Source organism: Streptomyces javensis, from assembly GCF_039525925.1.
In the GTDB taxonomy this organism is placed as follows: domain Bacteria; phylum Actinomycetota; class Actinomycetes; order Streptomycetales; family Streptomycetaceae; genus Streptomyces; species Streptomyces asiaticus.
Window position 1 is genome coordinate 1 of the sequence record NZ_BAAAIF010000033.1, and the last position, 107,102, is coordinate 107,102.

Genomic DNA, 107,102 nt, shown 5'->3' on the forward strand with positions numbered 1-107,102 from the left:
CGCGCGTGGCCGGTCCAGCCGCCCGCCCGTGTCTGCGCCCGCCCGTGTCTGCGCCCGGCCAGGCTGACTGCCCCGCGCGTGCGCGCGCCGCTTGCCCCGCGCTGACTGCCCCGCGCGCGTGCGCGCCGCGCTTGCTCCGCGCTGACCGGCCCGCGCGTGAGCGCGCGTCACCGTCGTGGCTCCGGCCGCACCCGGGCTATCCGCCGGAAGGGCGATTCTCAGCGGGGCTGGTTGACATGGCTCGCTCAGCTCTCTACGGTCCGTTGGTTGTTAGGAAACCTACTTAACCAATGCTCTGCCTGCCCTCAGGGAGACATCCGTGGTCCTCCGTCCGGCACCATTCCGGCGGCGGGCGCGAGCCCGCGTCCGACGCGCTCTGACCGCCACGCTCGCCGTCGGCGGCCTGCTCCTCACCGTCTCCCTCACCACGGGCGCCGCGCCCCCGCGCGGCGGACCGGCGACGGGCGGCCCGACCCCGGTGACCCGGGTGGGTGCGGCGCCCGGCACCGCGACCCCGCTCGCGGGCTTCGCCACGCAGTCCTCGGCCAAGGTGTCCGATACCCCCGCGGCCATCTCCACCCCCGGTTACCCGGCGTCCGGCTGGCACCCGGTGGGGCCGAGGTCGACGGTGCTCGCCGGGCTGCTCGCGGCCGACGCGTACCCGGATCCGTTCTACTCGACCAACCTCAAGAAGATCCCCGCGGCCGACTTCACCGTCCCCTGGTGGTACCGCGGCGACTTCACCGTGGCCGACACCTCCCGCCGCACCTATCTGGACGTCAGCGGTGTGATGTCCGCCGCCGATGTGTACGTCAACGGCGCCCAGGTGGCGACCAAGGACCGGATCGCCGGTGCGTACACCCGGCATGAGCTGGACGTCACCGACCTGGTCAGGGCGGGGACCAATACGGTGGCGTTCCGCGTCCAGCCCAACGATCCGCGCAAGAACCTCACGATGGGCTGGATCGACTGGCTCCAGCCCCCGCCCGACGAGAACATGGGCATCGTCCGCGATGTGCTGGTCCGCCGCGGCGGCCCGGTGGCCCTGCGCGACGCGCATGTGACGACCCGGCTGGACACCCAATCCCTCGCCTCCGCCGAACTCACCGTCAAGGCGCGGGTCCGCAACGACTCCGCCTCGTCGGTCACCGCAACGGTCTCCGGCACGGCCGGCCCCGCCGCCATCAGCCGCACGGTGTCGCTCGCCCCGCACGAGACCAAGGCCGTCACCTTCACCCCCGTCGACTTCCCCCAGCTGCGCCTGGACCGGCCCAAGGTGTGGTGGCCCGCCGGGATGGGCGACCAGCCGCTGTACGACCTCGACCTCACCGCCACCGTCTCGGGCACCCCCTCCGACACCGCCCACCACAGCTTCGGCATCCGCGACGTCAAGGCGCCGCTCAACGCCGACGGTGCCCGCCAGTACCGCATCAACGGACGCCCGCTGCTGATCAAGGCGGGCGGCTGGTCGCCCGATGTGTTTCTGCGCTGGGACGCCCGCTCGGTGGAGGACCGGCTGAAGTACACCCTCGACCTGGGGCTGAACACCGTCCGCCTCGAAGGCCATATCGAGCCGGACGAGTTCTTCGACCTCGCCGACCGCTACGGCATCCTGACCCTCCCCGGCTGGGAGTGCTGCGACAAGTGGGAGGGCCAGGTCAACGGCGATGAGACCGGGGAGAAGTGGACCCCCGCCGACTACCCGGTCGCCAAGGACTCGATGGCCGCCGAGGCCGCGCGCCTGCGCGACCACCCCAGCGTCATCTCCTTCCTCATCGGCAGCGACTTCGCCCCCGACGCCACCATCGAGAAGAACTACCTGGACGCCCTCGAGGCCGCCGACTGGCCGACCCCGGTGATCCCCGCCGCCTCCGCCAAGTCCTCCCCGAGCCTGGGAAAGTCCGGCATGAAGATGACCGGGCCCTACGACTGGGTGCCGCCGGACTACTGGTACGCCAAGCGGGAGGGCGGCGCCACCGGCTTCAACTCCGAGACCAGTGCCGGACCCGACATCCCCACCCTGGACACGCTCCGCCGCATGATGTCCCCGAGTGAACTGGAGACCCTGTGGCGGGATCCGTCGGCCAAGCAGTACCACCGGTCCCCGTCCGGCACCTTCGGCGATCTCAAGCTGTTCGACAACGCGCTGATCGGCCGCTACGGAAAGCCGACCGGGCTGACGGACTACGTACGCAAGGCCGCGCTGGCGCGGTACGAGGCGGTGCGCGCCCAGTTCGAGGCGTACGCGCGCAACTTCTCCGACACCTCCCGGCCCGCCACCGGTGTCGTCCACTGGATGCTCAACAGCGGCTGGACCTCGCTGCACTGGCAGCTCTTCGACCGCTACCTGGACCAGGGCGGGGCCTACTACGGCGCCAAGAAGGCGAATGAGCCGCTGCACATCCAGTACTCCTACGACTCCCGCTCGGTGGTCGTGGTCAACGGCGAGCACACCGCCGCCACCGGTCTCACCGCCCGGGTCAGCCTCTACACCCCCGACGGCACCCGGAAGTTCGACAAGAGCGCCACCGGCCTCCGGGTGCCGGGTGACGGCGGCAAGGCCACCGCGCTCACCGTCCCGGCCGATGTGAGCGGGGTGTCCGGCGCCTATCTGGTCAAGCTCCAGCTCACCGATGGGGCGGGCAAGGAGGTCAGCCGCAATGTGTACTGGCTCTCCACCGAGAAGGACGTGCTCGACTGGGACAACACCGACTGGTACTACACCCCCACCACCTCGTACGCGGATCTGACCGGGCTCGACGACATGGCCGAAGCGCCGGTGTCCGCCACCGCCACCACGACCGGCGGGCCGGATTCCACCGCCACCACGACCGTCACCCTGCGCAACACCGGGAGCGGACGCACACCGGCGCTGCTCGTGGACGCCCATCTGGTGAACGGCTCGGGCAAGCCGGTCCTGCCCGTTCGCTGGTCGGACAACGAGGTGAGCCTGTGGCCGGGCGAGTCGGTGACGCTCACCGCCACGTATCGCACGGCGGACCTGGGCGGTTCGGCCCCCTCGGTGCGGATCTCGGGCTGGAACACCGCCACCCGCACCGTCCCCGCGGCCGCCAGGACCCGCTGACCGTCCATGTCCTGAAATCGTGTCGAAAGGAATTTTTCCGGCGAGTCCGATGCATGGAGCAAGTTCACACTTTTGTATGCTTTCTCCAGCGCGTCGTTCCCCCGTGTCGGACAGTCACTGTCCGTACGCTCACGAAAGGGGCTCCATATGCACACCATGGAGGTTCGCCCGCCGGTACCCAGCCGTTCCAGCAGCAGATGGCGTCGATACGGCAGACTCGCCGCCGCCAACTTCGTCCGGGGTGCCTCGTACGCGAGCGGCACCGCGGCCATCGGTCTGATGGCGTGGTGGGTGCAGACCCGCTGACACACCCCACGCCACCCCGTCCCGAGCCGGAGCCCCTGACCCTGATCGCCCGCGGTCCACCGCGACGGCCACGCACGGCCGTCGCGGCGGCCGGACTACGCCTGAGGATGCGGCTGCGAGCGGCCGGACTACGCCTGAGGATGCGGCTGCGAGCGGAAGCGGGGGAAGTGCATCCCCCGGTGCTCGGCGCGCGGGGCGCCGGGTCCGCCGAGACTGCCGCGCAACTGGATGCCGTGCATGATCTCGATGATGCCCAGCGCGAGCAGCCAGATGCCGGCCACCACGGTGAGCGCCGTGATCGAGCCGAAGGGCGCCACGATCAGGATGATCCCGCCCAGGATGGTGAGCGCGCCGAGGAACATCTGCCAGCCCCGGGCGGGCATGTCCTCACCGGAGATCGCCATGGCGGTCATCATCACGCCCCGGATCAGCCAGGCGAAGCCGATCCACAGCGCGAGCAGCAGAATCGACTGGGCCGGTCCCCGGAAGCAGAGCAGTCCCAGCAGCACACTCAGCGCGCCGGTGACGAAGCTCAGCACCCGCAGCTGCCTCGGGACATGCGAGCCGAAGGCCCCGGCCAGCTGGAAGATCCCGCTGATCAGCAGATACGCGCCGAACAGGACGCCGATCACCACCAGGGAGGGACCCGGCCACGCCAGCACCATGATACCGAGCGCGATCGCCACCAGACCCGCGGTCACCAGGACCTGCCAGGTGGTGTTGGACAGCATGTTCTGCATCGTGGCGTAGGGGTTGCCTTCATCGGAGGGCCGTTCTCCCGGCCGGCCGTAGGGTTCCTCTCTCGGCTGCCCGGCACCATGCGGACTGTCGGAGGAGTAAGTCATGGTCGTCCACCTCCTCGGGGGGACACGATGGCCGTAGCCCACAGATCCATCCTCCCTCCGCGCCGGTTCCAGCGCCTCGCGGGCGGTGGACCCGCATGGCAAGGTGGTGGTGAGGCCGTGTCCTGGTGCGTGTCATAGGGAGGCCCGACATGGACGACCGGGAGTTCTTCCAGACGGTGGCGGACCGCACCCAGCTGTCACGGCAGGAGGCGGCGGATGTCACCCGCGCCACGCTCGAGACCCTGGCGGCCCGGCTGAGCGCGGGCGAGGCCCGCGATCTCGCCCTGGAGCTGCCCGAACACCTCCGGGAGTCCCTTCGGCGCGGGCCGGAGGAGATGGAGGTCTTCGACCCCGAGGAGTCGATCCGCAGGGTGCACGAGCGCACCGGGCTGTCCGAGCCCGAGGCCGACCGGGGTGTCCGAGCGGTCCTCGCCACGCTCCGGGAGGCCGTCTCGGCCGAGGAGTACGACCACGCCATGTCGCAGCTGGGCAGCGAGTTCGCGAGGATGGCGGAGTCCGCGCGCTGACCCGCCCGCCGGCGAACGGGCTCATCCGGCCCGCCAGCCGCTCCACCGGCCGACGGTGATCTCCACGACCGGTCCGCGCGGCGGCCGGTCCCCGTACTGGACCGGATAGGTGTCCACGAGCAGCCGGACGTATTCCGCGGACAACGGCGACTCCTCCGCCGGTGGCAGGACGCGGGCCGTGCCGTCGGCGCGCGCCCACCACAGGTGGTCCCAGTTCTCGTCGTAGTCGTCCACCAGGAGGCATACGTCGGGATGCGCGCGGATGTTGTCCAGGCGCTTCAGCCGTGTCGTCCGCTTCGGCTTGTGGTCGACGGCCGTCACCACGGTGTCGCCGGTCAGCGCGAAGACCACCGGCACCAGATGCGGGCGGCCCTCGGCGCCGACGGTCGCCAGCCGGGCCAGCCTGGACCGGGCGAAGCGCTCACGCGCCTGCGCGCTCGTCAGCTGCGGCATCGTGGCTCCCGGCGGCTCACCGGAACCGGTCGGCGATCCGGGCCATCGCGTCCAGCCGTGCGATCGTCTCCGCCTCCGGCATCGTCGGCAGATAGAACAGCACCCGCTCCACACCGATGCGCTGATACCCCTCGACCGCGTCGGGGTCCTCGGACATCGCGTACACCGTCACCGGTACGTCGCGGCCCGCCACCTCGCGCAGCCGCTCCATCTGCGGGCGCAGCTCCTCGGGGGATCCGCTGTTGGCCAGCCAGGCGTCGCCGAGCTCGGCGATCCGCCGGAACGCGGCCTCGCCGCCACCGCCCACATAGATCGGCGGATGTGGCTGCTGGACCGGCTTGGGCCACTGGAAGACGGGGTCGAAGTTCACGAACTCCCCGTGGAACTCGGCCTTCTCCTTCGTCCACAGTTCACGGATGGCCCGCAGTCGCTCGTCCATCAGCCGGCCCCGGGTGGACGGATCGGTCCCGTGGTTCTCCATCTCCTCACGGTTCCAGCCCGCGCCGACCCCGAAGACGGCCCGTCCGTCCGAGATCAGGTCGAGCGAGGCCACTTCGTTGGCGGTGGTGATCGGGTCCCGCTGTACCACCAGGGCGATACCGGTCCCCAGCAGCAGATGCCGGGTGACCGCGGCGATCGAGGCGAGCGTCACGAACGGGTCGAGGGTGCGGTAGTAGATCTCCGGCAGGTCTCCGCCACCCGGATAGGGGGTGCGGCGCTCCACCGGGATATGGCTGTGCTCCGCGATGAAGAGCGAGTCGAATCTGCGTTCCTCGAGGGCCCGTCCCAGGGGGACGGGCCGGATGCCCTGGTCGGTGACGAACGTGGATACGCCGATTTTCACTGCGGCTCCCTGGGACGGTGCGTGGATGAGCTACGGGAACCACATGGGTACCCGGCCGTGCGGAAACCGCAACGGTGCGCACGAGTGACGCGGCCGGGTGGCGGGCGGACCGGGCGGCGGCGGACCGAGTGGTGCGAGCCCTACGACCGGGGCTCACCCGGACCGAGCAGCACACCGCGCCCCGCGTAGAACCGCCCGAGGTCGCCCCAGGGGACCTCGGCGAACCGCTGGGAGCCGTCCGGGAAGCCCGATGGATTGTGCACGAGGAGATGGTCCGGGGTGGCGCCGACGGCCAGCACCAGATGGCCGCCCCGGTGCGGCGGCCGGGGATCCAGGGTGCGGAGGGAGGGGTGGACGGACAGCATCGCGAGCCGCCCGGCCGCGAGATGTCCGGGCAGCTCCTCGGCCGGAAGCTGGGGCCTGGACTCGGCGAACAGTTCCCAGCGCCGCCGAGCGTAGGCGGCGAACGGGGCGTAGATGAGCCCGTCCACCCGGTCCGGGTGGCGCACGTACGCCCCCGCCTCGACACACTCCTCGGCGAGTGTCACCGCGGGTGGCGCGGTGCCGCGCCAGTGGTCCAGCGCCATGCGCAGACACGCCATCCCGCACAGCCGCCACGACCAGAACGCGTACTCCTCCGGGCTCGCGGCCCCGGACTTCTGCCACAGCGGGTCGTCGGCCGCCGACAGGGCGCCCGTGACGATGTCGGGCACCAGGCCGGGCGACTCCCACTGGGCGTAGTAGGGCACGGGGTGGATGAGGGAAACCGGGGTCTCGGTCATGGGTGCCAGTCTTCCCGAACTCCGCGCGCCGCGCCCCGGTCTCCGCGTGCCGGGCCCCGGTCTCCGCGCGCCGCGCCCCGGTCTCCGCTCAGCCGCCCGTGGCGAAGCCCGGGAAGAGGGTCATGCCGCCGTCGACGTACAGGGTGGTGCCCACCACGTAGTCGCACAGGTCGGAGGCCAGGACGACGGCGGCGTTGGCGATGTCCAGGGGGTCGCCGATCCGGCCGTACGGGATGAGCTCCAGGAGGGAGTCGCGCGCCTCGGGGGACTGCCAGGCGCTGCGGTTGATCGGGGTCTTGATGGCGCCCGGCGCGATCGCGTTCACCCGGATCTTGTGGGGTGCGAACTCCTGGGCCAGGGTCTGGGTCAGCATCGCCACACCGCCCTTGGACGACGCGTAGTTCACATGGCCGGCCCAGGGAATCGTCTGGTGCACCGAACTCATGCAGATGACCTTCCCGGCCGCCCGTGACACCTCCGGGACCACGCCGCGCCGGAGGAACTCCTTGATGGCCTCCCTGGCGCACAGGAACTGGCCGGTGAGATTGACGGAGATGACCTTCTCCCACTGCTCGAGCGTCATCTCGGTCGTGGCGGCGTCCCGCTGGAGTCCCGCGTTGGCGACGAGGATGTCGATGGTGCCCAGGCGGTCGACCATGGTGGACACCATGTCGACGACCTGGTCCTCCTGGGACACATCCGCCTGCTGGGCATAGGAGTGCACACCGTGGCTCTGGATCTCGGCGACGACCGCCTCGGCGGCCGGCCGGTCGCTGACGTAGTTGACCACCACATCGGCGCCGGACCGGCCCAGCGCGATCGCGGTGGCCTTTCCGATCCCCGAGTTCGCCCCGGTCACCAGCGCCTTCTGCCCCTTGAGGAGTTCCGGGGCATGCACCGGGGGAGGACGATCGGGATTGCTGTTCACTGGCTCGGTCTCCTTCGTCGGTCCGTCACCCACCGCCCCGACCCTGGCAGCCCGCCGGGGGACCCGTAGCCCCCCACGGCGCCACGGTCACCCGCTAAGGCGATGCACATCGTTCCAGCGGCGCAACGTGGCGCCCGGCTCAGTTGGCCTCCGCGAGCGCCTGCGCGCGCAGGGTGGAGCAGGTGCGGTTGATGAGCCGTGAGACGTGCATCTGGGAGATGCCCAGGTGCTCGGCGATCCGGCTCTGTGTCATATCGCAGAAGAAACGCATGTAAAGGATCTGCCGCTCCCGGTCCGGGAGCCGGCTGAGACCGGGACGCACGGCCTCGCGGTCCACCACCCGATCGTACGCGGGCTCCTGGGCGCCGAGCGTGTCGGCCAGCGAGTAGCCGTCGTCGGCGCCGGTCAGCTGGGCGTCCAGGGAGAGCGGGGTGAAGCTGCCCATGGCCTCCATACCGGCGCGCACCTCCTTCTCGCTCAGCCCGGTGCGCTCGGCGATCTCCTGGGCCCGCGGCGGCCGGTCGTCCACCCCGCGGGACAGCTCGCGGTGCGCGGCCCGCACCCGGTTGCGCAGGTCCTGGACCCGGCGGGGGACATGCAGCACCCACAGGTGGTCCCGGAAGTGGCGCTTGATCTCGCCGACGATGGTGGGCACGGCGAACCCGGCGAAGGCGGTGCCGTGTTCCGGGTCGTACCGCTTGACGGCCTTCACCAGGCCGAGCGCCGCCACCTGCTGGAGGTCCTCCAGGGATTCGCCGCGGTTGCGGTACTGCCGGGCCAGCCGTTCGGCCATCGGCATCCACGCCTCCACGACGCGGCGGCACAGCGCCTCCTTCTCCGGGCCGTCGGGGAGCCGGGCCATTTCCGCGAACTCGGCGCTGGTGTCCGGGGCGTCGTCATGCGGGTGCTTCGTGGGGCCGGTCTGGGGCCGTGTCATGTCCTGCGTCGCGGTCGTCATGGAACACACCTCCTGCGATGGGCTGACGGGTCACCTGGGACCGGGAGTGCGTCGCGGGAGGTTCACGGGGACGTGCTGACCGGCGCGCCGCCGCGGTCTGGAGCGTCAGACCGCTCCCGCGGTGCGTGCCTACGGTCCGAAGCACGAATATCCGCCTGCCCTGGGCCTCCAGGGGCAAACAAACTTCTTCCGGACCAGGTCGACCGCGTGGCACACCGGCGCGCACGCCGGGCCGAGTGTCCGCCGTGCGGGCCGGGCTCAGCCCAGCAGCGCGGCCACCGTCATCAGCACCGGCGGCGCGAGCAGCGTGGACAGCAGGATCGACTCACGGGCCAGGACGGTGGCGGTCTGATAGCGGGAGGCGTAGGTGAACAGGTTCTGAGCCGCCGGTAGCGCGGAGGTGACGACGGCGGCGAACAGCGCCGGGCCGCTCAGTCGGAACACACCCGCCGCGATGGCCCACGCCACCACCGGCTGGGCGAAGGACTTCAGCGCCACCGACAGCAGCACCGGCCCGCGCTCCTCGCCGCGCCCCGGGAGCTGACTGCCCGGCAGCGAGATCCCGAAGGCCAGCAGCACGGCGGGCACGGCCATCCCGCCCAGCAGCGAGAGCGGTTCCACGACGGGCCCGGGGATCCGCCAGCCCGTGGCGGACACCAGGACACCGGAGAGCGAGCCGATCACGATGGGGTTCCGGAACGGGCTGGTCAGCCTGCGGATCAGCGAGGGGCGCGTATCGGGGCGGGAGAGGTCGATGACCGTCAGGGCGATCGGGGTCATGACGAGTTGCTGGAAGAGCAGCACCGGGGCGATCAGGGTCGCGTCCCCCAGCACGTACATCGCGATGGGGATGCCGAGGTTGCCCGCGTTCACATAGCTCGCGCACAGCGCGCCGATCGTCGTCCGGCCGACGCTCCACCGCCGTACGGCGCCGACGGCCACGAACGTGCCCGCGACCACGAAGGTGGACAGGGCCGTCACCAGCAGCGGTGTGGAGACGACGACGGAGAGGTCGGCCTTGGAGAGCGTGGTGAACAGCAGCGCGGGGGAGGCCACGTCGAAGGAGAGCTTGGTGAGCACCTCGCGGCCGTGGACGCCCAAGGAGCGGCGGCGTCCGATGACATAGCCGGTGACGATGATGGTCGCGATGACACCGAAGCCGGTGATCACACCCCCCACTGCGCCTCCGCCCCAGCGTGGCCGCTGCCGCCCGCGCGGGGTGCCGCGGGGTCTCGTCCGGTCGTCGTGGTGGTCGAGGGCCAGGGCGCGGCGGTCATCAAGGGCGTCTTCCGGGTGCGTAGGGTCAGCATGCACCCTACAAGTAATTCGGCCGCCGCGCTGTGATGTCGCTGCCGGGTGGGGGTCTCCGGGCTCAGGTGATGGTCAGGGTGCGACCCCGCTTGGCCAGGGAGCTGTTGCCCGCGAACACCCGGATCTCGCCCTTCTGGACCAGGAACCGGCCGTGCGGATCCTGGGTCCAGAAGCCCAGCTCCTCGGCGCTCAGCCGGAACCGGACCGTGGTGGCCCTCCCGGGGCCGAGGCTGACCCGGCGGAAGCCACTGAGCCTGCGCACCGGTTGCACGATGCTCGCCACCGGATCGCGGATGTAGAGCTGCACCACCTCATCGCCCTTGAGCCGCCCGGTGTTGCGCACCGCCACCGCGACCTCGACGGTGTCGCCCTTGCGCAGCGCCTCGGCCCGGATACGGCTGACGCTGAGCCGGGGTTCGCCGATGTCGAAGGTGGTGTAGCTGAGGCCGTGGCCGAAGGGGAACCGCGGTCCGTTGGCCACGTCGAGGTACTTGGAGGTGTAGTGGTTGGCCCGGTCGTAGGGGCGCCCGGTGTTCTCGTGGTTGTAGTAGATGGGAATCTGGCCGACCGTGCGCGGAAAGGTCACGGGCAGCTTGCCACCGGGGTTCACGGTGCCGAAGAGCACATCCGCGATGGCGTTGCCGCCCTCGATCCCCGGATGCCACGCCTGGAGCACGGCGGGTGTGCGCTCCAGCCAGCCCTCCATCGTCAGTGGACGTCCGCTGAGCAGCACCACCACGAACGGCGCGCGGGTGTCCGCGATCGCGGAGATCAGCCGCTCCTGATGGCCGGGCAGACCGAGGTCGCCGCGCACGGACGCCTCCCCGCTGAGCGTCGCCGCCTCCCCGACCACCACCACGGTCACATCGGTCGCCCGCGCCGCCGAGGCGGCCCGTGCGATGCCCCGGGTGTTCCGGCCGGACGCGTCCACGCCCTCGACATGGCTGATCCGGGCCTTCGGCGCCGCGTCCTTGACCGCGTCCACCACGGTGACCGGGCGGAACTCCTCGGCCCAGGGCCCGGCCCAGGAGCCGCGCAGATCGGTGGAGTCGGCGAAGGGCCCGACGACGGCGATGGAGCCCGATCTGTCCAGCGGGAGCGTGGACCTCTCGTTCTTGAGCAGCACCATGGTGCGCCCGGCCGCTTCACGGGCCGCCGCCCGGGACGCCTTCGTGGGCCCGGCGATCGCCGTGTCCTCGTCCACGTAGGGGTGCTCGAAGAGCCCGAGCCGGAACTTCAGCCGCAGGATGCGGGCCACCGCGTCGTCCAGCCGCTCGGTGGTGATCTCACCCCTGCGCAGCAGCCGCTTGCCGTACTCGTTGATGGTGGTGCTGGCCATCTCCATGTCGATCCCGGCGTTGAAGGCGAGCCGGGCGGCGTCGGAGCGGTCGGCGGCATAGCCGTGGACGATCATTTCCTGAACGCCGTTGTAGTCGCTGACCACGAAGCCGCCGAAGTCCCATTCCTCCTTGAGGATCTCGGTCAGCGCATGCCGGTAGCCGTGGGCGGGGACCCCGCTGACGGTGTTGAAGCTCGCCATGACGGTGGCCACCCCGGCGTCCAGGGCCGCGCGGAACGGGGGGAGGTAGAAGTTGCGCAGCCGGGCCTCGGAGACATCCACCGTGTTGTAGTCGCGGCCGCCCTCCACGCCCCCGTAGGCGATCATGTGCTTGGCGCAGGCCGCGAGGCGCCGCCGGGAGCGCAAGTCGTCGCCCTGGTAGGCGCGGGTCTTGGCGGCCGCGAGCCGCGCCGCCAGATACGGGTCCTCGCCGTCGCCCTCGGCGATCCGCCCCCAGCGCGGTTCATGGCATACGTCCATCATCGGTGAGAACGCCCAGTGCACCCCGTTGGAGCGGGCCTCCCGCGCCGACACCTCCGCGTCCCACTCGGCCACCGCGGGATCGAAGGCGGCGGCCTGGGCGAGGGGGATGGGAAAGGTGGTCCACATGCCATGGATGACATCGAGCCCGAAGACCAGCGGAATGCCCAGCCGGGACTCCTCGACGGCCATCCGCTGGAGCGTGTTGGTGGTACGGGCCCCGTAGATGTTGAGCACGGAGCCGAGCCTGCCCCTGCGGGCCGCCTTCTCCGCGGCGGCGGTCTGCCCGCCACCGGGCCCGGTGGCGCCGGTCCAGGCGAGCTGCTGGAGCTGGCCGAGCTTCTCGTCGATGGACATCCGCGCCATCAGCGCCCGGACCCTGGTCTCGTACGGGCCGGGCCCCCGACCCAGCCGGGCCCGGCCGGCGACGGAGGGGGCGGGCGGGGCCTGGGCCTGGGCGGCCGCGGCCTTGCCCGCGATGGCCGTACCCCCGGCCGCGGCGAGCACCGTACGTCTGCGCACATCGTTCATGGTCTTCGTCCTGGTCTTCGGCGATCGGTTCTCCCCGAGCCCGGTTTCCTCAAGACCATGCCGGTCACGACCCCGCGCGGGATGTGGGCCGCCACCTGGGTCTTCTGCCAACGTACGACAGGATCGCCGGCCGGGCCCCCGGTGGGGCCGGGGGCCGCGGGTGCTCATCGTGTCCGGACGGCTGCGCTCCGGCACCCACCTCGTCGAGCGGTACGTCAGGCCCGGCGCTCGTCCATGCCCGCCATCAGGGCCTGGTGGCTCATCCGCACATGCTCCCGCATCACCCGCTCCGCGCCGTCGCCGTCCTTGGCCTGGATCAGACTGAGGACGCGATGGTGCTCATCGTCGGACTCGTCCAGCCGGCCGGGCCGGGACAGCGAGGTGCGCACCAGCCGGGCGTAGGCCAGCTGGTTCATCAGGGTGCGGTAGTGCGCCTCCAGCTTGGTGTTGTCCGCGCCCACCACGATCAGATCGTGGAACTCGTGGACCAGCGCCGCGTACTGCTCGGCGTCGCCGTCCCGGACGGCCGCGTCGGCCGCCTTCATATTGGCCTCGAGCCGTTCCACCTCCGGTACGTTCCCGCGGAAGGCGAGCAGCCGGGCGGCGGCGCCCTCCAGCAGCTCCTTCATCTGGAACAGCTCGGTGAGCTCGCGCCGGGACGGTACGGCGACGAATGTGCCGACCCGTGGCCGCACCTCGACAAGGCCCTCGATCTGGAGCTGTTTGAGGGCCTCGCGAATGGGCGTCCGGCTGACGCCGAAGGTCTCGGACAGCGCCATCTCGGAGAGGCTGGAGCGGGGCGGCAGCTCACCACTGATGATCATCTGCCGCAGCTCTTCGGCGACCCTCGCCTGCATGCTGGTCTGCTGAAGCCGCTTCCCTGTGGGTCGTTGCATGGCACGTGACCCTAGGTGTGGCCATTGCTTCCCGTCAACTGTGGGAAAGCAGGTGTGTTGTGCCATACAACAACCCTTCCTCGGTCCAGGGAGCCGGGAACCTCAGAACCTCAGGCGTCCAGGAGCTCAGGGAGCTCAGGACCTCAGGACCTCAGGATGAAGGGATCCCCGGCGGGCTCCTCGCTGGTGTTGATCCAGACGCTCTTCAGCCGGGTGTACTCCCGGATCACCTCCGTGCCGTGCTCGGTCCCCATCCCGCTGGTCTTGAACCCGGCCCGGGGCGACATCGGTGACATCGAGCGATAGGTGTTGGCCCACACCGTCCCGGCCTCCAGCCGGGCGGCCATCCGGTGCACCCGGTTCACATCCCGGGTCCACACGCCCGCCGCCAGGCCGTACGCGGAGTCGTTGGCGATCGCCAGGGCCTCCTCCTCGGAGCCGAAGGGCATGACGGTTGCGACCGGCCCGAAGATCTCCTCCTGGCAGATCCGCATCCCGTTGTCGGTCCCGGTGAAGACGGTGGGGGAGTAGAAGTACCCGTCGAGACCGGTCTCCGGACGCCTGCCGCCGCAGACCACCTTTCCGCCCTCGGCCTGCCCCAGCTCGACATACGACTCGACCTTCGCCAGCTGCTCGGCGATGGCGAGCGGGCCGAGCTCGGTGGTCTCCGCCAGTGGATCGCCGATGCGGATCGTGGCCGCCCGCGCCGTCACCCGCTCCAGGATCTCGTCGTACACCTCCCGGTGCACCAGCACCCGGCTGCCCGCCACACAGGTCTGGCCCGCGGCGGCGAAGATACCCGCGATCACGCCCATGGCGGCCGAGCCCAGGTCGGCGTCCGGGAAGATGATGTTGGGCGACTTCCCGCCCAGCTCCAGGGTGCAGCCGATCAGCCGGTCGGCGCAGGTACGGGCGATCCGGCGGCCGGTTCCGCTGGAGCCGGTGAAGGTCACCTTGGACACGCCGTCGTGCTCGGTCAGCGGTCCGCCCGCCTCCGGGCCGTACCCGGTGACCACATTGACCACCCCCGGCGGGAACCCCGCCTCCTCGAAGAGCGGGGCGAGCGCCAGCAGCGAGGCGGAGGTGTGCTCCGAGGGCTTGACCACCACGGTGTTCCCCGCGGCCAGCGCCGGGGCGAGCTTGGTGGTGGTGAGCAGCAGCGGGGAGTTCCAGGGGGTGATGGCGCCGACCACGCCCACCGGTTCGCGCAGGGTGTAGTTGAGCAGCTCGCGGCCGGACCCGGGGATCACCTCGCCCTGGATCTTGTCGGCGAGTCCCGCGTAGTAGTGGAAGTACTCGGGCAGCCCGGCCAGTTGGGCCCGCATCTCGCGCAGCAGCTTGCCGTTGTCGAGGCTCTCGGTACGGGCCAGCCGCTCCGCGTGCTCACCGATCAGATCGCCCATGTTCCGCAGCAGCCGGCCGCGCCGGGTCTGGCTCAGATCGCGCCAGCGCGGATCCTCGAAGGCGGTGCGGGCGGCGCCCACCGCACGGTCCACATCGGCGGCGGTGCCGCGCGCCGCCTCGTACCAGGGCTCGGCGGTGGCCGGGTTGACGCTCGCGAAGTAGCCGCCTTCGGCGGGGGCGGTCCACTCGCCGGCGATGTAGTGGTCATGGCGCGGCAGGGGGTTCATGAGCGGTGGGACTCCTGTCCGGTGGGGGTTCCGGGGTGGCTTCCGGTGTGGCTTCCGTGGGTTCCGGTCTGGCTTCCGGCGGTTCCGATGTGGCTTCCGTTCTGGTTTCCGGCGTGGCCCCCGGTCTGGTTTCCGGCGTGGCCTCCGGTCTGGGCGAGGATCACGTCGGCGAGTTCCCGGGGGCATTCCAGCGGCAGCAGATGGCGGGCGCCGGGCACGATCACCGCCCGGGCGCCGGGGATCCGCTCGGCCAGCCGGTGCGACATGGCCGGGGTCGAGCCGGGGTCCCGCTCGCCGGTCACCGCCACGGTGGGCGCGGCGATCCGGGGCAGCCACCGCCACAGCCCGGTGTCAGCGGTCGCGAACACCCGGTAACACGCCAGGTAGGAGGCCCGGTCGTTGGCGAGTAGCGTATCGAGCACCTGCCGCGCCAGCTCGGGGTCCTGGGCCCGCCAGGCGGGCGAGAACCAGCGGTCGACCGCCGCCCACGCGGACGCCCCGAAGTCCTGGGCGGCCAGCTCCTGGCGGCGGGCCACCGCCGCCCGCTCCTCCTCCGACCGGCCCGCGACCGAGCTGACCAGGGTGAGTGACGCGGTGAGCTCCGGCCGGTCAAGACCCAGCCGCTGGGCGACCAGGGCGCCCAGCGAGAAGCCGACCACATGCGTGGGGCCGGTCAGCAGCGCCCCCACATCGGCGGCCAGCTCGGCGAGCGACACCCCGGCCGCCGCGGCCGGGGAGGCGCCGTGGCCGCGCAGATCGACCAGTGTCACCCGGTGCCGGGCCGCGAGCGCCGGGAGGCACCGGTCCCACATACGGCGGTCCAGGCCGACGCCGTGCAGCAGCACCAGCTCCGGGCCGTCGCCGTGCGCTTCGTGGCTCAGCGCCGCCGGCACCGGGGCCCCGGCCCGCACCGACCGGCCGGGGTCCTCCGGTCGCGCTGAAGCACGGGGACGGTCCGCGGGCGCGGCGGCGGCGTCCGCCTCCGGTGTGCGCTCCGACGGCTCCGTTCCTGTCGTGGCCGCGGCGCCGGGACTGCGCCCGGCCCGGGAGGCCGCGACGCGCGCCCGCGTACCCGAATCGAACCCGCCCATATCACTCACCATGCGCTCACCGCTCCGTCGACAGCGGCGCCAGCCGGGCCTGGGGGCGGCCCTGGGCGGCCGCCGCCAGCCCGACGACGATCTCGTCGGCGCGCGGCCCGTCCGCCACCCGCACCTCGACGCTCTGGTGGTGCGAGCGGATGGTGGCGTCGGTGATGTGCTTGAGCGGGATGTCGAAGACCGTACCCGCGGCGGCCCGCTTCTCCACGGCCGGGAGCAGCGTGGTGGCGTTCGCCGCGCGGCGGAAGTGGTCGCCGAACTTGAGGGTGTGGATCAGCGCGGAGCCGTGCTCGACCTCTCCGTCGAGCCCCACGATCGCGGCCTTCCCGTACGCCTCCACCGGCGCCCCCAGGGCCTCGACCACCCGCGGCGCCAGCAGCTCGCCCAGCTTCGGCGCCACCTCGTCGATCCCCGGCAGCAGATCCGCCACGAAGCCCTGACCGGCCCAGGGGTTCTCGATGACGGCGAGCACCACGGCCGTACGGGCGGGCGGGTCCACCGGGCGGCCGCCCTCGCTGTGGATGTCCTCGGTGAAGGTGATGATCTTGCGGATGTTCACGTCACGGTCTCCATGTCGTCGTCCAGATCGGCCAGGCGGATGAGCGGGTCGGTGGCGCGGTCCCCGATCCGGGCGTTCGGGCGGGGGCCGGACGCCCCGGCCGCGATGACGACGATCTCGTCCGGGCGGGGCGCGTCGGGGATACGGATCTGGCAGGTCTGGTAGTGCGAGCGGGTCGCGGCCGCGGTCTTGTGCCACAGCGGCACGGTCAGCGGCTCACCGGCCGGAAGCCGGTCGTCGCTGAAGACGATGATCGAGGTGCCCTCGGTCAGCTCGCGGAGGACATTGCCGAAGAACGGGGTGTGGATCAGCGCGCCGCCGTGCTCGATCTCCCCGTCCAGGCCCACGATGGCGGCCTTGCCGAAGGACTCGATCCGGTCGACCCCGCCCAGCGCCTCGCTGATCCGGTCGGTGAGCAGCCGGGCCAGCCCCGGTGCGATCCGCTCGACCTCGGGCCCCAGGTCGGCGACGAAGCCGCCGCCGGCCCAGGGGTTGCTGATCACCGCGGCCGCGGCCACCCGGCGCACCGGCGCCGCGACCGGGCGGCCGAGCTCCAGCAGCAGCTCATCGGCGACGGTGACGACCTTGCGCAGCCGTGCCTCAGCCATGACCGCCACCGGTGGTGAACTGCGGCATGACCTTCTCGGCGAACAGCTCCAGGCTGCGCATCGCGTTGTGGTGCGGCAGGCCGGGGTGGGTGGTCCACAGCAGCAGATGCTCCAAGCCCACCTCGTCGCGCAGCTCGGCGATCTTCTCCGCGACATACTCGGGGGTGCCGACCAGCAGATTGCGCCCCTGGAGGAAGTCGAAGGACAGCTCATGGGCGTCGGTGAGCTCCTCGCCGGCCTCCATGAGGTTGGACAGCCCCCGCCAGTGCATGATCCACCGGTAGGTGGTCATCAGCGCCTCTTCGAACTCGGCGCGCGCCTGCTCCATGGTGTCGGCGACATACACATCGCGCACCAGACCGATGCCCTCGCCCAGCGCGTACGCGCGCCCGGACGCCTGGCTCGCGGTGTCCCGGTAGAGCTCGAACCGCTCCTTGAGCGCGGAGACCGGCGGCAGCCAGAAGAGCCCCTGGACTCCGTCGGCCGCGGCGGACTTGATCGAGCGGGGGCTGTCGATCACCTGCCATAGCGGAGGGTGCGGTCGCTGCACCGGAAACGGCGTGACCTGCATCTTGGTGATGACACCGGCGTCGGTGTAGTCCGGGGTGGCGGGGGAGAGCGGGTGGTTCCACTTCACCCCGGGGGCGGGGAACTCGTAGAACCGGCCCTGGTGCGAGAAGAACTCGCCGCTCCACGCCTTGCGCAGGACCTCCACGGTCTCGTCGTACAGGGCGCGGTTCTGCTCCTGGTCGCGTGGATCGGCCAGGGCGTTGAGGTTGAGCGCCTCGCGGCCGTAGAGCCCCCGGCCGAGACCGACCTCGACCCGGCCCCCCGAGAGCTGGTCGAGCATCGCGATGTCCTCGGCGAGCCGCAGCGGATGCCAGAAGGTGGCGATCGAGGCCGCCTGGCCGATCCGGATGTGTTCGGTACGGGCGGCGATGTCCGCCCCCATCAGCACCGGGTTCGGGGTGATCTCGATCGCCTCGTGCCCGAAGTGGTGCTCGGTGTACCAGGTGGACCAGAAGCCCGCCCGGTCCGCGGTGACGGCGAACTCCCGGGCCTCGTTCATCACTTCGGCGTACTCGCCGAGACGGCCCGGGGCACCGAGGTTGTGAAATATCGAAAAGCGCATTCAGCGTCCGTCCTGTTCTTCCGGCTCACGCTGTGCCATGGCAGGGAGGCTAGGAGTCCATGTCGGGCCCGTCAAGGGACGACATCAGGGAAACGACGTTGACCTGTGCCTTTAGTGAGCGCCCGGAACTTTCTCGGCTCATCTGTCCCAAGGTGTTGACAGTCGCCGATGGCCTTCCTACGGTCCTCTGCCATACAAGAGCTGACTGAGGGAAGACGTCATGACGCACACTCTTGACCGCACCGCCCGCATCCGCTCCACCTGGCAGGCGGCCTGGGACCGGGGCGAGGTCGACGCGCTCGACCAGCTGCTCGGCCCCGCCTATGTACGCCGCCGTGGGCCCGCCGCGGCCCCCCAGGACCGAGAGCAGTTCAAGGAGTCCATCCGCGCCATCCGCCGGGCGTTCCCCGATCTCCGTACCGAGATCGAGGAGATCGTCGAGGACGGTGAATCGCTGGCGATCCGCTGGCGCAGCACCGGCAGCCACACCGGCGATTTCCTCGGGGTCCCGGCCACCGGCAGGCCGGTCGAGGTCTCCGGCGCCACCTTCACCCGCTTCGACCACGGTGTGGTCAGCGAGGAGTGGGTGACCTGGGACCCGCGCCAGCTGCTGGAGGCGCTCGGGATCATCACCACCGCTCAGCAGGCGGCCGTCGACGCCGATGTGGTCCGTGGTGTGCACCGCAAATTCATCACCGGTGTCACCGTCGTGACCTGCGACGACGACGGCAAGCCCCGGGGGCTCGCGGTGAACGCGTTCGCCAGCATCTCACTGGATCCACCGATGGTGCTGGTCTGCGTGCAGCGCTCCTCCACGACCCATCCCGCGCTGCACCGGGCGAGCCATCTGGGGATCAACATCCTCGCCGCCGGCCAGCTCGATGTGGCCAAGACCTTCGCTTCCAAGGCGGACGACAAGTTCGCCGGGCTGTCCTGGACCCCCGGTGAGTTCGGCGTCCCGCTGATCGACCGGTCCTGCGCCCAGCTCGAGGTGGAGATCGGGGAGCGGCTGGAGGCCGGCAGCCACACCGTCTTCACCGGCCGGGTGGTGTCCGCCCGCCATGAGGAGCTGGCCCCGCTGGTCTACAGCGGCGGTGGCTTCTTCGACATCTCCCAGACCGCGCCGCTGCCGTGGTGAGACACCGCCACCCCGGTCCGCGGCGCCACCGGCCCCCCGCCACCCCCTGACGCCCACTCCTCCCGTCCCAGGAGCACGCCCATGACCCACGATGACACGGCGCCGGTGTACGGCAGCGCGGTCACCAAGGTGGAGCCCTTCGGGGTCGACCACATCCCCGACAACGAGCGGCACGGCAAGCCCAGTTCGCAGTTCTTCGTCTGGTTCGCCGCCGGTCTCAACTTCCCCATCATCCTGCTCGGGTTCAGCGCGGTCGGGCTCGGCCTCAGCTTCGGCGCCGCCGTGGCGGCCATCGTGGTCGGCGCGGGTCTCGGCTCGCTGCTGATGGCCGTGATGTCCCGGATGGGCGTACGGCTGGGGGTGCCCCAGCAGATCCAGGCGCGGGGCCCGCTCGGTTTCTTCGGCAACTTCCTGCCGGTGGCGTACATCAATGTGTTCGCCGGGGTCGGCTGGGCCGCGGTGACCGTGATCCTCGGCGGCAAGGCCATCTCCGAGCTGACCCATCTGCCCTTCTGGGTCTGCGGACTGGCGCTCACCCTGGTCGAGCTGGTGGTGTCCATCTACGGCTACAACATGATCAACTTCCTACAGCGGGTGCTGACCTACGTCCTCACCCCGCTGTTCGTGATGATCACGGTGGTGGCCCTGGTGCGGGGCGCGGGCACCTTCGCCGCCGATCCGAAGGCGGCGGACTACGTCGGCTCGACCGGTGGCTGGATCACCTTCGGCGGCTGGTTCCTCTCCTTCCTGGTCGCCTGGGCGCCGTTCGCCTCCGACTACTCGCGCTATCTGCCCGACTCGCCCAGCGTGGTGAAGCGCACCGCCTGGTTCACCGGGCTCGGCAACTTCGTCACCATCTGCTGGCTCGGCATCCTCGGTGTGCTCCTCGGCTCCAACGCCACCAGCACCGATTCCATCACCGCCCTGCACCAGCTGACCGGGCCGTTCGCCATCCCCGCCCTGATCGCCGTCGGGCTCTCGGCGCTCGCGCAGAACTTCCTCAATGTCTACGGCGGCGCGATCTCCGTCCAGACGCTGAAGGTGCCGGTCACCCGGACCCAGGCCGTCACCCTCATCTGTGCGCTGGCGTACGCGATCAGCCTGTGGGGGCACTCCGGGGTCGAGGACAAGTTCTCGGTGTTCCTCAATCTCACCGCGTACTTCATCGCGCCGTTCGCCACCGTGCTGCTGCTCGACTACCACCTGGGTGGGCGCTCCGACCCCAGCCGGATCGCCGAGCTGTACGACCGCCGACGGGTGCTCTCCTGGGGCTTCGCCGCCTGGGCCGGCGGGGTGCTGGCCTCGGTGCCGTTCTGGCAGTCCGACCTCTACACCGGGGCGTTCGCCTCGGCGCATCCGCACGCGGGCGATCTGAGCATGTGGGTCGCGGCGGGCGCCTCGGCGGTGCTCTATCTGCTGACCTACCGGCTGCGGCCGCTGTGGACGCGGGACACCCCCGCCACGGCCGAGCCCCGGCCGGAGAAGACGGCGGCGGTGGCGGGCTCCTGACGCGGCGTCGGTATGCGGGCGGGCGGTGTCGCGAAGGGCGGTGCCGCCCGCCCCGTCGGCACCCACCGGCCCTTTCCGGCTATCGCCTCCGGCGGGAGGCCGCGGGGCGCTCGGCGGGGGCGGGGTCGATACAGCGCGACTGGGCGTGTTCGTACACCATCGTGCTCTGCACGTCCGCCACCTCGCGGCGCTCGGTGAGGCGGTCGATGACGAACGCGTACAGCCCATTGGTGTCCGGCACCGCCACATGGATGAGGAAGTCATGGGCGCCGGAGGTGACGAACAGCCCGATGGTCTCCGGCAGCTGGGCGGCCCATTCCCGGAACCCCTCGATGACCGGCCGGGACGGCGGGCGGATCCGCACCGAGATCAGCGCCTGCACGGGGCGGCCGACCGCCTCCAGGTCGACGGCGGCGTGATAGCCGCTGATGATGCCGCGCTCCCGCAGCGCCCGGACCCGCTCCAGGGAGGTCGACGGCGAGACCCCCGTGCGCAGGGCCAGCTCGCGATTGGTCTGGCGTGCATCGTTCTGCAACTCCCGCAGAAGAGCGCGGTCGAGTGCATCAAGTTCCACGAAAGCGCTCCCTTGCCTGAGGAAATTCGGTGAGCCGTGCTCCGGCTCGGATGGATGGGTACCGTCCACCACATTAGCCATCGACAAGGAGTAGCGCTCGTGTCCGTTCCCCAGCTGTCCGACGAGGACGTACGCACCGATCAGTCCACCCGGCAGGCGAAGCTCAAGTGGGTGATCGTCGTGGCCGAGGAGCTGCCCGCGGGCCGGGCGGTGAACGCCGCCGCCTGCATGGCCGCCGCCGTCGGCCGGGCGATGCCGGAGCTGCTGGGGCCGGACGGCAGGGACGGCTCCGGCTCCGGCCACCCGGGGCTGCCGTGGGCCGGCTGCTCGATCCTGGCGGCCGGCCCACAGGCGCTGCGCGAGCTGCGGGCCAAGGCCGCCGAGAAGGACGATCTGTTCCTCGTCGACATGCCCGGGCAGGCCCAGACCTCACGGGTCTACGACGAGTACCTCGACAGCCTGGCCGGCACCAAGACCGAGGATCTCGACCACCTCGCGGTGAGCATCGTCGGCCCGCGGAACAGGGTGAGCAGGCTCATCGGGAAGCTCCCCCTGCTGCGCTGACGTCCGCGCCGCCCGTGGTGGCCGGATCGCCCAGCGCGTAGGGGGCGAGGATGTCGGCGATGGTCCGGTTGCGCGGGGTGGCGACCCCCAGCTCGGCGCCGAGTTCGGCCACGGCCCCGCTGAGCCAGCTCAGTTCCAGGCGGTTGCCGCGCAGGAGGTCGTTGTGCATCGAGGACGTCATCGTGGCGGGCAGCGTGTCGCAGAAGGCGAGCCGGTCGTCGGCGAAACCGGGGTCCAGGTGCACCCCCTTGGCCCGTCCCACGGCGACCACCTCGCGCATCACATCACCCAGCAGCTCCCGTGATCCGGGATTCCCACGGACCACCCCGATCGGCTGCCGCACCGCCGAGGTCGTCCCGGAAAGGCCCACCAGGAAGACGAACTTCTCCCAGATGGTGCGCTCGATGTCCCCGCTGATCTCCGCGTCGACACCGGCCGCGAGACAGCGGTCGAGGAAGTGGCGGGCGCGCGGGGACTCCTTGCGGTCGTACTCCCCGAACACCAGCCGCTGAAGCGTGCCGTTGTGCACCACCACCCCCGGCTCCTCGATGAACGCCGAGATGTAGCCGACCCCGCCGAGGACGGACTCCGCGGGCAGATGGCGCCGCAGCTCCGTGTCCTTCTGAACTCCGTTCTGGAACGACACGACCGCGGCGCCGCCCTCGGCGAGGGGCACCAGCTGCCGGGCGACGTCCTCGGTGTCCCACAGCTTCACCGCCACCATGACGAGGTCCGGGGCCTCGAGGTCGGAGACCGCCGGTACGACCGCCTCGGACGGCACCCGCAGATCCCCCAGCGGGCTGCGCACCGTCAGCCCCCTCTCCCGGATCGCCGCGAGATGGCGGCCCCGGGCCACGAAGGTGACCTCGTCCCCCGCCGCGGCGAGCCGCGCGCCGAAGTATCCGCCGACGCCACCCGCGCCGATGATCGCGATCCGCATGATGTCCCTTCGTCCCCAGTCGTTCCCGGCCACTTAGTAACCCTTCAGACGGTTACTATATTCGCATGGATCCCTCGACGGAGCAGGTCCCGCGGCCGCGGGTCACCGCTGGGCTGCGGGCGCTGCGCTTCGACGCCGGCAGCCTCGCCCTGAACCTCGTCGCCTCCCTCGGGCGGCGCGGCAGCACCCCGATCGAGCGCCTCGGCACCCTCGACCGGCTGCGCGAGTGGTGTGACGGCGTCGGGTTGCGGCTCCAGGACGAGGCCGTCACCGAGGAGCTCCGCACCGAGCTGCGGACGCTGCGCGAGGCGGCGTACGACGTGGTGGCGGCGGTCGTCCACGAGCGGGCCCCGGCCGCCGCGTCCATCGCGCTGCTCAACGACCGGGCGCGCCCCGCCCCGCCGCAGCCGCTGCTGAGGGCCACCGGCACCGGGGTCGAGGTGGACGGCGCCGATCGTCCGCTGACCGGGCGGGAGCTCCAGTCGATCGTCGTCCGTGACCTCATGGCGGTGCTCGGGGATCCGGAGCGGCGCGGGGCGCTGCGGGCGTGCGACTCCTCGCTGTGCACCATGATCTACCTCGACCCCACACCGGGCAGAAGGCGCCGGTGGTGCTCCATGCGGCTGTGCGGCAACACCGCCAAGGCCGCGAGACACCGGCAGCGGCGGTCGTCCACCGCACCGGCCGGGTCCTGACGCACTGGCCGGGTCCTGACGCCTCGACCGGTCCTGAAGCCCCGACCGGGTCCTGGCGCCCCGGCGCTCCCAGGGCCGCTGTTTCCGGTGGGCCGCCCGGGGCACCCGAGGTGGCCGGAGGGTTGCCGATGGCCGAAGAGAGCGACACCGACCCCGCACCGAAAGCACGACACCCGGGCCGGGCCTGCGGTTCCGGGGGAGCGGTGGCCGCCGTCGCGCTGACCGTGGCGACCGGGGCGATGGACGCGATCAGCTTTCTGGCCCTGGGCGGCGTCTTCACCAGCGTCATGACCGCCAATCTCTCCCTGCTCGGCATGTCCACCGCGTCCCTGGACGCGACGCTCGCCCGGGACTCCGCGGTCGCCATGGCCGGATACATCGTGGGCGCGCTGGTCAGCGGCCGGATCGTGCGCGGCTCCCGGCCGGCCCTGCGGGCCCGGTGCGCGCTCACGGTGGAACTGCTCGTGCTCGGTGGGCTCTGGGCGGTGTGGGTGTCCGCCGACGGCCACCCCACCGGTGGCCTGCGGCTCGGGCTGCTGGCGATGGCCGCGCTCGCCATGGGAGGCCAGAGCGGTCTGGTGCGGGCCGTCGGGCCGCCCGGCTTCTCCACCACGTATCTCACCGGCACCCTGACCGGGGTGCTGGTCGACGCGGTGCGCAGCGGAACGGTGCGCCGGCTCAGCATCGCGCTGCTGGGTGGCCTGGTGGTGGGGGCGGCGGCGGGCGGGCTGCTGGTGGCCCATGCCGCGCGGGCCGCGCCCGCCCTGCCGACCGGGCTGGTCGGCCTCGTTCTGCTGGCGTCCCTGACCTCCCTGGCCCGGGATGCCCAGGGCCATCTCTGGCCCCACGCCGAGTAGCCCGCCCCAAGCCCGCACGCGCCGGGGCGGGTTGACCCTTGATTCACCCTTCCAGCGGGGCGTCATCCGATGTCAGACTCGGGCCGTGACCGACTTTGACATGCTTGTGATCGGGTCCGGGCCGGGTGGCCAGAAGGCTGCCATCGCCGCCGCGAAACTCGGTCGCCGGGTAGCCGTCGTCGACCGTAAGGAGATGGTGGGCGGGGTCTCCCTGCATACCGGCACCGTTCCGTCCAAGACCCTGCGCGAGGCGGTGCTCTATCTCACCGGATTGACCCAGCGGGATCTCTACGGCCAGAGCTACCGGCTCAAGGAGGAGATCACCGTCGCCGACCTGACGGCCCGCACCCAGCATGTGGTCAGCCGTGAGGTGGATGTCGTCCGCAACCAGCTCTCCCGCAACCGGGTCGCGATGTTCTCCGGCACCGGGCGGTTCGTGGACGACCACACCGTGGCCGTCACGGACGCCACCGGCCAGGAGCAGCTGCTCACCGCCCAGCACATCGTGATCGCCACCGGCACCCGACCGGCCCGCCCCGCGAGCGTGGAGTTCGACGAGCGGACGATCATGGACTCCGACAGCGTCCTCAATATGGAGCGGGTGCCGCGCTCCATGGTCATCGTGGGTGCCGGGGTGATCGGGATCGAGTACGCCTCGATGTTCGCCGCCCTGGGCAGCAAGGTCACCGTGGTCGAGCAGCGCGAGGGGATGCTGGACTTCTGCGATGTCGAGATCGTCGAGGCGCTGAAGTACCGGCTGCGCGACCTGGCCGTCACCTTCCGCTTCGGCGAGACCGTGGCGGCCGTCGAGCGCCATTCGCGGGGTGCCCTGACCATCCTGGAGAGCGGTAAGAAGATCCCCGCCGACGCGGTGATGTACTCCGCGGGGCGCCAGGGGCTCACCGACGCGCTGGACCTCGCCAAGGCGGGGCTCACCGCCGACCGGCGCGGCCGGATCGCGGTGGACGAGCACTACCGCACCGCCGTGCCGCACATCTACGCGGTCGGCGATGTCATCGGCTTCCCGGCCCTGGCCGCGACCTCCATGGAGCAGGGGCGGAGCGCGGCGTACCACGCGTGCGAGGAGCCGGTGAACCCGATCCACCACCTCCAGCCGATCGGGATCTACAGCATCCCCGAGATCAGCTTCATCGGCCGCACCGAGGACCAGCTCACGGACGAGAAGGTGCCCTTCGAGGTCGGGGTCTCGCGCTATCGCGAGCTGGCGCGGGGCCAGATCGTCGGCGACGGCCACGGCATGCTGAAGCTGCTGGTCTCCCCGGAGGACCGGAAGCTGCTCGGCGTGCACTGCTTCGGCACCGGCGCCACCGAGCTGATCCACATCGGCCAGGCCGTGATGGGCTGCGGCGGCACCGTCGACTACCTGGTGGACGCGGTGTTCAACTATCCGACCTTCGCCGAGTCCTACAAGGTCGCCGCGCTCGACGCCACCAACAAGATGCGCGAGGTCGACCACCTGCGGGACTGACCCCGGCCTCCGGCCCTCCTCCGCGCCCCGCTCCTGAATATCCCTTTTGGGATACTGGGAGGCAGACCGGGAGGAGGGCTGAGATGACTCGCGCAGTCGGTATTGACCTGGGTACGACCAACTCGGTCGTATCGGTCCTGGAGGGCGGCGAGCCGACCGTCATCACCAACACCGAGGGCACCCGGACCACCCCTTCGGTGGTGGCCTTCGCCAAGAACGGCGAGGTGCTGGTGGGGGAGGTCGCCAAGCGCCAGGCGGTGACGAACGTGGAGCGCACCGCGCGATCGGTCAAGCGCCACATGGGCGAGGACCGGTGGCGGTTCCCGGCCACCGGCGATGTGGACGGCAAGCGCTACACCGCGCAGGAGATCTCCGCGCGGGTGCTCCAGAAGCTCAAGCGCGACGGCGAGGCGTACCTCGGCGAGGACGTCACCGACGCCGTGATCACCGTCCCCGCGTACTTCAACGACTCCCAGCGCACCGCCACCAAGGAGGCGGGCGAGATCGCCGGGCTGAAGGTGCTGCGGATCATCAACGAGCCGACGGCCGCCGCCCTGGCGTACGGGCTGGACAAGGAGAACGACCAGACCATCCTGGTCTTCGACCTCGGCGGCGGCACCTTCGACGTCTCGCTGCTGGAGATCGGCGAGGGGGTGGTGGAGGTCAAGGCCACCAACGGCGACACCCACCTCGGTGGCGACGACTGGGACCAGCGGATCGTGGACCATCTGGTCTCCCGCTTCGGACACGGCTACGGCGTGGACCTGTCCCAGGACAAGATGGCGGTCCAGCGGCTGCGCGAGGCCTCCGAGAAGGCCAAGATCGAGCTCTCCGCGGCCAGTGAGACCACGATCAACCTGCCCTACATCACCGCCTCCGACCAGGGCCCGCTGCACCTGGACGAGAAGCTCACCCGCTCGCAGTTCCAGCAGCTGACCGAGGACCTCCTGGAGCGCTGCAAGGCCCCCTTCCACCAGGCGATCAAGGACGCCGGGATCAAGACCGCCGACATCGACCATGTGATCCTGGTCGGCGGCTCCACCCGGATGCCCGCCGTGACCGGCCTGGTCAAGGAGCTGACCGGCAAGGAGCCGCACAAGGGCGTCAACCCGGACGAGGTCGTGGCGATCGGCGCCTCCCTCCAGGCGGGTGTCCTCAAGGGCGAGGTCAAGGACGTGCTGCTGCTGGACGTCACCCCGCTGTCCCTCGGTATCGAGACCAAGGGCGGCATCATGACCAAGCTGATCGAGCGGAACACGACCATTCCGACCAAGCGCTCGGAGGTCTTCACCACGGCCGAGGACAACCAGCCGTCGGTGCAGATCCAGGTCTTCCAGGGCGAGCGCGAGATGGCCGCGTACAACAAGAAGCTCGGGATGTTCGAGCTGACCGGACTGCCGCCCGCGCCGCGCGGGGTCCCGCAGATCGAGGTCGCCTTCGACATCGACGCCAACGGCATCATGCATGTCTCCGCCAAGGACCTCGGCACCGGCCGGGAGCAGCGGATGACCGTCACCGGCGGCTCCGCGCTGCCGAAGGACGACATCGACCGCATGATGCGCGAGGCCGAGAGTTACGCGGAGGAGGACCACCGGCGCCGCGAGGCCGCCGAGACCCGCAACCAGGCCGAGTCGCTCGTCTACCAGACCGAGCGGCTGCTGCGGGACCAGGCCGACAAGGTGCCCGGGGACGTCCGGCAGGAGGCCGAGGCGGCGGTCGCGGATCTGAAGCGGACGCTCGAGGGCGAGGACACCAACGCGATCCGCGAGGCCACCGAGCGGACCGCCGCCATCGCGCAGAAGATCGGCACCGCGATCTACGCCCAGGCCCAGCAGTCCGGCCCGTCCGGCGGCGGCGGATCGAGCGGTCCCTCCGGGGAGGGAGAGGGCCAGGCCCACGCCGCCGAGGAGGACGTCGTGGACGCGGAGATCGTCGACGACGAGAAGGCCGGGGACGAGCCCAAGGGCGGCGCCGGCTGACCGTCCCGCCTTCCGGGACGGCTGACCGTCCCGCCTTCCGGGACGGCAGACCGTCATTGCTTCCTGGCCGGCTCGCCCCGCCGCGCCGACACCTCCACGAGTTCCGAGCGCCCCTTCGCGGTGAGATGCAGGATCGGAATGGCCTTGTTGCGTGGATTGCCGTTGTTCTGGAACGAGATGAACCCACTCGCCCCCGGTACCTGCTGACGGCTGTTCATCTGGTGGAACATCCGGGCCACCGATTCCCCGGTCACCTCGCCCAGGGACGCCATCTGGATGCCCTGGGCGGCGGTGAGCACCGCGTCATGCGCCATGATCGCCTGGCCGTCCTGGTGCTGGTCGTCGGGGAACCACTTGGCCAGCAACCCGCCCGGCTGGAAGTGCTGGGCCGACGGACGGGAGACGGCGTCGGGGTCCTCCTTCCACATATCGGGGTGCGCCAGGCCCGTGTAGAGCACCCGCACCTTGCTCTCGGCGGCGTGGGCCAGGTCATCGGCGGTGAGGTTGGTGGTGTCGTCGCCGGTGATCACCATGAACTCCCGGTCCTGGCACGGCCGGTTGGCGATCGCGTCCAGGAACCGGGTGAGGTGCTTGCCGCGGCCCGCGAAGAAGACCGCCTCCGGCTTCTGGTCGCACAGCTGCCCCGGCATGTAGCGCAGTTCGTTCTCCCAGGCGCCGCGCACCGAGGAGTCATAGGTCATCCGGTCCGCCACCAGCTGGTGGCCCTCGATGTCCTGGAAGACCTTGGTGAAGGCGTCGCCCAGCGTCTTGGCGTAGTAGTTCTCCCGCGCGTCGTCCTGGACCACCACCGCCCGGCGGACCTTCTCCTTCTTGAGGTACGCGGAGGCGGCGTACGCCTCGTCCACATTGGTCGGGGAGACCCGGACGAGCCCCTTGATGCCCTCTATGTTGGTGGCCGTCATGGTGCTGGCGACCAGGGCGAGTCCGTTGTCGGACAGCCGCCTCAGCGCGTCGAGGTTCTGGGTGTCGCTGGGGCCGAGCCCGGTGACCGCGACCAGCTTGTCGTCGGAGGTCTTCCGGTCGATCAGCTCATCGACGGTGTGCTCCCAATGGGCCGCGCTGCTGCCCATGTTGGCGACCAGCAGCTTGATTTTGGGGGAGGAGGAGAGATCGCCGCGGTTGTGCCGGTACTGGGCCAGATACGCGCCCTCGAGCTCATGTCGGACCGACTCCTCGGAGTTGCTGTCGTCCTCGGTCAGCGTGAACGAGGTCATATAGGCGACGCTGACGTACTTGTCACCGTGCTTCTCGACCAGTTCGTTCTCCGCCTTGATCTTCTTCTCCACGGGCCCCAGATGGTCGGCGAAGGTGTACGAGCCATCGGTGACGCCCACGCACTCGCGGTCGTCGCCCATCTTGACGACACCGTCACCGCACCGCGCCCGCCGCTCCTCGAACCAGTTCACGGTGAGCGGGATCGCCACGGCGAGCACGGTCAGAACGATCACGCCGATCACCACTCGGCGCACGATGTGCAGTGGCCATTCCAGTCTCGGCACCGGTCTCACCCCTCGCCCGCGCGCGTCAGCGGATGGCGCCAGTGGCGGTACCGCTCCGCCTCGTTGAACAGGGCCACGATGTCGTTCCTCCGCAGTCGTGAGAGCTGGTTGAAACCGTCGGCGATCATGTCGTTCAGCCGCATCCCGGGGTCGGCCAGCGGATCGCTCCACACCCAGCGCACCGTGATCAGCTCCCGGATCACCGAGGCCGTGGTGACCGCCTCCGGGGGCTCGTCGGGGGCGAGGTCGGCGAGCAGCTCCAGCGGTCCGCCGGCCTGGCCCAGCCGGTTGGGGGCGGCCGTGATGGTGTTGAACTCAGCTATCCACTGCGCCGCGGGCACCACCGGGAAGCGCTCCACCAGATACCCGGTCACCTCGTCGATCCGCTCCGCCGCCAGCCGGTGGTACATCTCCTGGACCGGGCGGCCCTCGGACCTGAAGTGCTCGGCCAGCAGCTCCTGCACCGCGTCCCAGTCGTCCGGACGCCCGGCCAGCCGCCACAGCAACAGCCGCCGCAGCCAGGGGTGCAGGGCCGGGGTCACGGTGCCCGGGCTGTGCAGCAGCCAGCGGTCGCGGACCTCGCCGAACAGCGAGTCGCCCGAGCCCAGCAGCCGGGTGGCGATGGACAGGTCGCGGGCCGCGGCGCACTCCTCCAGCGCCATCCGCCGCGCGGGGTCGAAACCGCGCAGCAGATGGTCCAGGGCGGCCTCCGCCAGCGTCCGGGTGTCCTCGCCCTCCCGCGGGGTGCGGTCCGGCAGGGTGCGCAGCCAGCGGTCCTGCTCGGCGCCGTCCTCCACGGGCACGGACGAGTGCCGGAGCAGCTCCAGGACCAGGCTGACCGCCCGGGGGAGCCCCGCGGTCAGCCGGTGGACGAAGGGCGCGAGCCGGGTGAACGGCGCGAGGTCGGGGTGGTGGCGCAGCTCCAGCTCGATCCGGATGCGCACCTCGTCCAGATTGAGGTCGCGCAGCCGCAGCGGATACCACCAGGTGTCATCGCTGTCCCGGCCCGGCCGGTGCTCGCTCCAGTCCGCCAATGAGGCCCGGTCCGGGCCGCGCAGCCGCCATGGCCACTGGTCGCCGGTGGCCGGGCCCCAGCGGGGCAGCCACCGGTTGGAGCTCGCCACGACAGTGAGCGGATCGCAGTCGGCGCCCGCCACCACGGCGTCGTCATGGCGGGCCCGGATCAGCAGGTCGAGGAAGCGACGGCCGTGCTCCGTATGGGAGTTGTCGAGCAGCAGCAGATACGAGCGGGGCATGAACGAGTGGCGCACATTGCTGCGCATGTCCTCCAGCAGGGCCGAGAACAGCACCCGGTCCAGCCGCTCCTGATCGTCCTCGTCCCCGTCGTGGCGCCACAGGTTGAGCTCGACCAGCGCCTCCCACGGATCCCGGCTCTGTAGCAGCGGATGGCCGCCGTACCAGGCCGCGCTGCTGGTGAACTTGCGGCCCGGCAGCCGCCTCCGGCCGCGCCGCAGCGCGTCCCGCAGCAGCGCGAGCGCCGCCGTGGAGGCGCCGTCGGGAGCGCCCACGGCGCCTCCGGCCACCTCGAAGAAGGCGGCGAGATAGTCGCCGTAGCGCGCCTCCGCCTGCTCCTGGAACGCGTCCAGCTCCCGCCGGATGTTGCGCCGCCCCTCCGCCAGGCTCGTCATCCGCAGCTGGTGGTCGGAGGCGAGCAGACCGAGCGTCAGCCGCGGGAAGTGCGAGCGGCGGTAGCGCGGCAGCTTGCGCTCCAACTGGCGCGCGAGCAGCGCCAGGGCGTACCGCGGCAGCAGGGCCTGCTCACCGCCGACATTGACATACGCGAACGGCGTCTCGGGGCCGAACTTCTCCATCAGCGCGCCATGGGCGTCGCTGGCCCCACTGCCGCGCGGCCCCAACAGCATGATCACCGGCCGCTCGTCCGCGGGCTCCAGCCTGAGACACTCCCCGACCAGACTGATGATCCCGCTGCGGCCTCTTAAGCCCACGCCCATTCCGGATTCCGCCACGTGCCCCCGTCCCCCCGTTCAGGCCCCCGTAGGCAACTAGGGGTCCTTTACCCACATTCACCCCTTCGATAGCGGGCCGTTCCCAAACGTACTCCGGGTGCGGGCCGCGCCGACATCCCCTTTCCCCGTGAGGTTCCTCCGGCCGCGAGGGCCGCCCCCCGCTCAGCGGCGGAAGATCTCCAGCCGGGTGGGCGCGGGCCGCCCCGGCGCGGGCAGGTCGAGCCCGCGGCGCCCCGGGGTGATCGACCCCAGCACGCTGGCATGGCGGGCGCCGGTGCAGCTCGGCACCGTACCGGCCAGCCCATGGGCGGTCAGGAAGGCGAGGACGGCGAAGGCGTACGCCTCCTTGGCCGCCGCCGGAAGGCCGAGGTCGTCGGAGGTGCGCAGCGCGATGGGGCCCAGCTCCCGGCGCAACGCCCCCATCAGGGTGGGGTTGCGGGTGCCGCCGCCGGAGGCGATCACCTCGGTGGCGTGCGCCGACCGCACCGCGTCGGCCACCGTCCGGGCCGTCAGCTCGGTGACGGTGGCGACCACGTCATCGTCCGGCACCGGGCCCGTGGCGGCCAGGGCGGCCCGCAGATAGGACGCGTGGAACAGCTCCTTACCGGTGGTCTTGGGCGCGGGCAGCGCATAGTACGGCTCGGCCAGCAGCCGCTCCAGCAGCGGTTCGTGGACGGTGCCGCGCGCCGCCATGGCGCCGTCCGCGTCATGGTCGAGACGGCCGCCCGTCAGATCGGCGGCCGCCGCGTCGATGAGCGCGTTCGCCGGGCCGGTGTCGAAGGCCAGCGGGTCCCCGGCGCGGGAGACCACCGTGATGTTGGCGATCCCGCCCAGGTTCAGGGCGGCGCACACACCGGGCCGCCCGCGCAGCCACAGGGCGTCCACCAGGCTGACCAGAGGAGCCCCCTGGCCGCCGGCGGCCACATCGCGGGCGCGCAGATCGGAGACCACCGGGCAGCCGGTGGCCTCGGCGATCCAGGCGGGCCGGCCGAGCTGGAGCGTGCCGTGCACCCGCCCGCCCTCGGCCCAGTGGTACGCCGTCTGGCCGTGGGAGCCGATCAGGTCCGTACGCCCCTGGCACAGCTCCCGGTCGGCGCGGACCGCGAGCGCGGCGAACGCCTGGCCGATCCGGGTGTCGAGCGCGCACACGTCCCGCATGGTGGTGGCCGCCGGGGGCAGCGCGGCGCTCAGCGCCGACCGCAGCGCCTCCGGATACGCCTCGCTGACCAGCCCCAGCGGGGCCAGCACCACGGTGTCGCCGTCGAGCACCAGATCGGCCGCCGCGGCGTCCACCGCGTCATGGGACGTGCCCGACATCAGACCGATCACCCGCATGATGTCTCCTCCTCCCGCTCGGCCCCCCGCTCCGCCCGCGCCGCGTCGGGCAGCGCGCCGCGGTGGTTCTCCCCGCGCAGGGTGAACAGGGCGACCACGCTGATGGCGCAGGTCACCGTCGTGTAGTAGGCCGGGATGTCGACCTCGCCGGTGCGCTTGATCACCTCGGTGATGATGAGCCCGGCGCATCCGGAGAACACCGCGTTGGACAGCGCGTACGCCAGTCCCAGACCCGTGTAGCGGACCCGGGTCGGGAACATCTCGGCGAGCATGGCCGGACCGGGCCCCGCCATCAGGCCCACCACCACGCCCGCCACGAAGACCGCCACTCCCTGGACCCATGCCGAACTGCCCGGATCCTGGAGGACATTGAGCAGCGGGAAGGCCAGCACCACCACCAGCGCGGCCCCGGTCAGCATCACCGGCCGCCGCCCGATCCGGTCGCTCAGCAGCCCCGCCGGGAGGATGGAGAGCGCGAAGCCCGCGTTGGCCACCACGGTGGCGACCAGCGCCTGCTGGAAGGTGGCGTTCAAGGTGGCCTGGAGATACGAGGGCATGACGACCAGGAAGGTGTAACCGGCCGCCGCCCAGCCCATGATGCGCGCGGCCCCCATGACGATGGCCCCGGCCACCTCACGGGGGTCCGCCACCCGCTCCGGTCCGGCGCCTGACGCGGTGCCGGAGTCCCCGTCCGCCGCCGCGCGGAAGAACGGGGTCTCCGCCAGCCTCAGCCGCAGCCACAGGGCCACCAGCCCGATCGGCAGGGTCAGCAGGAACGGCAGCCGCCACCCCCAGTCGCCCAGCGACTCCTCGCTCATCACGGTGGCCAGCACCGCCGCCATCCCGGCCCCGGCCAGCAGCCCCAGCGCCACGGTGAACGACTGCCACGCCCCGTACAGCCCGCGGCGGCCCGGCGGAGCGAACTCCGTCATGATCGACACCGCGCCACCGAACTCCCCGCCCGCGGAGAGACCCTGGAGGATCCGCAACAGGGTGAGCAGCCAGGGCGCGGCCGCGCCGATCGTGTCGTACGTGGGCAGCGCTCCGATGAGCGTGGTGGCGCCGGTCATCAGCAGGAGCACCAGGATCAGCGTGGGCCGGCGCCCGATCCGGTCGCCGACCCGGCCGAAGACGGCGGCGCCGATGGGGCGGAAGAAGAACGCGATCCCGAAGGAGGCATAGGTCTTGACCAGGCCCTCGATCTCGCTGCCGCCGTCCGGGGTGAAGAAGTTGGCGCCGATGATCGTCGCGAAGAAGCCGTAGACACCGAACTCGTACCACTCGATGAAGTTGCCGATCGAACCGGCCACCAGCGCACGGCGCGGGGCCCGCCCGGCAATACGCTCGCTGGGATCCGCTGGGGACGTCGTCACATCCGGGCCCTTTCAGCCGTCACCGCCAAGGGGATGTGATGTCCGTACCCGTCAGGGAGCGCGGTTACCGGTGCGAGCGCGGCTCCAGCGGCGCTCGAGGTCCGGGCGGGTCCCTCCGGTACGGCCCCGAGGCGCCGTACGGGCCTGAGGTGCCGTACGGCCCCGAGGCGCCGTACGGCCCCGAGGTCCCGCGCCCGTCCTCAGCCGCGCAGCACCGCATTGCACTCCCGCTGGAGCGCGATGTCCTGCCACATCGGGTGCTGGGGCGCCGCGTTGGAGCACACCACCGCCCCCCACGCGCCCACCCGCGCCGACTCCTCGACCGCGCGACGGCAGAACGCGGCCCCCACCGGGCCCTCCTCGAAGGTCCCGTGCAGCGGGGTGTAGCCGATCCAGCCCTCGCCGAAGACCAGCGGGACCCCGCTCGCGGCCGCCCAGTCCGCGGCCGCCTCGATCCAGGTGACCAGCCGCTGGTCCATCGCCAGCCGGTGCACGGCGTAGCGGTCGTACAGCCAGGCGTCCCAGCGGTCGGGGTCGCACCAGTCGTGGACGTAGATCTCCCGGGGGCCGACCGTGGTGGCCTCCAGCCGCCAGCGATCACCGGGCGGAGGGGCCCAGTCGGCCAGATCGGGGGCGCCGGGGCGCAGCAGCTCCCGGCGGACCTGCTCCTGGGGGAAGGGACGGGCCCGGTCGCGGATGGCGAAGGTGGTCAGCAGCTCGTCCAGCACCCCGTAGACATACGGGTGGAAGACCGCCACATCCACCTCGCGCGGGACCCCGCGCAGCGAACCGACCGGGACCTTGGCGTAGTTGACCGTGACCGGCCGATTCGGGTGGCGCTCCTTGAACCGGGCGAGCCCCCGCTCCAGCCGCGGCCGCAGGGCGACGACCTTGTCCGCGCCGTCCAGCCCTTCGGTGAGCCGGCTGCCCTGGACCTCGTTGTGCAGCTCGGTGAAGGCGATCCGGTCGTCCAGACCGTGGATCACCAGGAAGTCGATCAGATCGGCGAGCGCGTCCGCGAGCGCTTCGGCGCGCCGCTCGGGATCGACGGCCATCAGCGCGTCGAACCAGGCCCGGTCCTCGCCGAACGACGGGCTCTGCTGGTACTCCCAGCTGGAGAGGATGACGAAGCAGTCATGGCGCAGGGCCGCCTCGAACAGCTCGCGCAGCCACGCCCGTCCGTCGATCTCGCCCCCGCCGCCCAGGTCGTACCAGCGCATCCGCTGCCCGTACGCGCCGCCCAGCGCCGACGGCCGCAGCTTGGTCGTATCGAGCCGGGAGCCGAAGAGCAGGAACGGCATGGCGCAGATGCGCACCGTGTTGTAGCCGCGGGCCACGGCATCCTCGAAGGCGCGGTCGAGATCGGCGAAGGGCTCATCCGGGCCGGTGCGGGTGTACCAGCTGAAGTCCCACAGCGAGATGGTCAGTTTGTCCGGCAGATGCGGCGACAGCGTCACAGGGGGCTCCCCGCGGTCGGCGGCTCGGCGATGACAGAGATGAGAGATCGGTTCATCGTCCGGGGGTGCCAACGGGCTGTCAAGATGTATTCATAAATAATGGCCAGAGCTGCCCCGCCTCAGGCGATCCAGCCGTAGCCGGGCCGTGGTCTGCGCGAGGCCGGGGGCGCGCCGACGCTCTCCAGGTCGTGCTCGGCGGCCTGCACCAGCTGCTGCCCCAGATCGCTGAGCGCCCGCCCGGCCGCGAGCTCATCGCCGATCACGGGCACGTCCTCGTCGTCCGGGTTGCACCGGGCCAGTCCCCGGCCGGTGAGCGCCGTGGCCCCGGTGTCCAGCTCCACCCGCGCCCTGGTCCGCCCCTCGTCCTCGGAGAGGTAGAGATGGACCTTCCACTCCACTGTGTGCGACATGGTCTGCTCCTCACCTTCTGACGGCCGCTTCCGACGGCCGCATCTGGCGCCAGAAGCGCCCGGACCCCGTGGTGGCGGCCGGAGCCCCGCTCAGCGGCGGTTCCTGCCGGACCACGCGGGTTCCACCACCTTCCACTCTGCCTCCCAACGGGCGTAACGCCTGCGGTCCAGGGCCCGGCGGACCCGGGCCCGCCCCATGAACGCGAGCGCGGCCACCGTCGCCGCGGTGATACAGCCGGTGAACCAGCCCATGGTCCGCGCGGTCGAGGGGGAGGAGGGCGGCTGCGCCAGGGCGCCCTCGCGGTTCACCCAGACCCGTACCTCGTCCCCGGAGTCGCCGTCGCCCGCCACCGTGGCGGTGCCCGTATGGCGCTCACCGTCGTCCGCGACCCAGCGCACCCGCGCCTGCCGCGGCTCCCGCACATCGCTGTGGGCCGGGCCGGGTGTGGCGTCGGCGAGCTTCGCGGTGATCTGGTGCCGGGCCGAGGTCTCGGCGGCCACGACGCCCATCTGGGAGGCGTGTGCCGCGTACCCCGCGCTGATCGCGGCGGCCGGCAGCCCGACCACGAGGATCAGCGCGAACAGCACGGTGCACCAGGTCTGGATCCGGTCCGTCCGGCGGCGCAGCGGGTTGGGCCCCTTGGCCGGGCGCTTGAGCAGGGGCGGACGCGGTCCGAATACGTGTCGCGGTCCGTGGGTGTTCATGGTCTGGCCTCCAGCGGGTGCTGACGTCGGCGCGCGGTCGCGCGGGCGTCGGGGTCAGGTGCGCGGGGCGGGCTGATGGGCGCCGGGCACCATCCGCGCGCTGATCGCCGTGCGGTTGTAGGCGTTGATCACGACGGCGGCCCAGATCACGGCCGCCACCTGCGGTTCGTCGAAGACCTCGCGGACGGCCGCGTAGACCTCGTCCGGCACATGGCCGTCCTGGATCGAGGTCACCGCCTCGGTCAGTGCGAGCGCGGCCCGCTCCCGCTCGGTGAAGAACGGGGTCTCCCGCCAGGCGGCGAGGGTGTGGATCCGCTGCTCGGTCTCGCCCTGGGCGCGGGCGTCCTTGGTGTGCATGTCCAGGCAGAAGGCGCAGCCGTTGAGCTGCGAGGCGCGGATCCTGACCAGCTCCAGCAGCTCTGGCTCGACCCCCGCCGCCCGGGCGGCCCGCACCGCCGCCCGGTGCAGCTCGCCCATCGCGGCGGACACCTCGGGGGCGAGGCCCTTCAGATCCAGCCGGGCGGTGGTGCGGGCCGGGGTGGTCGTCGTCATCGGTGAAACTCCGTTTCGTCGCGGTCGGTCGCGGTCGGTTGTGGTCAGTCGCGATCAGGGGGTCGGGGCGATCATGAGGTCAGGGCAGTCAGGGGATCGGGGCAGTCAGGGGATCGGGGCAGTCAGGCGGTCGGGTACGCCGTCGAGCCAGGTCTGCCAGGAGGCGGCGCGCAGCGCCGGGCCCGCCCGCAGCGGGCGGCCCAGCCACGCGGTCACCGGGCGGATCCCGTGCACCGCGTTGACCAGCCACACCTCACGGCCGTCCAGCTCCTGCACGGTGCGGCGGCGGTGCTCGGTGCGGACGCCCAGCTCGGCCGCCCGGTCCTGGATCAGGGCCGAGGTCACGCCCGCCAGCAGCGGAAGCTCCGGGGGCGGCAGACACAGCACGTCGTCCTCCCACCACACAACGCTCGCCGCCGTCCCCTCGAGCACCAGCCCGGAGGGGGTGGTGAGCAGCAGCTCCTGCGCGCCGCGGGCGGCGGCCCGCTCCCGAAGGTGCGCCAGGAGGGAGAGGTCGGGGCCGGTGCGGCGGGGATGCGACCGCGGATCGAACTCCTCGGTCAGGCATACGGTCACATTGACCGTCCGCGGCGGCGCGGGCCGGACCCGCAGGAACAGCCGGGCCGGTTCCGGACCGGCCAGCTCGACCCGGGGGAACCAGCGCTCGGTGCGGGGCAGGGCGGCGATCGCGTCGCGCCAGAAGCTCTCGATCCGGGCGGGGGAGTCGCCGCTCGCCTCGACACACGCGGCGACGAACCGGCGGCGGTGGTGGTCGAGCCCGCGCACCCGCCCGTCGTCGACCAGCCAGGAGTCGGCGGCCAGCAGCGCGCTGTCCGGCACCGCCCGGGAGGGCATCAGCCCACCGTCCTCGCGCCACATCAGCGTCCACTGCCTCTGGTCCGACGCGTCGGCGTGACCGATGTTCTGTGTGGCGACCATGTCCGCTTCCACGTCTCCGTCCCGATGTGCTCGATGTTCCTGATGTGCTCGTCGTCCGATGTCGTGCTGTCCCGGTGTCCTACGTCCGCGTTGCGTTGTCGCGTTGTTGCGTGTTGCGTTCGTTCCGTGTTCCGTTGTCCGGCCGGGTTCTAGCCGCGTTCGCTGGATTGCCGGTCAATAGCCGCGCGCCGGGCCGCCCCGGGGGCCGTAGGGGGCGCGTTCCAGCCACTCCCCGCAGCGGGGGACCACCGGCGACAGCGCGGCCGCCGCGCGCTGGGCCGCCCGCTTCCACGGCCGGGGCCGCAGGTGGTCCAGTGCCGCACCGGCGGCCTCGCTGTTGTAGAGGGCCGCGCTCCGGCGGGCGGAGGCGTACCCGGCCACCGTCGCGGGTCCCCGCGATGGCTCGGAGCATGCCGCCGACACCGCCTCCGCCGCCGCGACGGCGTCCGCGATCCCGCTGTTCATGCCGCGGGCGCCGAAGGGCGGGAAGAGGTGCGCCGCCTCGCCCGCCAGCAGCACCCGGCCGGACGGATCCGCGAACGACGCGGCGACCTTGCGCAGGAAGTGGTACCGCGACACCCACAGCACCCGGTGGGCGCAGTCCTCGCCCACCAGCCGGGGCAGCCAGCGGCGCAGCGCCTTCTCGGTGGCGAAGGACTCCGGCGGATCGTCGGCGCGGCACTGGAGATCGATCTGGAAGCCCCCGGTGAACGGCACCCGCAGCACGGTGCGACCGCCGGTGCCGGGGTGCTCGTAGTGGAAGACCCGCTCGACCGGCAGGTCGCCGCCGGGCGGATCCGCCACGTCCACGACCACGTGATAGCCGTCGGACCGGGTGCCCTCCAGCGGGATGCCCAGCGCCCCGCGCACCCCCGAACGGGCCCCGTCGGCGGCGATGACACGGCCGGCCGTCCAGCTCCCGCCGTTCTTCGCGGTCACCGTCACCCCGTCGCCGTCCGCGCGCACCTCGCCCACCTCGGTGTCGAAGCGGAACTCCACGCCCGCCTCCGCACACGCCTCGTGGAGGAACCGCTCGGTGTCGACCTGACGCAGGCTGGTGAACGCGGGCAGGGCCGCGGCGCCGTCGTCCGCTGAGACCCCGGGAAAGGTCCGTGCGAACACCTCGCGGCCGCGGTAGAGGGTGCGCCGGGTGCGCCAGGTGGTTCCGTACGCCGCGATCCGCGCGCCCAGCCCCGGGCGGGCCCGCTCCAGCAGCCGCAGCGACCGCCGGTGCACGAACAGCGCGCGGCTCCCGGGCCGCGCCCGGTCCCGTGCCCCGGCCTCCAGCACCAGGACCGGCAGTCCGGCGGCGCGCAGGGTGAGCGCCGCCGTCATCCCGACCGGCCCGGCACCCACCACCAGAACCGGGCCGCTGTCCTCGCCCGCCGCCATGTCAGCCACCGACCGGTGCGGTGGACAGGGTGGGCAGCTCACCCGCGGCGAGCTGCCGGGCGATCTCCAGCCGCTTGATCTTCCAGGTGGCGGTGCGCGGCAGATCCTCGAAGCGGCACTGCACCGGCTCGGCCAGCGCGGGGAGATCCTCGGTCGCCCGCCGCCAGCTGTCGGGGTCCAGCGGCTCGTTCCCCCGGGTGCACACCACCGGTACCGGCTCCCGCCCCGGACCGTGGACGATGATCACTTCCCGGAGGTCGGCGAACCGCGACAGCAGCTCGTCCTCCACCTCCAGGGTGCTGTCCACGGTGGCGACCTGGTCCACCTCGCGGTCCAGCAGATACAGCGCGCCCCACCGGTCGCGATAGCCCATGTCGCCCATCCGCCACCAGCCCCGGTCCACCTGCCGGACGTAACTCTCCGGCGCGCCGAGATAGGTGAGGATCCGGCCGCGGGTGCGGGCCTCGATGGCCCCCGCCGCACCCGGCGGGCACTTGCGGCCCCGCTCGTCCACCACCCGGATCCGGGTGAAGCCGGGGATGCCGGTGCCCACCCGCCGCGCCTGCACCCGGCCCGCGCCCCGCCGGGTGTACCAGCCGAACGCGATGGGCCCGGTCTCGCTCTGCCCGTACAGCTGCATCAGCCGGGGGTCGCGGCGCCGGGACGCGGCGAGCAGCCGCCGCACCGTACGGGGGTGGATGGCGTCGAACGTGGAGCCGTACGCCCGGACGTTGGACAGCGGGCCGTTCGGCGCGTCGGCCAGGTCCTCCCACAGCACATAGGTGTTGGGATGCGTCTCCACGATGCCGGGGCGGTGCGCCGCCAGCAGCGGGCCGGCGTGGGCCGGGTCGGGGTCGACGAGCAGCAGCAGCGGGCTGCCGAAGTGCAGCAGTACGCCCAGCAGGTGGTAGAAGCGGGAGTGGACGAACGACATGTGCAGCGCGGCCGCCTCCCCGCGGGTGGCCCGGCCCAGCGCCTGCTGGGGCACCAGCCGGTTCCACATGGTGTGCGGGCAGTGCACGGCCAGCTTCGGTATCCCGGTGGTCCCCGAGCTGTGGGTGATCAGCGAGGGCTCCCCGGGGTGGAGCCGGATGGCCGGGCGGCGCGGCACCCCGGCGAGCGCGGCCAGCGCGATGGTGTTCCCGGGCGCCTCGCCCACCGTCAGCACGCCCCGGGCCAGGGTGGTGTCCACCGTGCTCAGCGTGGATTCCAGGGTCGCCTGGTCGGTGATCAGCCAGGGGGCGTGCAGCCGGTCCAGCAGCACCGCGGCCACCTGTCCGTCCAGGGACGGCGACAGCAGCGCCGGGACCGCGCCGATCCTGGAGACGGCACAGGTCAGCAGCACGATGTCGACGTTGTCGCCCTTGAGGATCGCCACATGCTCACTCGGGCGCACCCCCGCCGACCACAGCCGGGCGGCCAGGTCGTCGACCAGATCGGCCAGTTCGGTGTACCCGAGGTCGGTACCGGCGTCGGGGGCGACGTCCAGTGGCCGGTCCAGGGTCACCCTGACCCTGCCGTGCCGGGCCGCGGCCTCCTGGAACATCAGCCCCAGATAGAACCCGCGCTCGGGGAGCAGCCGCTGCAACATATCGAGGTCCTCATCGTTGGAAGTCGGTCAGGGGGTCGCGCGCTCCGGCCGACCGGCAAGCCGGTTTGACCGGTCACCAGCGGCCGGTGCGGACGACATGGCGCCGCAGCTTCCCCGTCGGGGTGCGCGGCAGCGCGGCCACCAGGCGCACGGTGCGCGGCGCCTTGTAGGCGGCGAGCCGCCGCCGGGCCAGCGCCATCAGATCGGCCGTCAGCGTCTCCTCGTCCACCGCGTACGGGCCGGCCGGGTCGCCCGTCCGGCCACCCGCGTCGGACGCCGGTACGACATAGGCGCGCAGCCGGGTGGCGCCCCGCTCGTCGGGGACGGCCGCCACCGCCACCTCCCGCACCGACGGGTGCTGCCGCAGCACCTCCTCGACCTCCAGCGGTGACACGGTGATCCCGCCGACCATCTCCAGGTCGTCCACCCGGCCCAGATGGCGATAGGTCCCGTCGCGCCCGCGCCGGGCCCGGTCCCGGGTGGCGAGCCAACCGCCGTCCTCCGGGCGGCCGGTGACCACCGTCGGGCCCCGCACCCACAGCTCGCCCTCGGTCGAGCCGTCGGCGCCGTTCGCCACCACCGCGCCCTCGCGGTCCCGTAGCTCCAGCTCGAAGCGGGGCACCGGACGGCCCAGGGTGCCGGGGGCGTTGTCCCACACCGTGTTGGCGCAGAAGGCGTGGCCCGCCTCGGTGGAGCCGATCTGCTCCAGCACCGGTGCGCCGAGCAGCTCACCGACCCGCTCGCCGAGGGCGGGCGGCAGCCCCTCGCCCGCGCTGACCGCCGCGCGGACGGAGGCGAAGCAGGCCGCGTGGCCGGTGCCGCGCTCGTCCACCAGGGCGGCGTACGAGGACGGCACCGAGTACAGCAGGGTCACCCGGTGCCGGGCCACGAGGTCGTCGATGAGGGCGGGACCGGGGCGGTCCGCGGTGAGCACCGCGGCCGACCCCGAGAAGAGGGGGAAGGCGAAGGCGTTCCCGAAGCCGTAGGCGTAGAACAGCTTGGACACCGAGAACGCCACGTCCGCCGGGCCGATGTCCAGCACCTCCTGCCCGACCAGGTCGTGATAGGCGGCCACGTCGCCATGGCTGTGGACCACCGCCTTGGGGCGGCCGGTGGTCCCGGAGGTGTACTGGAGGTACAGCGGGGTGGCGGCCGTCACCGGCTCCGCCGCCGGGGCCGGGGCCGCCGAGCCCAGTGTGGCGGGCGGGCCGGTCAGGGCCGACAGCTGGTCGGCGCCGAGCCAGGGAACGCCGTCGAAGTGGTCCTGGAGACCGGGCCCTGAGACGGCCAGCGCGGTACGCGAGTCCTCGGCCATGAAGCGGTGGTCGTCGGCGGTGAGCGCCGGGTTGACCAGCACCGCCACGGCGCCCAGCCGGGCGGCGGCCAGAAACGTGGTCACCCACATGATGCCGTCGGGTAACGCCAGCAGCACCCGGTCACCGGCCGCCACCCCCCGGCCCGCCAGCACCGTGGCCGCGCGCTCGGCGCGGTCGTGGACCTCGCCGTGGGTCCAGCCCCGGTGGCCCTCGAGAAAGGCGGCCCGGCCGGACCAGCCGCGGCGGTCCGCGAGCGCCGCGAGGTGCGCCGCCACATTGGCCGAGACCGTGGGCCCGACGGGCATGGGCGGGGCGGACACCGATACGGCGGTCACCGGCCGAGCTCCTTCGCCGCGGGGGCGGGCGGCGCCGCGGCGGCGGCCACCAGCAGATCGCCGATCTCCCCGCCGGACCCGGGCTCTCCGCCGGACCCGATCTCCCCGCCGGACCCGGGCTCTCCGCCGGTCGCGGGCTCCACGGCCTGGTAGGCGCGCATGGTGGCGGCGGTCTTCAGCAGCATCTCCTCGTACTCCTCGGCCGGATCGGAATCGAGGACGATGGCGCCGCCCGCGCCGATGTGCATCCGGCCGCCGGTGAACACGGCCGTGCGGATGACGACGTTGAGGTCGGCCGCGCCGTTGCAGCTGAGGTAGCCGAGCGCGCCGGAGTACACCCCGCGGGCCTCGGTCTCCAGCGAGTCGATGATCTCCAGCGTGCGCAGCTTGGGCGCGCCGGTCATGGAGCCGCCCGGGAAGCAGGCCCGGACGCAGTCGACGGAGGTGGTCTCCGTGCGCAGCCGGCCGCGCACGGTGGAGACCAGCTGGTGGACGGTGGCGTAGGTCTCGGTGTTCATCAGCCGTGGCACATACACACTGCCCGAAGCGCACACCCGCCCCAGGTCGTTGCGGAGCAGATCCACGATCATCAGGTTCTCGGCACGGGCCTTGGGGCTGGAGGCGAGGGCGGCCAGTGCCCGCGCGTCCTTCTCCGGGTTCTGGCCGCGCGGTGCGGTGCCCTTGATCGGTTTGGCCTCGGCGGTGCCGTCGGGGGTGATGCGCAGAAAGCGCTCGGGGGAGGCGCAGGCCACATCGGTGCCGTCGAACCGCAGATAGGCGGCGTACGGCGCCGGGTTGAACCGCCGCAGGGCCCGGTAGAAGGCGTAAGAGTCACTGGGGGCCGGCAGCCAGGCGGAGTTGGTCAGGCAGATCTCATAGCTGACCCCGGCGCGCAGCTCCCGCAGACACGCCTCGATCGAGGCCAGATACCGCTCCCGGTCCCGCACCAGCCAGGGCTCCACGGCGGCCGTGGTGGCGAGGGCGGGTGGCCGCGGGGCGGGTCCGGTGAGCGTCGGCACCCCGCTGAGCACGGTCACGGTGGTGTCCAGCCAGTCCTTCGCCTTCCGGTGGCCCTCCGGAGTGTCCTCGGCGAGGCAGCAGATGTAGGTGACGCCCTCCTGGTGGTCGACGGCGACGAACCGGTCGGCGAAGAGCCAGCAGGCGTCCGGGGTGGTGGCCCGGTGGCGGTTGGCGGAGCCGCAGTCGGCCTTGAGCTCGTAGCCGAAGTAGCCCACATAGCCGCCGGTGAAGTCGAAGGGCAGATCGGGGGCCTTGACCCGGCGGCGGGTCAGTTCCCGCTTGAGGTAGTCGAAGACACTGCCCTCGACCCGGACGGCGGGCCGTCCCGCCCGCTCGACCTCGCACCCGCCGGTGCCGGTGTCATAGCGGACGAACTCGGCGAGCGGGCCCGTGCCGTCCCCGAGGAAGGAGAAGCGGGCCTCACCGGACTCGGCGCGCGAGCTGTCGAGCCAGAACGCGTGCGGCGCCTCCGCGTACAGCCGGGTGAAGGCCGCCTCGGTGTCGGTGGCGTCGGCCAGCCACCGGGCGTGCAGCCGGTAGCCGGGGCCCTCCCGGGGCGGCTCCGCCGGAGCGTCGCTCCGGGGAGCGGGCCGGGCCAGTTCGGTCCGGGGGTCCGCCTCGGGGCTGGGCGGTGAGCCCGGCGCGGTGGCCGTCTGGGCCGCCTTGGCCGCTTTCACCGCCTTGGAGGCCGTACGGGCGCGGCGCGGCTCCTCGGCGGAGCCGGGGGTCACGGTGGACGTCACTGACTCGCCGTTGGCGTGCTCAATGGTCAGATCGCGGAAGTTGCTGAGCATGCGGTGGCCGTATCCGGTCAGCACCGACTCCGGGTGGAACTGGACGCCCCACAGTGGACGGGCCCGGTGCCGCAGCCCCATCAGCACACCGTCCTCGGACCAGGCGATGCCCTGTAGCCCCAGCGGCAGCGGCTCGGCCACGCACAGCGAGTGGTACCGCACGGCCGTGAAGTCCTGCGGAAGGCCGCGGAACAGCCCGCGCCCGCCGTGTTTGATCCGGGACAGGTGCCCGTGCTTGGGCTCGGGCGCGGACACCACCCGCGCCTGCGCGCCGAGCGCGATCCCCTGGTGCCCCAGGCACACCCCCAGCACGGGGATGGACGACCGCTCGATCAGCCGGGCGGTGGCGCCGAAGTCCCGGGGATCCGCCGGATGGCCGGGGCCGGGGGTGAGCACGATGTTGTCGAACGCGGAGAGATCGATGTCCGCGCACTCCGGCGCGTCATGCAGAAGCACCTCCGGTTCCTCGCCGTTGACCTCGGTCAGCAGATGAAAGAGGTTGTACGTGTACGAGTCGTAATGATCGACGAGGAGTGTCCTCAGCGATTCCATCCGGATTTGCCTCCTTGCGATGAGAAAACCGACCGGGTATCACCCGCCCCGGTCCTCGGGCCGCGACACCCCAACTCACCTACCGGCGAGCGCGTGGGCCGTCGACCGCCATCCGCCTGTGACGTCCCCGTATCGACTGGAGCGGCGGGTAGAGCCACTTCTTCAGAAGCCGCTGGAGCCGTGGCATGACCAGCCAGGTCACCATCGCGGTCACACCGAGACACAACGCCAGCGTCCGCAGCAGGAAATTGGCGTCCTTGATGAATGGGATCACCAGCACATTGAAGATGAGAACCGGAGGGAAGACCGCGCTCAGATTCACCAGCCACAGCTTCCATTTGGGCGGTGGCGGCAGCGGCCGCACCGGCCCCTTGAACCAGTTCTCCAGTCCCGAGGTGCGCTGTGTTCCCTTTTCCTCGACGAAGGGCCCGGTACGGGACGCCAATCGTGCGCGCGCCAGCGAGGAATCCCATGCCCGAGCCGGGCCTTCGGCCTCGAACCGGTAGAGGACGTGCCACTCCGAGGAGGTCGAACCGGATCCCATCACCCCGCCTCCGAGATATCCCGGAAGGCTTGCCGCGGCATTGAGCATCTCGATCGCCCAGGCATAGAACTCACTTTCGCGGCCGGGGTCCACCCGGTATGCGGCAGTCACCGTGACCGGTTCACTGTCCACTCCAGCCGCAACTCCTTTCCGTGCCGTTATCTTCACCTGTGTGTCCGGCGAGATGACACGAAGTGTTCCACACCGTGCGATCGGGAACAGTGGAATGCTCAACAACGTACATAAAAACCTGGAAAGGCCGCCGTGACCTGGGCGTTACCTACGGTTCGAGGTTCTGGCGGGGCCGCTACCGGGCCGCCGATAAAGAATCTCCGAGCGGCATTGAACATGATGAAGCGCCGGGCCGTATGAGACGTAATGCGGCCCGGCGCTTCGTGGTTTCGATCAATCGATCAGCCCGATCGGCTGGGTCGGCTCGATGAGCCTCGGTCAGCCGAGTACCTTCTCCAGCGCCGCCAGCGCCCCCTCCAGCTCCGCACGGCTGATGGTCAGCGGCGGTGCCAGGCGGATCGTCGAGCCATGGGTGTCCTTGACCAGGATCCCCTCGGCCATCAGCCGCTCGCTCACCTCGCGGCCGGTGCCGAGCGCGGGGTCCACATCGACGCCCGCCCACAGCCCGCGGCAGCGGTAGCCCACGACGCCCTTGCCGGTCAGCGCGGCCAGTCCGGCCCTCAGCACCTCGCCCAACTCCCGCGCCCGGCGCTGGAACTCACCGGTGCGCAGCAGATCGACCACGGCCGAGCCGACCGCCGCGGCCAGCGGATTGCCGCCGAAGGTGGAGCCGTGCTCACCGGGGCGCAGTACCCCGAGCACCGCACGGTCGGCCACCACCGCCGACACCGGCACGATGCCGCCGCCCAGCGCCTTGCCGAGCAGCAGCACATCCGGCATCACCGACTCGTGCTCGACGGCCAGCGTGGTGCCGGTGCGGCCCAGACCGGACTGGATCTCATCGGCGATGAACAGCGTCCCGGTGCGCCGGGCCAGCTCGCGCACCCCGCGCAGATAGCCGTCATCGGGGATGACCACGCCCGCCTCGCCCTGGATGGGCTCGATGAGGACCGCCGCCGTGGTCTCGTCCACGGCGGCCTCCATGGCCGCGAGGTCGTTGTACGGCACGACGCGGAAGCCCGGCGCGAACGGGCCGAAGCCGTCGCGGGCCACCGGGTCGGTGGAGAAGCCGACGATCGTCGTCGTACGGCCGTGGAAGTTGTCGGCCGCCACCACGATGGTGGCCCGGTCCGGGGCGACGCCCTTCACCTCGTACGCCCACTTGCGGGCGACCTTGATGGCGCTCTCCACCGCCTCCGCGCCGGTGTTCATGGGCAGCACCATGGAGAGCCCGGTGAGCTCCGCCACCCCCTCGGCGAACCCGGCCAGCCGGTCGTTGTGGAAGGCCCGGGAGGTCAGCGTGAGCTGGTCGAGCTGGCGGTGGGCGGCCTCGATCAGCGCCGGGTGGCGGTGGCCGAAGTTGAGGGCGGAGTACCCGGCCAGCATGTCCAGGTAGCGGCGCCCCTCGACGTCCCGGACCCAAGCGCCCTCGGCGCGGGCGACGACCACGGGCAGCGGGTGGTAGTTGTGCGCGAGCGAGGTGTCCTCGGCCCGGATCAGCTCCCGCGAGGAGCGGGCGGCGCGGGTACCGTCCGCCGCGGCAGCGGGGGAACCGGAGGCGGTGGGGGTGGTGGCGGTCATCAGCGGATCTCCTGTGTGCAGCACTTGATGCCCCCGCCGGCCTTGTGCAGTTCCGACAGGTCGACGGGGACGGGGACGTAACCGCGGTCGGTGAGCTGGTCGATGAGCCCGGTGGCCTGGGGCGCGACGAAGACGTGCCGGCCGTCGGAGACCGAGTTGAGCCCGAAGGCCATGGCGTCGTCGCGGGTGGCGATCAGCGCGTCGGGGTAGAGCCGCCCCAGCACCTCACGGCTGCCGGGGGAGAACGCCTCCGGGTAGTACGCGATGTTCCGGTCGTCGAGGACGAACAGCGCGGTGTCCAGGTGGTAGAAGTACGGGTCCACCAGCAGCAGGCTGATGGTCGGCACCCCGAAGAACTCCTGCACCTCCTGATGGGCCGCCCGGGTGGTGCGGAAGCCGGTGCCCGCCAGGACGTAGGGCCCGGCCGGCACCAGGTCGCCCTCGCCCTCGCACACCGATTCCGGCGGATGGACGTCGAATCCGGCCGCCTTGAACCACCGTTCGTAGGCGAGCTGTTCCGGCCGGCGCTGCGGTGCGTGGAATCGCGAGCCGAAGACTCGGCCCTCCAGGACGAGGGCCGAGTTCGCCGCGAACACCATGTCCGGCAGTCCCGCCACCGGCTCGATGAATTCGACCCGATGGCCGTGGTCGCGGTAGGTGCGGATCAGCGTCTCCCATTGCGCCTGGGCGAGGTCGGTGTCGACCTCGGTGTCCTCACGCATCCAGGGATTGATGGCATACCGCACATCGAAATATCTGGGGGCACAGGTCAGGAAGCGCCTGGGGCGCGGCACACGCGTAAGGGGCAACGGAGGATTCCTCTCGCTTCCGCGGGCGACCGGGGGGATGAATCAACGGTAGAAAGCGGAGGAGAGGGGAGACAAGGAAGGAAAACTGCGCGTCGGCGCACCGATGCTGCGTGCGGGGGCCGGTTCGCGGCGGTTCATTGCGCCGTGGTCGCGGGGGGCGCCGCACCGGCCTCCGCACTGCCCGTGAGCAGGTGCGACAGCACCATGTAGCTGATCGTCTGGCGGACGAAGGGCTCGGCCCTGATGCGCTCGAGCACCTCCTCGAAATGCTCCACATCGGTGGCCATGACATGCAGCAGGGCGTCCGCGCCGCCGGTCACCGTCATCGCCGCGATGATCTCCGGATAGTTGCGCACGACCTCGGCGAGACGCCGGGGTGGCGCGGCGCTGTCGCAGTACACCTCGACATACGCCTCGGTCCGCCAGCCGAGGGCGGCCGGGCGCACGGTGGTGGTGAATCCGGTGATCACATCGGTCTCCCGCATCCGGTCGACGCGGCGCTTGACCGCGGAGGCCGAGAGGCCGATCGCGGAGCCGATCTCCGTGAAGCTGGTCCTGGCGTTGGCCACCAGCGCCGCAACGATTTTGCGGTCCAGATCGTCGAACGGTACGGCCTGATGTGTCATCGTTCATCATCCTTTGCGTCTTTCGCCCCGTGCGCGAAGGGGCCTCTTCCCTGCACTCAAAACCGCCCCATACTCAGTGAGTGCCTGAGGCTTCTTTTTCTCTACGCTCTTTCAGAAAGATTCCACAAGAGGGGGCGTGAACCGGGGCGCGAGCCCCCTTTTCTCCGGGGTCGCGCGGTATGGGCTCCGGGGGTACAAGGGCGGTACGCCGGAACGGCCGAATCCACCGCGGTGATACGACACCACCTACCGGCCCCTGTCCTCCCGGGCGTAGCGTCAACTATTCCACCTGTCCTTTCCGGACGATGAGCGGCTCTCCGGCGGAGGGGCTCACCGCCCAACGGGGAAAGGCTTCAAGTACGTCCAACGCCGCGCCGCACGCGCCGAATTCACCATGAAAACCGATTCCGGAACACCGGCGGTCGCACCGTGCATTCGGCGACTCGCCGTACCTGCGGCCCCGTACTCCGGTGTGAGCGAAAGGGACCACCGTCATGACCCTCCTCAGATCCGGCAGGGCGTCGTGAGCCCGCGCCGGCACCCACCCCGGCCGGCCCCCGGGGGCCCCGGAAACCCACGCGACGCCGTCGTCACCGGCCTGGGTTTCTGCCTCCCCGGCGGCGCCGAACCCGTCTTCACCGCGGCCCAGGTGTGGGACATCGCCTCCCGGGGCCGCTCCGTCCTCGACCGGCACGACAGCCACTACGGCTCGGTCCATCTGAGCGCCGAGCAGTTCCAGCAGCGCCTCCCCGACATCCCCGAATTCTTCTCCCGCCACTACACCAACGCCCACCGCTACGGCCTGGTCTCCCTCGTCGAGGCGTGTGCCGACGCCGAACTCGACCTGGCCACCGGCGATCTGTGCGAGGCGGCCGTGCTCGTCGGCCGCGGCAGCGTGGACGCCAATGTGGACAGCTATCTCACCCTGCTCGGCATCGACCCCGACTCGGCCACCACCCTCGACGCCCTGGAGATGTTCGTCGCCGCCGAACAGGCCGTGTCCCCTTCCGACGTGGCCGTCGTCCAGGGCGCGCTGACCCGGACCGTCGGCCCCTGCTTCACCGTCTCCTGCGGCTGCTCCTCCGCCGCCGTACAGATCGGCAACGCCCGCCGCCTCATCGCGACCGGTGAGACCGACCTCGCGGTGGTGACCGGCGTCGACGTCTTCAACGTCGACCTGATCCGGAAGGGCCAGCGGCTGCTGTACGGCGCCCAGCACGCCTACGACGGCATGGACGCCGCCGGAATGCCCGATCTGCTGCCGTCCTTCGACTCCCTGATGCGCCCCTACGACCGGCGCGCGGACTGCGTCAACCACGGTGAGGGATCCGCCACCGTGGTCCTGGAGAGCAGGGAGCACGCCGCGCGCCGCGGCGCCCACCTCTACGGCCAGGTGCTCGCCGCCGCCATGACCCGCGACGGCCTGGCCAACCCGCTCGCCGCCGACGACTCCGGCGCCCAGCTCGCCAGGGCCGTACGACTCTGCCTGGGCGACCGCTGGCGGATCGAGCAGGTGCCGTACATCAACGGCGCCAGCGACGGCGGCGCGGCCGTCACCGCCCTGGAGGCCAACACCATCAGGGAGCTCTACGGCCCCGACCCCACCGTACTGATGTCCTCCCAGGAGGGGTGCTTCGGCCACCACGGCTCACCCGCCGGCTGCCTCGGCCTCGCCCTGACCCTGATGATGATGGAGTTCGGCGAGGTGTGCCCCACCGCCAACTGCGAACAGCCCGCGGACGGACTCCCCTTCGACCCGGTCCCCGGCACCCGCACCCGTCCCCTCGACTTCGACCACGCGCTCAGCTTCAACTACCAGATCGGTGGCGTGAAGCACGCGATGCTGCTGGGCGGCCCGGACGCCACCTGAGTCCGTGACCCCCGCGGCGATCTCCACCCCACGGCCCCTCACGGCCCCCACCCCGGGCCGAGCACCACCCACGGAGACCCCGATGCGTCAGCACACTCCTGCCCCCGGCCGTTCCCCCGGCCGCATCGCCATCGTCGGCATGGGCTGCCGGCTCCCCGGTGACACCGACTCACCCGCCGCCCTGTGGCGGCTGCTGGCCGCCGGACGCGACGCCGTCGGCGAACCGCCCGCCGAGCGCGCCGCGCTCTGGGCGGCCGACCCCGCCACGACCGCCCGGCCCGCGTCCGCACCGCCCGTCCGCGGCGGATACCTGCGCGATGTGTCCGGCTTCGACGCCGACTTCTTCGGCGTCTCCGGGCGCGAGGCCGACGTCCTCGACCCCCAGCACCGGCTGCTGCTGGAAGTGGTCTGGGAGGCCCTGGAACACGCCGGAATGCCACCCGACCGGCTCGGCTCCACCGCCACCGGCGTCTTCGCCGGGCTCAGCTACAACGACTACATGAACCGGCTCGACCGGCACCCCCGCGAGCTGGAGGGCTCCGCCCTGGCCAACGGGCACTGCGTGGCCACCGGCCGGATCTCCTACCTCCTCGGGCTCCACGGGCCTTCGGTGGCGCTGGACACCGCGTGCTCGTCCTCCCTGGTCGCCGTCCACCTGGCCGTCCAGGCGCTGCGCGCGGGGGAGTGCGATCTGGCCCTGGCCGGCGGGGTCACCCTGATGTTCGAGCCGCGGATCACCCGCTCGTTCGACCGGATGGGCATGCTCTCGCACACCGGCCACTGCCACGCCTTCGACGCCGCCGCCGACGGCTTCGTCCGCGGCGAGGGCTGCGGCATCGTCGTCCTCAAACGCCTCTCCGACGCCCTGCGCGACGGGGACCGGATCCTGGCCGTACTGCGCGGCTCGGCCGTCAACCAGGACGGCCACTCCGACGGCCTCGCCGCGCCCTCGGCCGCCGCCCAGCGCGCCCTGTACGAGGAGGCGCTCGGCCGCGCCGGGGTGGACCCCGCCGACGTCGGCATGGTCGAGGCCCACGGCACCGGCACCCCCGTCGGCGACCCGGTCGAGTTCTCCAGCCTCGCCCGGGTCTACGGCACCGGCCGCGACCGCTGCGCCCTGGCCTCGGTCAAGACCAACCTGGGCCATCTGGAGCCCGCCGCCGGTGTCACCGGGCTGATCAAGGCCGTGCTGTGCCTGGGCCGTGGGCAGATCCCGCCCAATCTGCACTTCACCCGGTGGAATCCCGCCATCGTCGCCGAGGGAACGCGCTTCTTCATCCCCCGCGAGCTCACCCTCTGGCCGGTGCGGACCGGCCCCCGGCTGGCCGCCGTGTCCTCCTTCGGCTTCTCCGGGACCAACGCCCATGTGGTGCTGGAACAGCCGCCCGCGCCCGCCCCTCGCACCGCGCCCGCCCCTCGCACCGCACCGTCACGGCCCCGGCCCGCCACCCGCGCCGTTCCGCGGGTGTTCCTCGTCCCAGCCGGCTCCCCGGCCGTACTGCCCGGCGCCGCCCGCCGGTTGGCGGACTGGCTGGAGGGCGACGGCGCGGACACCCCGCTGCGCGACATCGCCCACACCCTGGCGCTGCGCCGCGGCGCCGGCTGCGGACGGCTCGGCGTCACCACCGCCTCGCGCGCCGAACTCGTGGGCGCCTTGCGGGCGTTCGCCGACGGGCAGGCCCACCCCGCCGTGGTGAGCGGCGCCGTGGGCGCCGCGGTCGCCCGCCGACCGATCTGGGTGTTCTCCGGACAGGGCTCCCAGTGGCCCGGTATGGGGCGGCGGCTGCTGGAGACCGAGCCGGTCTTCGCCGAGGCGCTCGCCGAGGCCGACGCCCTCATCGCCGCCGAGTCCGGATTCTCGGTGCTCGAGATCGTCCGCCGCGGTGCGCCGGTGACCGGCTGCGGCCGGGTGCAGCCCGTGCTGTTCGCCCTCCAGACCGCGCTCGCCGCCACCTGGCGCGCCCACGGCGTGGAGCCGGCCGGGGTCATCGGCCACTCCATGGGCGAGGTCGCCGCCGCCGTGGTGGCCGGGGCGCTCTCCCTCGCCGACGGGGCCAAGGTGATCTGCCGCCGCTCCGCGCTGCTCACCCGCGTCGCCGGAAACGGCGCCATGGCCACGGTCGGCCTCGGCGCCGACGAGGTGCAGGCCGAACTCGACAGCGGCGGCGCCGCCGAAGCCGTCACCGTGGCCGTCATGGCCGCCCCCGGCTCCACCGTGGTGGCAGGGGACACCGCACACATCGAACGGCTCGTCGCCGGCTGGCAGGCCCGCTCCGTCCCCGCCGCGCCGATCGCCGTGGACGTCGCCTCGCACTCGCCCCAGGTGGACCCGCTCCTGGCCGATCTGCGCACCGCACTCGCCGACCTCGAACCCCGCCGTCCGGAGGTGCCCTTCTACACCACCGTCCTGGACGATCCGCACAGCCGGCCCGCCTTCGACGCCGACTACTGGTGTGCCAATCTGCGCCACCCGGTCCGGTTCTCCGCGGCCGTCGCCGCCGCCGCGGCCGACCGCCACCTGGTGTACGTCGAGATCTCCCCCCACCCGGTCATCACCCACCCCGTCCTGGCCGGACTCGCCGGTCTGGTGGAGGGCCCCGTCGTCCTGCCCACGCTCCGCCGCGAGGAGGACGAGGCGACCACCTTCCGTACCCAGCTGGCCGCGCTGCACTGCGCGGGCGTGCCCGTCGACTGGTCCGTGCTGTACGCGGACGCCGCACTCGCCGACGTACCGCCCATCACCTTCGACCGCACCCGCCACTGGGCCGACACCCCGCTCCCCGCCCCCGCTGACAACGCCTCGGCCGGTACGCTGCCCGGCGCGCACCTCGAAGTGCCCGGCGAACCCGTCCGCCACTCCTGGCGCGCCCGCACCGGCACCGCGGCGCTGCCCTGGCTGGCCGACCACCGGGTGCACGGCGCCCCGGTCCTGCCCGGCGCGGCCTCCTACGCACTCGCGCTGACCGCCGCCTGCGAGGTGTTCGGCGCCGGGCCCGAGGAGGTCGAGGTCACCGATCTGCGCTTCCGCGAACTGCTGCGGCTCGCCGACCACACCGACCTGTCCACCACGGTGGCCCTCGCCGCCACCGACCGCGCCGAATGCGAGATCTTCGGACGTGACGAGGACGGCGCCTGGGTGCGGCAGGCCACCGCGGTGCTCCGCAGACTGGCCGTACCCCCGCGCTCCCGCGCCGCCTCCGTCCGCACCCTCGCCCTGCGCCATCCCGCGCCCATCGAGGCCGAGGCGCTGTACGCCAATCTGCGGGCCCGGGGCGTGGCACACGGCCCGGCGTTCCAGGGCATCACCGAGGTGTCCGCGTCCCGCCACGGCAACAGCTTCTGGGCCCAGGTGCGGGTCCCCGAGGCCGCCCGCGAGCCCGGTCACGGGCTGCGCGTCCACCCGGTCCTGGTCGACCTGTGCGCCCAGCTCCTCATCGCCGGGCTGCTCGACGAGGGCGACCGGCGGCTGCTGCTGCCCGCGCGGATGCGATGCGTACGCGTCCTCGGCGACCCCGAGACCGCCGTGTACTGCCACGCCCGGCTCGCCGAGACCACCCCTGGAGCCACCGTCGGCCACGTCCGGCTGCTCGACGCGGACGGCCGGCCGGTGCTGGCCGTCGACGGGCTGCGGATCGTCCACCGGGCCGTGGAGCGCGCGGCCGAGGTCGACCAGTGGTTCCTCGAGGTCGGCTGGCGGCGCGCCGCCCGGCCCCCGGCCACCCGGCCACCAGGGCGGTGGCTGGTCGTCGGCGAGGCGGACGGCACCGCCCGCCCGGTGGCCACCGCCCTGCGCGCCGCCTGTGCCACCGCCCGGGTGTGGGAGGTGCCCCTGGCCGACCAGGGGCTCGACGCGTTCCGCGACGCCCTCACCAACCGGCTCACCCGCCCCGGGGAACGGCCGCGCGCCGTGGTGTTCGTCTGCGGCCCGCACCCCGCCGAGGGCGGCGCGGAGGACGGACTGCGCCGCACCCGCCGGCTGCTCGCCGCCGCCCAGGCACTCACCGCCCGCTTCCCCGAACCGCCCCGCCTCTACGCCGCCACCTCGGGCGCCCGCACGGTGGTCCCCGGCGACCTGGCCGACCCGGGCCAGAGCGCGCTCCGCGGACTCCTGCGGGTGCTCGCACTGGAACACCCCGAGCTGCGGGCCACCTTCGTGGACACCGACCCGGCCGCCCCCGACCAGCTCGCGGACACCCTCGCCGCCGAACTCCTCGCCGACGGCCCCGAGGACGAGATCGCACTGCGCGACGGCGCCCGCTACACCGCCGAACTGGACCACGCGCCGCTCACCGACACCGAGCGCACCACCGCCGCCGCCCGCACCGTGCGCTGCGGCACCGACGGCTTCCGGCTGCGCGCCGGCCGCCTCGGCGACCTCGGCAGCCTGGAGCTCACCACCAACCCCCGCCGCCCGCCAGGAGCCGATGAGGTGGAACTGCGGGTGCTCGCCGCGGGGCTGAACTTCCGTGACGTCCTCACTGCCATGGGGCTGCTCCCCGGTGATGAGGACATCCGCTACCGGCTCGGCTTCGAATGCGCGGGCGAGGTGAGCGCGGTGGGACCCGGCGTCGACCACCTACGCGCCGGTGACCGGGTGGTGGCCGCCGATGTGCACGGCGGCGCCTTCGGCTCCTTCACCGTCGTCCCCGCCGACCGCACCGCGCCCCTCCCCGAGGGCCTCGCCCCGCACACCGCCGCCGGGTTGCCGATCGCGTTCCTCACCGCCTGGTACGCGCTGCGCCACATCGGCCGGGTGGCCGCGGGGGAGCGGGTGCTGATCCACTCGGCCACCGGCGGCACCGGGCTGGCCGCCATCGCGGTGGCCCGGCTGCTGGGCGCCGAGGTGCTGGCCACGGCGGGCAGCGAGGAGAAGCGGCGCTTCCTGCGGGGGATGGGGATCGCCCGGGTGATGGACTCCCGGTCGCTGGACTTCCGCGACGAGGTCATGGCGGCCACCGGGGGCGAGGGCGTCGACGTGGTGCTCAACTCCCTCTCCGGGGCCGCCATCCGGGCCGGTCTCGAGTGTCTGCGCCCCTTCGGCCGCTTCGTCGAACTCGGCGTCCGCGACATCCTCTCCGACGCCCCGCTCGGACTCTCCCCGCTGCGCCACAACATCACCTTCTCCACCGTGGACCTCAGGGAGCTCCAGCTGGACCGCCCGCGGGAGTACGCGGCGATGCTGCGCGAGGTGCTCACCGCCGTCGGCGAGGGCCGTCTCAAGCCACTGCGCTGCACCACCTATCCGCTGACCGAGGTCACCGACGCGTTCCGGCAGATGGCCGGCGCCCGCCACATCGGCAAGCTGGTGCTCACCATCCCGCAGGAGGGCCAGGTCGACGCGGTGCTGCCCGACGGACCGCTCACGGTACGGGACGGCGGGACGTACATCGTCACCGGCGGTCTGCGCGGTCTCGGGCTCGCCACCGCCTGCTGGCTGGCCCGCCAGGGCGCGGGCCACCTGGTGCTCAACGGACGGACCGCACCGGTCGGCGCCGCCGCGCGGACGCTCGCCGAGCTCTCCGCCGCCGGTACCAGGATCACCGTCGTCACCGGCGACATCGCCCGCCCGGACACGGCCGAGCGGCTGATGGCCGCCGCCACCGCCGACGAGGGGGCGCCGCACGGCGTCGTCCACTCCGCGATGGTCCTCGACGACGCGGCCGTGGCCAACATCCGCGAGGACCAGCTGCGCCGCGTATGGGCGCCGAAGGCCACCGGCGCGTGGCGGCTGCACCAGGCCACCGAGGGGCACCGGCTGGACTGGTTCGCGGTGTACTCCTCGATGGCCTCCCTGCTCGGCAACGCGGGACAGGGCGCCTACGCGGCCGCCAACGCCTGGCTGGACGGCTTCGCCGCCTGGCGCTCGGCGCGCGGCCTGCCCACCCTCGCGGTCAACTGGGGCCCATGGGGCGAGACCGGCGTGGCCACCGGCTTCGCCGACCGCGGCTACCAGACGATCCCCACGGACGAGGGGCTGCGCGCGCTCGGCGCCCTGCTGGCCCATCGGCGGGTGCAGACCGGGGTGATCCCCGGCGAACCCGCCACCTGGATCCCCGCCACCGGCCGCCGGTCCTCCCTGTTCGCCCCGCTGCTCCCCGGCGACGACACCCCGGCGGCCACCCGGGAGACCACCGACGACATCCGCGCCCGGCTGGCCGCCCTTCCCGCCGGTCCGGCCCGCCGCACCGCGCTGGAGTCCTATCTGACCGACCACATCCGAGCCGTGCTGCGGCTCAGCAGCGCCACCCTCGATCCGCAGACCCCGCTCAAGTCACTGGGCTTCGACTCGCTGCTCGCCATGGAGCTGCGGGTGCGGCTGGAGACGGGGCTGAGCATCAAGCTCGCGGGCAACTTCGTCTGGCAGCATCCGACCGTGGCGGCCCTGGCCGCCGGGCTCGCCCAGCAGCTGGAGCCCGGCCCGGCCGACCGGCCGGAGGAGCGGCTGGGCGCCCCGGGCTGACGGAGGCGCGGGATGGGCTAGGGACGGGCGCCCGGGCGCTCCGGGGAATCCGGGGCCGGGCGGGCCCAGGCGCTCACGCCCAGCTTGCCGGTGGTGCCCAGGTCGACATGGTCGGGCACGGTCTGCGCGTCCGTCCCGCCGCCGTTCGGCGCGATCCTCAGATAGCGCCCGTCGGCGGCGGGGCGCGTCACCTCCGTCACCAGATTCCGCCACGCCAGCCGCGCCACCGCCCGCTCACCCGGCTTCAGCCGCACCGGCCCGGTGGCCGTCTCGAAGCCGTCGAGGGTGGCGATGGCCGAGGCCCCGTGGCTGACCGTGACCTCCAGCGGCTCCAGGTCCTCGTCCAGCACCTGGACGGACGGATGGCCACTCACCGTATAGGCGCGTGTGCCGCAGTTCACCAGCTCGATCTGCTGCACCCGCAGCCCCATCGCCGCGTCGGCCTCCGCGGCCCGCAGCAACACCCCCGAGTCGGGGCAGGCCGCGGGAGCGGTGGGGGCGGTGGCGTCCGGCGAGACGGTGGGGCCCGCCGGGCGTGAGGTGGCCTCGTCGGGCACCGCGGCCACTCCTGACGAGGACTGCGTGCCGCACGCGGTGAGCAGACCGGCCGCCGCGAGCGCGCCGAGCAGCCGTCTTCGGCGGTGCCGGGCGGTGCCCCGGAAGAGGGGCGCCCGGGGTGTGGTGATCGATTCCGTGTCCATGCGGCTCATCCTGCCCCAATGCCGGGCGGGATGAGCCGCGTTGGACCGAACGCCCCGGTTACGGCGTCACGAGGTCCGCCGTGGCCACCGGCCTTCCGCTGACGAACGACTGGTTCGCCGCGAGCCCGGTGACCAGCGCGAGCGCCCCGTCCTCCTCGGTGGCCCGCCGGCGGGAGGCGTCCGAGGCGTCCACGGCCGCCGCCGCCCCGGTGGCGTCCGCCGGATCCACCGGACCGTAGAGCACATCGAGCATCCGCGCGTCCCCGCCGCCGTGCCCCGCGTGGTCGAACGCCGGCAGCTCCACCTCCCGCGGTGGCTCCCACAGCGGCCGCAGCACCAGCCGCGGACCGCCCGCGTTGGCCAGGGCCCGGTCGCCGTGGATGGTGCCGCGGCCGGAGGCGGTGCCCAGCAGCGGCGGCTGCCACGCGCTCTCCTCGACCTCCAGCTCCAGCCGGCCCCGGGTGCCGTTGAACATCACCCGGTAGCCCTCCCAGGGGGAGTAGGCGGTCAGGTGGTACGTCATGGTGGCGCCGGTGTCATAGCGGACCAGCAGCGCCATGTCGTCCTCGATGGTGATGTCGTCGCCGAACACGTTGCGGTCGCGGTGGTAGCCGTCCGCGCCCTCGGCGTCCAGGTACAGCGAGCGCATCGCGTCGTTCTCGGCGAGCTCCAGCGCGAACGGGTCGTCCTTGGCGGCGGCGGCGCCGTGGGCCCGCTCGTACTCGCGCCGGTAGCCGCTGCGCTCGCCCGCCGCACGGCCGTAGAAGCCGAGCCCGCCGTAGCCGAACACCTCCTCCGGCCGGGCCCCCAGCCACCAGTTGACCAGGTCGAAGTGGTGGCTGGACTTGTGCACCATCAGCCCGCCGCTGTGCTCCTTCTCGCGGTGCCAGCGGCGGAAGTAGTCGGCGCCGTGCCGGGTGTCCAGCAGCCACTCGAAGTGCACCGACAGCACCTCGCCGATGGCGCCGCCGGACAGCTGCCGGTGGACCTCCTCGTGCACCGGGTTGAAGCGGTAGTTGAAGGCGACCGCCAGATGGTTGCCGGTCTCCCGGACCGTCTCCAGGATGCGGCGGCACTTGGCCGCGTCGGTGGTCATCGGCTTCTCGGTGACCACCCGGCAGCCGGCTCGCAGCGCGGGCACGATATAGGCGTCGTGCAGCGCGTCCACGCAGGTCACCACCACCTCCTGGATATCGTCCGCGCGCAGCCGCCGCTCGAACTCCTCCGGGCTCCAGGCGGCGGCCTCCGGCTCGCCCGCCTCCTTCAGCAGCCGCTGGTGGTGGGCGATGCGCACGGGGTTCGGATCGCACAGCGCGGCGACCCTCAGCCGTGGGCGGCGGGCCAGCGCCTCGGTGAACATCTGGGCCCGGGAGCCGGTGCCCACCACCACGGCACGGGACGGGGTGCTGCCGACGGTCATGCGTCCTCCAGCGGAAGCAAACGATTCAATCCGAAGTCGATCAACGCCTGCGCAGGATAGGACGATCGGCCGCCCGCCACCACGGGGGGTGCCGCGCGGCGCCGGGGCGGCCGCGCGCGGGGGTGTACCGGCGGACCCTGTGCAAGGATGAAATGTGTGGACATGACCTCCAGGGTCCCGGCGCGGTGCACGTGTCCGGTCGCTGCCGGTGCCCCTCACAGGTCCCGGGAGGGCGACGGGCCATGACCGATATCCAGGAGTCGCTGCGCGAGGTGATGGAGTGCGAGGGCGCGCTCGCGGCCTCGCTCGTCGACTATCTGAGCCGGATCACGCTGGGCGCTGTCCAGACCCCGCAGGGACCGGACCTGGAGAAGGTGGCCTACGGGGACACGGATGTGCTGCGGGCCAAGCTTTCCACTCTGGAGTTGCTCGGCTACAGTCCGGAGCGCCTCGAGGACATCGTCGTCACGCTGGACACCGAGTACCACCTGATCCGTCCGCTCAGCCAGCGCGCCAGCCAGGGCGTCTTCCTCTATCTGGTGGCCGACCGGGCGCGGGCGGATCTGGAATCCGCGAGGGCCACGATGCGCGAGGTGGCCCTCCGGCTCGATGTGTGACGGCGCCCCTCGCCCCGACGGGGCCGGTGGCGCCCGTGGGCGGGGGTCATGGTGGGCGTCGCGTAGCCGGGGCACCACATATCGTGCCGATGTGTATCGCGGTTCGGGACGGGCACGGATCGTGCGGCACGAGGCTTCCCGGCGGGAGGGGGATGAATGGTAGGAAGGAGTGCGTGGTCGGAGTTATCGGTCGATCCAGGCTTGCCCCGCACACCCCCTCCCGGACGCGTCTCCGCTCGCTCCTGAGCCTGCGCAGCTTGAGCGTGCGCAGCATCGCCGGGCAGGTTTTCGCTGTCCAAGTGCTGCTCGTATGCCTGCTCATCGTGGCGGCCACGACGGCGCTCATCCTCCAGGCCCGTATCGACAGCGAGGAGGAGGCGCTCAACCGCGCCACCGCCGTCGCCCAGACCTTCGCCACCTCCCCGGGCACCTCGTCCGCGATGCGCACCCAGAATCCGACCACGCTGCTCCAGCCGCGGGCCGAGGAGACACGCAAGCGGGCACATCTGGACTTCGTGGTCGTGGCGAACACCCACGGCATCCGCTACACCCACCCCAAGCCGGAGTACATCGGCAAGACGCTGGTGGCCGACTGGCGGCCCGTGGTGAAGGGCAAGATCGTCACCGAGTCCGTACAGGGGCCCCTCGGCCGGGAGGTCCAGGCCACCGTCCCGATCCACAGGGGCGACGGCACCGTGGCCGGTGTGGTGTGCGCGGGGATGACCGCCGCCGATGTGAGCGGCCGGGTCGAGCGCCAGCTGCCGCTGGTCTTCGGCTCCGCCGCCGGTGCGCTCGCCCTCGCCACCGGCGGGACCGCGCTGGTCGGCGGGCGGCTGCGGCGGCAGACACGAGGGCTCGGGCCCGCCCAGATGACCCGCATGTACGAGCACCACGACGCCGTTCTGCACTCCGTGAAGGAAGGTGTGCTGATCGTCGACAGCCATGGCCGCCTGGTCCTCGCCAACGACGAGGCCGTCCGGCTGCTCGACCTGCCCCCGGACGCCGAGGGCCGCTCTGTCACCGAGCTCGGCATCGAGCCGCGCACCGCCGAGCTGCTCGCCTCGGGCCGGGTCGCCACCGACGAGGTGCATCTGGCCGGGGAGCGGCTGCTGGCCGTCAACCAGCGCTCCACCCGGTGGGACGGCGGGATGTCCGGAAGCGTCGCCACGCTCCGCGACTCCACCGAACTGCGCGCGCTGTCCGGCAAGGCAGAAGTGGCGGAGCGGCGGCTGAGGCTGCTCTACGAGGCCGGCGCGAAGGTCGGCACCACCCTCGATGTCGTAAGGACCGCCGAGGAGCTGACCCGCTTCGCCGTCCCGTGGTTCGCCGACTTCGCCACCGTCGACCTCGTGGACCCCGTGCTGCGCGGCGACGAGCCCGTGGGCAGCGCCATGCGCCGCACCGCCACCTGTGGCATCCGGTCCGACCATCCGCTGTGGCGGGTCGGCAAGATGATCACCTACAGCGGCACCGTGCCCCAGGCGCTGGGCTTCGGCGCGGGCCGGCCGGTGCTCGAGGCGGATCTGCGGACCTACGAGGGATGGCAGGAGCAGGACCCCGAGCAGGCGACCAAGATCGTCAAATATGGCATCCACTCGATGATCACCATCCCGCTGCGGGCGCGGGACGTCACCCTGGGCATCGCCACCTTCTGGCGCTCGGAGAAGTCCGAGCCGTTCGACGAGGACGACGTGGCGCTCACCGAGGAGCTGGTCGCGCGCGCCGCGGTCGCCATCGACAACGCCCGCCGCTACACCCGCGAACACGCGATGGCGGCCACCCTCCAGCGCAGCCTGCTGCCCCAGGGCCTGCCCGAACAGGACGCCATGGAGGTGGCCCACCGCTATCTGCCCGCCCGGGCCGGGGTCGGCGGCGACTGGTTCGACGTCATCCCGCTGCCCGGCGCCCGGGTCGCGCTCGTCGTCGGCGATGTCGTCGGCCACGGACTGCACGCCGCCGCCACCATGGGCCGGCTGCGCACCGCCGTGCACAACTTCTCCGCGCTCGACCTGCCGCCCGATGAACTCCTGGCCCATCTCGACGAGCTGGTCAGCCGGTTCGACCAGGACCAGGCCGCCGCGGGCACCGACGCCCCGGGGATCAGCGGTGCCAGCTGTCTGTACGCCATCTACGACCCGGTCTCCGGCCGCTGCACGATGGCGGGCGCCGGCCACCCGGGCCCGGCGGTGGTCCTTCCCGACTCCACCGTGACCTTCCCCGACGTCCCGCTCGGCCCGCCGCTGGGCCTGGGCGGCGAGCCCATCGAGACCGTCGATCTCGAACTGCCCGAGGGCAGCCGGCTGGCGCTGTTCACCGACGGGCTGATCCGGGACCGCGGCCGGGACTTCGACGAGGGACTCGGCGTGCTGCGCACCACCCTCGCCGGACTGCCCGAGCGCACTCCGGAGGAGACCTGCCAGGCCGTCTTCGACACCATGGCCTCCTCCCACCCCGGCGACGACATCGCCCTCCTGGTGGCCCGCACCCATCTGCTGGACCCCGGGCACGTCGCCGAATGGGAGCTGCCCTCCGACCCCGCCGCGGTGGCCCGCATCCGCAACGAGGCCGCCGAGCAACTGAGCGCATGGGATCTCGAGGAGGTCGGCTTCACCACCGAACTCATCCTCAGCGAGCTGATGACCAACGCCATCCGCTACGGATGCCGCCCCAGCCGGGTCCGGTTGCTGCGCGCCCGCACCCTCATCTGCGAGGTGGCGGACGGCTCCAGCACCTCGCCGCATCTGCGCCGCGCCGCCACCACCGACGAAGGCGGCCGAGGGCTCTTCCTCGTGGCCCAGTACGCCCAGCGCTGGGGGACCCGCTACACCCCCAACGGCAAGATCATCTGGGCCGAGCAGCCGCTGACCGCCCCGGTGGCACCGCTGGGCGAGCGCACCGGCGACGACCTCCTCGACCAGTGGGCCGACCTCCCCGGCTGACCCCGATTGGCGCCGAAGCCCCGTCAGACGACACCCTCATGGCGTAAAGCGCCGCTCACCACGGGCCGTTGGGCCCGGCGGCGCGATGGGCTATGGAGGAATGCGGCATGCGCAAGAGGCTGCGGGAGCGGCTGCGGTACTGGTTCGACGGGACGATGGACCGTGGCACCCCGGCGCTGATCGGCTGGCTGGGGCTGGCCTCATTGGCGTTGATCACCCTGGTCTCCGGGGCGGCGGTCGCCTTCGCCCACAAGGACACCAAGGAGAACGGCGGCTGGCTGGGCATCGTCTGGATGAGCCTGCTGCGCACCCTCGACCCGGGCACGATGGGCGGGGACAGCGGCCGGCCGCTGTTCCTCGTCCTCATGCTCACGGTGACCATCGGCGGCATCTTCATCGTCAGCGCGCTGATCGGTGTGATGACCACCGGCCTGGAGGCCCGGATACAGCAGCTGCGCAAGGGCACCTCACGGCTGATCGAGCATCACCACACCATTGTGCTGGGCTGGTCGGAGCAGGTCTTCACGGTGATAGCGGAGCTGGTGGAGGCCAACCAGAGCGAGCGCCGCTCCTGTGTGGTGATCCTCGCCGACCGGGACAAGGTCGACATGGAGGACGAGATCCGGCGCCGCATCCCGGACACCGGCAAGACCCGGGTGGTCTGCCGCTCCGGCAATCCGCTCCAGCGCGGCGACCTGGAGCTGGTGAGCCCGGACAGCGCCAAGGCCATCATGGTGCTCTCGCCCATCGGGGACGACAGCGACATCGACGTCATCAAGTCGCTGTTGCTGCTGAACAGCCGCGCCTGGACCGGGACCCGGCCCAATGTGGTGGCCGCCGTGCAGAGTTCGGCGAACCTGGCGGCCGCCCGGCTGGCGGCGGGGGACACCGCGCTGGTGATCGACGCCGATGACATCGCGGTCGGGCTGATCGTGCAGTCCCACCGCCAGTCCGGTCTCTCCACCGTCTTCAACGAACTGCTCAGCTTCGTCGGCAACGAGATCTACCCCTGGGACGAGCCCGCGCTGACCGGCACCACCTACGGGGAGTCGCTGAACGCCTTCGAGCTCGGGATGCCCATCGGCGTGCGCCGCGCGGACGGCGAGGCGCTGGTCAACCCGCCCATGGACACCGTCATCGAGCGCGGGGACCAACTGCTGATGGTCGCGGAGGACGATCTGCTCATCAAGGCCGCGGCCACCCGGCCCCGCGTCCTGCGCCCGGCGATGGCCGTGGCCGAGTTCCAGCCGCCGATGCCGGACCGGACGCTGCTCATCGGCTGGAACTCCCGCGCGGAGAAGATCATCGCGCAGCTCGACCTCCTGGTGAAACCCGGGTCGGTGGTGGACATCGCGGCCGCGCGCCCGCCCCGGGAGGAGGCCAACCGGGAGCTGAAGAACCTCACGGTCGGCTTCAAGTACTGCGAACCCACCCGCCGTCCGTCGCTGGAGGCGCTCGGGCTGGACGGCTACCGCCACATCGTGGTGCTGACGGACGACGGGATTGACCCCGGACGCGCCGACGACCGCACCCTGGTCACCCTGCTCCACCTGCGCGACATCGAGATCCAGCTGGGCGATCCGTACTCCATCGTCACCGAGATGCACGACGACGCCAACCGCGAGGTCGCGCAGGTCACCAAGGCCGACGACTTCATCGTCTCCACCAAGGTGATCAGCCTGCTGCTGACCCAGCTCACCGAGAACCGCCATCTGTACGCGGTCTTCGCCGACCTCTTCGACCCGGAGGGCTCCGAGATCTACCTCAAACCGGCGCCCAGCTATCTGATACCCGGCGCGGAGGCCAACTTCGCCACCGTCATCGAGGCCGCCCGCCAGCGCGGTGAGACGGCCATCGGCTACCGGCTGGCCCGGCACAGCGACGAGCCACCGCTCTACGGAGTCCACCTCAACCCGTCCAAGACCGCGCCACTGACCCTGGAGGAGGGCGATACGGTCGTGGTCCTGGCCGAGGACTGAACGCGGGCGCGGGGCGTCAGCCGAGCCCGCGATGGGCACCCGGGGTGTGGCCGAAGGCCCGGCGGAAGACATCGATGAAGGCGCTGCTGGACGCCCAGCCGCAGCGGTGGGCCACGGCCGTGACCGGGACGCCCTCGGCCAGCAACCGCAGGGCGTGGTGCAGCCGCAGCTGGGTGCGCCACTGCGGAAAGGTCATCCCCAGCTCCGCCCCGCACAGCCGGGTCAGGGTGCGCTCGCCGACCCCGACCGCGGCGCCCAGCTGGCGCAGCGTCCGGTCGTCCGCCGGGTCGCCGTGGAGGAGGGCGCACACCGCCGCCAGGCGCGGATCCCTGGCGGCGGGCACATGCACCGGCTGCTCATCACAGCGGCGGAGCTGATCGAGCAGTACGGCCCGCAGCCGGCGCCGTTCGGCGCCGAGGTCCGCAGGCCGCGCGGTGTACTCGATGATCAGCTCGCGCAGCAGCGGGCCGACGCCCAGGACCGCGGGCTGCTCCAGCCGCAGCGGGTTGTCCGCCACCGGCAGCCCCACCAGATGGAGGTCGGTGGCGCCGTACGCGCGATGCTCATGGACGGTCCCGGCCGGGATCCACAGCGCCCGGTTGGCGGGCGCGATCCAGCTGCCCGCGTCGGTGGTGACCGCCAGCACCCCGCGCCCGGCGTAGACGATCTGGTGCTCGTCATGCCGGTGGGCGTCGATGCCACCACCGGCGGGCAGCGGACGCTGGCCCGTCGTCGCCCGGGGAGTGTGGCGGATTCTCTCCATCGCGACCTCATGGTATCGGCCACCGGAGCGGCTGGCCGGGGCGTGGCTTCCGCCCCGGCCGTCAGCGGACGGCCAGCGCGCCGTCCACGTTCATGATGGTGCCGGTGGTCCACCCGGCCCGGGAGGAGGCGAGGAAGGCCGCCGCGGCGGCCACCTCGTGGGGTTCGCCGGCCCGGCCCAGCGGATGGCCGTCCGGGGTGGGCCCGGCTCCGTACCGCTCCCCGGCGCTCAGCGCGACGAGGCGGTCCCGTTCACACGCCGGGGCGGGTACGGCGCCGGGGGCGATGCCGCCCACCCGGACCCCGGAGGGGCCCAGCTCATTGGCGAGCGCCCGGGTCATCGCGTTGATGGCGCCATGGGTGGCGGAGTAGGCCGCGGACGGGCGGTCGGCGGACCCGGACGCCGTGTGGGCCCAGTAGCTGCTGATGTTGATGATGCTGCCGCGCCCCTCGATGAGCGCGGGCAGCAGCGCCTGGGCGAGGAGGAAGGGCACCCGGACATTGTGGTGCAGCATGGCGTCGAAGGAGTCGGCCGAGGTCTGGGCGAGCGGGCTGAAATGCGCCGTGCCCGCGTTGTTGACCAGGGTGTCCACCCGCCCGGTGAGCGCGAGCACCGCCCGCGCGGCGGCGGTGGCGGCGCCGGGGTCGGCCAGGTCCGCGCGGAGTCCGCGTACGGTGGTGCCGTGTCCGGCCAGGGTGTGGCGGGCCCGCTCCAGCTTGTCCCCGTCATGGGCGAGCAGCACCAAGTCGGCGCCCTCCACCGCGAAGGCGTCCGCGATGGCGTAGCCGAGGCCCTCGCTGGCTCCTGTGATCACCGCGGTGGTGCCGGCGAGGTGGCTCATGCACGGGCTCCCTTCGAGGTGTCGGTCCTGTAGCGGCGGCCTCCCTGAGCGGACAGATCTTGTCCGATTGGATCTTCAGCGTATGTATCCGGACAGATTCTGTCCATTTGATCGTCCGTCGGGTCGCCGTACGACCGGCTCCGATGACACTTCCGTACCGCACACTGGGGTGTCATGGAGTTGCAGATCACCGCCACGTCGCCCGAGCATCCGGCGTCCCTGCTCGATCTGCCGTGGAACATCCCGCTGGCGGAGTGGCCGGAGGAGCATCTGGTCGCGCTGCCCCGGGGCATCTCCCGCCATGTCGTGCGGTTCGCGCAGGCGGGCGGCGAGATCGTGGCGGTCAAGGAGGTCGGCGAGTGGGCGGCGGTGCGGGAGTACGGGCTGCTGCGCGATCTGGACCGGCTCGCGGTCCCCGCGGTGGACGCGCTCGCGGTGGTGACCGGGCGCACCGACGAGCACGGCGAACCGCTGGAACCGGCGCTGATCACCCGCCATCTGGTGGGGTCGCAGCCGTACCGGTCGATGTTCCAGACGACCATGCGGCCCAGCACCATCAGGCGGCTGCTCGACGCGCTCGCCGTGCTGCTGGTGCGGTTGCATCTGGCCGGATTCGCCTGGGGTGACTGCTCGCTGTCCAACACCCTCTTCCGGCGCGACGCGGGCGCGTACGCCGCCTATCTGGTGGACGCCGAGACCGGGCAGATCCAGCCGACGCTCACCAGCGGACAGCGGGAGTACGACGTCGAGGTGGCGCGGGTGAACATCGCGGGCGAGCTGATGGACCTGGAGGCGAGCGGCTCGCTGCACCCCTCGGTCGACCCGGTGCTCTTCGGCCAGGCCATCGTCGAGCGCTACTGCGACCTGTGGCATGAGCTGACCCGGCAGTCGGTCTATCCGCTCGCCCAGCGCCACGCCATCGACCAGCGCGTGCGGCGCCTGAACGACCTCGGGTTCGACGTGGCGGAGATGCAGATCGAGCGCTCACCCGACGGCGACACCGTCACCTTCGTGCCCAAGGTCGTGGACGCGGGCCACCACCAGCGGCAGTTGCTGCGGCTGACCGGGCTCGACGCGGAGGAGAACCAGGCCCGCAGCCTCCTGAACGACCTGGAGACGTGGATGGCCACCCAGGACGACTACGCGCCCGGCGATCCGCTCGGCGCCCGCCCGGAGGTGCTCGCCCACCGGTGGGTCCGCGATGTCTTCCGGCCCACCGTGCGGACCGTCCCCAAGGAGCTGCGCGGTGCCACCGACACCGCGCAGATCTACTACGAACTTCTGGAACACCGCTGGCTGTTGTCCGAGCGGACCGGCCGGGACGTGGGTCTGGACGCCACCGTGGAGGACTACATACGGACCGTCCTGGCGGACCGGCCCCACGGCTGACGCCCGCGCCCCCGGACTGGTGAGCCGGGTCGTCGCCGCCGACTCGCCCGCCGCGGCCCGGCCGAATGGCCCGCCCATCGCGGCCGCCCCGGGCCGGGGCGGGCGATCCCGCGGCGGCTGGCCGCGGCCATGGCTCGAAGCGCAGCAGGGCCCCGGTCAGATGGTTGCGCAGCTCCGTCTCCGGCTCTATGTGGCGGATCTCGCCCCCGTCGTCAATGACGGTTTCGGCCAGCGCATCGATGATGTCGGGGACCTCGCGCAGCGGATCGCCACACAGCGGACAGCTCTCGCCCGAGCGCGCGAGGAGCCCGTCCCGGTCGCAGACGACCCCGGGGGCGGCCGCCTCCTCGTCCGCCGCCAGTGTGCCGACCGCGGCCAGCGACGCCGCCCACAGCGTCTCGTCCAGCCCCACGGCGCTCGGCGGCCGCCCGGCCGCGTGGGCCTCCAGGATGTCGTCCACGAGCTGCCGTTGTTCCTGGTGGGCGTGGTCGGAGACGATCTTCTGCACCCGGTTCCTGATGTCCGCGGGGGTCGCGGTCTCACGGTCGACGGTGAAGTCGCCGATCAGCCGCTCCCGCAGGTCATGGGGGAGGAACTGAAGGAAGTTCGGCACCTCGTAGGAGTGCCCGCCGACCACGAGCACATCGAAGGCCCGCCTCCCGAACAGCTGCTTGAGCTCGCCGACGAGCTTCCGGAAGTGGCGTTTGCTCAGCTCATCGGCCTTGTTGCGGACCCTGTCCTCGGCGAGCCCCGCGGCGTAGTCGGGCTTGCGCAGCGTACGGTCCCGGATTTCCTCCAGCTCCCGGGCCTGGTCGAGGTAGTGCTCCCAGATCTGGCCGGTCCCCCGGTCCACGATGACGGCGCAGGCACGGTCGTACTCGTCCAGCACGGCCAGCATGGGGCGGACGTACGGATCGGAGTCCACCACGATGCGCTCGCGGGTGGGGCGTGGCAGCCACACCTCCTCGTACACGTCCTTGCCGCTACAGGCGAAGACGGCGACGGCGCCGGGCCGGTGCGGCTCGAAGGCCAGCGACTTCTCCAGCTTCACGACGTCCTCGCGGAGCGAGAGCCGCGCGGCATGATCGAGCGAGCTGTCCAGTGAGAGCGGCCGGATGCCGTCCAGCAGACTGGCCACCCGGGTCATGAATGTGCTGCGACCGGGCTGCTCGGGCGGTACGGGGACGTAGAGGGACACACATGGGAGACCGTTCCCGCTCAACCGCAGGACCCGGTCGACCTGCTCTTGTGTGATCATGGCCGCTCCTCGCCGTGACGGTGAGCCTCACTGCGCCTCATTCCAGGTAACGCGGTGGTCGCGGGAGAGGCAAACGCAACGCGGGGATCGACAGCAGAGCCCGGCCAGGAGCGGGGTCGCGCCGCCGCGGCACCTACGAGCGCGGGTTACGCGAACCACCCACGGCGATACCGCCCCGTGCGTCGTCGGGGCGGTCACCCCGTGACCCTGGCCGGGCGGGTGTTCAGGACTTCTTGGTCAGCACGTCCCGGATCGACGCGATCACCTGCGGCGCCTGGTCGTTGAGGTAGAAGTGGCCGCCGGGGTAGACCTGGAGGTCGAAGCCACCGGTGGTGTGCTCGCCCCAGGCGCGGGCCTCCTCCACGCTCGCCTTGGGGTCGTCGTCCCCCACGTGCGCGTGGATGGGCGTCGCCAGCCGCGGGCCGGGGGTGTAGCGATAGGTCTCGGCCGCCTTGTAGTCGCTGCGGATCGCGGGCAGCACCATCCGGAGGATCTCGTCGTCGCCGAGGAGCGAGGTGTCGGTGCCGCTCAGGCTCTTCATCTCGGCGATCAGCCCGTCGTCGTCGCGGAGGTGGACGGACTCGTCACGGTGGCAGGACGGGGCGCGCCGCCCCGAGGCGAACAGCGCCACCGGCGTCACACCCTTCTGCTCCAGGCGCAGGGCGACCTCGAAGCTCAGCGTGGCGCCCATGCTGTGGCCGAAAAGCGCCACCGGCTTGTCCGTATAGGGCAGCAGCTCGGGCACCAGCGCGTCGGCCAGTTCGGCGATGTTGTCTATGCACTTCTCGTTGCGCCGGTCCTGGCGCCCCGGGTACTGCACGGCGAGCACATCGACCGCGGGCGAGAGGGCCTTGGAGACGGGGAAGTAGTAGGAGGCGGACCCGCCGGCGTGGGGCAGGCAGACGAGTCGCGTCGCCGCTGCCGGCGCGGGGTGGAACTGCCTGATCCACAGGCTTGTGCCGGTGGGGTTTGCGGTCACGTGATGTCCTTTCGTCCGCTCGCTCTGCGGCGGCTGTCGGGTGGCTGTCACGCGCGTGCCTCGGGTCGCGCGCAGACCAGTAGACCACCCTGCCGTTCCCATCCGATCTGCGGCCACCCCTATTTCGGCCGGGAGTCCCCTAGTATTTCCCTCGTGTCGGTCATGTGCGGGAGGCGGTGAGTCCGCCCCGTTCGGCCGTCCGCAGCGCCAGGGCCGCCAGCGCCTCGGGAGCCCCGGCCTGACCACGGATTCCGGGGAAGGCGTTGATGTCCACGATCAGCGGCGCGCCGCCCCCCGAGTCGATCAGATCCACGCCGTAGACGTCCAGCGAGAACACCGGGCCGACCCGGAGCACCGGATCCAGCCAGCCCGGTGGCAGCGCGTCCAGGGCCAGCGGCAGATTCGGACCGCGGCCACCGGCCGCCAGCTCCGACCGGCGGAGCGCGGCGAACACCCGGCCCGCGACCACCCACAGCTTGTGGTCCCAGCCGTCGTTCGGGACGAAGTCCTGCACCACCACGGGCTCATCCGCCCAGTCCGCGGTCAGGGCACGCAGACGCGCCGCGTCGTCCACGCGGGCCACCAGGTCGTGGCGGCGGCTGTGCCGGCTCTTGACGACGACGGGACGGCGGGGCGGCTCCGCCGCCAGTCCGGCGAGCGAGGCCACGGTACGGGTGGGGGCGAACGGCAGACCGGCGCGGAGCGCCCGTTCGGCCATCGCCGTCCGGTCCTGGCACCGCGCGGTGGCGGCGGCGGAGTTCACCACCGGGGCGCCACGCCGCTCCAGGGACCGGGCGAGCGCCAGCGCGGGCGGGGTCCGGGCCTTCAGCAGATAGACGTCGGCGAGCTCACCGGGGGAGGCCGGGTCGTCGCCGCCGCGCGGGTCGAGGGCCACGACCTCATGGCGAGGGGAGAGCAAGGCCGCGGCGTCGGCGAGGAGTTGATGGCCGGGGTCGGCGGTGATCAGGCCGATCCTCATCGGCCGCCGCTCACCGTGGCGGTCATCCGGCTCGTGGCCGTGGCCGGCTCCGGAGCGCGCACCGGCGGCTCGGCTCCCGTGAGGGCGCCGACGAGCGCGGGCCCGGACCGGCCACCGCCCCCGCGCGCCAACTCCAGTACCGCGCGCCCCACCCGGGCCGCCGCGTCCGGCACCTCCTTGAAGCTGGGGAAGTCGTTCACATCGACGACCACCGGCCCGTCCGGACCCAGCAGCACATCCACCCCGTACAGGTCGAGGCCGTAGACCGCGCCCACCTCGGCGGCGATGGCCGCCACTTCGGCGGACAGCGGTACCCGCCGACCGCGTGCGCCCCCGTCGGGGCCGAGCGGTGACCCCCGCTCGGTGGCGTACAACTCCCCGCCCACGCAGTACACCTTGAGGTCGATGCCCGAATTCGGCACGTACGGCTGGGCGATGAGCATGCCCTCCGCCGCCAGCTCGGAGCGCAGCGCCCGCAGCCGGTCCGGGGTCGGCACCAGCCGTACGGCCCGCCCCGAGCTGCCGTCCGCGGGCTTGACCACCAGTGGGAACTCGGCCTCCGGTATCTCCTCCAGCGCCTCGGGCCGGGCCGCCGCGTAGGTGGGCGGCATCGGCAGGCCGCGGCTGCGCCCGATGGCGGCCGCCAGGGCCTTGTCCCGTACGCCGCGGATGGAGCGGGCGTCGTTGACGGTGGTCAGCCCCACGGCGGCCGCGGCCTCCAGCAGCGTCAGCCCGGGACCACCGGACACGGTCTTGAGCACCCAGGCGTCATGGCTGCCCGCCCGCACCGCGTCGGTCATCCGCATCAGGGAACGACCCGGCCGGACCACATCCACCTGGTGGCCCCAGGCGGAGAGCTGACGGATCACCTCACGCGGCATGCCGTCATGGCGATAGCGCTCCTCCACCAGAAAGCAGAGTCTCATCGGCCTTCTTCCTCGTCACCGGACAGGTCCCCGGGCCGCTGCCGAGAGTGTCCGGCGCGCCATGGCTCCTCAGGATGTCATCCGCCGTTCTTTTACGATCTCCTGGGCCAACCCATGGCCGTCAGTGGCCTGTTCATCGGCCCACTATGGGACCTGTTTATCGCGCTAAGTTTGCTTTACTCTGCTGAACATGACGCTGACGCGCAGGGAGCGGGAAATACTCGCGCTGCTGCGGCGGGACCCGCTGGCCGGCGCCCAGTCCATCGCCGACGCCCTCGGGACCACGCGGGCCGCGGTCAATGTTCATCTGTCCAACCTGGGCAAGAAGGGCGCCATCCTGGGGCGCGGCTACATCCTGCGCCAGGAGCACGCGGTGGTGGTCATCGGCGGGGCCAATGTGGACATCAAGGTGCGCAGCCTCGCCCCCGTGGCGTACCGCACCAGCAACCCGGGGCGGTCCCACACCAGCCCCGGCGGGGTGGCCCGGAACATCGCCGAGAACCTCGCCCGGCTGGGCACCCCCACCCATCTCATCGCCGCCGTGGGGCAGGACGCGGCGGGGGAGCGGCTGCTGAGCGACACCCAGGCCGCCGGGGTGCGCATCGAGCATGTGCACCGCGGCCCGCATCCCACCGGCACCTATACGGCGGTGCTGGACGCCGACGGCGATCTGGTCGTGGCCATCGCCGACATGGCCGCCACCGACGCGCTGGCCCCCGAGCACCTCCACACCGCGCGGGAACTCATCGGCAACGCCGGTCTGCTGGTGATGGACGGAAACCTCTCCACGCGGGTGCTCTCCTATGTCCTGGACATCGCCTCCGCCACCGGTGTCCAGACGCTGATCGACCCGGTGAGCGTCCCCAAGGCGGCGCTGCTGGCCCCGCTGTTCGCCGCCGGGCGGCCGGTCTTCGCCGTCACGCCGAACGTGGCGGAGCTGGGCGCGCTCGCCGGGCGGGACCTCGCAGGGGCCACGGACGCGGACGACCCGGAGCTGCTCCGGGCCGTGGCCGTCCTCCATGAGCGCGGGGCGCGGCATGTGTGGGTGCGGCTCGGGGCGCGCGGCTCCCTGCTGAGCACCCTCGACGAGGGCCGGGTGCCGCTGGCGGCGCCACCGGCCGAGGTGCGGGACGTCACCGGGGCCGGTGACGCGATGCTCGGCGCGTTCGCCCACGCGCTGCTCGGTGGCGCCGACCCGGTGGACGCCGCCCGCTACGGCCACGCCGCCGCCGCGCTGACCGTGGCCACCCCCGCCACCGTACGACCCGACCTGACCCCGCGTCTGATCGAGGACGCGCTCGACGCCCCGCTGCGGAGGACCACATGACCACGCCCCACCCCCGGCTGACCCTCACCGAGGAGGTCGCGGAGGCCCTGCTCGACGGCCGTCCCGTGGTCGCGCTGGAGTCCACGATCATCAGCCACGGCATGCCGTACCCGCAGAACGTCGAGATGGCCACCGAGGTCGAGGAGATCATCCGCGCCGAGGGCGCGGTCCCCGCCACCATCGCCGTCCTCCACGGCAGGCCGCGCGCCGGTCTGGAGCGTGCCGACCTCGAACTGCTCGCCACCAGCCCCGAGGTGGGCAAGGTCAGCGTGCGCGACCTCGCCCATGTCATCGCGCGCGGCGGCCATGGCGCGACCACCGTGGCGTCCACCATGCGGCTCGCCGCGCTCGCCGGGATCCGGGTCTTCGTCACCGGCGGCATCGGCGGAGTGCACCGGGGAGCGGAGCGGTCCTTCGACATCAGCGCCGATCTCACCGAGCTCGCCACCACCCCGGTGGCCGTCATCAGCGCCGGGGTCAAGAGCATCCTGGACATCGGACTGACCCTGGAGAAGCTGGAGACCCTGGGCGTTCCGGTGCTCACCTACGGCACCGACGACTTCCCCGCCTTCTACTCCCGGGTGAGCGGCTTCCGCTCCCCGCTGCGCGTCGACTCGCCCGAGGAGATCGCCGCCACCATGCGCGCCCAGTGGGAGCTGGGCATGACGGCGGGGCTGAGCATCGCCAACCCCGTCCCCGAGGCCGAGGAGATCCCCGCCGAGCGGATGGACGGCATCATCGAGCGGGCTCTCACCGAGATGGCGGACGCGGAGATCGGCGGCAAGGACGCGACCCCCTATCTGCTGGGCCGGATCGTGGAGTTGACCGAGGGGGAGAGCCTGCGGACCAATATCGCCCTGGTCAAGAACAACGCACGGCTCGGGGCGCGGATCGCGATCCACTACGCGGCCGGGGCGAAGACCGGGGCGTGACGCGCCGATGGAGCGTCGATGGCGCGTCGACATCGAGGGTCCGATAATCGATTGCCGTCGGAGGGGCCAGGTGCTGGGGTGGGCGCATGGACCGTGATGTGGTGCGTGAGCTGTACGACCGGGAGATGAGACGGGGTGCGCGGGCCGACGGCCCCGGCGTCCGGGTCGAGCGGGCGGGCGCGGTGGTACGGCAGACCGGCGGCCGTGACGACTGGAACGGCGTCCTGTGGTCGGACCTGGACGACGCCACCGCCGATGCGGCGATCGCCGAGCAGATACGGCACTTCGGGGGCGCGGACCGCGCGTTCGAGTGGAAGCTGTACGCGCACGACCGCCCCGGCGACCTCGGTGAACGACTCCGGGCCGCCGGATTCGTCCCCGAGCCCGAGGAGACGCTGATGGTCGCCCACGTGGCGGAGCTGGACACCGCCGTCGAACCGCCCCAGGGCGTCCGGCTGCTCCCGGTGACCGACGCGGCCGGTGTGGAACGGGTGGTGGAGGTCCATGAGCGGGCGTTCGGCGACGACGGCGCCGCGCTCCGGCACCGGCTCCTCGCCCAGCTCGCCGAGGACCCGGACACGGTCGTCGCGGTGGTGGCCATGGACGGCGACCGGCCGGTCAGCGCGGCACGGATGGAGCTGCCGCCGGGGGCGCCGTTCGCCGGGCTCTGGGGCGGGGGCACCGTGCCGGAGTGGCGGGGCCGGGGCGTCTACCGTGCCCTGGTCGCGTTCCGGGCGCGGATCGCCGCCGACCGCGGCTGTCGCTATCTCCAGGTGGACGCGTCCGGCATGAGCCGCCCGATCCTGCGCCGGCTCGGCTTCGTGCCGCTGACCACCACCACGCCGTATGTGTACCGGGCCTGACGACAGCCGGGGGCGGACGCGGCCGGGGCCTTGTCGGGGGGATGTTCTACGGTCTGGCCATGACGACCTCCGATGATGTCCGTGCCATCGCCCTGTCGCTGCCGGAGACCACAGAGAAGATCGCCTGGTCGATGCCCACCTTCAGGGTCGCCGGGAAGATGTTCGCCACCTTGCCCGAGGACGAGACCTCGATGGCGGTCAGATGTCCCAAGGTGGAGCGGGAGGAGCTGGTGCTGGCGGAGCCGGAGAAGTTCTGGGTCGCCGCCCATGAGGCGAGTTCGGCCTGGGTGCGGGTGCGGCTCGACGCGCTGGACGACCTCGATGAGCTGCGGGACATCCTGCTGGACTCCTGGCGGCAGGCCGCACCGGCCGCATTGCTCGAATGATCACACCACGCGGCCGTGACTGCTCGAAATGCGATGTTACGGGCGTTCGACTGGATAACCGACACGGGTGAAAGTACGGACTTTTCCCGGTAATCGGAGTGCCGTCTTCCGCTGTGCGGGGTTCCCTGGAGGGGGATCAGCGAGGGAGGCCGCATGGTGCACGGCGGCAGGACGAACCGCCCCGCGGTGTGCGGCGGCCCGTACGCGGCCGCCGTCCTTCTGCTGCTGGCGGCCACGCTGCTGCACGCCGTGCTGGCCCTGGGGGTCGTCCGGGCCTCGCCGTCCACCGGGCCGGAGCGGTGCGCGGCCGGGAAGGCCGGGGCGGCCGGGGCGGCCGGAGCGCCGAACCGGGCCCCGGCACCGACCCCGACCCCGTCCGCTCCCGGTGACGCGGGGGCTCCCGCCCCGGCCCGTGCCCTCGGCGCGTCCGCCCCCGCGGGGGCTCCCGCTCCCGTCACCCCTGTTCCGGTGGCGCCGGAGGCCGAGGACGAGCGCTCCGCCTCCTCGGCGTCGGCCGTGTACTCCGCCCGGGACGGTGCCGGGCATCCGGCCCGGCACGCCGGGCGGGTGGCTCACGGCGCCTCGTTCGGCGCCCATCGCTCCCTCTCGACGTCCCTCGGCCCCCTCGTGCTCGGCGCGGTCCGCGGTCGCCCCGGCGCCCCGGCGCCGGGCGTCGGCGCGTTCGGCGCCGGAGGCGACGTCCCGGCCGGCCGGCTCGCCTCGCGGACCGTCGTTCTGCGCTGCTGACCGGGCCCGGCCGTCCGTCATCCCGTTTCCGCGTGCCCGCGGATCCCGGATGCGGTCCGGCCTGCCCGCCCAGCCGTAGGACGTCCGAGACCGCAGGAGTACCCGCATGCCCATCGATGTCTATGCCGCCATGCGCGCGATGCTGCGCGCGGAAGCCACCCGGCGCCCCGTCACCCCGCGGACCGAAACCGCCGATCCGTCGCCGCCCGCGGTGGATCCGGCCGCTCCCGGGCCGGGCGACCCCACCGTTCGGGGCGCGTCCGCCGAGGAGGCCGTTCCGGCTCCGCCGACCGTTCCGGCTCCCTCCGGCGCGCCGCGCCCCATCCGCCGGGCCCGCACGTTCCGGTATCTGTTGCCCTGCCGTGCCGCGCTGCGCGCCGTACGCCACGCCGTGTCGTCCTGCTTCGCCGGGCGCACGTCACGACAGGGCCGGTGAGACAGGGCCGTTGGCAGGGCCGGTGACACGAGGCCGGTGACGCGAGGCCGGTGACACACGGCCGTCGACCGGCCGCCGAAGGAGTGGAGCCGGAAGCACGGGTCCCGGGAGGTCACACCGGCCCGTCGTTCCGTCCGCCCTCCGGCGAATCCCCGCTCGAGAGCAACCGCTCGCGCTGCGCCACGGCCCAGGCGTAGCCGGGATTCAGCGCCACCGCGCGCTCCAGGTCCGCCAGCGCCGCCGCGCGTCTGCCCAGGGCCTCGTTGGCCATCGCGCGGCTCCCCAGGGCCCAGGCGTAGCCGGGGTCGAGGGCCAGCGCCCGGTCGTACTCCGCGATGGCCTCCTCGTAGTGGCCCGCGAAGCGGTGGACATCGCCACGTTCGCCGAGCGTTCCCGGGATGCCCGGCTCCAGCGCCTCCACCCGGTCCAGGTCCGCCAGCGCGCCCGCGGTGTCCCCCAGGGTGCTGCGGACCCGGGCCCGCCGGAGCAGTGCCCAGGTGTAGTCGCCGTGCAGTTCGATGGCCCGGTCCAGGTCCGCCAGGGCCTCCTGGATCCGGCCGAGCGCCATCTTGGTCTGGCCGCGGCTGCCCAGGGCCACATGGTCCGCCGGATCGGCCTCGATCACCGGGTCGAGCCGGGCCAGCGCCTCCTCGTACCGGCCCGCCCGGCGGCAGGTCTCCCCGCGCTCCCGCTGCACCCAGGTCGAGCCCGGCTCCAGCGCGTCCACCCGGTCCAGCGCGTCCATCGCCGCGGTGAACTCCCCGGTCGCCCGGTGGACCACGGCACGCCCGAAGTGCGCGCGCACATTCCCGGGGTCCAGCTCGATCGCCCGGTGGAAGTCCCCAAGCGCCCCGTCGAACTCCTCGACCGAACGGCGGTGCCAGCCCCGTACGACGAGGGCCGCGACCCGGGCGGCGGCGTCCAGCCCACCCCGGGCCAGCAGCAGCCCCAACGCGTCGATACCGCGCCGCCGTTCGTCCGCCAGCGCCTCCACCAGGTGTCGGCCCCAGGCGCGCACCGCGTCCGAGTCTGCGTCCTCGCCCGCCTCGACCAGGGCGGTGGCCCAGCGCCGGGCCACCGCGGGGCCCGCGTCACAGGCGCCGATCCCGTCCCGCAGCGCTCCGGGCAGCGCCGCCGACGGCCGTGCGCACAGCAGGTGGTACCACTCCTCGAGGCGCGGTCCGCTCCAGGCGTCCAGCCGCCATCCATCGTGCGGATCGAGCCCTCCGGCGGCCGCCTCCCGCCATCCGGCGAAGGTCTCCGCCAGCCGGGTGTGCGCCGCGCCCCACCGCTGCGGTGAGGTGGTGCGTTGCAGCCGCAGCATGGGGGCGCGCACCACATCGTGGTAGCGGGCCGCGCCGTCGCGGTCGCCGATGAACGGCAGCGACCGCAGCCAGCCGAACAGCCCGGCCGCGTCGTCGTCCACCGCCGCCTTGAAGACGTCCTCGTTGAGCCGCCGGGGCAGCGCCCCCGCCAGGGCCGCGGAGCGGCGCACCGGATCGCGCTCCCACTTCAGGAACCGGTCGACGGCGGTGGCGCTGGGGTCGCCCGGATCGCCACCGGTCCCGGGGTTCTCGGCGAGGGTGGACACCAGGACCGGCAGCCGGCCGGAGAGCCGCAGCACCTCCCGCACCACCGACTCATCGGTGATCCCCTTGGCGGTGAGCAGCTGCCGGGCCTCCGCGTCGGTGAACGGCTCCAGCGGCAGCTCCGCGACCACATCGGCCAGATCGCCCCAGCAGCCGGGGTCCAGCCGGGTCTGCCCGGCCAGCACCAGCACGGTGTTGGCGGGGAGGACGCCGAGGTGTTCGCTGGTGAGCAGGGTGCGCAGCCAGGGGTCGAGCAGCGGCCCGAGGCGCTCGTAGGTGTCGAAGAGCAGCACCAGCCACGGCACCGCCGCGGCCGCCTCCGACAACTCCCTGACCAGCAGCGGCGACAGCGTCTCCACCGGGTCCAGCACCAGCTGGACGTCCTTGTGGTCGCGGAAGCGTGAGCTGAGCGCCGCCCGCAGCCGGTCGGTGCTCTCGGCCAGCGGCACCGGATCGACGGCGCCCGCCAGCGCCCCGACGCCCGGCACCAGGCCGAGCCCCGCGAGACCCGCCCGCGCGGCGGCCATACTGCCGGTACTCGGCCCCTGCCGCCCGCCCTCCACCGGTGCCGACTCGGCCTCGTGGCGGCGCTGCCGATAGGTGGCGAGCCTACGGTCGAAGGCCGTTAACTCCCGCCCCTGACGGGCGAATTGCTCACTGATCGCGGCCATCGCCTCCGGTACGGAGCTCGCCGTCTCGTCGATGCGGGCGGTGAGCGCGCCGTACTCCTGGCGGGCGGTCTGCTCCAGCCGGCTCACCAGCCAGGTCTTGCCCACGCCCGCGTGGCCCCGCACATGGAAGACGAAACGATGCCGCGCGTCCTCCGGCGGCAGCCCGAAATTGTCCCGGAACGCGTCCAGTTCCCGGCGCCGGCCCACGAATCCGGCGTTCCTGCGCCGCTGGATCAGCTCCTGCATCGACGGCCGTGCCCGCCCCATCGGCCTCTCCTCCCCTCGGCATCCAGTCTGCCAGCACGATCGGCGGACCGACTTATTGCGTACGATGCGCAGGTGCCCAGCTACCGCATCAGAACCGCGACCCCCGACGACCTCGACGCCGCCCGCGGCGTGATGCTCGACACCGTCTACCGTGACTTCGGAACCGGCTATGTGCCGCGCTGGCACGCCGACATCATCGATCCCGCCGCCGCGTATCTGGACGGCGCGCGCCACACCCTGCTGGTCGCGGTGGACGACGCCGACGGGGCGGTCGTGGCGACCGCCGCGCTCGACTCCCGGGGTCCGGCCCATCCGCCCAACCCGCGGTGGCTGGCCGCCCGTTATCCGTCGGGCGAGACCGCCCAGCTGCGCCGGGTCTATGTGCGCCCCGAGCACCGGCGCCACGGGTTGGCCAGGCGGCTGGTCGGTGCGCTGCTGGAGTTCGCCGGGGCGGACGGCGGCTATCGCGCGGTCTATCTGCACACCGATCCGGCGGTGCCGGGCGCCGAGCCGTTCTGGCGGTCCCTGGCGAAGGTCGTCTGCGACGAGCGGGAGGTGCCCGGGGGCGGTCAGGGCATCGTCCACTTCGAGGTGCCCATGCCCCCCGGGACGCCCTGAGTCTTATGGAAATGATTATCATGTAACTTCAGTGTTCCGCCGTACCCGCGCAGCCCCTGGAGAACCACGCCCATGCACTCTGTCCGCCGCCGGTGGGCCGCCGCGCTGCTGCTCCTCCCGCTGCTCGCCGGGTGTTTCGCGGCCCGTGACGGTTCGCCGTACGACGCCGGGGCCGGGGCGGGCGGCGGGCGCCTCCGTGTCGCGATGGCCTTCCCGCCCGCCGAGCGCTTCTCCCCGTACGGCGCCGACGCCACCCTGCTCAGCAGGCTCGGCGTCACCGAGGGGCTGACCCGGCTGGACGGCAACGGGGGTGCGGTGCCCGCCCTCGCCGAGTCCTGGACCCGGGAGAGCGGCCGGAGTTGGGTGTTCACCCTGCGCGAGGCGCGGTTCCAGGACGGCACCGAGGTCACCCCGGCGGCGGTGGCGGACGCCCTCACCCACGCCACCCGTGCCGATCCGCCGCCCGCCGCGCTCACCGGGGTCGCGCTCACCGCGGAGGCGGTGGGGGAGCGGCGGGTCCGGGTCACCGCCGGGACCGCCGACCCCGCCCTGCCGCTGCGGCTGTCGAGCCCGAGCCTGGCCGTCCTCTCGCCCAAGGCGTACCGGACGAAGGCCGGTACGCGGCGAGGGGAGACGGCGACGGTCGACCCGGTCGGCACCGCCACCGGCCCCTTCACCCTGACCAGGGCGACCGGCACCACCCGTGCCACCCTCCACCGCTTCGACGACTACTGGGGCGGCCTCGCCCACGCCTCCGGCCTCGACGTCCGCTTCATCGCCGACGGCACGGCCCGTACCAACGCGCTGCGCAGCGGGGAGGTGGACATGGCCGAGGCGGTCCCGGTCTCCCAGGCGGCCACCCTCGACAAGGCCACGCTGCGCGAGGTGCCCACCGCCCGCACCACCGCCCTCTTCCTCAACACCCGCTCCGGTCCCTTCGCCGATCCCGCCGTCCGTGCCGCCGCCCGCGAGACCGTCGGCGGCTCCGCCCTCGCCGAGGACGTGTACGAGGGGCATGCCGACACCGGCCGCGGGCTGTTCGGCCCGGCCCTCACCTGGGCCGCGGGTGAGCGTCCCCGGCCGTCCGGCCGCCCCGCCGCCGCGCGGGTCCGGAACGCCTCGATCACCCTCGCCACCTATGACAACCGGCCCGAGCTCCCCGAGGTCGCGCAGGTGCTGCAACAGCGGCTGCGCAAGGCCGGGTTCGGTGTGAAGCTGGAGGTGCGGGAGTACTCCCGGCTCGAAAGCGACGCCCTGGCCGGGAAGTTCGACGCCGTGGTGGCCGCCCGCAACACCATGCTCGACACGGGCGACCCGGTGTCCTATCTCGCGGACGACTTCACGTGTGACGGCGGCTACAACCTGGCGCGGGTGTGCGACGAGGCCGTGGACCGCGCGGTCGCCGAGGCCGCGTCCCGCCCCGACGACGCGGCGCGCCACCGCGCCGCCCTGGCCGCGCAGACCGCCGTGCTGCGCACGGACGGGGTGGTCCCGCTGGTCCACCAGCGGATCCTCCACGGCGTGGGCGCCTCGGTGCGCGGTGTGATCCTCGACCCGTACGAGCGCACGTTCGTCGGCACGGGTACGCGGCGTTGAACGGCGCACGGACGCGGTCCACCGGGCGGAACGCGGTGCCGCTGAGCACTGGCCGCTCCACTGGTCCGAGCACCGCACGGGCCACCGGGCTGGTCGCGCTCTGGCGCGTCGCGCTCGCGGGGGCGTTGCTGTGTGGCATCGGTCTGCTGCCCTGGCTGTCCCGTACCGACCCCGCCCGAACCGTCCTCAAGGCGCGCGCGGCCGACCGCGACCCCAGCCCCGAGCTCCTGGACTCCCTGCGCTCCCAACTCGGCCTCGACGCCGGGCCGTTGCGGCTGCTCGGCGGGTGGCTCGCCGGGCTGCCCCACGGCGACGCGGGCGCGTCCTGGATCTCGGGGACGGCCGTGGCCCCCTCGGTGGCCGTGGCGCTCGGCGTGTCGCTGCTGCTCATGGGCGGGGCGCTGGTGGTCGCGGCGGCCACCGCGGGCGCGGTGTGCGGGCGCACGCTGTGGCTCGGGCCGCGGCGGCGAGCCGCCCGGCGCGGGGCCGGTGCGGGGAGCGGTGGCGCGCTGCTCGCCGCGCTGCCGGAGTTCCTGCTGGCGTCCGTGCTGGCCGCGGTGGTCGCGGTGCGGCTCGGCTGGCTGCCCGCGGTCGGCTGGTACGGGCCGCGGTGGATGGTGCTGCCCTCGCTCGCCCTCGGCCTGCCCGCGGGCGCCCTGCTGGGCCGGGTCCTGGACGACGCGCTGCCCGGAGCGTTCGCGGAACCCTGGGCGCGGGCCGCCGCCGCGCGCGGGCTGCCCGCCCGGCGGATCGCCCGCCAGGCGCTGCGGCGCGCCGTGCCCGGAGTGCTGCCGAACATCGGGCTGTTCGTGGTCGGGCTCACCGGGGGCGCGGTCGCCGTCGAGCAGGTCTTCGACATCCCCGGGCTCGGCCGGCTCTCCTTGCAGGCGGCCATCGCCCAGGACCTGCCGATGCTCCAGGCGTGCGCACTGGCCCTGATCCTGCTCGCGGCCGTCGCCGGAGGTCTCGCCCGGCTCGCGGCCCGGCTGTCGCTCGGGCCCGCGCTGCGCGACGGGGCGCTGCCCTCGCTCGACCGGCCCACGGCCCCGACCGCCCGCGCGATTCCGCTGCTCTACGGCGCGCTCCTGCTCGCCGTCGTGGTGCTCGGCGCCCTCCGGGACCCGCTGCTGGTGGACACCGCCGCCCGGCTCACCGCCCCGTCCCCGGCGCATCCGTTCGGCACCGACGCGCTGGGCCGCGATCTGCTGGCCCGGGTGGGACACGGCGCGCTGTCCACGCTCGCGCTCGCGGTGGCGGTGAGCGCCGCCGCGCTGGTGGCGGGGGTGCTGCTCGGGCTGGTGCCCCGGCTGTCCGGCGGACTCGCCGAGACGGTGAACGCGGTGCCGCCCGTGCTCGCCGGGCTGCTGGTCGCCGGGGCGGCGGGCCGCGGCCCGTACACCCCCGCGCTCGCCGTGGCCGCCGTCGCCTGGGCACCGCTGGCCACCCACACCTCGGCCCTGCTGCGGCAGCAGCTCGCCGCCACCCACCTCGCCGCCACCCGCGCGCTGGGCGCATCCCGCCGCCATCTGCTGCGCCGCCACATCCTGCCCGCGGTCCTGCCCCCGGTCGTCCGCCACGCGCTGCTGCGCCTGCCGTCCGTGGCACTCGCCCTGGCCGCGCTGGGCTTCCTCGGCCTGGGTGCCCAGCCGCCGTCCCCGGAGTGGGGCCGGCTGCTGGCCGAGAACCACCCCTACGCCGAGCGCGCCCCGTGGGCGGTCCTCGCCCCCGCCGCCGCGCTGGCGCTCCTGGGGCTCCTGGCGGTGACGGCGTCCGGCGGGGTGCGGTGGCCCCGGCGGCGCCCGCGCATTGACGACCGCCAGGGGCGCGTCGGAGACTGACGGTCCGCCCCAGTGAACCGAAGTTCATTCCGCGAACACGCCCTTGGGGCGAGGGACCGCAAAGGACATCCGATATGACCCTCCACCGCGATCTGTTGATCGATGGCAAGGACACCCCGGCCGTCTCCGGGCGCACCGCCGAGGACCTCAACCCCTACACCGGGGAGGTATTCGCCACCGTCGCGGCCGCCGGGGCCGAGGATGTGGCACGTGCGGTGGCCGCCGCCGACGCCGCCTTCCCGGCCTGGGCGGAGCTGGCCCCGTTCGAGCGCCGTACGATCTTCCTGACCGCGGCGGACCTGCTGGAGTCGCGCGCCGCCCGGGCCGCCGAGATCATGGCCCAGGAGACCGGAGGCACCGCACCCTGGGCGCACTTCAACGTGGGCCTGGCCGCGAACATCCTCCGCGAGGCCGCCGCCGCGATCACCGCCCCGCGCGGTGAGGTGCTCAGCGCCCAGGAGGCGGGCGCGCTCGGTCTCGCCGTCCGCGAACCGGCCGGTGTCGTCGCCGCCTTCGCCCCCTGGAACGCGCCGGTCATCCTCGGTGTCCGCTCCGTCGCGGCGCCCCTGGCGGCGGGCAATACGGTGGTGCTGAAGCCCAGCGAGGACGCCCCGCTCGCCTGCGGGCTCTTCGTCGCCGATGTGCTGCGCGACGCCGGACTGCCCGACGGGGTGCTCAACGTGGTCACCAACGCCCGTGAGGACGCCGCCGAGGTGGCCGAGGCGCTCATCGCCGATCCGCGCGTACGGATCGTCAACTTCACCGGGTCCACCGGCGTCGGCAGGACCATCGGCTCACTCGCCGCGCGGCACCTCAAGCCGGCCGTGCTGGAACTGGGCGGCAAGAACGCCATCATCGTCCTGGACGACGCCGACGTGGACCACGCGGTGAACGCCGCCACCTTCGGCGTGTTCATGAACTCCGGCCAGATCTGCATGTCGGGCGACCGGATACTCGTCCATGAAAGCCTCGCCGAGGAGTTCACCGCGAAGTTCTCCGCCAAGGTCGCCGCCCTGCCGTGCGGCGACCCCGCCCAACCGACCACCGTGGTCGGCCCGCTGATCACAGCCGGCTCGGCGCGCCGGGTGGCGGCCCTGGTGAAGGACGCGGTGGACAAGGGCGCCACGGTGCTGACCGGCGGTGGCGAACCGGACGGCGCGGTCCACCCGGCGACGGTGCTGACCGATGTCACCCCGGACATGGACATCCACCACGCCGAGGCGTTCGGGCCGGTCTGCGTGGTGGCCACCTTCGCCGACGACGATCGGGCCGTGGCCCTGGCCAACTCCACCGACCACGGCCTGACCTGCGGCATCATCACCGAGAACGGGACCCATGGGCTCAAGGTCGCCCGCCGTGTCCGGACCGGCATCGTGCACATCAACGACCAGTCGGTGGCGGACGAACCGCAGGCCCCGTTCGGTGGCGTCAAGCACTCGGGGTACGGGCGGTTCGGCGGCCGCTGGGGCATCGAGGCGTTCAGCGACACCCGGTGGATCACCCTCGCCACCCAGCACGCCCACTACCCGTTCTAGGGGTGCCGACGGCCTCAGCCGATCCCGGGAATCAGCCGATCCCGGGAATGAGGGGCACGGCCCCGGGGCGGCGCGCCGCCAGCCGCAGCGCCCTGACCGTGGAGCGCACCACCTGCTCCTTGGTACGGGCGGCGGTGCCACCGCGCAGCACCGTCCCGCGCGGGGAGTCGTCCGACCGCACCAACTGGACCAGCCCGTCCCGGCGGCCCAGGCTCACGCACTGCGCCACGAAGCGGAAGCGCAGCGGCTTCGGCTCGCGTCCCCGCGTCTCGGCGATGATCGAGGAGGCGGCGTGCGAACCGGACGGGAGCGCGGTGGCGCAGGCCATGCGCAGGGCACCGGCGGCCGGGGTGGCCATGGCCGCCGCGTCGCCCACCGCGTAGATCTCCGGATGGGACACCGAGCGCAGGGTGGCGTCGACGCGGACGCGCCCGGCCGGGTCGAGGGCGATTCCGGCGGCCTCGGCCAAGGCGGTGTTCGCGGTCATCGCGGTGGCCCAGACCACCGCGTCGGCGTCGATGTCCTCCGGGCGCGCCACCCGGCGGCCCTCCTCGATCCGGACACCGAGCCCGGTGAGCGTCGTACGGACATGGGCGCGGCCCTTCGCGGACAGCCCAGTGCCGACCTCCTCGCCCGTGATCAGCCGGACCTTCCAGGCGCCGTGGGACTCGGCGATCTCGGCCGCGAGCTCGATGCCGGTGAGTCCCCCGCCGACCACCGTCAGCTCACCCGGGCCGTCCAGCAGCCGCTTGTGCAGTTCGGCCGCCGTCTCCGGGGTGTAGGCGCGCTCACCGGGGTCCGCGGTGCGGCTGCCGAGCGCGTACACCAGCCGGTCGTACGGGAGCCGGCGGCCGTCGTCGGTGGTGATCCGCCGGGCGGCCGGATCGATCCCGGTGGCGCGGGCGGCCAGGTGGACGATCCCGGCCCGCCGGGCCAGCGCGTCGAGCGGATGTGTGATGTCGGGCCGTCCGACGGCGCGCTCGTGCAGCCGCACCCGCTCGGTGAAGGCGGGGCTCGGATCGACCAGGGTGACGCGGGTGTGCGGGGCCAGCCGCAGGGCGGCCATCAGCCCCGCATAGCCCGCGCCGAGCACTAGGACCTGCTGCTTCTCCATATGGGCGGCCTCCTTGCCGGTCGGTGTTCACGAGGAGGACGACACGGCGGCCCGAGATGTGACGGTGATGCCGGTCACAGGTTCGGCAGGTCGAGGTGGCGGAGCTTGTCGGGGTTGACGACCGCGTCGATCTCGGTGATCCGGCCCTGGTGCACCGAGAACGCGAAGACCACGGCCTGCCCGCCCACGCTGTCGACCATGACCAGCCCCGGGGCGCCGTTGACGTCGCGGTGGTGCACCAGCATCGTGGCCGGGTCGAAGCCCCGGGCCAGCCGCTGGGCGAAGCGGGCCACCTTCTCGTTCCCCAGTACCGGGAGCCGGGCCGCCGCCACCTTGCCGCCACCGTCCGAACGCCAGACGACCTCCGGGTCCAGGATCTCCAGCAGCCCGTCCATGTCACCGCCCATGACCGCCCGGAGGAACGCGTCCACGGCCCGCCGGTGCTCCCCGCGGTCCACCGAGCGCCGCGGCGCCTCCGCCCGGACCCGCTTGCGGGCCCGGGAGGCCAGCTGCCGTACGGACTCCGGGCTCCGGCCCACCACCTCGGCGATCTCCGGGAACGGCACCGAGAAGACATCGTGCAGGATGAAGGCGGTCCGCTCCGCCGGGGTCAGCCGCTCCAGCACGGTGAGCAGCGCCAGACCCACCGACTCGTCCAGCGTCACCCGGTCCTCCGGACCGCCGGCCGCCACCACTGGCTCGGGCAGCCAGGGGCCGACGTAACGCTCGCGCCGCGCCCGCGCCGACCCCAGCAGGTCGTAGCAGATGCGGCTGATGACGGTGGTCAGATACGCGCGGGGGTCGGCGGCCTCGTCCGCGGGCAGCGCCTGCCAGCGCAGCCAGGTCTCCTGCACCGCGTCATCGGCGTCGGCCACCGAGCCGGTGATGCGATACGCGACGGCCCACAGCCGGTCGCGCTGCTGTTCGAAGGCGGTCAGCTCTGCCATGTCCCGATCCTCTCCTCGACCCGAGAACCCTCGACCCGAGAACCCTCGGCCCGAGAAGGAGGACGGGACAGCGGCCCGAAGTGTGACACCAGCCTCCCGCTGCGCGGCCCGGCCCCGGGCCGACGGGTTGGCGCGGGGGCCACGGCAGGCGTAAGCAGTAGATGTGCACACGCGGCAAGGTCCCTCGGATCCGCGCCGGCCAAGGTGGCGGACCCGTGTCTTGGTCGTGATCCCCCTGCTGGTCATCGGGTTGATCACGGTGGGCGATGTGCTGGCCCCGGCAAGTGTCCGGCTCAGCCCGCTGCTGATCGCCGCCCCCGCCATGACCGCCTCGTTCGCCGGTCCCGTGCTCACCGCGTGCGTCGGGCTGCTGGCCGTCGTCGCGCAGATCGCGGCGAACGCCTCGGAGGGGTTCCTCGGCAGTACCGGCCGGCTGACCGAGGTGATCACCCTCGCCCTGGTCTCGGCGATGATCGTGCTGTTCCGCGCGGTCCTCGACCGGCATATGCGCGAGCTGAACCGGGTGCGGGCGGTGGCCGACGTGGCGCAGCGGGTGCTGCTGCGCCCGCTGCCCGTCAGGGTCGGCCCGCTGCTGATCGCCTCGGTCTACCTCGCGGCCGAACCGGGGGCGGAGATCGGTGGCGATCTGTACGCGGCCGCGCGCACCTCCCACGCCACCCGGCTGATCATCGGCGATGTCCGGGGCAGCGGCCTGACCGCCGTCGCGGACGCCTCCCTGGTGCTCGGCGCCTTCCGCGCGATCGCCCACTGGCCGGTACCGCTGACCGATCTGGCGTCCCACCTGGACACCGCGCTGTCCGCGGAGCGGACCGAACCCCGCGACAAGGCGCCCGGGGCGGGGGAGTCGTTCGTCACCGCCGCCGTGCTGGAGATCCCCGACGACCTGCCGGTGGTCCGCCTCGTCAACTGCGGACATCCGCCGCCGCTCCTGCTGTGCGACTCCGGTGTCAAGGCGCTGGAGGGCCAGGCGCCCGCACTGCCGCTGGGCCTCGGCCACCTGGCGGCCGGCCACTACCACACCGAGGACTTCCCGTTCCAGGAGGGCGATCAGTTGCTGCTCTACACCGACGGGGTCGTCGAGGCGCGGAACAGCGAGGGCAGCTTCTTCCCGCTCGCTGAGCGGCTCCCCGGAGCGGACGGCGGCGGCCCCCAGTACCTCGTCGACCGGCTGCACCGCGATCTGCTCAGCCACACGGGCGGCCACCAGGGCGATGACGCCGCCCTGGTCGTCCTCGAACGCCACCGGGCGGAGCGCTGACGCACCCGATGGCGCCCGCGAGCCGTGGCCCGGCCGAGGTGCCCGCCCGCGGCACCGCCCAGGAGCGGACATCAGCCTCGATCGCTCGTAAACTGGTCATATGGGCAGCGGGAACGAGGGCCCGAATCAGGGCCCCGAGGACTTCGGGCCGGATCCACTCGGCGACTTCCTCGCACGCTTCCTCGGGACCGGGCCGGCCGGGCAGCGGCCCGATTCACGCCATGTCGACTTCGGCCGGCTGATGAGCGAGAACGCACGCCATCTCGTCTCGGCCGCCGCCTCGTACGCCGCCGAACACGGCAGCACCGACCTCGACACCGAGCATCTGCTGCGGGCCGCGCTCTCCGCCGAGCCCACCCGCACCATGGTCTCGCGCGCGGGAGCCGACCCCGACCGGATCGCCGCGGAGATCGACCGGGAGGCGGGGGGCGGACCGCCGCGCAACTCGGTCGCCGTCACCCCGGCGGTCAAACGGGCGTTGCTCGACGCCCATGAGATAGCCCGCTCGCGCGGCTCCTCGTACATCGGCCCCGAACACGTGCTGATCGCGCTCGCCGCCAACCGCGAGTCCACCGCCGGCCAGATCCTGGGCGCCGCCCGCTTCGAACCCCGGGCCCCCGGCCCGCCGACCGGCGGCCTCACCCCGAGCGCCCCCAAGGTCGATCAGAGGCCCGTCATGGACCAGCGGAAGACCCCGAACCTCGACCGGTTCGGGCGCGACCTGACCGAACTGGCCCGCGAGGGGCGGATCGACCCGGTGATCGGCCGCGACGAGGAGATCGAGCAGAGCATCGAGGTGCTCGCCCGGCGCGGCAAGAACAACCCCGTCCTCATCGGCGAGGCCGGAGTCGGCAAGACGGCCGTCGTGGAAGGGCTCGCCCAGCGGATCACCGACGCCGATGTGCCGGACATCCTGCTCGGCCGCCGGGTCGTCCAACTCGACATCGCGAGCGTCGTGGCCGGCACCCGCTTCCGCGGTGACTTCGAGCAGCGCGTGACCAGCATCGTCGACGAGATCCGCACCAACTCCGACGAATTGATCATCTTCATCGACGAGCTGCACACGGTGGTCGGCGCCGGCGGCGGTGGCTCCGAGGGCGGCCAGATGGACGCCAGCAACCTCCTCAAGCCCGCGCTGGCCCGTGGCGAACTGCACGTGATGGGCGCGACCACGCTCCGGGAGTACCGCCAGTACATCGAGAAGGACGCCGCGCTCGCCCGCCGCTTCCAGCCCATCATGGTCCCCGAGCCCACCTCCGCGGACGCCGTCGCCATCCTGCACGGCCTCCGCGACCGCTACGAGGCCCACCACCAGGTCCGCTACACCGACGAGGCGCTGCTCGCCGCCGTCGAGCTCTCCGACCGCTATCTGACCGACCGTTTCCTGCCCGACAAGGCCATCGACCTCATGGACCAGGCGGGGGCCCGGGTACGGCTGCGCTCCAGCGCCCGCGGCACCGATCTGCGCGCCCTGGAGCGGGAGGTCGAGCAGCTCACCCGGGACAAGGACCAGGCCGTGGCGTCCGAGAGCTATGAACGCGCCACCTCCCTGCGGGACCGGATCGCCGAGCTGAACAACCGGATCGCGCAGGCATCCGAAACCCAGTACCACGGCGGGCGCGTCGCCGAGGTCACCGTCGAGGACATCGCCGAGATCGTCTCCCGGCAGACCGGAATCCCCGTCTCCAGCCTCACCCAGGAGGAGCGCGAACGGCTGCTGAGCCTGGAGGAGCACCTCCACCGCCGGGTCGTCGGGCAGGAGGAGGCCGTGTCCGCCGTGGCCGACGCGGTCCTGCGCGCCCGCGCCGGACTCGCCGACCCCAACCGCCCCAGCGGCAGCTTCCTCTTCCTCGGCCCCACCGGCGTCGGCAAGACCGAACTCGCCCGCGCACTGGCCGAGGCGCTCTTCGGCAGCGAGGACCGCATGGTCCGCCTCGACATGAGCGAGTACCAGGAGAAGCACACCGTCAGCCGGCTGGTCGGCGCGCCACCCGGATACGTCGGGCACGAGGAGGCCGGACAGCTCACCGAGGCGGTGCGCCGCCAGCCCTACTCGCTGCTGCTCATGGACGAGGTGGAGAAGGCCCACCCCGATGTCTTCAACATCCTGCTCCAGGTGCTCGAGGACGGCAGGCTGACGGACGCCCAGGGCCGCACCATCGACTTCAAGAACACCGTCATCGTGATGACCAGCAACCTCGGCTCGGAGGCCATCACCGGACGCGGTGGCCCCCTGGGCTTCGGCGGCGGCGGTGGCGAGGAGGCCGACGACGCGGCGCGCCGGGAGCGGGTGCTGCGCCCGCTGCGGGAGCACTTCAGGCCGGAGTTCCTCAACCGCATCGACGAGATCATCATCTTCCGCCGGCTCGCCGACGACCAGCTGCGGCAGATCGCCGATGTGCTGCTGGAGGAGACCCGGCGCCGGCTGCACGCGCAGGACGTCGGCGTGGAGTTCACCCTGGCCGCCGTCGACTGGCTGGCCACCCACGGCCACCAGCCGGAGTACGGTGCCCGGCCGCTGCGCCGCACCATCCAGCGCGAGGTCGACAACCCGCTCTCCCGGATGCTGCTCGGCGGCGAGCTGCCCGCGCACAGCCGGGTGCGGGTCGATGTGCACGACGACCGGCTGGCCTTCCACACACAGGACGCCGCCGAGCCGATGGGTCAGCTCGGTCCGCCGGGTCACACGGAGCGGCCGGGCGGGACGGAGCAGCCGGGCGGGACGGAGCAGCCGGGTGGAACGGAGCGACCGGAGCGGTAGCGCCACCGGGGCGAGCCCGGTCAACGCCCCATGGACAGGCCGTCCTTCTTGCCGCCCCGGCTGAGCACCGCCTCCTGGATGGTGCTCAGGGCACTGGTGTAAGCCGGGTTCCCGGGGCTCTTCTCCAGGGCCCGGGGAAGGTTCACCAAGGTGATCGGGTCGTTGTCCACGGCGTGCGGGATGTACTCCGCCTTCTTCACCTGCCACGCCCTGCCCGGGGCGGAGGGCGGGGTGAAGGTGAAGCGCGCCGCCGAGCCCATCTGGCCGCGCTTGTCGGGCATGACCCCGGCGATCTGGTCGCCCATGCCGTAGACCACCCAGGTGCCGTTGACCTTCTCGTACGCCTGGGGGATATGGGCGTGGGTGCCGATGATCAGGTCGATGTCGCGGCGGCCGCCGTCCTTGGCGGCGGTGAGCTTCTTGGCGAGCGAGAGCTGGAGCTTGTCCGGCGCCTGCTGCCACTCGGTGCCCCAGTGCACGCTGACGACGACCACATCGGCCCCGGCGCGCCGCGCGGCCCGCGCGTCCTTGATGATCCGCGCCGGATTGATGAGGTTGACCAGCCACGGTTTGCCCTTGGGGACCGGGATGCCGTTGGTGCCGTAGGCGTAGGCGAGATGGGCCACCTTGGCGCCACCGGCCTCCATGATCGTGGGGCGGACGCTCTCGGCGGCGGAACGGGCCGATCCGGCGTGCTTGAGCCCGGCCTTGTCCATGGCGTCGAGGGTGCGGACCACCCCTTCGGGACCTGCGTCGAGGGTGTGGTTGGAGGCGGTGGAGCACGAGTCGTAGCCGATGTCCTTCACGGCCGAGGCGAGCTGCGGTGGGGTCTTGAAGGTCGGATAGCCGGTGAACGGCCCGTGGGCGGCCCCGTAGACGGTCTCCATATGGCAGATGGCCAGGTCGGCCCGGGCGACGATGGGTGCGGCCGCCCGGATCATGCGCCGGAAGTCATAGCTCTCACCGCCCGAGTCCGCCTTCGCCTGCCGGATGACCGAGGCGTGCACCAGTAGATCGCCGGTGGCCACGAGGGTGAAGTTCTTCATGGACCCGCTTCTGGCCGCCGCCGAGGTCTTCGACGGTTTCTCCTCGGCCTTCGGGGCGGCCGGTGTCCCGCTGCCGCACGCGGTGGCGGCGCCGAGCAGGGCGACGGCGAGAAGCGCCGTCCGATGGCGTGGGTGATGGGACACGGTGCACTCCGCACTGGTCCGGCCATGCCGGACCCTTTTGTTCTGATTGTCGGATTGTCGTATTTATTGCACGACATCAGAGGGGCTTGCGGAGTGGTGGGGAGCTTCACCGGTTCGGCCGATCGGTTGCACCCGATGGGCCCGGTCAACCCCTGTCCGGAGGTCGTCGATGGGACAATGCCCGCCCGTCGCGCGGCGCCGCCGCCGGGACGGTCCCCGGGTGGCCGTTCATCGCGTAACTCCCGTGTAAACAGGGGCCGTTAGCGGTGCGCGCGGGGTGCGGAGCTGACACCATGAAGGTGTCGCTCGCGGCATCCGCGGTGACCTCGGGGGAGGACGCGCCATGCAGATCGGCCGACCCAGCATCACCGCCCGCGGCGCGGCCGCGTTCCGCGCCGCTCACCAGGAGCTGGAGGGCGGCCGGGTGTTCTACGACCCGCTGGCGCTCCGTATCCTCGCCGCCGACGCGGACGACCCCGTCCTCGATGCGGCCTTCCACCCCGAGCGCGAGGGCGTACGGCTGTCCGTGGCGGCCCGTGCGCGGTTCGCCGAGGACGCCGTCGCGGCCGCGGTGGCACGCGGGGTACGGCAGGCGGTGGCGCTCGGGGCGGGGCTGGACACCTTCGGCTGCCGCAATCCGTACGAGGCGGAGGGCCTCCGGGTGTTCGAGGTGGACCATCCCGCCACCCAGGAGTGGAAGCGCGACCGTCTGTCCGCCGCGGAAATCCCCGTACCGCCGTCACTGACCTTCGCGCCGGTGGACTTCGAGCGGCAGGGCCTGGCCGACGGGCTGACCGCGGCGGGCTTCGACCCGGCCCGCCCGGCGTTCTTCCTCTGGCTCGGGGTGGTGCCGTATCTGACCCACACCGCCGTGCTGGACACGCTCGGCTTTGTCGCGGCCCTGCCGGACGGCTCGGGCGTGGTCTTCGACTACGGTGAGCCGCCGGACGCGCTGCCACCGGAGCAACGCGCCGTGCACGAGGCGCGCGCGGCGTGGGCCGCCGAGGCCGGTGAGCCCTTCCTCAGCTTCTTCACCCCCGAAGAGCTCGCGGACGAATTGCGCCGACTGGGCTTCTCCACGACGGAGGACATCCGCTACCGCGACCTCACGGCCCGGTACGAGAGCGGCCCCCGCGGTGCCGCGGACCACGCGGACCTCGGCGCCCATCTGATCCACGCCTGGACGGGGGCTCAGCGCGTGGACCCGGGACTGGGCCCGGACCGCCGGTGAGCGGCGGCCCGGGCCTCGTCAAGGCGTCTGTCAGCGAAGGGAGGTGCGGAGATCGCCGGCAACGGTCACCGGTACGGAGACCCGGCTGCCCCCCAGGTCCACCGTCACCCTCGCCCTGGTCGCGTCCTCGAAGTAGAGGAAGTCGGCGTCGGTACCGCCGAGGACCAGCCCCAGCCGATGGCCCGGCTTGAGCTCGTAGTCGCCCGGCAGGGTCTTCCAGGTGATCCGGTAGGACCGGCCGGGGGCCAGCGGCTCGGGGGTGGTGAGCGAGTGCCGGTTCTGGGCGTCCATCCAGCCCCGGGCGATCACCTCGGAGGATCTGCGCGCCGTCACATTGGCGGTCTGCTGGTAGCAGGCGTCGTCCTGGACGGTGCTCTCCCCGTGGCAGGACTCCTCGTCCAGCCCCCGCAGACCGTCGTGGATCCGGTTCTGGGGTTCGTTGCGGTTCCAGTCGATCCGTTCGTCCTCGCCGTAGTCCACGAGCAGCGCGGTGAGGTTCGATGTCGGCTTGTCGAGCGTGACCCGCAGATCGGCGGTGGGCGTGCCGGAGAGCCGTACCCCGGTGCGCAGTGGCGGGGTGACGAACGCCAGCCGGCCAGGGCGGTTCGCCGAGGGATCGGCGGTGAGATCCGCCTCGCTCAGCTTGGTGTCGGTGAAGGTCCCGGCGCCGCTCGCGGGACTCAGCGCCAGCGAGCCGTCGGGCCCGGGGTGCAGGGGGACCGAGGAGGTGGCCGCGGGCCAGTCGGCCTGGGTCGTCCAGGTGTCCGGGCCGGTCTGTAGATCGACGCGGGGCTCGTCCATGATTCCGTTCTGGATGCCGTACAGCCAGTGGTCGAACCACCGGTGCACGGTGTCGACCCACCGCGCGCGCCGACCGGGCCAGTCGAACGGATCGGTGTGGCCGTAGCGGCCCAGCCACAGTTTGCGTGGCACTCCGCGCTGGGCCAGCGCGTCCCACCAGTTCGCGAGCTGGTTGATCCGGATGTTGTAGTCGTTGATGTCATGCGCGGCGAGGACGCTCGCGCGCACCTTGCTCACCTCGGGTGCGGGCCGCGCGATGTAATTGCGCTCATCCCAGTGGGCGTTGTAGTTGCCGGTGGCGTCGTCCTCACCGGCCTGCAACCGCTCGCGCACCGCCTGGCACTTCTGGGGCGGGTCGGTGTCCAGCGCGGTGGTCAGATACGAGGCGAAACCGTTCCAGTGCTTGGCGCCGTTGGTGCGGGCGAACTCGTACCAAGAGCTGACTCCGGAGATCGGGACGACGGTCTCCAGCCCCTCCACCCCGGTGCCCGCCACTGCGTTGGCCAGCATGCCCTCGTACGAGTGGCCGATCATGCCCACCTTGCCGGTGGACCAGGAGGCTTTCACCTCGCTGCCGTCGGCCGCGTACGCCGTGGCGCGGCCGCCCAGCCAGTCGATCGTGGCCTTGGCGGCGGCCACGTCGGCGGCGCCACCGACCGTCAGACAGCCGTCGGATCCGCCGGTGCCGGTCACATCGACATCGACCACGGCGTAGCCGCGCGGCACGAAGTAATTGTCGTAGAAGAGAGGGAACTTGGCCGGGTTGCCCTGGGCGTCGTAGCTCTTCCGCTCCGACTCGAAGCCACGGCCCACGGTGTCGTTGTACGGGCTGGCCGACATGATGACCGGCACCTCGAGACCCCGCTGGGTCTCCTGGGGCCGGATGATGTCCACCGCGACCCGGTCCTTGTGGCCATCGCCGTCACTGTCGACGGGCGTTTGGACCATCAGATGCTCACGCACGGCGTCCGCGTAGGAGAACACCGGCTGGGTGCGGCCGTCCACCACCTTGGTGGCGGGGGCGGCGGATGTCCGGGCCGAGGCGGGCCCGGCGGGCAGTGCGGCAACGGCTGTGGACATCGTGAGCGCGGCGATCAGGACCCCGCGCCATCGTGAAGTACGCATACGGACCTCCTGGCCACGGCCCCCGGCCCGGGACCGCCGGGCCGGCGGTGGCCGGTCGGCGATCCCGGGGTTCCGGAGCCATGGAGGCTACTCGGCGATTTTCGTGCGCATGGTCCAGCGAAAGATCGCTGTGGTGATGTCAGCGGAATCGTTGACGAGTTCGAAGTGCTCGTATCCATCGCGGTGCTGGATTTTGAGCTTCTTGCTGGTGAGCGTCGACCGCCCGGTTCGGAATGCCCGGGGCAGATCGTCCGGTCCGCCTTCGAGGACGACCTCGATCGGCCTGCCCTCGGACAGATAACTGACGTGTTCGCTCAATATCTCCACCTCCTTATGCGGTCCTCCTCAAGCGGGAACATGCAGTTCCAGTCGGTCATCCGAGGTGAGGATGGCCTGCTGCATGTCCTGAAGGGCCCGGCACGGCTCGAGCCCGAGTTCTTCGTTGAGCGTCTTGCGCGCCGCTTGATACACATGCAAGGCGTCCGCCCGGCGGCCACAGCGGTAGAGCGCCAGCATCAACTGACGGTGCAGTGCCTCCCGCAAGGGATGCTCGGTGGTCAGCTGATACAGATCGCTCACCAGCTCGCGATGGCGGCCGAGCATGAGCCGGGAATCCGTCAGCATCTCGATGCATTCCAGCCGGGCTTCCTTCAGCCATGTCTGAAAGCCTTCGAGGATCGGCCCATGACATACGTCGTCCAGCAATGGATCGCGCCAGAGATCGAGCGCGCTTTCGAAAGTCGCCGTGGCCTGCTGGTAACGCCGCTCCCGCAGATGGTCCCGGCCCTCGCACACCAGCCGTTCGAAGCAGTGGAAGTCGAGACGGTCGTGGCCCAGCCGCAGGACATATCCCGGCGGGCGGGTGATAACGGGGCTTTCGTTCTGGCCGGGCCGGCGCAGGAACTTACGGATCTGGGAGACATACACATGGAGCCCGGCGATCGCCCGGCGCGGCGGATACTCCCCCCAGATCTCCGTGATGAGCTGGTCGATCGGGACCACTTGATCGGCGCGGACGAGGAGGACGGTCAACAGGACCTCGATCTTCCGCGCCCTGATAGTTAATTTCCTCTCCTCTTCCACTACACGGAGAGGTCCCATGATCTCATATCGCACGATGTGCCCCATCCGAGTCGCCGACGAGTGCGGTCATGGGACAGTCGGCGCCTTTGCCGGAATTGCCCGCGGGGTTGTCTGTATGTTCTTTCGATTTCGAGGGCGGTCTGCTTCCGGAGGCGAACGCGTGTGCGGGTCGGGCTCTGGCGATCCATGCGGATCGTCGACCCCTGCCGTCCGGGTGGCGCGCTGGAATTGTCACGTCCCCGGAGTCCGGTGACCCCGAAGGGGATGGGAAGTGGGCACTTGCCGAGCCGCTTGCGTGTGGAAAGTGGTCCGGCCGCTCCGCACTGGACGGGGACGGGCGGGGCCGCCGGATCCACTGACGCACGCCGTTCGCGACTGCCATTACTCACCCCTCTTTTATCGCGGGCCTGCCGAGGAATCAGAGGATGGACGAGATCGACGCCTTCGGCAGGTGCCCCACATCGTAAGCGAGTCCTATGACTACCCACCTCACCTAGAATCCGGATATACGCGCCCTCGAGGCGGCGTCCTCGACGGTGCGGAGCGGGTATTCGCAATACGGTCCGGAAGATCGGAGTCCGGATATCCCGCACTTGAGGTGTTGCAGTCCGCGAAAGAGAATACGCGGATCACATCGGCCGGGACAAGCGCAACTTGCGAGATCATGGGCCCCTTGGCGCCGCTTTGATGAGGAGCGGAAAATTCCGTCTGCGCCGGACCCATGAAGGATTCTCGAATAATCGTCAGGTTTGCCGTCCGCCGCCCGTCGATTCAGGGCTTGTGGGCCACCACGATGGCGCAGCCGGCACTGGGCACGGCGGGCAGCGCCGACTTGGCGGCGTCCAGCACCTCCTGCACGCTGACCCCGTGGCGCGCCTCGAACTCGCGGCGACAGCGCAGGATGCCGTCGATCATGCGGTTGGCGGTGTCCTTGGTGTTCTCGGTGACATCGGTCAGCTCATCGAGCACCAGCCCGGCGTCACCGACCAGCCCGGGCCAGTCCTCCAGCCGGGTCAGCGAGGTGACCACGGCGGGGTCGTCGTCCGGCTGATAACTGCCGTCGCTCGGCGGGGTGACATCCGTGAGCACCACCCGGCCACCGGGCCGCAGTACACGGGCCATCTCCCGGAGCGCCGTCGGACGGTCCATGTGATTGATCGATTCGAATGCGAGTACGGCGTCGAAAGCCGCGTCGTCGAAAGGCATCGCCATGGCGTCGGCGTATTGGAATGCCACCCGGTCGGACAGCTCGGCCAGCCGGGCGGATTCGGCCGCCTGTTTGACCTGGAGCTCGCTGATCGTGACGCCCAGGACATTGGCACCGGTGGCGGACGCCAGCCGCATCGCCGGTTTCCCGATACCGCAGCCGACATCCAGTACCCGGTCTCCCGGCCCCACCCGCAGCCGTTCGATCAGCAGATCCGTGAAGCGATCGGTGGCCTCTTGCACCGAACGGGTATCGGACGGGCCGTCCCAGTAGCCGAAGTGGAAGTTGTCGTCCCACGCCATCTGTAGAAGCGGGCCCAGCGAGCTGTAGTAGTCCGACACCGTGCCGCCTGGCGGCACGGCCGAGGGAGAGGTCATGGCACTCCTCCTGTGCGCTCGAAAGATCGGGTCGGCCCAGGGCACATCAAGGCTCACCCGCTCAAGCGATCGTCCGGGGTTCCGGTAACGCGTCTCTAAAGTCACCGGCCGTGGCCCATTTGGTCTTGCTTTAGAACCGCGCCCCACGATGGGCCACATGCTCGCACCGATCATCAATCCGGAGCGGGAGTGCCGCACATGACCACGAACACACAGCCGTTCGCCGAGCGCCGTATGGGGTGCGATGGATAGCGCCGAGCCCACCCGCACACCTCAGCACGCGGAGCCCATCGCCGTGGTGGGAATGGCCTGCCGCCTGCCCCACGCACCCAGCCCGTCGGCCTTCTGGCGGCTGCTGCGGCAGGGTGGGAACGCCATCACCACCATGCCGGACGACCGCCGCCCGACCGGCGCCTCCGCCACTGATGGCCGATCGGCCCCCGCCTGGTACGGCGGCTTCCTGGACCGCGTCGACACGTTCGACGCCTCCTTCTTCGGCATCTCGCCCCGCGAGGCCACGGCCATGGACCCGCAGCAGCGGCTGATGCTCGAACTCGCCTGGGAGGCGTTCGAGGACGCGGGAATCCGCCCCGGCACGCTGAAGGACACCCCGACCGGTGTGTTCGTCGGCGCCATCTGGGACGAGTACGCCGCCCTGCTGCGCCGGGGCACCGCGGCCACCCGGCACGCCATGACCGGTGTCCACCGCAGCATCATCGCCAACCGGGTCTCCCACGGCTACGGTCTGCGCGGCCCCAGCCTCACCGTCGACACCGCACAGTCCTCCTCGCTGGTGGCCGTGCACACCGCCTGCGAGAGCCTGCGCCGCCAGGAGTGCACCCTGGCCCTGGCCGGCGGCGTCAACCTCATCCTCACCGAGGACAGCATGGCGGCCGCCGCCGCCCAGTTCGGCGGGCTCTCCCCGGACGGGCGCTGCCACACCTTCGACGCCCGCGCCAACGGATTCGTCCGTGGCGAGGGCGGCGCGGCGGTCCTCCTCAAGCCACTCGCCGCGGCCGAACGCGACGGCGACCCGGTGTACTGCGTCATCCACGCGAGCGCCGTCAACAACGACGGCGCCACCGACGGGCTGACGTCCCCCAGCCCGGCGGCCCAGGAGGACGTGGTGCGCACCGCCCACCTGCGGGCCGGAGTCTCACCCGACGCGGTTCAGTACGTCGAGCTGCACGGCACCGGGACCCCCGTCGGCGACCCCGTCGAGGCGGCGGCCCTCGGCGCCGCGCTCGGCACCGTACGGACCGACGGCACACCGCTGCTCGTCGGCTCCGCCAAGACCAACGTGGGCCACCTCGAGGGCGCCGCGGGCATCGTAGGACTGCTCAAGACCGCTCTCGGCATCACCCACCGGCTGCTCCCGGCCAGCCTCCACTTCGCCACCCCGAACCCGCGGATCCCGCTGGCCGAACTCGGACTGCGGGTCCAGGACCGGCTCGGCGAGTGGCCCCGCCCGGACCGGCCGCTGCTCGCCGGGGTCAGCTCCTTCGGCATGGGCGGCACCAACTGCCACCTCGTCCTCGGCGAAGCGCCCGCGCCCGTATCCGCGCCCGCCCCCGCCGACACCCCCGCGCCCCCGGTCGTGGCCTGGCCGGTCTCCGCGAAGACCCCCGCGGCGCTGCGCGCCCAGGCCGGGCGGCTACGGGACCATCTCGCGGACCACGACGGCCTCTCCCCGGCCGCCATCGGACACTCCCTGGCCACCACCCGGACCGCCTTCGCCCACCGCGCCGTGATCCTCGGCGAGGGCGCCGACGAGCTGCTGAGCGGACTGGACGCGCTGGCCAACGGCGCGGAGACCCCAGGAGTGATGCGGGGCAGGGCCACGGACGGCGGCCTCGCCGTGCTCTTCAGCGGCCAGGGCAGCCAGCGCGCGGCCATGGGCCGTGAACTGTACGCCGCCCATCCGGACTTCGCCGCTGCGCTGGACCAGGTGTGCGACTGTCTGGACGGGCAGTTGGCGGAGCCGCTGCGCGACGTGCTGTCCGCCCAGCCCCCGTCCCCCCGAGCGGCGTTGCTCGATCGCACCTCGTACACCCAGCCCGCGCTGTTCGCCATCGAGGTGGCCCTCTACCGGCTGGCCGAGTCCTGGGGGCTCACCCCCGGCCATCTGATGGGCCACTCGGTCGGCGAGATCGCCGCGGCCCATGTGGCCGGTGTGCTCACCCTGCCCGACGCCTGCGCCCTGGTGGCCGCCCGCGGCCGGCTGATGCAGGCCATCACGGCGAAGGGCGCCATGGCCGCGCTCCAGGCCGACCCGGACGAGGCCGCGGGACTGCTGGCCGGGTGGGAGGACCGGCTGGACCTCGCCGCGGTCAACGGGCCCTCGTCCGTGGTGATTTCGGGCGACCACGAGGCCGTCCACGCGACCGCCGCCGCGTGGCGCGAGCGCGGCCGCAAGGCCCGGCTGCTGAAGGTCAGCCACGCCTTCCACTCTCCGCACATGGACACCATGCTCGACGAGCTGCGTGCCGTGGCCTCCGGACTGACCTTCTCCGCACCGGCCATTCCCCTCGTCTCCAATGTGACGGGACGGCTCGCCATCGCCTCGGAGCTCGCCGCACCGGACTACTGGGCCCGGCACGCCCGCCACGCGGTGCGCTTCATGGACGGTGTGCACACCCTCCTGGACGCCGGTGTCACCACCTTCCTCGAACTCGGACCGGACGCCCCGCTCACCGCCATGACCCGCGAGTGCCTCGCCGCCCGGCCCGGACCGGGCCCCGGGCGGCCCCGCCCGGCCGCCGTGGCGGCACTGCGCCGCGACCGGCCCGAGGTACCCACCTTCGCCGCCGCCATGGCCCAGGCGCATGTCCGCGGCGCCGAGGTGGCCTGGGACCGGGTCTGCGGCGGCCACCCCCGGCGGCGGGTCCCGCTGCCGACGTACGCCTTCCAGCGGGACCGCTACTGGCCCGCCACCACACCCGAATCCACCGCGCGGGACACTCACACCCGCGGGACGGACGACTCCCCGGACCAGGCGGCGCCCGCAGAAGAGACGGCCGAGCCCGGCCACGCGGGGCCGGACCGGGACCCGCTGGAGGTCGTACGGACCCAAGTGGCCCTCGTCCTCGGACACTCCGAGCCGGACGCCGTCGATCCCGGCCTCACCTTCAAGGAGCTGGGCTTCGACTCACTCGCGGCGACCGAGCTCAGCGAGCGGCTCGGCGCCGCCACCGGGCTGCCCCTGACCGCCACGCTCACCTTCGACCACCCCACGCCGCTGGCCGTCGCCGACCATCTGCGCGCCCACACCGCCCCCGCCGCCACCCCGCCCGCGCCGACGACTCCCGCAGCGCACGAAGCCGACGAACCGATCGCGGTGGTGGCCATGGGCTGCCGCTTCCCCGGCGGGGTCGACTCGCCCGAGGCGCTGTGGCGGCTGGTGGCCGAGGGCGTCGACGCGATCGGGGAGTTCCCCCGGGACCGCGGCTGGGACCTGGCCGGACTCTTCGACCCCGACCAGGACCGCCCCGGCACCAGCTACGCCCACGAGGGCGGCTTCCTCTACGACGCACCGGAATTCGACGCGGAGTTCTTCGGGATCAGCCCCCGGGAGGCGCTCGCCACCGACCCACAGCAGCGGCTGCTGCTGGAAACCGCGTGGCAGACCTTCGAACGGGCGGGCATCCGCTCAACCGCCCTCCGGTCCAGCCCCACCGGGGTGTTCGTCGGAGTGATGCCCCAGGACTACGGCCCCCGGCTGCACGAGGCGCCCCAGGGGCTCGACGGCCATCTGCTGACCGGCGCCACCCCGAGCGTGGTGTCCGGCCGGGTGGCGTTCACCTTCGGCCTGGAGGGGCCCGCGGTCTCGGTGGACACGGCGTGCTCGTCGTCGCTCGTGGCCATCCATCTCGCGGTACGGGCGCTGCGGCAGGACGAGTGCGCGCTCGCCCTGGCCGGAGGGGTCACGGTGATGGCCGCACCCGGCATGTTCACCGGCTTCTCCCGCCAGCGCGGCCTGGCCCCCGACGGGCGGTGCAAGCCGTTCGCGGCCGCCGCCGACGGCACCGGATGGGGCGAGGGGGTCGGCCTGCTGCTCCTGGAGCGGCTGTCCGACGCCCGGCGGAACGACCATCGGGTGCTCGCGGTGATCCGGGGCTCGGCCGTCAACCAGGACGGCGCCTCCAACGGCCTGACCGCGCCCAACGGCCCCTCCCAGCAGCGGGTGATCCGCCAGGCCCTCGCCGACGCCCGGCTGTCCCCGTCCGAGGTGGACGCCATCGAGGCCCATGGCACCGGCACCACGCTGGGCGACCCGATCGAGGCGCAGGCGCTGCTGGCCACGTACGGGCGGGAACGGCCGGAAGAGCGGCCCCTGTGGCTGGGCTCGCTGAAGTCCAACATCGGCCACCCCCAGGCAGCGGCCGGTGTGGCGGGCGTCATCAAGATGGTGATGGCCATGCGGCACGGAGTGCTGCCCGCCACCTTGCACATCGACGCGCCCAGCCCCCACGTCAACTGGGACAGCGGCGCGGTGCGGCTGCTGACCGAGCCGGTGGAGTGGCCGCGCGACGAACGCCCCCGCCGCGCGGGCGTGTCCTCCTTCGGCATCAGCGGCACCAACGCGCATCTGATCGTGGAACAGGCCCCCGAACCGGAGCCGGCCCCCAGCGGCACGCGTACGGACGAGGACGACCGCCCGGTGCCCTGGGTGTTGTCCGCCCGCAGCGCCGAGGCCCTGCGGGGACAGGCCCGGGAGCTGGCCGCCCACACGGCCGCGGACAACACGCTGTCACCCCGGGACGTGGGCTGGTCGCTGATCACCACCCGGACGGCGTTCGACCACCGTGCGGTGGTGGTCGGCGCGGACGGTGCCGAACTCCGCACCGCCCTCGAGGCGTTGGCGGCCGACGAGACGCATCCGGGCGTCGCGGGCCCCGGCGTCACCCGCTCCGGCGCGTCAGTTGACGCGGGCCCGGTGCTGGTGTTCCCCGGGCAGGGCTCGCAGTGGATCGGGATGGGCGCCGGACTGCTCGACGCCTCACCGGTGTTCGCCGCCCGGGTGGCGGAGTGCGAACGAGCGCTCGCGCCCCACGTCGACTGGTCGCTCACCGATGTCCTGCGAGGTGCCGAAGGCGCCGCCGAGCTGAGCCGGGTGGATGTGGTGCAGCCGGTGCTCTGGGCGGCGATGGTGTCCGTGGCCGCCGTATGGGCCGAGTACGGTGTGCGCCCCGCCGCCGTGGTGGGCCACAGCCAGGGCGAGATCGCGGCGGCCGTGGTGGCGGGAGCGCTGTCCCTGGAGGACGCTGCGAAGATCGTGGCGCTGCGCAGCCGGGCCCTGCGGCGACTCGCCGGGGGCGGGGCCATGGCCTCGCTGGCACTGGGCCACGAGCGGGCCGAGGAGCTGCTGACCGCGCTGGGCGACCGGGTCGCCGCGGTCGTGGTGGCGGTCGTGAACGGGCCCGAGTCCACCGTCGTCTCCGGGCCGCCGGAGCAGGTGGCCACCGTGGTGGCCGCGTGTCAGGACGCGGGCGAGCGGGCGCGGATGATCGAGGTGGACTACGCCTCGCACAGCCCCCAGGTCGATGAGATCACCGATGAACTCACCGATCTCTTCGGGGGAGTTGAGCCGGTCGAGACCCCCGGAACCTCCGGGGTGGTGTTCTACTCCACCGTGACCGGCGGCCGGACCGGTGTATCCGTCCTGGACACGGACTACTGGGTGCGGAATCTGCGGGAGCGGGTGCGGTTCGCCGATGCCGTCGAGGCACTGCTGGCGGCTGGACATCGGGTGTTCATCGAGGCCAGCACCCATCCCGTCCTCACCATGGCGATGCGGGAGAGCTTTGAGCACGCCGAGATCGGCGCCGCCGCGGTGCCCACCCTGCGGCGCGACCACGGGGACCTGGCCCAGCTGACGAAGTCGGTCGCGCAGGCGTTCATCGCCGGGGCCGAAGTGGACTGGTCGGCCGCCTTCCCGGCCGACCCCACACCCCGTACGGTCGAACTGCCCACGTACGCCTTCCAGCGCCGGCGCTACTGGCTGGACGCCCCCGGCGGGCCCGGCGGGGACCCCGCCGCCCTCGGCCTGGTCGCCGCGGACCACCCGCTGCTGCGCGCCGCGGTGCGGCTCGCCGACGGCAGTGGCCAGGTGCTGACCGGACGGCTCTCCCCGCAGACGCACGGCTGGCTCGCCGCCCATGTGGTGGCGGACGTGGCCCTGGTGCCCGGAGCCGCACTGGTGGAGTGGGCGCTCCGGGCGGCCGACGAGGCCGGCCGCGGTGTGGTGGAGGAGCTCGCGCTGCGGCTGCCGCTGGTGATGCCCGCGACGGGCGGCCGGTGTGTCCAGGTGGTGGTGGGCCCGTCCGCCGACGACGGACGGGCCGACATCGCGATCTACTCCCTCCCCGACGACGGCCTGCGCACGGTTGGCGGCACCGACTGGACGTGCCATGCCGTGGGCGTCCTCGGCCCCGCCGTACCGGAAAGCCCGTCGGGGGAGCTGTCCGGGACCTGGCCCCCACCGGGAGCGCGGCCGGTGGACACCGACGGGTTCTACGAACGGATCGCCACATCCGGATACGCCTACGGCGCCGCGTTCCAGGGGCTGCGCGCGGTGTGGCGGGACGGCGCGGATCTGCTCGCCGATGTGGAGCTGCCCGAGGCCGCGGGAGAGCCCGCCGGCTTCGGAATTCACCCCGCCCTGCTGGACGCGGTGCTGCACCCGACGCTGCTGATGGACGGGGTGGAACGGATGGACGGGACTCGGGGGGAGGAGGGCGACGGCCGGATGTGGCTGCCGTTCACCATCAGCGGTGTGTCCCTGTGGGCGGCCGAGGCCACCGCCGTACGCGTCCGACTCATCCCCCGTCCGCGGGCCCCCGAGCCCGACGGCGAGCCCGGGCGCGAGCGTGAACTGCGGGTCGTCGTCGCGGATGCCGTGGGCGCCCCGGTGCTGACGATCGACGCGCTGGTGCTGCGCCCCGCCGACGCCGACCAGCTGCGCTCCCTGAACACCGGCCGGGGGGCGACCGAAAGTGCCGGTGGCGGAAGCGTACGGCGGCGCGCCGCCGCTGCCGCCCCCGGAGCGTCGTCCGTCGACTGGGCCGCCCGGCTGGCCCGGCTGTCGGCCGTGGAGCGCTATCGCACCCTCCTCGGCCTGGTGCGCGACCACGCCGCCACCGTGCTGGGGCACACCGATGCCGAGGCGGTGCACCCCGACGCCAGCTTCAAGGAGCTGGGCTTCGAGTCCCTGACCGCCGTCGAACTGCGCGATCGCCTCGCGGCCGCTACTGGTCTGCGGCTGCCCGCGGCCCTGATCTTCAGATATCCGACCCCGGAAGGCATCGCCCACCACCTTGTGCGACGGCTGACCTCCGACGGCACCGACGCCACCCCCACCGCGATCGTCCCTCCGAGCACGAGCACGCAGTTGCCACGGCAGCCGACGGATGAGATGAGCGCGGCCCAGAGGCTGGAGTCCGCCTCCGCGGATCAGGTCCTTGAGTTTATTGACAACGAGCTTGGTGTGTCCTGAATGTGCCGGGCGCGACGATCGCTGAAGGCCGGGTGACCCTCATGGCGAACGAAGAGAAGCTGGTCGAGTACCTCAAGCGCGTTTCCGCCGATCTGCACGACACGCGTCTGCGGTTGCGCGAGGTGGAGGAGCGTCACCACGAGCCGGTGGCCGTGGTCGGCATGGCCTGCCGCTTCCCCGGCGGGGTCACCTCCCCGGAGGAGCTGTGGGAACTGCTCGTCTCGGGCGTCGACGCGATCGGGGACTTCCCGACGGACCGCGGCTGGGACCTGGAGAACCTCTACCACCCCGATCCGGAGCACTACGGCACCAGCTGTGTCCGCCAGGGCGGATTCGTCGAGGCGGACCGCTTCGACGCGGCGTTCTTCGGCATCAGCCCCAGGGAAGCGCTCGCCATGGACCCGCAGCAGCGGCTGGTGCTGGAGATGGCCTGGGAGTCCCTGGAGCGTGCCGGTATCGATCCGGTGTCGCTGAAGGGGACCCGCACGGGCGTCTACGCCGGTGTGTCCAGCCAGGACTATCTTTCCCGCGCCCCGCGCATCCCCGAGGGATTCGAGGGTTACGCCACCACGGGCGGACTCACCAGTGTGATCTCGGGCCGGGTGGCCTACACCTTCGGTCTGGAGGGGCCGGCGGTGACCGTGGACACCGCCTGCTCGGCCTCGCTCGTGGCCATGCATCTGGCGGTGCAGGCACTGCGGCAGGGCGAGTGCACCCTGGCCCTGGCGGGCGGTGTCACCTCGCTCGCCACCCCCATCATGTTCACCGAGTTCTCCCGGCAGCGCGCCCTGGCCCCGGACGGCCGGTGCAAGTCCTTCGCCGCCGACGCGGACGGCACCGGCTTCTCCGAAGGCGTAGGGCTGGTGGTGCTGGAGCGACTGTCGGAGGCCCGCCGCAACGGCCGTCGGGTGCTGGCCGTGATCCGGGGCTCGGCCATCAACCAGGACGGCGCCAGCAACGGCCTCACCGCGCCCAACGACGTGGCCCAGGAACGCGTCATCGGCCAAGCGCTGGCCAACGCCCAGTTGGGCCCGGGCGATGTGGACGCCCTCGAGGCACACGGCACCGGCACCAAACTCGGCGACCCGATCGAGGCCGAGGCCCTGATCGCCACGTACGGCCAGAACCGCCCCGCCGACCGGCCACTGCTGTTGGGCTCGCTGAAGTCCAACATCGGCCATACGCACGCGGCGGCCGGTGTGGCGGGCGTGATCAAGATGGTGATGGCCCTCCGGCACCCCACGCTGCCCGCGAACCTGCATCTAAACGAGCCCACCCCACATGTGGAGTGGGAGGGCAGCGGACTGCGGCTGCTGAACGAGCCGGTGGAGTGGCCTCGCCTGGAGCGGCCCCGCCGTGCGGCGGTGTCGTCGTTCGGCATCTCCGGTACGAACGCCCATCTGATCCTGGAGCAGGCTCCTGAGGAGGATGCGCCGACGGTGTCCTCGGACATGGGCACGGTGCCGTGGGTGGTGTCGGGGCGGAGTGTGGAGGCGTTGCGGGGGCAGGCTGGGGCGTTGGCTGAATGGGTGGGT

Annotated in this window: 79 protein-coding genes and 1 pseudogene; 31 read left to right on the forward strand and 49 right to left on the reverse strand. The window is 72.4% G+C overall.

Annotated features, from left to right (window positions below):
* The first annotated feature begins 319 nt into the window (after nt 1–319).
* Together ABD329_RS26465 and ABD329_RS26470 are read left to right on the forward strand one after the other, a co-directional pair.
* Complete coding sequence (locus ABD329_RS26465) at nt 320–3,085, forward strand: glycoside hydrolase family 2 protein (protein WP_198276655.1); 2,766 nt, start codon at nt 320–322, stop codon at nt 3,083–3,085.
* 147 nt (nt 3,086–3,232) lie between these two features.
* A complete protein-coding gene (locus ABD329_RS26470; RefSeq protein WP_198276654.1) occupies nt 3,233–3,391 on the forward strand; it encodes a hypothetical protein in 159 nt (52 codons plus the stop codon).
* Between the two features lie 128 nt (nt 3,392–3,519).
* On the opposite strand, the gene ABD329_RS26475 is transcribed toward ABD329_RS26470, so the two are convergent.
* Nucleotides 3,520–4,236 carry an HdeD family acid-resistance protein gene (locus ABD329_RS26475; RefSeq protein WP_198276653.1) on the reverse strand — a complete coding sequence of 239 codons (717 nt, stop codon included), beginning with the start codon at nt 4,234–4,236 and terminating at the stop codon, nt 3,520–3,522.
* Between the two features lie 149 nt (nt 4,237–4,385).
* On the opposite strand from ABD329_RS26475, the gene ABD329_RS26480 reads away from it, so the two are divergent.
* Nucleotides 4,386–4,763 (forward strand): DUF2267 domain-containing protein, encoded by a 378-nt coding sequence (locus ABD329_RS26480; RefSeq protein WP_198276652.1) that lies wholly within the window; start codon nt 4,386–4,388, stop codon nt 4,761–4,763.
* A 21-nt stretch (nt 4,764–4,784) separates the two neighbouring features.
* Here the strand turns inward: ABD329_RS26480 and ABD329_RS26485 are convergent, their stop codons facing one another.
* From ABD329_RS26485 to ABD329_RS26545, 13 genes are all read right to left on the reverse strand, one after another.
* Entirely contained in the window at nt 4,785–5,216 is a 432-nt protein-coding gene (locus tag ABD329_RS26485) for a TIGR03668 family PPOX class F420-dependent oxidoreductase (protein ID WP_198276651.1), read from the reverse strand.
* Between the two features lie 16 nt (nt 5,217–5,232).
* Nucleotides 5,233–6,060: an LLM class F420-dependent oxidoreductase gene (locus ABD329_RS26490; RefSeq protein WP_198276650.1), complete on the reverse strand. Its 828-nt coding sequence runs from the start codon at nt 6,058–6,060 to the stop codon at nt 5,233–5,235.
* A gap of 140 nt (nt 6,061–6,200) precedes the next feature.
* On the reverse strand, nt 6,201–6,842 hold the full coding sequence (locus tag ABD329_RS26495; RefSeq protein ID WP_198276649.1) for a C39 family peptidase: 642 nt from the start codon (nt 6,840–6,842) through the stop codon (nt 6,201–6,203).
* 88 nt (nt 6,843–6,930) lie between these two features.
* Nucleotides 6,931–7,770: an SDR family oxidoreductase gene (locus ABD329_RS26500; protein ID WP_198276648.1), complete on the reverse strand. Its 840-nt coding sequence runs from the start codon at nt 7,768–7,770 to the stop codon at nt 6,931–6,933.
* Between the two features lie 139 nt (nt 7,771–7,909).
* Nucleotides 7,910–8,728 carry a SigB/SigF/SigG family RNA polymerase sigma factor gene (locus ABD329_RS26505; protein ID WP_198276647.1) on the reverse strand — a complete coding sequence of 273 codons (819 nt, stop codon included), beginning with the start codon at nt 8,726–8,728 and terminating at the stop codon, nt 7,910–7,912.
* Nucleotides 8,729–8,986: 258 nt separating this feature from the next.
* The gene (locus ABD329_RS26510; protein ID WP_198276646.1) at nt 8,987–9,907 is read right to left on the reverse strand and encodes an AEC family transporter; all 921 of its coding nucleotides are present in this window, start codon (nt 9,905–9,907) and stop codon (nt 8,987–8,989) included.
* A 193-nt stretch (nt 9,908–10,100) separates the two neighbouring features.
* Entirely contained in the window at nt 10,101–12,389 is a 2,289-nt protein-coding gene (locus tag ABD329_RS26515) for a glycoside hydrolase family 3 N-terminal domain-containing protein (protein WP_198276645.1), read from the reverse strand.
* A 215-nt stretch (nt 12,390–12,604) separates the two neighbouring features.
* Nucleotides 12,605–13,285, reverse strand: coding sequence for a GntR family transcriptional regulator (locus ABD329_RS26520; RefSeq protein ID WP_246618384.1), 681 nt, complete (start codon nt 13,283–13,285; stop codon nt 12,605–12,607).
* A gap of 143 nt (nt 13,286–13,428) precedes the next feature.
* Complete coding sequence (locus tag ABD329_RS26525) at nt 13,429–14,916, reverse strand: aldehyde dehydrogenase (protein ID WP_198276644.1); 1,488 nt, start codon at nt 14,914–14,916, stop codon at nt 13,429–13,431.
* Nucleotides 14,913–16,007, reverse strand: a complete 1,095-nt coding sequence (locus ABD329_RS26530) for an alpha/beta fold hydrolase (protein ID WP_281404632.1) — start codon at nt 16,005–16,007, stop codon at nt 14,913–14,915. The genes ABD329_RS26525 and ABD329_RS26530 overlap by 4 nt, the downstream gene beginning before the upstream one ends.
* A gap of 16 nt (nt 16,008–16,023) precedes the next feature.
* A complete protein-coding gene (locus ABD329_RS26535; protein WP_198276643.1) occupies nt 16,024–16,575 on the reverse strand; it encodes an amino acid synthesis family protein in 552 nt (183 codons plus the stop codon).
* On the reverse strand, nt 16,572–17,183 hold the full coding sequence (locus tag ABD329_RS26540; RefSeq protein ID WP_198276642.1) for an amino acid synthesis family protein: 612 nt from the start codon (nt 17,181–17,183) through the stop codon (nt 16,572–16,574). The genes ABD329_RS26535 and ABD329_RS26540 overlap by 4 nt, the downstream gene beginning before the upstream one ends.
* The gene (locus tag ABD329_RS26545; RefSeq protein WP_344316998.1) at nt 17,176–18,315 is read right to left on the reverse strand and encodes an LLM class flavin-dependent oxidoreductase; all 1,140 of its coding nucleotides are present in this window, start codon (nt 18,313–18,315) and stop codon (nt 17,176–17,178) included. The genes ABD329_RS26540 and ABD329_RS26545 overlap by 8 nt, the downstream gene beginning before the upstream one ends.
* Before the next feature lie 220 nt (nt 18,316–18,535).
* On the opposite strand from ABD329_RS26545, the gene ABD329_RS26550 reads away from it, so the two are divergent.
* Together ABD329_RS26550 and ABD329_RS26555 are read left to right on the forward strand one after the other, a co-directional pair.
* Nucleotides 18,536–19,453 carry a flavin reductase gene (locus tag ABD329_RS26550; RefSeq protein ID WP_198282332.1) on the forward strand — a complete coding sequence of 306 codons (918 nt, stop codon included), beginning with the start codon at nt 18,536–18,538 and terminating at the stop codon, nt 19,451–19,453.
* 81 nt (nt 19,454–19,534) lie between these two features.
* A complete protein-coding gene (locus tag ABD329_RS26555) occupies nt 19,535–20,962 on the forward strand; it encodes a purine-cytosine permease family protein (protein ID WP_198281365.1) in 1,428 nt (475 codons plus the stop codon).
* Nucleotides 20,963–21,041: 79 nt separating this feature from the next.
* Here the strand turns inward: ABD329_RS26555 and ABD329_RS26560 are convergent, their stop codons facing one another.
* On the reverse strand, nt 21,042–21,536 hold the full coding sequence (locus tag ABD329_RS26560; protein ID WP_086883881.1) for an Lrp/AsnC family transcriptional regulator: 495 nt from the start codon (nt 21,534–21,536) through the stop codon (nt 21,042–21,044).
* A 99-nt stretch (nt 21,537–21,635) separates the two neighbouring features.
* Between ABD329_RS26560 and ABD329_RS26565 the strand changes: the two genes are divergently transcribed.
* Nucleotides 21,636–22,100 carry a DUF2000 domain-containing protein gene (locus tag ABD329_RS26565; protein WP_198281364.1) on the forward strand — a complete coding sequence of 155 codons (465 nt, stop codon included), beginning with the start codon at nt 21,636–21,638 and terminating at the stop codon, nt 22,098–22,100.
* Here the strand turns inward: ABD329_RS26565 and ABD329_RS26570 are convergent.
* Nucleotides 22,072–23,040, reverse strand: coding sequence for a ketopantoate reductase family protein (locus tag ABD329_RS26570; protein ID WP_198281363.1), 969 nt, complete (start codon nt 23,038–23,040; stop codon nt 22,072–22,074). The genes ABD329_RS26565 and ABD329_RS26570 overlap by 29 nt on opposite strands.
* A gap of 65 nt (nt 23,041–23,105) precedes the next feature.
* Between ABD329_RS26570 and ABD329_RS26575 the strand changes: the two genes are divergently transcribed.
* The 4 genes from ABD329_RS26575 to dnaK all read left to right on the forward strand — a co-directional run bounded on the left by ABD329_RS26575 (nt 23,106) and on the right by dnaK (nt 28,060).
* On the forward strand, nt 23,106–23,735 hold the full coding sequence (locus ABD329_RS26575) for a CGNR zinc finger domain-containing protein (RefSeq protein ID WP_198281362.1): 630 nt from the start codon (nt 23,106–23,108) through the stop codon (nt 23,733–23,735).
* A 128-nt stretch (nt 23,736–23,863) separates the two neighbouring features.
* Entirely contained in the window at nt 23,864–24,592 is a 729-nt protein-coding gene (locus tag ABD329_RS26580) for a YoaK family protein (protein ID WP_344316999.1), read from the forward strand.
* Nucleotides 24,593–24,677: 85 nt separating this feature from the next.
* On the forward strand, nt 24,678–26,081 hold the full coding sequence (gene sthA, locus ABD329_RS26585; protein WP_198278787.1) for a Si-specific NAD(P)(+) transhydrogenase: 1,404 nt from the start codon (nt 24,678–24,680) through the stop codon (nt 26,079–26,081).
* 83 nt (nt 26,082–26,164) lie between these two features.
* Nucleotides 26,165–28,060, forward strand: a complete 1,896-nt coding sequence (gene dnaK / locus ABD329_RS26590) for a molecular chaperone DnaK (RefSeq protein ID WP_198278786.1) — start codon at nt 26,165–26,167, stop codon at nt 28,058–28,060.
* Nucleotides 28,061–28,113: 53 nt separating this feature from the next.
* Here the strand turns inward: dnaK and ABD329_RS26595 are convergent, their stop codons facing one another.
* From ABD329_RS26595 to ABD329_RS26675, 17 genes are all read right to left on the reverse strand, one after another.
* Nucleotides 28,114–29,580: an ABC transporter substrate-binding protein gene (locus tag ABD329_RS26595; protein WP_198278785.1), complete on the reverse strand. Its 1,467-nt coding sequence runs from the start codon at nt 29,578–29,580 to the stop codon at nt 28,114–28,116.
* A gap of 5 nt (nt 29,581–29,585) precedes the next feature.
* On the reverse strand, nt 29,586–31,568 hold the full coding sequence (locus ABD329_RS26600; protein WP_309142796.1) for a hypothetical protein: 1,983 nt from the start codon (nt 31,566–31,568) through the stop codon (nt 29,586–29,588).
* 162 nt (nt 31,569–31,730) lie between these two features.
* Nucleotides 31,731–32,903, reverse strand: coding sequence for an anhydro-N-acetylmuramic acid kinase (locus tag ABD329_RS26605; protein ID WP_198278784.1), 1,173 nt, complete (start codon nt 32,901–32,903; stop codon nt 31,731–31,733).
* On the reverse strand, nt 32,894–34,276 hold the full coding sequence (locus ABD329_RS26610) for an MFS transporter (protein WP_198278783.1): 1,383 nt from the start codon (nt 34,274–34,276) through the stop codon (nt 32,894–32,896). The genes ABD329_RS26605 and ABD329_RS26610 overlap by 10 nt, the downstream gene beginning before the upstream one ends.
* 200 nt (nt 34,277–34,476) lie before the next feature.
* Nucleotides 34,477–35,733, reverse strand: coding sequence for a cellulase-like family protein (locus ABD329_RS26615; RefSeq protein ID WP_198278782.1), 1,257 nt, complete (start codon nt 35,731–35,733; stop codon nt 34,477–34,479).
* Nucleotides 35,734–35,852: 119 nt separating this feature from the next.
* Complete coding sequence (locus ABD329_RS26620) at nt 35,853–36,143, reverse strand: DUF1876 domain-containing protein (protein ID WP_138910709.1); 291 nt, start codon at nt 36,141–36,143, stop codon at nt 35,853–35,855.
* Nucleotides 36,144–36,233: 90 nt separating this feature from the next.
* Nucleotides 36,234–36,848, reverse strand: coding sequence for an Rv1733c family protein (locus tag ABD329_RS26625; protein ID WP_198278781.1), 615 nt, complete (start codon nt 36,846–36,848; stop codon nt 36,234–36,236).
* A gap of 54 nt (nt 36,849–36,902) precedes the next feature.
* Nucleotides 36,903–37,400: a carboxymuconolactone decarboxylase family protein gene (locus ABD329_RS26630; protein WP_198278780.1), complete on the reverse strand. Its 498-nt coding sequence runs from the start codon at nt 37,398–37,400 to the stop codon at nt 36,903–36,905.
* A gap of 105 nt (nt 37,401–37,505) precedes the next feature.
* Nucleotides 37,506–38,339, reverse strand: coding sequence for an aminotransferase class IV (locus tag ABD329_RS26635; protein ID WP_344317001.1), 834 nt, complete (start codon nt 38,337–38,339; stop codon nt 37,506–37,508).
* Nucleotides 38,340–38,513: 174 nt separating this feature from the next.
* Nucleotides 38,514–39,731, reverse strand: a complete 1,218-nt coding sequence (locus ABD329_RS26640; RefSeq protein WP_198279595.1) for an FAD-dependent monooxygenase — start codon at nt 39,729–39,731, stop codon at nt 38,514–38,516.
* Between the two features lies 1 nt (nt 39,732).
* Nucleotides 39,733–41,322, reverse strand: coding sequence for a class I adenylate-forming enzyme family protein (locus ABD329_RS26645; protein ID WP_198279591.1), 1,590 nt, complete (start codon nt 41,320–41,322; stop codon nt 39,733–39,735).
* A 73-nt stretch (nt 41,323–41,395) separates the two neighbouring features.
* The gene (locus ABD329_RS26650; protein ID WP_198279594.1) at nt 41,396–42,943 is read right to left on the reverse strand and encodes an AMP-binding protein; all 1,548 of its coding nucleotides are present in this window, start codon (nt 42,941–42,943) and stop codon (nt 41,396–41,398) included.
* 26 nt (nt 42,944–42,969) lie between these two features.
* Nucleotides 42,970–45,339: an aminodeoxychorismate synthase component I gene (pabB, locus tag ABD329_RS26655; RefSeq protein ID WP_198279590.1), complete on the reverse strand. Its 2,370-nt coding sequence runs from the start codon at nt 45,337–45,339 to the stop codon at nt 42,970–42,972.
* Nucleotides 45,340–45,418: 79 nt separating this feature from the next.
* Entirely contained in the window at nt 45,419–46,015 is a 597-nt protein-coding gene (locus ABD329_RS26660) for a putative antibiotic biosynthesis monooxygenase (protein ID WP_198279589.1), read from the reverse strand.
* A gap of 318 nt (nt 46,016–46,333) precedes the next feature.
* A complete protein-coding gene (gene rocD, locus ABD329_RS26665) occupies nt 46,334–47,596 on the reverse strand; it encodes an ornithine--oxo-acid transaminase (protein ID WP_344317002.1) in 1,263 nt (420 codons plus the stop codon).
* Entirely contained in the window at nt 47,596–48,405 is an 810-nt protein-coding gene (ddaH, locus tag ABD329_RS26670; protein ID WP_198281904.1) for a dimethylargininase, read from the reverse strand. The genes rocD and ddaH overlap by 1 nt, the downstream gene beginning before the upstream one ends.
* Before the next feature lie 134 nt (nt 48,406–48,539).
* Nucleotides 48,540–49,031 (reverse strand): Lrp/AsnC family transcriptional regulator, encoded by a 492-nt coding sequence (locus ABD329_RS26675; protein ID WP_198281903.1) that lies wholly within the window; start codon nt 49,029–49,031, stop codon nt 48,540–48,542.
* Between the two features lie 523 nt (nt 49,032–49,554).
* On the opposite strand from ABD329_RS26675, the gene ABD329_RS26680 reads away from it, so the two are divergent.
* Together ABD329_RS26680 and ABD329_RS26685 are read left to right on the forward strand one after the other, a co-directional pair.
* A complete protein-coding gene (locus ABD329_RS26680) occupies nt 49,555–50,901 on the forward strand; it encodes a beta-ketoacyl synthase N-terminal-like domain-containing protein (protein WP_198281902.1) in 1,347 nt (448 codons plus the stop codon).
* An 82-nt stretch (nt 50,902–50,983) separates the two neighbouring features.
* Nucleotides 50,984–57,361 (forward strand): SDR family NAD(P)-dependent oxidoreductase, encoded by a 6,378-nt coding sequence (locus ABD329_RS26685; protein WP_344317003.1) that lies wholly within the window; start codon nt 50,984–50,986, stop codon nt 57,359–57,361.
* Nucleotides 57,362–57,378: 17 nt separating this feature from the next.
* Here ABD329_RS26685 and ABD329_RS26690 read toward each other — a convergent pair whose 3' ends face one another.
* Nucleotides 57,379–58,062 carry a DUF4232 domain-containing protein gene (locus tag ABD329_RS26690; protein ID WP_198276964.1) on the reverse strand — a complete coding sequence of 228 codons (684 nt, stop codon included), beginning with the start codon at nt 58,060–58,062 and terminating at the stop codon, nt 57,379–57,381.
* A gap of 58 nt (nt 58,063–58,120) precedes the next feature.
* Nucleotides 58,121–59,482 (reverse strand): Gfo/Idh/MocA family protein, encoded by a 1,362-nt coding sequence (locus tag ABD329_RS26695; RefSeq protein ID WP_198276965.1) that lies wholly within the window; start codon nt 59,480–59,482, stop codon nt 58,121–58,123.
* A gap of 242 nt (nt 59,483–59,724) precedes the next feature.
* Between ABD329_RS26695 and ABD329_RS26700 the strand changes: the two genes are divergently transcribed.
* The 3 genes from ABD329_RS26700 (at nt 59,725) to ABD329_RS26710 (ending at nt 65,017) form a co-directional block, all read left to right on the forward strand.
* Nucleotides 59,725–60,099 (forward strand): hypothetical protein, encoded by a 375-nt coding sequence (locus ABD329_RS26700; protein ID WP_198276966.1) that lies wholly within the window; start codon nt 59,725–59,727, stop codon nt 60,097–60,099.
* Nucleotides 60,100–60,251: 152 nt separating this feature from the next.
* Nucleotides 60,252–63,038: a SpoIIE family protein phosphatase gene (locus ABD329_RS26705; RefSeq protein WP_425574382.1), complete on the forward strand. Its 2,787-nt coding sequence runs from the start codon at nt 60,252–60,254 to the stop codon at nt 63,036–63,038.
* Nucleotides 63,039–63,145: 107 nt separating this feature from the next.
* On the forward strand, nt 63,146–65,017 hold the full coding sequence (locus ABD329_RS26710; protein ID WP_198276967.1) for a CASTOR/POLLUX-related putative ion channel: 1,872 nt from the start codon (nt 63,146–63,148) through the stop codon (nt 65,015–65,017).
* 16 nt (nt 65,018–65,033) lie between these two features.
* Here the strand turns inward: ABD329_RS26710 and ABD329_RS26715 are convergent, their stop codons facing one another.
* Both ABD329_RS26715 and ABD329_RS26720 read right to left on the reverse strand, forming a co-directional pair.
* Nucleotides 65,034–65,780, reverse strand: a complete 747-nt coding sequence (locus tag ABD329_RS26715; protein WP_198276968.1) for an AraC family transcriptional regulator — start codon at nt 65,778–65,780, stop codon at nt 65,034–65,036.
* Nucleotides 65,781–65,841: 61 nt separating this feature from the next.
* Nucleotides 65,842–66,621 (reverse strand): SDR family NAD(P)-dependent oxidoreductase, encoded by a 780-nt coding sequence (locus ABD329_RS26720; protein WP_198276969.1) that lies wholly within the window; start codon nt 66,619–66,621, stop codon nt 65,842–65,844.
* A 174-nt stretch (nt 66,622–66,795) separates the two neighbouring features.
* Between ABD329_RS26720 and ABD329_RS26725 the strand changes: the two genes are divergently transcribed.
* Entirely contained in the window at nt 66,796–68,010 is a 1,215-nt protein-coding gene (locus tag ABD329_RS26725; RefSeq protein WP_198276970.1) for a DUF4032 domain-containing protein, read from the forward strand.
* 493 nt (nt 68,011–68,503) lie between these two features.
* Here ABD329_RS26725 and ABD329_RS26730 read toward each other — a convergent pair.
* The 4 genes and pseudogenes from ABD329_RS26730 to ABD329_RS26745 form a co-directional block, all read right to left on the reverse strand.
* Nucleotides 68,504–69,268: pseudogene (locus ABD329_RS26730) on the reverse strand (baeRF10 domain-containing protein); the annotation flags it as partial.
* Nucleotides 69,269–69,491: 223 nt separating this feature from the next.
* On the reverse strand, nt 69,492–70,247 hold the full coding sequence (locus tag ABD329_RS26735; RefSeq protein ID WP_198276972.1) for a thioesterase II family protein: 756 nt from the start codon (nt 70,245–70,247) through the stop codon (nt 69,492–69,494).
* Nucleotides 70,248–70,407: 160 nt separating this feature from the next.
* The gene (locus ABD329_RS26740) at nt 70,408–71,226 is read right to left on the reverse strand and encodes an ATP-grasp domain-containing protein (RefSeq protein WP_198276973.1); all 819 of its coding nucleotides are present in this window, start codon (nt 71,224–71,226) and stop codon (nt 70,408–70,410) included.
* Entirely contained in the window at nt 71,223–72,152 is a 930-nt protein-coding gene (locus tag ABD329_RS26745) for an ATP-grasp domain-containing protein (RefSeq protein ID WP_198276974.1), read from the reverse strand. Before ABD329_RS26745 ends, ABD329_RS26740 begins: the two co-directional genes overlap by 4 nt.
* A gap of 190 nt (nt 72,153–72,342) precedes the next feature.
* On the opposite strand from ABD329_RS26745, the gene ABD329_RS26750 reads away from it, so the two are divergent.
* The 6 genes from ABD329_RS26750 to ABD329_RS26775 all read left to right on the forward strand — a co-directional run bounded on the left by ABD329_RS26750 (nt 72,343) and on the right by ABD329_RS26775 (nt 76,843).
* Nucleotides 72,343–73,479 carry a PfkB family carbohydrate kinase gene (locus ABD329_RS26750; RefSeq protein WP_198276975.1) on the forward strand — a complete coding sequence of 379 codons (1,137 nt, stop codon included), beginning with the start codon at nt 72,343–72,345 and terminating at the stop codon, nt 73,477–73,479.
* The gene (locus tag ABD329_RS26755) at nt 73,476–74,411 is read left to right on the forward strand and encodes a pseudouridine-5'-phosphate glycosidase (protein WP_198276976.1); all 936 of its coding nucleotides are present in this window, start codon (nt 73,476–73,478) and stop codon (nt 74,409–74,411) included. Before ABD329_RS26750 ends, ABD329_RS26755 begins: the two co-directional genes overlap by 4 nt.
* 86 nt (nt 74,412–74,497) lie before the next feature.
* Nucleotides 74,498–75,274 carry a GNAT family N-acetyltransferase gene (locus ABD329_RS26760; RefSeq protein ID WP_344317007.1) on the forward strand — a complete coding sequence of 259 codons (777 nt, stop codon included), beginning with the start codon at nt 74,498–74,500 and terminating at the stop codon, nt 75,272–75,274.
* Nucleotides 75,275–75,333: 59 nt separating this feature from the next.
* Nucleotides 75,334–75,660: an MmcQ/YjbR family DNA-binding protein gene (locus tag ABD329_RS26765; protein WP_198282502.1), complete on the forward strand. Its 327-nt coding sequence runs from the start codon at nt 75,334–75,336 to the stop codon at nt 75,658–75,660.
* A 153-nt stretch (nt 75,661–75,813) separates the two neighbouring features.
* The gene (locus ABD329_RS26770; protein ID WP_344317009.1) at nt 75,814–76,407 is read left to right on the forward strand and encodes a hypothetical protein; all 594 of its coding nucleotides are present in this window, start codon (nt 75,814–75,816) and stop codon (nt 76,405–76,407) included.
* 106 nt (nt 76,408–76,513) lie between these two features.
* On the forward strand, nt 76,514–76,843 hold the full coding sequence (locus ABD329_RS26775) for a hypothetical protein (RefSeq protein WP_198281559.1): 330 nt from the start codon (nt 76,514–76,516) through the stop codon (nt 76,841–76,843).
* Between the two features lie 112 nt (nt 76,844–76,955).
* Here the strand turns inward: ABD329_RS26775 and ABD329_RS26780 are convergent, their stop codons facing one another.
* On the reverse strand, nt 76,956–79,370 hold the full coding sequence (locus tag ABD329_RS26780) for a tetratricopeptide repeat protein (RefSeq protein WP_246619096.1): 2,415 nt from the start codon (nt 79,368–79,370) through the stop codon (nt 76,956–76,958).
* 72 nt (nt 79,371–79,442) lie between these two features.
* On the opposite strand from ABD329_RS26780, the gene ABD329_RS26785 reads away from it, so the two are divergent.
* The 4 genes from ABD329_RS26785 (at nt 79,443) to ABD329_RS26800 (ending at nt 84,957) form a co-directional block, all read left to right on the forward strand.
* Complete coding sequence (locus ABD329_RS26785) at nt 79,443–79,988, forward strand: GNAT family N-acetyltransferase (protein ID WP_198281558.1); 546 nt, start codon at nt 79,443–79,445, stop codon at nt 79,986–79,988.
* A gap of 72 nt (nt 79,989–80,060) precedes the next feature.
* Nucleotides 80,061–81,584: an ABC transporter substrate-binding protein gene (locus ABD329_RS26790; protein ID WP_344317010.1), complete on the forward strand. Its 1,524-nt coding sequence runs from the start codon at nt 80,061–80,063 to the stop codon at nt 81,582–81,584.
* 41 nt (nt 81,585–81,625) lie between these two features.
* Nucleotides 81,626–83,422: an ABC transporter permease subunit gene (locus tag ABD329_RS26795; protein ID WP_246618499.1), complete on the forward strand. Its 1,797-nt coding sequence runs from the start codon at nt 81,626–81,628 to the stop codon at nt 83,420–83,422.
* 74 nt (nt 83,423–83,496) lie between these two features.
* Nucleotides 83,497–84,957, forward strand: a complete 1,461-nt coding sequence (locus tag ABD329_RS26800; protein ID WP_198277478.1) for an aldehyde dehydrogenase family protein — start codon at nt 83,497–83,499, stop codon at nt 84,955–84,957.
* A gap of 31 nt (nt 84,958–84,988) precedes the next feature.
* Here the strand turns inward: ABD329_RS26800 and ABD329_RS26805 are convergent, their stop codons facing one another.
* Together ABD329_RS26805 and sigJ are read right to left on the reverse strand one after the other, a co-directional pair.
* On the reverse strand, nt 84,989–86,071 hold the full coding sequence (locus ABD329_RS26805; protein WP_198277477.1) for an NAD(P)/FAD-dependent oxidoreductase: 1,083 nt from the start codon (nt 86,069–86,071) through the stop codon (nt 84,989–84,991).
* Nucleotides 86,072–86,145: 74 nt separating this feature from the next.
* Nucleotides 86,146–87,018 carry an RNA polymerase sigma factor SigJ gene (gene sigJ / locus ABD329_RS26810; protein WP_198277476.1) on the reverse strand — a complete coding sequence of 291 codons (873 nt, stop codon included), beginning with the start codon at nt 87,016–87,018 and terminating at the stop codon, nt 86,146–86,148.
* A gap of 220 nt (nt 87,019–87,238) precedes the next feature.
* Here sigJ and ABD329_RS26815 point away from each other — a divergent pair, with 220 nt between their 5' ends.
* A complete protein-coding gene (locus ABD329_RS26815; protein ID WP_214664919.1) occupies nt 87,239–88,297 on the forward strand; it encodes a PP2C family protein-serine/threonine phosphatase in 1,059 nt (352 codons plus the stop codon).
* Between the two features lie 100 nt (nt 88,298–88,397).
* The gene (locus ABD329_RS26820) at nt 88,398–91,058 is read left to right on the forward strand and encodes an ATP-dependent Clp protease ATP-binding subunit (RefSeq protein WP_198277474.1); all 2,661 of its coding nucleotides are present in this window, start codon (nt 88,398–88,400) and stop codon (nt 91,056–91,058) included.
* A 20-nt stretch (nt 91,059–91,078) separates the two neighbouring features.
* Here ABD329_RS26820 and ABD329_RS26825 read toward each other — a convergent pair whose 3' ends face one another.
* Nucleotides 91,079–92,248 carry a CapA family protein gene (locus ABD329_RS26825; RefSeq protein WP_198277473.1) on the reverse strand — a complete coding sequence of 390 codons (1,170 nt, stop codon included), beginning with the start codon at nt 92,246–92,248 and terminating at the stop codon, nt 91,079–91,081.
* 343 nt (nt 92,249–92,591) lie between these two features.
* On the opposite strand from ABD329_RS26825, the gene ABD329_RS26830 reads away from it, so the two are divergent.
* Nucleotides 92,592–93,479: a class I SAM-dependent methyltransferase gene (locus tag ABD329_RS26830; RefSeq protein ID WP_198277472.1), complete on the forward strand. Its 888-nt coding sequence runs from the start codon at nt 92,592–92,594 to the stop codon at nt 93,477–93,479.
* A gap of 30 nt (nt 93,480–93,509) precedes the next feature.
* Here the strand turns inward: ABD329_RS26830 and ABD329_RS26835 are convergent, their stop codons facing one another.
* From ABD329_RS26835 to ABD329_RS26850, 4 genes are all read right to left on the reverse strand, one after another.
* Nucleotides 93,510–95,405, reverse strand: coding sequence for a Xaa-Pro dipeptidyl-peptidase (locus ABD329_RS26835; RefSeq protein WP_198277471.1), 1,896 nt, complete (start codon nt 95,403–95,405; stop codon nt 93,510–93,512).
* Between the two features lie 87 nt (nt 95,406–95,492).
* Complete coding sequence (locus ABD329_RS26840; protein WP_198277481.1) at nt 95,493–95,723, reverse strand: DUF5988 family protein; 231 nt, start codon at nt 95,721–95,723, stop codon at nt 95,493–95,495.
* Between the two features lie 27 nt (nt 95,724–95,750).
* Nucleotides 95,751–96,521 carry an AfsR/SARP family transcriptional regulator gene (locus ABD329_RS26845; RefSeq protein WP_198277470.1) on the reverse strand — a complete coding sequence of 257 codons (771 nt, stop codon included), beginning with the start codon at nt 96,519–96,521 and terminating at the stop codon, nt 95,751–95,753.
* Between the two features lie 738 nt (nt 96,522–97,259).
* The gene (locus ABD329_RS26850; RefSeq protein ID WP_198277469.1) at nt 97,260–98,072 is read right to left on the reverse strand and encodes an SAM-dependent methyltransferase; all 813 of its coding nucleotides are present in this window, start codon (nt 98,070–98,072) and stop codon (nt 97,260–97,262) included.
* Nucleotides 98,073–98,316: 244 nt separating this feature from the next.
* On the opposite strand from ABD329_RS26850, the gene ABD329_RS26855 reads away from it, so the two are divergent.
* Together ABD329_RS26855 and ABD329_RS26860 are read left to right on the forward strand one after the other, a co-directional pair.
* Nucleotides 98,317–105,567, forward strand: a complete 7,251-nt coding sequence (locus ABD329_RS26855) for a type I polyketide synthase (RefSeq protein ID WP_344317012.1) — start codon at nt 98,317–98,319, stop codon at nt 105,565–105,567.
* Between the two features lie 41 nt (nt 105,568–105,608).
* The coding region (locus tag ABD329_RS26860) for a type I polyketide synthase (RefSeq protein WP_344317013.1) at nt 105,609–107,102 on the forward strand (1,494 nt) is incomplete at its 3' end.

What these genes read in the sequence shown, in the direction of transcription:
- ABD329_RS26470 (WP_198276654.1), top strand. Translation starts at nt 3,233, where the DNA reads ATGCACACCATGGAGGTTCGCCCGCCGGTACCCAGCCGTTCCAGCAGC.
- ABD329_RS26475 (WP_198276653.1), bottom strand. Translation starts at nt 4,236, where the DNA reads ATGACTTACTCCTCCGACAGTCCGCATGGTGCCGGGCAGCCGAGAGAG.
- ABD329_RS26480 (WP_198276652.1), top strand. Translation starts at nt 4,386, where the DNA reads ATGGACGACCGGGAGTTCTTCCAGACGGTGGCGGACCGCACCCAGCTG.
- ABD329_RS26485 (WP_198276651.1), bottom strand. Translation starts at nt 5,216, where the DNA reads ATGCCGCAGCTGACGAGCGCGCAGGCGCGTGAGCGCTTCGCCCGGTCC.
- ABD329_RS26495 (WP_198276649.1), bottom strand. Translation starts at nt 6,842, where the DNA reads ATGACCGAGACCCCGGTTTCCCTCATCCACCCCGTGCCCTACTACGCC.
- ABD329_RS26505 (WP_198276647.1), bottom strand. Translation starts at nt 8,728, where the DNA reads ATGACGACCGCGACGCAGGACATGACACGGCCCCAGACCGGCCCCACG.
- ABD329_RS26515 (WP_198276645.1), bottom strand. Translation starts at nt 12,389, where the DNA reads ATGAACGATGTGCGCAGACGTACGGTGCTCGCCGCGGCCGGGGGTACG.
- ABD329_RS26520 (WP_246618384.1), bottom strand. Translation starts at nt 13,285, where the DNA reads ATGCAACGACCCACAGGGAAGCGGCTTCAGCAGACCAGCATGCAGGCG.
- ABD329_RS26525 (WP_198276644.1), bottom strand. Translation starts at nt 14,916, where the DNA reads ATGAACCCCCTGCCGCGCCATGACCACTACATCGCCGGCGAGTGGACC.
- ABD329_RS26530 (WP_281404632.1), bottom strand. Translation starts at nt 16,007, where the DNA reads ATGGGCGGGTTCGATTCGGGTACGCGGGCGCGCGTCGCGGCCTCCCGG.
- ABD329_RS26540 (WP_198276642.1), bottom strand. Translation starts at nt 17,183, where the DNA reads ATGGCTGAGGCACGGCTGCGCAAGGTCGTCACCGTCGCCGATGAGCTG.
- ABD329_RS26545 (WP_344316998.1), bottom strand. Translation starts at nt 18,315, where the DNA reads ATGCGCTTTTCGATATTTCACAACCTCGGTGCCCCGGGCCGTCTCGGC.
- ABD329_RS26550 (WP_198282332.1), top strand. Translation starts at nt 18,536, where the DNA reads ATGACGCACACTCTTGACCGCACCGCCCGCATCCGCTCCACCTGGCAG.
- ABD329_RS26555 (WP_198281365.1), top strand. Translation starts at nt 19,535, where the DNA reads ATGACCCACGATGACACGGCGCCGGTGTACGGCAGCGCGGTCACCAAG.
- ABD329_RS26570 (WP_198281363.1), bottom strand. Translation starts at nt 23,040, where the DNA reads ATGCGGATCGCGATCATCGGCGCGGGTGGCGTCGGCGGATACTTCGGC.
- ABD329_RS26575 (WP_198281362.1), top strand. Translation starts at nt 23,106, where the DNA reads ATGGATCCCTCGACGGAGCAGGTCCCGCGGCCGCGGGTCACCGCTGGG.
- ABD329_RS26580 (WP_344316999.1), top strand. Translation starts at nt 23,864, where the DNA reads ATGGCCGAAGAGAGCGACACCGACCCCGCACCGAAAGCACGACACCCG.
- dnaK (WP_198278786.1), top strand. Translation starts at nt 26,165, where the DNA reads ATGACTCGCGCAGTCGGTATTGACCTGGGTACGACCAACTCGGTCGTA.
- ABD329_RS26605 (WP_198278784.1), bottom strand. Translation starts at nt 32,903, where the DNA reads ATGCGGGTGATCGGTCTGATGTCGGGCACGTCCCATGACGCGGTGGAC.
- ABD329_RS26620 (WP_138910709.1), bottom strand. Translation starts at nt 36,143, where the DNA reads ATGTCGCACACAGTGGAGTGGAAGGTCCATCTCTACCTCTCCGAGGAC.
- ABD329_RS26625 (WP_198278781.1), bottom strand. Translation starts at nt 36,848, where the DNA reads ATGAACACCCACGGACCGCGACACGTATTCGGACCGCGTCCGCCCCTG.
- ABD329_RS26630 (WP_198278780.1), bottom strand. Translation starts at nt 37,400, where the DNA reads ATGACGACGACCACCCCGGCCCGCACCACCGCCCGGCTGGATCTGAAG.
- ABD329_RS26635 (WP_344317001.1), bottom strand. Translation starts at nt 38,339, where the DNA reads ATGGTCGCCACACAGAACATCGGTCACGCCGACGCGTCGGACCAGAGG.
- ABD329_RS26640 (WP_198279595.1), bottom strand. Translation starts at nt 39,731, where the DNA reads ATGGCGGCGGGCGAGGACAGCGGCCCGGTTCTGGTGGTGGGTGCCGGG.
- ABD329_RS26645 (WP_198279591.1), bottom strand. Translation starts at nt 41,322, where the DNA reads ATGTTGCAGCGGCTGCTCCCCGAGCGCGGGTTCTATCTGGGGCTGATG.
- ABD329_RS26650 (WP_198279594.1), bottom strand. Translation starts at nt 42,943, where the DNA reads ATGCCCGTCGGGCCCACGGTCTCGGCCAATGTGGCGGCGCACCTCGCG.
- pabB (WP_198279590.1), bottom strand. Translation starts at nt 45,339, where the DNA reads ATGGAATCGCTGAGGACACTCCTCGTCGATCATTACGACTCGTACACG.
- rocD (WP_344317002.1), bottom strand. Translation starts at nt 47,596, where the DNA reads ATGACCGCCACCACCCCCACCGCCTCCGGTTCCCCCGCTGCCGCGGCG.
- ABD329_RS26675 (WP_198281903.1), bottom strand. Translation starts at nt 49,031, where the DNA reads ATGACACATCAGGCCGTACCGTTCGACGATCTGGACCGCAAAATCGTT.
- ABD329_RS26685 (WP_344317003.1), top strand. Translation starts at nt 50,984, where the DNA reads ATGCGTCAGCACACTCCTGCCCCCGGCCGTTCCCCCGGCCGCATCGCC.
- ABD329_RS26690 (WP_198276964.1), bottom strand. Translation starts at nt 58,062, where the DNA reads ATGGACACGGAATCGATCACCACACCCCGGGCGCCCCTCTTCCGGGGC.
- ABD329_RS26695 (WP_198276965.1), bottom strand. Translation starts at nt 59,482, where the DNA reads ATGACCGTCGGCAGCACCCCGTCCCGTGCCGTGGTGGTGGGCACCGGC.
- ABD329_RS26700 (WP_198276966.1), top strand. Translation starts at nt 59,725, where the DNA reads ATGACCGATATCCAGGAGTCGCTGCGCGAGGTGATGGAGTGCGAGGGC.
- ABD329_RS26705 (WP_425574382.1), top strand. Translation starts at nt 60,252, where the DNA reads ATGAATGGTAGGAAGGAGTGCGTGGTCGGAGTTATCGGTCGATCCAGG.
- ABD329_RS26710 (WP_198276967.1), top strand. Translation starts at nt 63,146, where the DNA reads ATGCGCAAGAGGCTGCGGGAGCGGCTGCGGTACTGGTTCGACGGGACG.
- ABD329_RS26715 (WP_198276968.1), bottom strand. Translation starts at nt 65,780, where the DNA reads ATGGAGAGAATCCGCCACACTCCCCGGGCGACGACGGGCCAGCGTCCG.
- ABD329_RS26720 (WP_198276969.1), bottom strand. Translation starts at nt 66,621, where the DNA reads ATGAGCCACCTCGCCGGCACCACCGCGGTGATCACAGGAGCCAGCGAG.
- ABD329_RS26725 (WP_198276970.1), top strand. Translation starts at nt 66,796, where the DNA reads ATGGAGTTGCAGATCACCGCCACGTCGCCCGAGCATCCGGCGTCCCTG.
- ABD329_RS26740 (WP_198276973.1), bottom strand. Translation starts at nt 71,226, where the DNA reads ATGAGGATCGGCCTGATCACCGCCGACCCCGGCCATCAACTCCTCGCC.
- ABD329_RS26745 (WP_198276974.1), bottom strand. Translation starts at nt 72,152, where the DNA reads ATGAGACTCTGCTTTCTGGTGGAGGAGCGCTATCGCCATGACGGCATG.
- ABD329_RS26750 (WP_198276975.1), top strand. Translation starts at nt 72,343, where the DNA reads ATGACGCTGACGCGCAGGGAGCGGGAAATACTCGCGCTGCTGCGGCGG.
- ABD329_RS26755 (WP_198276976.1), top strand. Translation starts at nt 73,476, where the DNA reads ATGACCACGCCCCACCCCCGGCTGACCCTCACCGAGGAGGTCGCGGAG.
- ABD329_RS26760 (WP_344317007.1), top strand. Translation starts at nt 74,498, where the DNA reads ATGGACCGTGATGTGGTGCGTGAGCTGTACGACCGGGAGATGAGACGG.
- ABD329_RS26765 (WP_198282502.1), top strand. Translation starts at nt 75,334, where the DNA reads ATGACGACCTCCGATGATGTCCGTGCCATCGCCCTGTCGCTGCCGGAG.
- ABD329_RS26770 (WP_344317009.1), top strand. Translation starts at nt 75,814, where the DNA reads ATGGTGCACGGCGGCAGGACGAACCGCCCCGCGGTGTGCGGCGGCCCG.
- ABD329_RS26775 (WP_198281559.1), top strand. Translation starts at nt 76,514, where the DNA reads ATGCCCATCGATGTCTATGCCGCCATGCGCGCGATGCTGCGCGCGGAA.
- ABD329_RS26780 (WP_246619096.1), bottom strand. Translation starts at nt 79,370, where the DNA reads ATGGGGCGGGCACGGCCGTCGATGCAGGAGCTGATCCAGCGGCGCAGG.
- ABD329_RS26790 (WP_344317010.1), top strand. Translation starts at nt 80,061, where the DNA reads ATGCACTCTGTCCGCCGCCGGTGGGCCGCCGCGCTGCTGCTCCTCCCG.
- ABD329_RS26800 (WP_198277478.1), top strand. Translation starts at nt 83,497, where the DNA reads ATGACCCTCCACCGCGATCTGTTGATCGATGGCAAGGACACCCCGGCC.
- ABD329_RS26805 (WP_198277477.1), bottom strand. Translation starts at nt 86,071, where the DNA reads ATGGAGAAGCAGCAGGTCCTAGTGCTCGGCGCGGGCTATGCGGGGCTG.
- sigJ (WP_198277476.1), bottom strand. Translation starts at nt 87,018, where the DNA reads ATGGCAGAGCTGACCGCCTTCGAACAGCAGCGCGACCGGCTGTGGGCC.
- ABD329_RS26820 (WP_198277474.1), top strand. Translation starts at nt 88,398, where the DNA reads ATGGGCAGCGGGAACGAGGGCCCGAATCAGGGCCCCGAGGACTTCGGG.
- ABD329_RS26830 (WP_198277472.1), top strand. Translation starts at nt 92,592, where the DNA reads ATGCAGATCGGCCGACCCAGCATCACCGCCCGCGGCGCGGCCGCGTTC.
- ABD329_RS26835 (WP_198277471.1), bottom strand. Translation starts at nt 95,405, where the DNA reads ATGCGTACTTCACGATGGCGCGGGGTCCTGATCGCCGCGCTCACGATG.
- ABD329_RS26850 (WP_198277469.1), bottom strand. Translation starts at nt 98,072, where the DNA reads ATGACCTCTCCCTCGGCCGTGCCGCCAGGCGGCACGGTGTCGGACTAC.
- ABD329_RS26855 (WP_344317012.1), top strand. Translation starts at nt 98,317, where the DNA reads ATGGATAGCGCCGAGCCCACCCGCACACCTCAGCACGCGGAGCCCATC.